Genomic DNA, 112,924 nt, shown 5'->3' with positions numbered 1-112,924 from the left:
CAGCTCGGTCGGCGTGAGCACCTGCGCCACCTCGATGGAGTTCATGCCGGTGACGTCGTTGACGACCTCGGTCGCGTAAGCGCTCTGACATAGCAGCAGGATGAGGAGCAGGGCAATACGCATGGAGCTTCCTTGTTCACATGGATGGAAAGTTCGCGTCACCAGCCATGGTCAGGCAGGCGACGAAATCATGCACGATGCCCCATTGTTCCTCTGCTGATCCATGCATTGTCAATTGAATATGCAGGGATGCCCTGGTCGAATTCTTCTGTCCCGTCTCATGGGCTGAGTTTCGTGAGACAAGCTTCGCGTTGTCCAACTTGCACCTGGCCCATGGGGTGTTGAGCTGTAGGTTTCATCCACCTTTGCAGCCGCTGTCCAGCTTACTTGGCCTGGGTGCGTGCGGGACGGTGCGAGGCAAAAGGAGTTGGATGGCCAATTGCCACTTTTCCTGGCTTTGCATAGAGTGTCGGCGCTGCCATGAGTGCGGCACTTTTCAATTCAACAAGGATGAGCAGTTATGAAGTTGAAGATGATAGGCATGGCGATGGTACTGGCGCTTGCGGGTTGTGCCAGTTTTCCAGGTGAGGAAGTGGCGGCAACCAAGTTGCCCTCGATGGCGAACTATCAGCAACGCCCTGGTGTATTCGTGGATTTCAACTTCTACCGTGGCGAGGCCGGCAGCGCCAAGGCGGTGGAAGTCCCGCAGGCACGCGACATGCTCAAGCCGCAACTCGAGGCCGTGCTGCGTGATTCGGGCCTGTTCAGCCGCTATACCCTCGATCAGTTCCAGAAGCAGCCTGGCGATTACACCCTCAAACTGAATGTCTACAACGACGGTTCGGAGGGGGCGGCGGCTGTCAGTGGCATCATCACCGGCCTCACTCTGGGTATCATCCCAGGCAGCGCCAAGGACGAGTACACCATGACCTTGCAGGTCATCGACGAGCAAGGCCAGGTAACCAAGGTGGGCGAGAACCACGACTCGGTGCGTACCTGGATGGGCCTGGTGTTCATTCCCATGATGGGCCACACCCCGGCCGATGCAGTGAGCGCCAGCTTCGCGCGTCAGCTCAATGCTCTGCTCAAGCAACTGGTGGATCAGCAGGTGCTCAAGTACGCTCAGGGGCGCTCATTGCTGATGCGCGGCTGAAACCCAGCGGCGCGCCCAAGGCGCGCCGACCTTCGCGTCACTCCTTCAAGGCCGCGATGAAGGCCGGGTCCTGATACAACTCGGCCAGCAGCTTGCGCACCAGCGGGTTGTAGGCGTTGGCGGCGGATGGAATGGCGATGGCACCGACGAAGCTGCTATCCCATACGCTGGTCACCGTCTTGCTGGCGCTATACAGCGAGGTATTGCCCTCGCGCAGCTCGAAATCTGCACGAATGGAACCATTGCCGCTGCCCATGCCGGCAGTCATGCTGTTCTCCCGCAGGCGAACCTCCAGATGACGCTTGGCGGCAGGATCCAACAGCCCGGCCAGACGCAGTTCACTCTCCAGCGCTTTCTGCACATGCTTGCTCAACGAGCCCTCGGGGCTGCGCAGAGGGTTGGCTCGAACCGCAATCGAATCCTGCCCCTTGTCCGCTACCACGCTTGGCGTATCCAACCGGCTCAAGGGCGCATGCTGCTTGAGCAATTGCACGTTGTCGTAGCTGGGTTCGTAACGTGGCATGGTCACGCCGCACCCCTGTAGCACGGCAGCCACGCTGGCCAATAGAACGATGCGCTTGAGCATGTGAATCCCTTCTTGATGGTTGTGAGGTTGCCGATGATAGCGCAACGCCATGCATGTGCGAGTGGCTTCGAGGGGCCCACACGCAGCCTGGGAATGGTCGATGATGCAGGTTTCGTCACCGCCGGGCAGGTGAACCAGCCCGGTTCAGTGCAACGAGCGGGAAGGCAGGCGCTCGTCCACCAGTTGTTGGGCTTGCAAAGCGAGCATGTCGAGGTGCGCGTCGCGCTGCTTTTCCGCCTCCTGCATGGCGCGTTGTCCGTGCTGCTTGAGCAGGTAGGTGTGAATCTGCCTGACCTCCGTGGAGGCGAACACCGGCGCCAGGTCGGCGATTGCCACCATGCCGCTGGAGCGGTAGTCGCGGCTGTTCATCAGCACCTGCGCGCCCTGGGCGGCCAGCACCTGCAATCCCAGGGCCTCGAACAATGGCACCTTGGCCGCCACACAGGCCAGTTCCAGATGAGGGCGCCGCTTCTGCACGCGCTGCAGTAACGCCCGGCCAATGCCCTTGCCGCGATGCTCGGCCTGCACGGCAAGGTAGGCGAGGGTGCAGGCGGCGCTATCGTCGGGGCTCGGCAGATAAAGGGCAAAACCCAGCACCCGGGCTGGGTCTTCATCGTCCAGCGCCAGCAGCAACTGCGCGGGGCCTTCAGCCGCGCCGTTCATGCTCTGCAGATGCAGGTGCACCTCATAGCCGATCACGTACTGGTAGAGCTGATACAGCGGGTTGCTCGGCAGCAGCGGCACCGCGCTGAGGTCAGCGAAGTAATCCACCACCATCTGCAACACCTGGCTTTTCAGGGACTCGGGCGGCGGGCTGCTGAGGTGGGTGAGGGTGAACATCGGGCGGCGACTCCGCTGGGCAAGGGCGTGAGCCGGGGATTGTAACCTGTGCGCTGCATGGGGCCCGTTCTTGCGCAACGGCCTGTGCCGCGCGCCGGTGCGATCCGCTCGATCATTCGCTCAGATAACGAGCCGTTACCTGATCGATGAACCCCTCCTGACGCATCTGATCCAGCGTGCTTTGCAGCTTCTGCACCACCTCATCGGGGGTTTCCTTGTTCAGCGCCAGGTAGAGCTGAGTGCTGCTGATGGAAAAGGCCACGTCCAGTTTGCCGACCCCGTCCTGCCTGGACTCATAGTCACCAGCCGGATTGGTGGTGGCCCACAGATCGAACTCACCGGCTTGAAGCTTGGCGGGGGCGTTGCTCAGGGTGGTCTTGAGGCTGAAGTTCTGCTTCTCCAGATACTGGCTGACGCTGGTGCCTGCGACCGCGCCAATGCTGTATCGGCGAGCATCGTCGAGGCTGTTCAGCACGATCGGGTTGCCCGGCATTTTCAACAGCACCAACTGAATCTCGCTCAATGGCCCGACCCACTTGAAGCGCGGCTCGCGCTCTGCAGAGCGGCTGAGCGAATACACGGCAAAATCGGGTTGCTGTTCGGCCATCTCCTGCAAGCGGCCCCATGGGAATCGCAGCGTCATCTGATAGGGAATCTCGGCGCGCTTGAACAGCTCGACCACCACCTCCTTGTCGATCCCCACTATCCCGTCTTCCCGCTCGAAGTTCTTGCCATTGGCCGACATGCTGAAGGGCGGGTAATTCTGGGTCAGAATCTGAATGACATCGGACGCCTGAGCAGTGCCGGCCAGCAGCGGCAGCAGGGACAGCATGACTCGGCAGATTATCTTGTTGAACATGGGCAACTCCTTGTGACCTTTGTTTTTCATGACGCGAACGTTCTGGTTGGCCTTCGCCCGAATGGCTTCGTTGGTATCTCACTCACACCACGCCTGGCTCGATGCGGCGACTGCCCTGGGGGCAATGGCCATCAGCGAGCTCAGTTGTCATTCGGGGGCGGGGTGGTTCCGGTCGGGGGCAGGCATTGTCCAGCAAGCGCGCCTGGGTTGCAGCAGCCAGATGGATAGCCTGTGGCCTGCGTCATACCTTTCAGCCTTCCCGCAGCACCGGGAGCGCATGCAGGTTTTGCTGCAGCTACTCGGCGAAACAGCATGCCGCGACGTTCAACTGAAACTGTAGCTCATGGTGCTGAAGCCCTCGGGTAACATGACTCTGCAGCGAACTCGGATTCAGAAGGGCTTTATGGCGTCGCCGAAACGAAAATACTCAGCTATCGAGCGTGAGCTGATTCGCACCCTCACGGCTGCCTGCGAAACGGCCAAAAGTGAAATCGTCGGCTTCCAGTGGTTGACCCATGAGGTGGACTACCAGCAATTCCCGCAGAGCCTTGTGGTGACCTGGATGTTCGACAGCGAGGCGAACAGAGCGCGTGCGCTCGCCTGCACGGACAAGGCGCGAATGCTGGCGCTGACGCAGGCCGCGTTCGATGAGGTGGGCATCAGCCTTGCCGATATCGCCGCTCATGTTGTGTTCTCGGTCGAGCAGCTAACAAGGGGGTAAGCGTGGCCAAGGAGATTGAGAATCCCTGCGTCTCGCTGTGCCAGCTCAACGGCGAGCTGTGCGTCAGTTGCGGCCGCATCCGCGAGGAAATCCGCAAGTGGCGCGGCATGAAACGCCCCGAGAAAATGGCTACCGTGCAGAAGGCGGCGGTGCGGGTGAAGGCGATTGCTCGGAAGAGAAGCAAGGGCTAATTGTGTAGGGTGGATGATGCTCTTTTCATCCACCGTGCGGTGATCGTCCTGACTACTGGCTGAAAAACGTTATGAAAGCATTAGCCTGACAGTGTATTTATCTATTGGTGGTAGGTGTCTGAATGAATCGGCTGATTTCCGGGCTTCTCTTCATGGTTTTGCTGGTGTTGGCCGGTTGTGCGAAGGCAGAGCTACGTTGCGGTGACTTTCTTGCACAGCTCAGCGATAAGCCAGATTCCGTTGAGTTCCTAGGCTGCGCTCAAGACATCGATGCGCAGGGAAAACCTTTCGTCGCTCGCTACCGTGTAACAGGCTCGAACGCACCTGAGGCCGAACGATATATGAGCCGTAGCTTCGGTCTACCAACGCTTCAATTCATCTGCTGTGGTTGGGACTCAACGCCTTATTTTTATCGCGACAAAGCGACAGGGCTGGGTTACATGCTAGGCATGGGGTCTGAGGAAACGCCTATAAATAAACGTGATGCTTGGCCAGAGATAAAATTTTTCTACATCAATGTTTCTCTGGCGACTGAAGATCCATGATCGTTTCGTGAGTGAGTTGTTAAATCTGGTAGATGGCAATGTTTCAGCCCACCGTAGGTGATGTCCGGTCTACTTGCTGCTCGATCAGCAGGGCGCGTAGTTGGCGGCGGTGGCGGGTGAAGGTTTGCGGGATCAGGATTTCGCCGGCAAGGGCTGGGATAGCGGGGATGTGGATTGGGTAGGCATATCCATTACCTCAATGGAATACACCGCTGCTTTCGGGAGCAGTATTGCCGCTGCGTGAAGCGTTTCTTAGGCGCTGTGGCTCAGGGTAGGGATGCGGGCGCAGGTGGTCAAGGTTCGATGGAGTAGGGTGGATGACGCTTTTTTCATCCACCATCTGGAGGCTTGCCGGGGCACTCATTCACCATAACCACCATCGCTCTGTTCCGGCACCCCACACCAATCCGGCGCATAAATACCCATCGCCACGGCCCGATGGAAGCTTGAATAAGGCCAATCCACCAGCCGCGATGCATGACCATGTTTGAGCGGGTTGTAGTGGATGTAATCGAAGTGGCGCTGGTAATCGCGCTCGTCCCGAATCAGGTGCTCCCAGTAGCGCCTTTGCCAGATGCCCCGCTCGCGGCGGTGTTGCTGGCTGGCACTGAGTGCTTCGCTGGCGGGCAGGCGTTTGCTGAAGGCGAACTTGATGACCTTCCAGCGTAGGGCGAAGTCGGCGTCGCCTGGCGGTAGCGTCCACAGACAGTGCATGTGTTCGGGCAGCACCACCCAAGCATCGATATGAAAGGGATGGCGTGCTTTGGTGGCGCGTACCGTTTCGCGCAGTAAGTCGATTTCGCGGATCAGCAGATCGCTTGTGCGATCGAGCAGGTTGACGGTGAAAAAATAAGTGGCGCCAGGAACGCGGGCGCGTCGGTAATTGGACATGGCGGCTCATCCTTGAGCAGTGGTGTTGCCTGAACCATGGTGGACAAGCTTCGTTGTCCACCCTACGCGGCGGGTATTTCGGCGTAGGGTGGATGACGCTTTTTTCATCCGCCGTTTGCGATGGTTGTCCGGGCTACTCGCTCGCGCAGCAGGTCGATTTCGCGGATCAGCAGATCGCTTGTGCGATCGCGCAGGTTGACGGTGAAAAAGTAAGTGGCGCCAGGAACACGGGCGCGTCGGTAATTGGACATGGCGGCTCATCCTTGAGCGGTGGTGTTGCCTAAACCATGGTGGACAAGCTTCGCGTTGTCCACCCTACGCGGCGGGTATTTCGGCGTAGGGTGGATGGCGCTTTTTTCATCCACCGTCAAAGGTTGTCCGGGCTACTCGCTATGGTTTGAAGCGTGCTGCTATTGCTTGGGCCGCTCTAAATCCCTCGACTTTTATCGTTGAAGAGCCTTCTCGTGTGTATACGGTATCCGCGATGTCGGACACATCTTTTTGTGCAGGAATCCAAATACAGATTATCGAGTTTCCGCGATAGTCAATGCAGTCAATTGTTCCGAGTATTGCGGATCGAAGAGGTTCGCTCAGCCTTGATTTAGAGAAGTGTTCAACGATTTTTCTTTTGTAACCCTCTATGTCGAGTTTTGTGTGTGGCAGCTCTCTTTCAATGCCGACCACATATCTGCTGCCTACTCGGAGAGCCTGAACTTTATCAAGGACAAGTATCCTGTTCGCTTGCTGTGCGTCGTCCGCCACCCCGATGAATATTGCGCCGGATGAGTCAGGGCCTGCGTTTGCAATTCCGCACGCTGTCTCAACTAGTCTATCCAGCAGTCCTTCGTTCAATGTTCGATTTGCGTCTAATGAAACTAATCCTTGTTTACACTCATAAGTCGCTGTTTCTATTTTGGAACGACGAAGGGCATTCTCGAAGCGGATAGCAAGGCCGGCACCTTGCTGGGCAATCCCTGGTCGTTGCTCTTCAAAGTACCGTTGGATTAGCCCTTTTGTTACTGCAATATTTTGTGCTCTTGGGGTGGAGCGAATTTGTCCAGCGGCTACGTGTAAGCGGCCTTGGAGGTTCTGCAGGGCTGCCATTATGCCTGCGCTATCAAACGGAGATTTCCCTTCCTTAAAGCAAAGTTCGTAAAACGCCATGAAGACTGCGTAGAATCCGGTTTTAATTGGATTGGCGCCTGCTTCGGGGTGAATGGTTCTACGCAAGGCGTTTGGTGTGCTGTCTATAGATTCGATAGTTTCTCTAATTACAGAGATTGTAGTGATAATTGCGTTCTTAAGGGCATCTGCACCATAGGCGTGTATTCTTGCGTTTATTGATCGGAAAGCTTCAGTGTCGGGAGAGTAATATTCATCTAGTGCTGAACCACTAAAGCCAAAAGGCTCCTCCTCTAGGATGGATATTGCTAGGTCGGCAATGAATTGTTCGTCCTCTGCCTCTCGTAGCTGACTTTTCCTTAATACTCCCTGCTTGCACCAGAATGTATTTTCTGCGTGTACTCCATAGGAAAGATCATCCCCGTTTATATCTATGCTGATCTCTGGCATTGCAGAGAGGTTTAGGAAGTTTGCGGATGCGTCACCTCTGAGTTCAGCTGCTACTTCTCTAATAAAATTAGCGAATGGAGAAATTACGCCTGCTTGACGCTTTTCTTGTGCGCTTAGTTGGCGGCCATATGCATTAATCCGGCCAAATACTTCGTTAACGGCGTTGGGGTCGACGGCGGGGAATTCAGTTACAGCAAAGGTATATTCTAAAAGGCGAGCGCAGGAGCCCTCATCTAATAGATTTTCTTGATTCTGGTGGGCTGCTATTTGCCCGCGTTCAGCAAGTTGCTTTGCTCGTGCTAGTTGCTCTACATTGAAGTATTTCTCATTAGAGCTGAATAAATTTTCAATGTAAGAGAATACAGCGTTTAAGCGCTGCATTCCGTCGATAATTTCGTATGTTTTGTTTCCTTCTTCGTCGGTGTTTGTTGCAAGAAGTATTAAAGGGATTGGGTAGCCCTGGAGAATGCTGTCAATTAGTTTTCTCTTTTCGTCAGTAGTCCAAACTAGCTTTCTTTGGTATTGCCGATTAACTATAAAGTTTCCGTCGGTATACTCTCGATAAGCTTCTTGGATGCTCATCCCTCTTGGCGTTACGCTCATGGTTCCCTCAATATCGAAATTAAAGAAAACCCCGCACTAGGCGGGGTTTTAGTTTGTCTCGCTACCCCGAATTCCGTAATCAGGTAAAGCGTTTCTAATCTGTCCTAACGGTCTTGACCTCGAAATCAATCCCAGCTCAACGCCCCACCAGTCTGATACTCGATCACGCGGGTCTCGAAGAAGTTCTTCTCCTTCTTCAGATCCATGATCTCGCTCATCCAGGGGAAGGGGTTGGTGGTGCCTGGGTACTCTTCCTTCAGGCCGATCTGGGTCAGGCGGCGGTTGGCGATGAATTTGAGGTAGTCCTCCATCATCGCGGCGTTCATGCCCAGTACGCCGCGCGGCATGGTGTCACGCGCGTATTCGATCTCCAGTTGGGTGCCCTGCAGGATCATCTGGGTCGCTTCGTCCTTCATGTCGGCGTCCCACAGGTGCGGGTTTTCGATCTTGATCTGGTTGATCATGTCGATGCCGAAGTTCAGGTGCATGGATTCGTCGCGCAGGATGTATTGGAACTGCTCGGCGGTGCCGGTCATCTTGTTGCGGCGGCCCATGGAGAGAATCTGGGTGAAGCCGCAGTAGAAGAACACGCCTTCCAGTACGCAGTAGTAGGCGATCAGGTTCTTGAGGAACTGGCGATCGGTTTCCGGGGTGCCGGTCTGGAAGGTGGGGTCGCTGATCGAGCGGGTGTACTTGAGGCCCCAGGAGGCTTTCTTCGCGACGCTCGGGATCTCGTGGTACATGTTGAAGATTTCGCCTTCATCCATGCCCAGCGACTCGATGCAGTACTGGTAGGCGTGGGTGTGGATCGCTTCCTCGAAGGCCTGGCGCAGGATGTACTGGCGGCACTCGGGGTTGGTGATCAGGCGGTACACGGCCAGCACCAGGTTGTTGGCCACCAGGCTGTCGGCGGTGGAGAAGAAGCCGAGGTTGCGCTTGACGATGCGGCGCTCGTCTTCGGTCAGGCCATCGGTGCTCTTCCACAGCGCGATGTCGGCGTTCATGTTCACTTCCTGCGGCATCCAGTGGTTGGCGCAACCATCCAGATACTTCTGCCAGGCCCAGTCGTACTTGAAGGGTACGAGCTGGTTGAGGTCGGCGCGGGCGTTGATCATCTGCTTGTCGCCGACGTGTACGCGTGCGCTTTCGCCTTCGAGTTCGTCCAGGCCTTCCTGGATGTCGAGGGCGTCCAGGGCTTTCTTGGCGCGGGCCACGGCATCGGAGTCGGTGGCCTCTACGGCACGCGCTTCGAGGGCGGCGTCACCGCCGACGCGGTTCAGTGCGTCGAGGCTCATGTCGCCCGGTTGTGCGGTGGTTTTCTGTGCGACGGCGGCTTCTGCGCCGTCTTCCTTGTCGAATTCATCCCAGCTCAGCATGACTTGGCTCCTGCGTGAGGGCCGGTAAAAGTCCGGCCTGTATGGATATACAGATACTTTGAATTATGTTCCGTTGCGTGATGCGCGCAAGGGTAAACGGGTACCGCTGGTCAGCAGGCGGTGGGTTGCCTGCCGGCCTGTGCCGCTCGACCCCGGAGGGAGGAGGGCGGGAATTGGTGGGGAGGGGGAATATCGCGGATAAATCCGCTCCTACAAAAGCTTTCCCTCTCCCTAACCCTCTCCCGCAAGCGGGAGAGGGAACTAAACGCACTCGGTGCGAGCGTGTAGCTGAGCGAGTGAGCGCTAGGCGCCTGGTAGGCTGGAGCCCCTGAGCGTACTTCAGTACGTGATGGGGGCCGGCCTACCAGGCAACGACGCGGGCGCCGCTCAGATACGCGCGACTACTTACTGACAAGCCTCGCAGTCGGGTTCGTCGATGGCGCACGCTTTCGGCACTGGCGCCGGGGCCGGGGCGGCCTGCTGGGCAGGGGCCTGGGCCTTGGCCGAGAAGCCTTCGTCACCACCGGCGGAAACAGCATTGAGCTTGCCGGTGTTGATGGTGGATTTCTCGGTGCTGGTGGCGGCCAGGGCACGGAGGTAGTAGGTGGTTTTCAGGCCACGGTACCAGGCCATGCGGTAGGTCACGTCCAGCTTCTTGCCCGAAGCGCCGGCGATGTACAGGTTCAGCGACTGCGCCTGGTCGATCCACTTCTGGCGACGGCTGGCGGCGTCGACGATCCACTTGGTTTCTACCTCGAAGGCGGTGGCGTACAGGTCTTTCAGATCCTGCGGGATGCGCTCGATCTGCTGTACGGAGCCGTCGTAGTACTTCAGGTCGTTGACCATGACCGGATCCCACAGGCCGCGGTTCTTCAGGTCGCGCACCAGGTAGGGGTTGATCACGGTGAATTCGCCGGAGAGGTTCGATTTCACGTACAGGTTCTGGTAGGTCGGCTCGATGGACTGCGACACGCCAATGATGTTGGAGATGGTCGCGGTCGGCGCGATGGCCATGATGTTCGAGTTACGAATACCTTTCTTCACGCGCTCGCGGATCGGCGCCCAGTCCAGCGACTCGGACAGGTCGACGTCGATGTACTTCTGGCCACGGGACTCGATCAGGATCTGCTGCGAGTCCAGCGGCAGGATGCCCTTGCTCCACAGCGAGCCCTCGAAGGTACTGTAGGCGCCGCGCTCTTCGGCCAGGTCGCAGGAGGCCTGGATGGCGTAGTAGCTGATGGCTTCCATCGATTTGTCGGCGAACTCGATGGCGGCGTCGGAACCGTAGGCGATGTGCTGCAGGTACAGGGCGTCCTGGAAGCCCATCAGGCCGAGGCCGACCGGGCGGTGCTTGAAGTTGGAGTTACGCGCCTGATCCACGCTGTAGTAGTTGATGTCGATGACGTTATCGAGCATGCGCACGGCGGTCTTCACGGTGCGGCCGAGTTTCTCGATGTCCAGCTTGCCATCGACGATGTGGTTGACCAGGTTGACCGAACCCAGGTTGCAGACGGCGATCTCGTCCTTGTTGGTGTTCAGGGTGATCTCGGTGCACAGGTTGGAGCTGTGTACCACGCCCACGTGCTGCTGCGGGCTGCGCAGGTTGCACGGGTCCTTGAAGGTCAGCCAGGGGTGGCCGGTCTCGAACAGCATGGAGAGCATCTTGCGCCACAGATCCTTGGCGGCGATGGTCTTGTACAGCTTGATCTTGCCGTACTCGATCAGGGCTTCGTAGTACTCGTAGCGCTCCTCGAAGGCCTTGCCGGTCAGGTCGTGCAGATCCGGCACTTCGCTCGGGCTGAACAGGGTCCACTTGCCGTCCTCGAAGACGCGCTTCATGAACAGGTCGGGAATCCAGTTGGCGGTGTTCATGTCGTGGGTACGACGACGGTCGTCACCGGTGTTCTTGCGCAGCTCGAGGAATTCCTCAATGTCCATGTGCCAGGTTTCCAGGTAGGCGCACACCGCGCCCTTGCGCTTGCCGCCCTGGTTGACCGCCACGGCGGTGTCGTTGACCACTTTGAGGAAGGGCACGACGCCCTGGGATTTACCGTTGGTGCCCTTGATGTAGGAGCCCAGCGCGCGCACCGGCGTCCAGTCGTTGCCCAGGCCGCCGGCGAATTTGCTCAGCATGGCGTTGTCGTGGATGGCGCCGTAGATGCCCGACAGGTCGTCCGGCACGGTGGTCAGGTAGCAGGAGGACAACTGCGGGCGCAGGGTGCCGGCGTTGAACAGGGTCGGGGTGGACGCCATGTAGTCGAACGAGGACAGCAGGTTGTAGAACTCGATGGCGCGCTCTTCGCGGTTCTTCGGCTCTTCGATGGCCAGGCCCATGGCCACGCGCATGAAGAACACCTGCGGCAGCTCGAAGCGGATGCCGTCCTTGTGGATGAAGTAGCGGTCGTACAGGGTCTGCAGGCCCAGGTAGGTGAACTGCTGGTCGCGCTCGTGATCGATGGCGCGGCCCAGTTTCTCCAGGTCGAAGGTCTTCAGCTTGGCGTCCAGCAGCTCGAACTCCACGCCTTTTTCGACGTAGGCGGGCAGGGCCTTGGCGTACAGCTCGGCCATCTCGTGATGGGTGGCGCTACCGGCGATGCTGAGGAAGCTCAGAGCCTCGGCGCGGATGTTGTCCATCAGCAGGCGGGCGGTGACGTAGCTGTAGTTCGGCTCACGCTCGACCAGGGTACGGGCGGTCATCACCAGGGCGGTGTTGACGTCCTTCTCGGCCACGCCGTCGTACAGGTTCTTCAGGGTTTCACGCTCGATCAGCGCACCATCGACTTCGGCCAGGCCTTCGCAGGCTTCGCGGATGATGGTCTGCAGGCGGCCCATGTCCAGCGGTTGCAGGTCGCCAGCGGCGTTGGTGATGCGGATGCTCGGGTGCGGCTGGGCGATTTCGCTGCCAGCACTGGCCTTGCGCTTGTTGGCCTGGGCTTCGCGGTAGATCACATAGTCGCGGGCGACTTTCTGTTCGCCGGCACGCATCAGGGCCAGTTCGACCTGATCCTGGATCTCTTCGATATGGATGGTGCCGCCGGAGGGCATGCGGCGCTTGAAGGTGGCGGTGACCTGTTCGGTCAGGCGCGCGACGGTGTCATGGATACGCGACGAGGCGGCAGCGGTGCCGCCCTCCACTGCGAGGAAGGCCTTGGTGATGGCGACGGTGATCTTGTCATCGGTGTAGGGGACGACGGTGCCGTTGCGCTTGATCACACGCAGTTGGCCGGGGGCGGTGGCAGCCAGATCCTGGGAGGAGTCGGCGGCCTGCGGCGCCACGGCCTGCGGGTTCTCGCGAGTGGTGTCGGTATGCATGGAGATCTCCGTGTTCTGTAATTTTCAGGTTGGACATCACGATTGGAAACCGTGCCTTGTCCGCCGTTCATTCCATTAACAACTAAGCCGCACACGGCTTGAGCCGGGTACGGGGTGGTGCAAGAGCGGGCAGGCTGGGCGCTGCCAGGCTGCGTGCGAAGCGCCTGCATCGGCCGCGTTCGCACGAAGCCCGATGGCCGTCCTGGCGCTCGACGCAAAGCGAGGCATTACCGCAGCTCGCCTACTACATATAGTGTTCGGCGCACGATTCGGCTCGTCGCCTGACTCAGCCTCAGGCGCCTGTATGGCGGCCTGGGTGGGCATAGCCCGCATCACGGCTGGGCTTATGCAATGTACTTGGCAAAAACAGTGGAAAAAACCTGGCGTCAAGGACTTGCGCGTTGTGCTTTTTTTGTGTCCTGTTTTTCCCTGCGACCCAATATCTGGTGGGTGCCGTGCAATGGGGATACAAGATAGTGCGCTGCTTGAGGCATTGCAAGGCGCTCGCAACGGAACAACCTGTGGATAAGATGTGCGTGCCTTGTGGGTGCCTGCGGCCAAGCCCGCATGTACTCTGGCTCAGGCCGCCGATGACCGCTCGTCGCCCTCGATGGGCGGCAGATAGCCAGGTGACGAGGCCGTTCGCTGACGCACAGCCTAACACTATATCTAGGGTCTGTTGCCGTTTCGCGCACGCTCGCGCCGGGGCTAGTTTTTACGTGGGGCAGGGCAGGCGTGTAGCCGTCGAGGCCGGTCGATCCGCCCGAGCCTGGGGCCATTTGGTGCAGCAATGCCGCTCGCCTCGAAATGCTAACAGCCCCTAGAATGAGCGCCGTTCGCCAAGCAGCGAGGTGGGGTGTGGAACGAGAAGGGTGGCAGATCCTCATTGTCGAGGATGACCAGCGCCTGGCGCAGTTGACCCAGGAGTACCTGGAGGGCAACGGCCTGCGCGTGAGCATCGAGGCCGACGGCGGCCGTGCAGCGGCGCGCATTCTGGCCGAGCAGCCGGATCTGGTGGTACTCGACCTGATGCTGCCGGGCGAGGACGGCCTGAGCATCTGCCGCAAGGTGCGCGACGGCTACAAGGGGCCGATCCTGATGCTGACTGCCCGCACCGATGACATGGATCAGGTGCTCGGCCTGGAAATGGGCGCGGACGATTACGTGTGCAAGCCGGTACGCCCGCGTGTACTGCTGGCGCGCATTCGTGCCCTGCTGCGCCGCCGCGAAGGCAGCGAGGCCGAGCGTGACGAGGGTGAACCACGCCGCCTGCAGTTCGGTCCGTTGGCCATCGACAAGGCGATGCGCGAGGCCTGGCTGGGCGAGCAGGGCATCGAGTTGACCAGCGCCGAGTTCGATCTGCTCTGGCTGCTGGCGGTCAATGCCGGGCGCATCCTCTCCCGTGAAGAAATCTTCAACGCCCTGCGTGGCATCGAATACGATGGCCAGGATCGCTCCATTGACGTGCGTATCTCGCGTATCCGCCCCAAGATCGGTGATGACCCGATGCACCCACGGCTGATCAAGACGGTACGCAGCAAGGGCTACCTGTTCGTACGGGAGGCGGCCGAGGGGCTGTCGTGAAGGTGCCGTCGAACAGTCGCCGAGCGGCCGCGGCTGCGGCGTTCCCCACCCTGACCACTCCGCGTTTTCAGTTGCGGGAAATCGTCCAGGAGGATATCCGTGCCATCTTCCAGGGGCTGTCCCACCCGCAGGTGATCCGTTACTACGGGGTGTCCTACGCCACGCTGGCGGCGACCCAGGAGCAGATGGACTGGTACCGCGAGCAGTGGCTCGAAGGCACCGGCATCTGGTGGGGCATCTGCCGCGCGCAGGCACCAGCCGAGCTGCTGGGCGCATGCGGCTTCAATGATTGGGAGCCACGCCACCGGCGCGCCGAGATGGGCTATTGGCTGATGCCCGAACACTGGCGTGGCGGCGTGATGCGCGAGTGCGTCGAGGCCATCGTCAGCCATGGCTTCGCGGCCATGGGCCTGCACCGTATCGAGGCGATGGTCGACACCGACAACGTCGCCAGCAGCGCCTTGCTGCGCGGCCTGGGCTTCAGCCATGAGGGCGTGCGCCGCGAGTGCGAGTATCAGGACGGGCGCTATATCAGCCTGGACAACTTCGGCCTGCTCAGCCAGCAGTGGGTGCGGCGATGAACTCCATCTTCCTGCGCATCTACGGCGGCATGCTCGCCGCTCTGGTGCTGGTGGCTCTGCTTGGCGTGGGTACGCTGCATCTGGTCAACGAAGTGCGCAGCGACCAGTATCGCGAGGGCCTGGCGCGCGGCACCTTCCGCCTGATGGCCGACAACCTGAAGAGCATGGACGAGGTGGAGCGGCGCCGTGCGCTAGTGGTCTGGTCGCGGCTGTTGGGCATCCCGCTGCAGCTACAGGTGCTGGACGAAGCGCAGCTAGACAGCCGCGAGCGCAAGCAAATGCAGCGCGGTAACGTGCTGGTGCGCCAGACCGGGCCGCATTCGGCCAGGGTCTATGCCTTGCTCGAGGGCAAGGTGCCGCTGCTGTTGACCGGCGAAGTGCAGCAGATCAGCGAGCAACTGGCGCGGGCCACCAATTACCTGCTGATCGACGAGCTGATCCGTTACCCGGTGGCGGAGCAGCCACAGCGCCTGGCCGAGCTCAAGGAAGCCAAGCAGTTTGGCTTCGACCTGCATCTGGTGCGCCTGGAGGACGCGCGGCTCGACCTCGATCAACGCCGCCGCATCGATGAAGGCGATACGGTGATGGCGCTGGGCCGCGGCGGTGATTCCATCTATGTGTTCTCCGGCATCGTCGACACCCCCTGGGTGCTGGAGATCGGCCCGCTGTACCAGATGAACCCCTATCCGCCGCAACTGCTGGTGCTGATCGGGGCCCTGGGCCTGAGCCTGATCGGCCTGATCGTCTACCTGCTGGTGCGCTCTCTGGAGCAGCGCCTGCGGGTGCTGGAGAGCGCCGCCACGCATATCGCCAGTGGCCGCCTGGACGCCCGTGTGCCGACCCGTGGCGCCGACTCGGTCGGACGCCTGGCCAGTAGCTTCAACGCCATGGCCGAACACCTGCAGAGCTCACTGAGCACCCAGCGTGAGCTGGTACGCGCGGTGTCCCACGAGCTGCGCACGCCGGTGGCGCGCCTGCGCTTCGGCCTGGAGATGATCGCCGATGCCGAGAGCGACAAGGCGCGGCGCAAGTACATGGATGGCATGGACAGCGATATTCAGGATCTCGACAAGCTGGTCGACGAGATGCTCACCTACGCCCGCCTGGAGCAGGGCTCGCCGGCGTTGAACTTCCAGCAGGTGGAGCTCTGCGGCCTGATCGATCAGGTGATCGAGGAGCTGGCACCGCTGCGGGGCAGCGTGCAGGTTCAGCGAGCGCCACTGGTCAGCGTGCTCGGCGAGGACAGTTGCTGGGTCGAGGCCGAGCCGCGCTACCTGCACCGGGCGTTGCAGAACCTGGTGAGCAATGCCATGCGCTACGCTGAGGGGCGGGTGCTGATCAGTTGCCGCCTGGGCCACAAGCGTTGCCGCATCGACGTCGAGGACGATGGCCCAGGGGTACCGCAGGAGGCCTGGGAGCGCCTGTTCAGCCCCTTCCTGCGCCTGGACGACAGCCGCACGCGGGCTTCGGGTGGGCATGGCCTGGGCCTGTCCATTGTGCGCAGGATCATCTACTGGCATGGCGGGCGCGCGCAGATCGGCCAGAGCGAGACGTTGGGCGGCGCCCGTTTCAGTCTGGTGTGGCCACGTCGTCAGGGTGAGTAGGGCGCGGTGGCGTGCTGAGCTTGGTGCGCATAGCGCACCCTACCGACGCCCCGTAGGGTGCGCCGCGCGCACCGCTTATCTATCCGGTCGCCACTGCCACCAGGCTCAGCACCTTGCCCTCGAACAGGGCGAACTGGCCGTCCAGCTCGGCGCCATGCCGCCATTCGTGGTTCAGGTCGGTCAGCAGGTGCAGACGTGCGCTGTCCTTACCGATATCCAGCAGCTCGGCGTCGTGGAAGTAGAAGCGCGTCAGGGTCAACGGGTAGAGCGCCTTGAACAGGCTTTCCTTGAACGAGAAGGTCAGGCTGATGCGCAGGGCGCGGGCGTCGTCGTCGAGGCCGTGCAGGCGCTGTTGCTCGTCCGGGGTGAGGATTTCGCCTTGCAGGCGCAGCGCTCGCTCGACCGGCAGCAACTGCTCCACGTCCAGACCGATGCCACGCCACTGCGTCTGGTGCGCCACCAGCGCAGCGGCCCAGCCATCGCCGTGGGTGATGGAGCCGGCCACACCCAGCGGCCATTGCGGCGCGCGGTCGCTGCCCACGGCCGGCACGCTGGCCTGGCCGGTCAGTCTGCGCAGGGCCTCGCGCGCGCACAGCCGGCCTGCCAGGTACTCGCTCTGACGCTTGGCCACGCCCGGCACCGGGGTGATGCCGCAGCGCTGGAAGTCGTCGGCGTGCAGCCGGGCGGGGTCGAAGCGGGTGCTGATCAGGTGGCTGCCAGCCAGGGGGCGAGGCAGTGGGTCATGCGCGTCGAGCGCGGTGCAGCAGGCGGGGTGATGGTCGTTCATGGGCCGGCATTGTGCCGCGACGGGAACTCGCCAGTCATCCTCCGTTTACATTTCTTTGCAGGCGGCAACAAAGATAAACGGACGTTCGTTCCGCTTTTTGTCACACTCATCCGGCATTCACAAAGAATGCAGGTGAGGTTGTAGCAGGTGCCCTGCACCGGCTTTTTCTCCAGGTTCGAGAACGGTAGTCCTGTTGGGCTGCCGTTTTTTTTGCGGCATCAAAAAAAGAGCCCGCACGAGGCGGGCTAAGCGTGGTTCTTGCACCAGAGCTTGAATAACGGCTCGGTGAGGACATCACCGGCAACAGCCTTAACGCCGCAGGCGTTTCCAGCGATCGCCGTGCTGCCAGTCTTGGCATGGCCCGGCGGGCTACTCGCTGGCGCTCGTGAGGCCGCCCTACGCGTGGTTCTTGCACCAGAGCTTGAATAACGGCTCGGCGAGGAACATCACCAAAAACAGCCGCAGTACCTGTAGTGCGGTGACCAGCGCCACCGACAGTTGCAGGGCTTCGGCGGTCAGGCACAGTTCGGTAATGCCGCCGGGCATCATGCCCAGCATCAGCGACAGGTGATCTTCGCCGGCCAGCCAGCCTAGCGCTTCGCCGAGCAGGGCGGCGGTGAGCATGGCCAGCAGGGTGAAGGCCAGTACGCGGGCGAGAAAGCTCGGTGCGCTGCGGAAGAAGGCACGGTCGAAGTGGCAGCCCAGGGCGCAGCCGATCAGCCACTGGCCGAACTGGCCGAGGCCCGCCGGCAGCCCCAGGTGCAGGTCGAAGCCAGCACTGGCCACGGCGCAGACGGTCAGTGGGCCGAGCATCCAGGGGTTGGGCTGTTTCAGGCGGCTCCAGAGCATCGCCAGCACGGCGCCGGCTGCCAGCAACACGGCGAGCCAGGCCCAATCCACGGGCGCGCGTGTTGGCGCGGGAACGGCCGGCAGGCTCCAGGTAAACAGGGCAGGGATCAACAGCACCACCAACAGCAGGCGCAGGCTGTGGGCGGCCGCGACACGGGCCGGTTGTGCATCGTGGCGCAGCGCCAGGTTGACCATCTCGCTGGCGCCACCGGGCATGCTGGCGAAGAAGGCCGTGGCGCGGTCGACGCCGGCACGGCGCAGGATGGCAATACCGATCAGGCTGAGCAGGGTGGTGCCGATGGCACCCATGACGATCACCGGGAAATGACTGATGACCTGTTCCAGCACTTCGCTGGTGAAGTGCAAGCCGATGCCGCTGGCCACCAGCCATTGGCCGGCCTTGCGCCCGCCCGGCAGTTCACTGAAGGCGCGGTTGGCCAGGCAGCGCACGAGGATCACCGCCAGCAAGGAACCGACCATCCACGGCAAAGGCCAGCCGGCAAGGCTGGCCAGGTAACCGCCGACCGCACCGGTCAGCGGCGTTACCCACAGGTCACGCGGTAGCGGCATCAGCCTGTGCCTTGCGTTGCTTGCGCCGACGCATCCAGCGGATGCCTGGCAGTGCCAGCATCAGCACGGTCAGGCCCCACAGCGCCAGGGTGATCGGGCTGCTCCAGAGGATCGACAGCTCACCAGCGGAGATCGACAGGGCGCGGCGCAGGTTGTCTTCCATCATCTCGCCGAGGACGAAGCCGAGGATCAGCGAGGACAGCGGGAAGTCCAGCTTGCGCAGGATGTAGCCGAACACGCCGAGCAGTACCATCAGCACCAGGTCGAAGGTGGTGCTGTGCACGGCATACACGCCTACCAGGCTGACGGCGGTGATGGCCGGCACCAGGATCCAGTTCGGCACGGCTAGCATGCGCGAGAACAGGCCGACCAGCGGAATGTTCATCACCAGCAGGATGATGTTGCCGATGAACAGCGAGGCGATCAGGCCCCAGACCACATCCGGTTGCTGCTCGAACAGCAGCGGGCCCGGGGTGATGTTGTACAGGGTCAGGGCGCCGATCATCACCGCGGTGGTGCCCGAGCCGGGTACACCGAGGGTCAGCATGGGGATCAGCGAGCCGCACGCCGAGGCGTTGTTGGCGGCTTCCGGCGCGGCCAGGCCACGCAGGTCACCCTCGCCGAAGCGGCCCTTGTCGCCGGCCATGCGCTTCTCGGTCATGTAGGTCATGGCACTGGCGATGGTGGCGCCGGCACCCGGCAGGGTGCCGATGACGAAGCCGGTCAGGGCGCTGCGGATCATGGTCCAGAAGGCGAAGCAGAATTCCTTGAAGTTGAACAGCAGACGACCGCTGGCCTTCACCGCTGCCTGACCGGTGTGGGTCTTCTCCAGCATCAGGAGGATTTCGCTGACGCTGAACAGGCCGATCACCACGATGACGAACTGGATGCCGTCGGACAGGCTGACGCTGTCGAAGGTGAAGCGGTATACGCCGGTGGTCGAGTCCACGCCGACGGTGGCCAGGGCCAGGCCGATCAGCGCCGACATCAGGGTCTTGACCGGCTTGTCGCCGACCATGCCGCCGAGGCAGGCGATGGCGAAGACCATCAGCACGAAGTATTCGGCCGGGCCGAAGGCCACCGCCCATTTCGCCAGCAACGGGGCGAACAGCACCACGCCGCAGGTGGCAATCATGCTGCCGATGAAGGAGCTGACTGCGGACAGCGACAGGGCGATGCCGGCCTTGCCCTGACGTGCCAGCGGGTAGCCGTCGAGGGTGGTCATGATGGCTGCGGCGTCGCCCGGCACGTTGAGCAGGATGGCGGAAATACGGCCACCGTATTCGCAACCCAGGTACACGGCGGCGAGCAGGATCAGCGCGGTTTCCGGTGGCAGGCCGAGGGCGAAGGCCAGCGGCAGCAGCAGCGCCACGCCATTGATCGGGCCCAGGCCCGGCAGCAGGCCGACCACGGTGCCGACGAAAGCGCCGAACAGCGCCACCAGCAGGTTCTGCGGCTGCGTGGCGACGCCAAAGCCCTGCATGAGGAAGTTAAGGGTTTCCATTTCAGCTCTCCACGAAGGCTTCAAGCAGGCCGAGCGGCAGGGGCACGTCCAGCAGCAGATCGAACAATACGTACAGCAACACGCCCATCAGCACAGCGCTGATCAGGCAGGGAACGAGGCGGCCGGTGAACAGCAGACCGAGCAGGAAGGTCGACAGGGCCGTGCTGAGTACGAAGCCGAGGGGCTCGAAGGTCAGCGCATAGACCAGCAGTACGGCGATGCACAGGGCGCTGCGCAGGGCGGTGGGAATATCCAGGCGTTGATCGAGCATGCCAGGCTTGAACACCAGCCACAGGCTGCCGGCGCCCATCAGGCCGAGCAGCAGCAATGGGTAAGCGCGCGGGCCGACCGGGTCGTAGGCGAAGGGGGCCTGGAAGCCCCAGGCGACGACAGCGAGCCAGGCGCACAGCAGCAACCAGATCGCGGAGAACAGGCGGACGTACATGGAGATTTACCTCAAGGGCTGCGGCCGCCAGAGGGCGGCCGAGCACGGGTTGCGCTGAGTGTTACTGGATCAGACCGAACTCGCCGGCCAGGGCCTTGTAGTCCTGCACCTGCTTGTGCACGAAGGCGTCCAGTTCTTCACCGGTCATCGACAGCGGGAACAGGTCACGCTGTTCGCGCAGGGTGGCGAAGTCGTCGCGGGCCAGCATCTTGTCGAACTGGCCTTTCCACCAGTTGAAGTCTTCGTCGGGTACTTCCGGGCCCATGTAGAAGCCACGGATCACCGGCCAGCTGATGTCGAAGCCCTGTTCCTTGGCGGTGGGGATGTTGGACAGCTTGCCCGGCAGGCGCTCATCGGACAGCACGGCGAGGATGCGCACCTTGCCGGCAGCCAGTTGCGGGGTCACTTCACCGAGGCCGCTGGAGGTCACCTGGACGTGGTTGCCGAGCATGGCGGTGAGGGTTTCACCACCGCCCTCGAAGGCGACGTAGCGCAGGTTCTTCGGGTCGATGCCGGCAGCACGGGCGATCAGCGCGGTTTGCATCCAGTCCTGGCCACCGATGGTGGCGCCGGCGCCGAATACCACGCTGCTCGGGTCTTTCTTCAGCGCATCGACCAGGTCGTTGAGGGTCTTCCAGGGCGCGTCTTCACGCACGGTGATGGCGCCGTAGTCGGTGCCGATGGCAGCCAGCCAGCGCACGGCATTTTCGTCGTAGCGACCGAACTTGCCCTGAGCCAGGTTGAGCAGCGAGCCCGAGGAGAAGGCGGTGATGGTGCCCGGATCCTTGGCGCGCTGAGCAACCACGGCGTTGTAGGCCACGGCGCCGACGCCGCCCGGCATGTAGGTGACGCGCATCGGCGCCTTGAGCAGGCCGCTGTCCTTCAGGCCGCTCTGGGCCAGCTTGCAGGTCAGGTCGAAACCACCACCGGGCTTGGCCGGGGCGATGCACTCGGGGCGCTTGGGCTCGGCGGCCAGCAGTTGGCCGGCGAAGGCCAGGCAGGCAGTCGCCAATGCGGCGCGGGTCAGCATGGATTTCATGTTTTCAGTCCTCGCAGGGCTTGTTGTTGTTTACCAGATCGGCAGGGTGTAGCCGACGATGATGCGGTTCTCGTCCGCGTCGCGGGCGAAGTCCGAACGGAAGCTGGCGTTGCGTACGCGCACGTAGAGATCCTTGAGCGGGCCGTTCTGCACCACGTATTTGAACTCGATGTCGCGTTCCCATTCGCCACCACGATCATCGCTGCCGGCAATCTGCGCATCGTCGCCGCGGATGTAGCGGGTCATGAAGGTCAGGCCGGGCACGCCAACGCTGGCGAAGTTGTAGTCGTAACGGGCTTGCCAGGAGCGCTCGTCGGCGTTGGCGAAGTCGTTGATCTGCACGAAGTTGACCAGGAAGGGGTCGCTGCCGTCGATGTAGGCGTAGCCGGTGTCGCCGCCCATTTTCTGGAAGCCCAGGCCGAACTTGTGGCTGCCCAGGCCGTAGCTGAGCATGGCGTTGAAGGCCTGGTTGTCCACCTTGCCGGCGTTCGCTGCACCGCTGTCGCGGCTGACGATATAGCGCACATCGCTGCTCAGGGTGCCAGTGCCGAGCTGGTGGCTGGTGAGCAGGCCGAAGAAGTGCTGGTTGTAGATGTCGTCGAGGTCGGCGAAGTAGTAGCGGCCGGTGATGCCCTTGGCGAACTGGTAGTCCAGGCCGGCCAGGTCGAGGTGGTCGGCTTCGACACCGCCGGCGAAGCGGCGGTTCTTGCTGTTGAGCAGCATCTTCTCGGAGTTGGTCGAAGCACGGTCGATCACCTTGTCCAGGCGACCGCCGGTGAAGGTCAGGCCTTGGAGTTCGGAGGAGGTCAGCAGGCCGCCCTCGAATACCTGCGGCAGCAGGCGGCTGTCGCTGGCCTTGACCACCGGCAGCTCCGGCACGTGCGAGCCGTAACGCAGTTCGGTGGCGGAAATCTTCACCTTGGCGGTGGCGCTCAGGCGGCTGAATTCGTCGGGGGTGCCACCATCGTCCTGCACGGGCAGCAGGTCGGTGCCAGCGCGTTTCTTGTCCGAGTCGAGCTTGATCCCCAGCAAGCCCATGGCATCCAGGCCGAAGCCCACGGTACCTTCGGTGTAGCCGGATTTCATGTCCAGCCACAGACCCTGGCCCCATTCTTCGCGCTTGTTCTGGCCGTCGAACTGGCGGAAGTCACGATTGAGGTAGATGTTGGTGGCAGTGAGGCTAGCGCTGCTGTCTTCGATGAAGGCGGCGTTGGCCAGGGAGGAGGTAGTGGCGGCAATGGCCAGGCAAAGCAGACGTACAGGCGGCAGGGCCTGACGAGAGGCATGCAACATGGTGTGGTGTCTCCGGTTCTTGTTCTTGTTGCGTATTCGCACCACTGCGATCACGCTCAGGCAGGTGGTTCGAGCCACCTTCTGGCGATGCTAAGAGGGCAAGCTTTCAACAGCCTTTCAGTTGCGCAAGTTTTTTCCGTTTGTTTCGTGCTCTGGCATTTGGGCGATTCACAGCGCCTCGCCTGGCGCTAAACTGCGCGCCTTGAACGAGCGAGTGGTGGGAGAGAAAGCGTGCGGATTCTGCTGGTCGAAGACCATCCGCAGTTGGCGGAAAGCGTCGCCCTGGCGCTGAAAGGGGCCGGTTGGACGGTGGACGTGCTGCATGACGGCGTGGCTGCCGATCTGGCCCTGTCCAGTGAGGAGTATGCGCTGGCGATCCTCGATATCGGTTTGCCGCGCCTCGATGGCTTTGCCGTGCTGGCACGCCTGCGCGACCGCGGTCAGACCCTGCCGGTGCTGATGCTGACGGCGCGTGGCGAGGTCAAGGACAGGGTGCATGGCCTCAACCTGGGCGCCGACGACTATCTGGCCAAGCCTTTCGAGCTGTCCGAGCTGGAGGCGCGGGTCAAGGCGCTACTGAGGCGCAGCGTGCTCGGTGGCGAGCAGGTGCAGCGCTGTGGCGCGCTGGCTTATGACCTGGGGGTACGTCGCTTCACCCTCGATGGCGAGATGCTCAGCCTTACTGCCCGCGAGCAGGCGGTACTGGAGGCGCTCATCGCCCGGCCTGGGCGGGTGATGAGCAAGGAACAACTGGCGGCGCAGGTATTCGGCCTGGATGAGGAAGCCAGCCCCGATGCCATCGAGATCTACGTGCACCGCCTGCGCAAGAAGCTCGAGGGCGGTGCGGTGCGCATCGTCACCTTCCGCGGCCTGGGCTATCTGCTCGAAGCGGTCGACGCATGATACGCGGTGGCAGCCTGCGCGGCCGTCTGCTGCGGCGCCTGGCGGTGCTGCTCGGGGGGATCATGCTGGTCAGCGCCTGGAGCGCCTACTGGAGCGCCCGGCAGGCCGCCGACACCGCCTATGACCGCACCCTGCTGGCCTCGGCGCGTGCCGTGGCCGATGGCCTGTATGCCGACGGCGGCAAGCTCAAGGCCAGCGTGCCTTATGTGGCACTGGATACTTTCGCCTACGACAGTGCCGGGCGTATCTATTACCAGGTGATTGACCCGCAGGGACAACAGCTTTCCGGCTACGAGGATCTACCACCCACGCCGCCCGGCACTCCGCGCACCAATGACTATCCGGCGCTGGCCCACTTCTACGATGCGCTCTACCGCGGTCAGGGCGTGCGCGTGGTCAGCCTGCTGCAGCCAATCAGCGAGCCGCAGATCAGTGGCATTGCCGAGATCCGTGTGGCCGAGACCCAGGGCGCGCGTGAGCGCATGGCGCGCGAGCTGCTGGTCGGTACGCTGTGGCGCATGGGTTTGCTTTCGGTGAGTGCGCTGCTGTTGGTATGGGTGGCGATCAACCTGGCGCTGCGCCCGCTGGAGCCACTGCGCCGGGCAGTGGCCGAGCGGGCCAGCGATGATCTGCGGCCCTTGCCCGATGCTGGCATGCCGCGCGAGGTGATGCCCCTGGTGGAGGCGTTGAATCAGTTCAACGAACGCCTGCGTGGCCTGTTCGAGCGTCAGTCGGCCTTCATCGCCGATGCCGCCCATGAGCTGCGCACGCCGCTGGCAGCGCTCAAGGCGCGCATTGCCCTGGGGTTGCGTGCGCAACAAGCAGAGGATTGGCGGGCGACCCTGGAGCAGGCCGCCGAGCAGAGCGACCGCCTGACCCAGCTCGCCAACCAGTTGCTGTCCCTGGCGCGCATCGAGAGTGGGGCGCGGGCCATCGCCGAGGGCGGCGCGCAACATATTGATCTCAGCCAGCTGGCGCGTGAGCTGGGCATGGCCCTGGCGCCGCTGGCGCATGCTCAGGGCGTTGCCCTGGCACTGGAGGCCGAGGAGTCGGTATGGGTCGATGGCGAGCCGATGCTGCTCAACGAGTTGCTCAACAACCTCATCGACAATGCTCTGGCGCATACCCCCGTGGGTGGCAACCTGGTTCTGCGCGTGTTGGCGCCTGCCGTACTGGAGGTCGAGGACGACGGCCCGGGTATTCCGAGCGAGGAACACGACAAGGTGTTCGAGCGTTTCTATCGGCGCGGTGCGCAGGGCGGTGGTGCCGGCCTGGGGCTGGCCATCGTCGGCGAGATCTGCCGAGCTCATCAGGCGCGCATCAGTCTGCATCAGGTGGTGCCGCACGGCTTGCGGGTGCGGGTCGAATTTCCCCCGTCATCAGGGGCCGAGTCTTAGCAGGCCGTTGAAAAACTACCTCGGCTTTGGCTTCCAGCGTCGCTCTACCTCCTGCATCCCTGCAGTCGTTGCCTACGTTTTTCAACGGCCTGTCAGCGGCTGCTTGATCTCCATCAGGTAGCGGGCAATCTTGCCACTGCGGCGCAACTGCGCCAGCCCATGGTTGAAGCGCGCCATGCGTTCGGCGTTGCCGGGCACGCGGCGCGAGAGCAGCAGGTGCAGGCTGTCACTGCGCAGAGGCTGCGGGTGAAAGCTCAGGCGTTGCACGTCGGCGCTGTCGAAGCGATGGTAGAGCAGGTCGTAGGCGACCACCTTGTCCAGTGCAAAGAGATCGATGCGTCCGGCCAGCAGTTGCCGCAACCCCTGTTCGTCACTATTGACATAGCTGACCTGCAAATCACCGACCGCCTCGGCGTTGCGAAAGGCCTCGCCGTAGTCGTAGCCGCGTGTGGCGGCAATGCGCAGCCCACGCAGATCCTGGACGTCGCGCCAGTCGAAGGGGCGTTCCTTGAGGTGGAAGAGCTGGTAGTGGGTTTCGATCACCGGGTCGCTGACGTAGAAGCGTTCTTCGCGCTCCTGGCTCGGTAGCCAGACAGCGCTGCCGTCACGCTGGCCGTCGGCGGCCATCTTCAGTGAGCGTGCCCAGGGGTGGAATTCCCATTGCACTTCGATGCCTTCGAGGGCGAAGGCCTCGGCGACGATGCGCGAGGCGATGCCCTTGTGTGGCAGCTCGGCGCCGAGGTAGGGCGGCCATTGGCCGTTGGTCAGGCGGATACTCTCGGCAGCCTGGGCACTGGCGAACGACAGAAGCATGAGCAGAACGAGCAAGCGGTGCATGGCGCTACATCCCTGAGCGATGTCGTTCGAGTGTAGAACTGCTTCGCCAGCCTTGGCCAATGTCTTTATTGCAGCATGCCCATGGCCGCTTCCATGGCGGCGGAAAGGTCTTCGTCGGCCTGCATGTCGACGTTCGGGTCGAGGCCGAGTTTGCTGAAGGCGGGGATCTTGCTCCAGTCCAGCAGGGTGTAGGGGTGTTCGCTGCCCAGGTAGCTCTGCAGGGTGGCGACCTGGACGATGTCGACGTAGTCCGCCTTGGCCGAATCACGGCTGAAGTCCAGATACTGGCTCGGCACCAGCGCGATGGGCTCAGGGAACTCCCAGGTGCGCAGGATCTTGTCGCCGATGATCGGGTGAATCTGCTCGATGACGTGGTTGAGGCTGATGGAATCGGCCAGCAACTCGTTGTGCTCCTCGGCATAGGTGAGGATCGGCAGCACGCCGATCTGGTGCACCAGGCCGGCGAGGGTGGCCTGATCCGGCATCAGGCGGGTGTAGTGGCGGCACAGGACATGGCAGATGCCGGCGATCTCGGTGCTCTTGTTCCACACTTCACGCATCTTGCGGTCGACCACGTCGCTGGTGGCCTGGAACATCTGCTCCATGGCCAGGCCGGTGGCCAGGTTGCAGGTGTAGTTGATGCCTAGGCGGCTGACTGCCATCTGCAGGTCGGTGATTTCCTTGCTGCTGCGCAGCAGCGGGCTGTTGACCACCTTGATGATGCGTGCGGTCAGGGCGGCGTCGTTGCCGATCACCTTGCTGATCTGCGGGATGCCCACGTCCGGATCCTCAGCCGCTTCACGCACCTTCAGGGCTACCTCAGGCAAGGTGGGCAGTACCAGCTCATCGTTCTCGATGGCGTAGATCAGTTCCTGTTGAACTTTTTCGGCAAGCTTGCTCATTCACGGGCTCTCTTAGGCGAACCGATAGGGCGCCAGGGAAGTGTAGTCAGCGCTGGATTTCCTTGTCGGCGTCCAGCTCGTAGGGCAGATCGAGGAGGGTCAGGCGTGGGCCGTCATTCGCACCGAGGTGGATGCGGCCATCGTTAACAGCATCTTCCTGCAGCACGGCGAGCAGTTCCACCTCGTCGTCGCTGCGCGCCGCCAGCACCACTTCGCCGACACTGGAGCCATGCACCGGCGAGAACAGCTCGCTGGCGATGGCAGGCACCTCGCTGCCTGGCAGGGCGAGGCGCTGCAGGCGACGCTTGAGCTTGCCCAGGTACTGCATGCGCGCGACGATTTCCTGGCCGGTGTAGCAGCCTTTCTTGAAGCTTACGCCGCCCAGGGCCTGCAGATTGATCATCTGCGGGATGAACAGCTCGCGGGTGGCACCGAAGACCTGGCCGATGCCGGCGCGAATCTGCGCCAGCAGCCAGGCGTTGAGCGGCGCCTGCGGTAGATGGGCGGCGAGGTGGGCCTGTACCTGCGCTGCGGTGTCGGCCGGTGCCCAGAGTTCGGCGCGGCCATCGCTCAAACGTATCCCAAGGAATTGCCCGGCACCGGCCAGCGAGTCACTGGCAGCGCCCAGGTGCAGGCCGAGCTCGCTTAGCGCGGTGTCACCGCCGGCCAGGCCAAAGCGAACCCAGGCGGCGCTTTCATCGCTGAGCCTGGATTTGGAGAACACGGCGTACTTCTGCAGGTCGGCTTGCTGCGACTCGATCAGCTCACGGGCCATGGCCAGCAGGTAGCCGTCTTCCACCGGCACGATGCGAAAGCTCGACAGCATGCGGCCCTTCGCTGTGCAGCGGGCGCCGAGGCTGGACTGGCTGGCGGACAGGTAGTTGAGGTTGCAGGTCAACTGGCCTTGCAGGAACTTGGCGGCATCGGCGCCGCGCACGGCCAGCAGGCCTTCGTGGTCGAGGAGGGTGAAATACGCGCTATCGGCCATGGTGTACATCGAATCGCTGGAGAGAATCAGGGGGCTCATCATAAGAGCAGCCGCAAGCCTCAAGCTACAAGCTTCAAGCAAAAGCGTGGAAAAAGCCCGGCATCTTCAACTTGCGGCTTGCGGGGGGCGGCCATCCGTCTTGCAGCTACTGTTATACTGCGCCCTCGTTCTAGGAGTGCGTTGCATGATCGAGCAAAGTGAATTGAATCGCCTGTTCTGGCATAGCCGTCGCGGCATGCTGGAGCTGGATGTGTTGCTGGTGCCTTTCGTTCAGGAGGTCTATCCGGGCCTGGATGCCGAGAATCAGGCGCGCTACCGCAAGCTGCTGGAGTGCGAGGATCAGGACATGTTCGGCTGGTTCATGCAGCGTGGCGAGCCCGAGGATGCCGACCTGCGCCAGATCGTGCGCATGATCCTGGATCGTGTCCAACCCAAGTGATGCCTTCGAGTGCCGTTGGCAGCCATCCCGTGCGCTGCTGAGGCTCTACCTGGTCGTCCTGGCGCTGGCTGTGCTGGCGCCCTGGCTGGCGGCCATCCCCCTCTGGTGCCAATGGCTGGTTTGCCTGGCCTGTCTGGCTCATGCCGTCTGGGTCTTGCCGCGGCAGATCCTGCTGTCTTCACCTGCGGCCTTTTGCGGTTTGCGCCGCGAGGCCGAGGGCTGGCAGCTCTGGTCGCGTGGTGCCGGCTGGCAGGCGGTGCAGTTGCGCCCCGATAGTCTGGCCTTGCCGCTGGTGGTGGTGCTGCGTTTTCGCCTGGCAGGCGAGCGCGTCACGCGCAGCCTGTGCATCCCTTTTGACGCCCTGGCGCCCGAGCAGCATCGACGCCTGCGTTTGCGCCTGAAATTCAGCCGTCGTCGCTGGGCTGCCCCATAGCTGGGGTGAGGATGGTGTCGCGCGCCTCGGGCAGTAGTTCGGGATAATCCAGGGTGTAGTGCAGCCCTCGCGATTCCTTGCGCTCCATGGCCGAGCGGATCATCAGTTCGGCGACCTGAGCCAGGTTGCGTAGCTCGATCAGGTCGCGGCTGACCTTGTAATTGCTGTAGAACTCGTCGATCTCGTCCAGCAGCAGGCGCACGCGGTGCTGGGCGCGCTGCAGGCGCTTGTTGGTGCGCACGATGCCCACGTAGTCCCACATGAAGCGGCGCAGCTCGTCCCAGTTGTGGGCGATGATCACGTCTTCGTCGGAGTCGGTCACCTGGCTGGCATCCCAGCAGGGCAGGTTGTTGGGCATGGTGATGGTGGTCAGTTGCTGAACTATGTCGGCGCAGGCCGAGCGCGCATAGACGAAGCACTCGAGCAGGGAGTTGCTGGCCATGCGGTTGGCGCCGTGCAGGCCGGTGAAGCTGGTTTCGCCGATGGCATAGAGGCCGGGCACGTCGGTGCGCCCGTGCTGATCCACCACCACGCCGCCGCAGGTGTAGTGCGCGGCCGGCACCACGGGGATGGGCTGGCGGGTGATGTCGATGCCGAAGCCCAGGCAGCGCTCATAAACGGTGGGGAAGTGGCTCTTGATGAATTCGGCTGGCTTGTGGCTGATGTCCAGATATACGCAGTCGATCCCCAGGCGCTTCATCTCGTGGTCGATGGCGCGGGCGACGATATCCCGTGGAGCCAGTTCGGCGCGGGCATCGAAACGCTGCATGAAGCGTTCGCCGTTGGGCAGCCTGAGCAGGCCGCCTTCGCCGCGTACCGCTTCGGTGATCAGGAAGCTCTTGGCCTGAGGGTGATACAGGCAGGTGGGATGGAACTGGTTGAACTCCAGGTTGCCCACCCGGCAGCCGGCGCGCCAGGCCATGGCGATGCCGTCGCCGCAGGCGCCGTCGGGGTTGCTGGTATAGAGGTAGACCTTGGCCGCGCCGCCGGTGGCGAGAACCACGAAGCGGGCGGCGAAGGTGTCCACTTCGCCGCAGGCGCGATCCAGTACATAGGCGCCCAGGCAACGGTCGCCATCCAGGCCGAGCTTGCGTTCGGTGATCAGATCCACCGCGACCCGTTGCTCCAGCAGCTCGATGTTGGGTCGCTGGCGCGCCTGTTCCAGCAGGGTGTTGAAGATCGCCGCGCCGGTGGCATCGGCGGCGTGGATGATGCGCCGATGGCTGTGGCCGCCCTCGCGGGTCAGGTGAAACTCGAAACCACCGTCCTCGCGTGCGGTCTCATCGTCGCGCGTGAAGGGTACGCCCTGGTCGATCAGCCACTGGATGGCTTCGCGACTGCGCTCCACGGTGAAGCGCACGGCTTCCTCGCGGCACAGGCCTGCGCCGGCGTTGAGCGTGTCAGCGACATGGGATTCGACCGTGTCGGTGTCATCCAGTACGGCGGCCACACCGCCCTGTGCCCAGTAGGTCGAACCATTGGCCAGAGTGCCTTTGCTCAGCACTGCGATGCGCAACTCGGCAGGCAGGGTGAGGGCGAGGGTAAGGCCGGCGGCACCGCTGCCGATGACCAGAACGTCATGCTGGAAGTGTTGGCTCATGGATCCATTCCGCGTGGAAGCGGGGCCTAGTATATAGAGCAGGGCAGCGGCACAATAGCCGGCTTATGACCGACCGCTGGGGTCGGGAACTTTTTTAGTCGCTAAGGTTCCAAACCAGGTCGCTCATAGAACAAAGAGCGCGTTTGCGTGTGCCTGCATCGGCTAGCTGGATGGATGCAGAAATTAGCAGCGATACGATTATTTGCGCAGCCGGAAAAGGGTTCCGCTTGCGCCTTTCCGCGCAGAGAACAACTCACTCTGCGGGAAGCTTGCTTGGAGGGGAGAACTTTTGTCTAAGGCCCGAGTCTATGGAGACAAGCTGATTGGCTTGCGGGTGCCAGCCCCCTCTGAGCTTCATGAGGAGAGTGCATGCTAACCCAGGAAGATGATCAGCAACTGGTCGAACGAGTGCAGCGTGGTGACAAGCGTGCCTTCGATCTGTTGGTGTTGAAGTATCAGCACAAGATCCTTGGCTTGATCGTGCGTTTCGTGCACGACACTCACGAGGCTCAGGATGTCGCTCAGGAGGCCTTCGTAAAGGCGTACCGGGCGCTTGGAAACTTTCGCGGTGACAGCGCGTTCTATACATGGCTGTACCGCATCGCCATCAATACGGCGAAGAACTATCTGGTGTCCCGCGGTCGGCGGCCGCCAGATAGCGATGTGAGCAGCGATGACGCGGAATTCTACGACGGCGACCATGCCCTCAAGGATATCGAGTCACCTGAGCGGGCCATGCTGCGCGACGAGATCGAAGCCACCGTGCATCGAACCATTGCCCAGTTACCGGATGATTTGCGAACGGCACTGACTTTACGTGAATTTGAAGGTCTTAGTTATGAGGACATTGCCAGTGTCATGCAGTGTCCGGTCGGTACCGTGCGGTCGCGGATTTTCCGGGCGCGCGAAGCCATAGATAAGTCCCTGCAACCCCTGTTGCAGGAAGCTTGAGGCAGCGGCGACAGCCAAGAGAGGAACACCATGAGTCGTGAAACCCTGCAGCAATCGCTGTCCGCGGTGATGGATAACGAAGCGGATGAATTGGAACTTCGGCGTGTGCTCGCCGCCAGTGAGGACGGCGAGCTGCGCGGTACCTGGGCGCGTTATCAGGTAGCGCGTGCCGCCATGCACAAGGAATTGCTGGTTCCGCAATTGGACATCGCCGCAGCCGTGTCTGCCGCTCTGGCCGATGAAGCTGTGCCGGTGCGCAAGTCGTCCCTGTGGCGCAACGTGGGCCGTGTCGCAGTTGCGGCTTCGGTGACCGTCGCTGTGTTGGCAGGCGTACGTCTGTACAATCAGGACGAGTTGACTGGCGGCCAGGTGGCTCAGCAGAGTGCTGCGCCTGCGCTGGTTCAGCCGCAAGTGCAAGGCCCTGCACTGCTGGCCGGTTACACCACCGAGGAGCCTGTGGTCGAGGCCAGCGAGATGGGCTCTGCTAGCTGGCATGAACAGCGTCTGCCGTCCTACCTGCGTCAGCATGCGCAACAAGCGGCAATGGGCGCGGGTGAAACCGCACTGCCCTATGCACGCGCTGCCAGTCTGGAAAATCGCTAACCGCTAAGGAATCACATGCGCGCGATCCCTCTTTACCTGCTCAGTGGCCTGTTGGCTCTGCCGGTGCAGGCTTCCGAGGTACAAGACTGGCTCAAGCGCCTCACCGAGGTGGAGCAGCAAAGCTTTCAAGGCACTTTCGTCTATGAACGCAATGGTAGCTTCTCCACCCATCGGGTCTGGCATCGGGCAGAGCCTGGGGGCTCGGTTCGCGAGCATCTGGTGCAGCTCGATGGGCCGGTGCAGGAAGTTTACAAGGTCGATGGTCAGATCCAGTGCATGAGTGGTGGCCTGGCTGATCAGGTCAGTGATGGCCAGGCCTGGCCGGCGCGTGATCTGCAGGCGACGTCACTCGGTGAGTGGTATGACATGCGCGTGGTAGGTGACTCGCGCGTGGCTGGGCGTAAGGCCGTGGTCTTGCTACTGACGCCAAAAGATCAGTACCGCTATGGCTTCGAGCTGCATCTGGATCGTGAAACGGGCCTGCCACTGAAGTCCTTGCTGCTCAGCGAGAAGGGGCAGTTGCTCGAACGTTTCCAGTTCACCGAACTGAGTACTGCCGCGCCCAGCGATGCCGCTCTGGCAGCCAGCGCCGACTGTCAGGCCGTGCGCCTCAAGACGGCGGATGCGATGGCCAGTGATGTCTGGCGTGCGGACTGGTTGCCGCCAGGTTTTGCCCTTACCTCGGCGCAGTTGCGCCACAGCGAGTTCTCCGATGCGCCAGTCGCCTACCTGATGTATGGCGATGGTCTGGCGCGCTTTTCCGTTTTCCTCGAGCCACTGCAGGGCGCGGCTGCCGACGACGTTCGCAGCCAGCTCGGGCCAACCGTTGCCGTGTCGCGACGCATGACCACCAACGAGGGTGATGTCATGGTCACCGTGGTTGGAGAGATTCCGTTGGGCACTGCCGAGCGCATTGCCCTGTCGATGCGTACTGGAGCGGGCGAACAGGCTGCGCGATGATCGAAGAGCAGGGGCGTGTGGTAGCGGTCGAGCCGGGCGTGGTCTGGGTTGAAACGCTGCGCAAGAGCACCTGCTCGGCTTGTTCGGCCAACGTAGCTTGCGGTCAGGGTTTGATGGAGCGCCTGGGCGTCGGTCGTCAGCGCGGTTACGTGCGCGCATTGTCTTCCCTCAATCTGGCCGTGGGCGACGCGGTAGTCATCGGCGTGCGCGAAGAGCTGCTGGTGCGCAGTTCACTGTTGGTCTATCTGTTGCCCCTGCTGGGGCTTTTGGCTGCTGCCGTGGCGGCCGAGCACCTTGGCTTCACCGAGCCTTGGGTGATCTTCTCTGGCCTTTGCGGCCTTTTCCTTTCCTGGCTGCTGGTGCGCTGGCGTGCGTGCCGCGTGGCCGATGATCCGCTTTTGCAACCTGTTGTACTACGCGCGTCGCTGGCCGCAGGTCCGTGATTCCTCGCGCGTATTTTCTTCTGCAGCTGGAGTCGTAGCCAATGAGAAATATCAAGTCCGTTGTGCCGTTGCTAATGGCCGCCTTGCTCTGGGGGCAGAGTCTGGTGGCGAATGCCGATCTGCCTGACTTCACGCCCCTGGTGGAGGAGGCCTCGCCGGCGGTGGTGAACATCAGTACGCGACAGAAGGTGCCCGAGCGCGCCATGGCAGGGCAGCCTGGCCTGCCCGATCTGGAAGGCCTGCCGCCGATGTTCCGTGAGTTCTTCGAGCGCAGCATTCCGCAGGCGCCGCGCCGCCCGGAACGTCAGCGCGAAGCGCAGTCGCTGGGCTCGGGCTTCATCATCTCGCCCGATGGCTACATCATGACCAACAACCATGTGGTCGCCGATGCCGACGAGATCATCGTGCGTCTGTCCGACCGCAGCGAACTGGAAGCCAAGCTGGTGGGGGCCGATCCGCGCAGCGACGTGGCCCTGCTCAAGGTCGACGGCAAGAACCTGCCGACCGTACGCCTGGGCAAGTCGGAGGATCTCAAGGTCGGCGAGTGGGTGCTGGCCATCGGTTCGCCGTTCGGCTTCGATCACTCGGTGACTGCCGGTATCGTCAGTGCCAAGGGGCGCAGTCTGCCGAGCGACAGCTACGTGCCATTCATCCAGACCGACGTGGCGATCAACCCGGGTAACTCCGGTGGCCCGCTGTTCAATCTCGAGGGGGAAGTGGTCGGTATCAACTCGCAGATCTTCACTCGTTCCGGCGGTTTCATGGGCCTGTCCTTCGCCATTCCCATCGATGTGGCCATGCAGGTTGCCGATCAGCTCAAGGCTGGCGGCAAGGTGACCCGTGGCTGGCTGGGTGTGGTGATTCAGGAAGTGAACAAGGATCTGGCCGAATCCTTCGGCCTGGACAAGCCGGCCGGTGCCCTGGTCGCGCAGGTGATGGAAGGCGGCCCGGCTGACAAGGGTGGCCTGCAGGTAGGTGACGTGATTCTGGCGCTCAATGGTGAGCCGATCATCATGTCGGCCGATCTGCCGCATCTGGTAGGCGGTCTCAAGCCGGGCGAGAAGGCCGTGCTCGACGTGGTGCGTGACGGTTCGCGCAAGAAGCTCGACGTCACCATTGGCACGCTGCCGGAAGAGGGGCAGGAGCTGACTGCCAGTGGTGAGGCGGTCGAGCGCAGCAACAACCGCCTGGGCGTCACCGTGGTCGAACTCACGGCCGAGCAGAAGAAGGGGCTGGATCTCAAGGGTGGCGTAGTGGTCAAGGAAGTGCTCGACGGCCCGGCCGCAATGATCGGTCTGCGTCCGGGGGATGTGATCACCCACCTAAACAATCAGGCCATCGACTCCACCAGCACCTTCAACAAGGTGGCTCAGGATCTGCCGAAGAACCGCTCGGTGTCGATGCGCGTGTTGCGCCAGGGCCGTGCCAGCTTCATCACCTTCAAGCTGGCCGAGTAAGCCTGCACGCTGTTGTCGTTTCGCGCGTGGCTTGCGTCGAAACGGCAACAGCCCCCAGCAAGGGCGCTTTCGAGCGCCCTTTGCATGTCTGCCGGGCGGTGCGCCAAGCGTGACGCAGGCGTGAGGGATCGGGTACAATCCGCGGCTATTTTCGGCAAGCGTATTGCCTGTGCCCTCTTCGAGTGTTGATCTGTGAGTGACCTGAGTCATATCCGTAACTTTTCCATCATTGCCCACATCGACCACGGCAAGTCGACCCTGGCGGATCGTTTCATCCAGATCTGCGGCGGCCTGTCCGAGCGGGAAATGGAGGCCCAGGTGCTGGACTCCATGGATCTGGAGCGCGAGCGTGGCATCACCATCAAGGCGCACAGCGTCACCCTGCATTACAAGGCGCAGGACGGTAAGACCTACCAGCTGAATTTCATCGACACCCCCGGCCACGTCGACTTCACCTATGAAGTCAGCCGTTCCCTGGCGGCCTGCGAAGGCGCGCTGCTGGTGGTAGACGCCGGCCAGGGCGTCGAGGCGCAATCGGTCGCCAACTGCTATACCGCCATCGAGCAGGGCCTGGAGGTCATGCCGGTGCTGAACAAGATGGACCTGCCCCAGGCCGAGCCGGAGCGGGTCAAGGACGAGATCGAGCACATCATTGGCATCGACGCCACCGATGCCGTGCCCTGCAGCGCCAAGAGCGGCATGGGCGTGGAGGACGTGCTCGAGCAGCTAGTCAAGGTCATCCCGCCGCCCACCGGAGAGATCGAGGCACCGCTGCAGGCGCTGATCATCGATTCCTGGTTCGACAACTACCTGGGGGTGGTGTCGCTGGTGCGCGTGCGCCATGGCCGCATCAAGAAGGGCGACAAGGTGCTGGTCAAGTCCACCGGCAAGGTGCACCAGGTCGACAGCGTCGGCGTGTTCACCCCCAAGCACACCGCCACCGAAGACCTCAAGGCCGGTGAAGTGGGCTTCATCATCGCCGGCATCAAGGACATTCACGGCGCGCCGGTGGGCGACACCCTGACCCTGTCCAGCACCCCGGACGTGGACATGCTGCCCGGCTTCAAGCGGGTCAAGCCGCAGGTCTATGCCGGCCTGTTCCCGGTCAGCTCCGATGACTTCGAGGATTTCCGCGAGGCCCTGCAGAAGCTGACCCTCAACGACGCCGCGCTGCAGTACGAGCCGGAAAGTTCCGACGCCCTGGGCTTCGGCTTCCGCATCGGCTTCCTCGGCATGCTGCACATGGAGATCATCCAGGAGCGCCTGGAGCGCGAGTACGACCTGGATCTGATCACCACCGCGCCGACCGTGGTCTTCGAGGTGGAGCTCAAGAGCGGCGAGGTGGTCTATGTCGACAACCCGTCCAAGCTGCCGGATCTGGCCTCGATCGCCGACATGCGCGAGCCGATCGTGCGCGCCAATATCCTGGTGCCGCAGGAGCATCTGGGCAACGTCATCACCCTGTGCATCGAGAAGCGCGGTGTGCAGCGCGACATGCAGTTCACCGGCAATCAGGTACAGGTTTCCTACGATCTGCCGATGAATGAGGTGGTTCTGGACTTCTTCGATCGGCTGAAGTCGGTAAGCCGTGGTTATGCGTCGCTCGATTACAGCTTCGACCGTTTCGAGTCGGCTAATCTGATCAAGCTCGATGTGTTGATCAACGGCGAGAAGGTGGATGCCCTGGCACTGATCGTGCATCGCGACAAGGCGCACTACAAAGGCCGCGCCCTGACCGAGAAGATGAAGGAACTGATTCCCCGGCAGATGTTCGATGTCGCCATCCAGGCGGCCATCGGCGGCCAGATCGTGGCCCGTACCACGGTCAAGGCACTGCGCAAGAACGTATTGGCCAAGTGCTACGGTGGTGACGTCAGCCGTAAGCGCAAGCTGCTGGAGAAGCAGAAGGCCGGTAAGAAACGTATGAAACAGGTGGGCAGTGTGGAGATTCCGCAGGAAGCCTTCCTTGCCGTACTGAAAGTGGATAGCTAAGGCTCTATGTCGATCAATTTCCCGCTTCTGTTGGTTATCGCCGTCGCCGTTTGCGGCTTTCTCGCGCTGATCGATCTGATCCTGCTGGCGCCTCGGCGCCGCTCGGCGATTGCAGCCTATCAGGGGCGTGTCGACGAGCCCGATGAGCGGGTGCTCGAACGCCTGAGCAAGGAGCCAGTGCTGGTCGAGTACGGCAAGTCCTTCTTCCCGGTGCTGGCCATCGTCCTGGTGCTGCGCTCGTTTCTGGTCGAACCGTTCCAGATTCCGTCCGGGTCGATGAAGCCGACCCTGGAAGTGGGCGATTTCATCCTGGTCAACAAGTTTGCCTACGGCATCCGCCTGCCGGTGCTCGATACCAAGGTGATCGAGGTCGGTGATCCGCAGCGTGGCGATGTGATGGTGTTCCGCTACCCCAGCGACCCGAGCATCAACTACATCAAGCGCGTGGTGGGCTTGCCGGGTGATCGCATCGAGTACACCCAGGGCAAGCGCCTGCTGATCAACGGTGAGCCGGTGGCGGAGAAATTGATTGGCGAGGAGCCGGGTAGCCTCGGCAGTGCGACCCTGTATCAGGAGCGCCTGGGTCAGGTGGAGCACGTCATCCGCAAGGAGATGACTCGCATGCGCCGTGAGCCCGGTGGCCAGTGGGTGGTGCCGGAGGGGCACTATTTCATGATGGGCGACAACCGCGACAACTCCAACGACAGCCGTTTCTGGCGTGATCGCCATATTCCCAAGGAGCTGTGGGGCATGGTTCCGGACGACCATATCGTCGGCAAGGCCTTCGCCATCTGGATGAGCTGGCCGGAACCCAAGACCAGCCATCTGCCCAACTTCTCCCGCGTCGGCCTGATTCATTGAGCACGGGTGCGCTGTGGTGTGCAGCGCGCCAGGCTATAACTAGTGCTGCCGTAAAGGCTTTCCCATACAACGGAATCATCTGGGGACACATATGACTTTCGCGCGTTCGCAGCAGGGGCTTTCCATTCTCGGCTGGCTGGTGACTCTGGCCGTCGTTGCATTCTTCGCCAGCACTGCGTTCAAGGTGCTGCCGCATTACATGGACTACATGTCCATGGAAAAGATCATCACCTCGGTGGAAACCGACAAGGCGGCTGACGTGCGTACCGTGGGGGATTTCTACAATCACCTGAGCAAGGGCATGCAGGTCAACAACATCCGCGACCTGAACCCGCGCGACGCCGTGAAGGTGACTCTGGAGAACAACGAGTTCCGGGTGCACCTGAAGTACGAGAAGCGTGAGCCGCTGATCGAGAACCTCGATCTGGTGGTCAATTTCGATAAAGAATTTCGTGTACGAATGCCGTGAGTCCTGATCTTTCCCGTCTTGAGCGCAAGCTCGGTTACAGCTTCAAGGACCAGGATCTGATGCTCCTGGCCCTGACCCATCGCAGCTTCGCCGGCCGCAACAACGAGCGGCTGGAATTTCTCGGTGATGCCATCCTCAACTTCGTCGCTGGCGAGGCGCTGTTCGAGCGCTTCGCCCAGGCCCGCGAAGGTCAGCTTTCGCGGCTGCGGGCGCGCTTGGTCAAGGGTGAGACCCTGGCCGTGCTGGCCCGTGGCTTCGAGCTGGGCGACTACCTACGGTTGGGTTCCGGCGAGCTGAAAAGCGGCGGCTTCCGCCGTGAGTCGATCCTCGCCGATGCCCTCGAGGCACTGATCGGCGCCATCTACCTGGACGCCGGTATGGACGCGGCGCGCGAGCGCGTGCTGGCCTGGCTGAGCAGCGAGCTCGATGGCCTGACCCTGGTGGACACCAACAAGGATCCCAAGACGCGCCTGCAGGAGTTCCTGCAGTCGCGCGCCTGCGAACTGCCTCGTTACGAGGTGGTGGACATCCAGGGCGAGCCGCACTGCCGCACCTTCATGGTCGAGTGTCAGGTATCGCTGCTCAATGAAAAGACCCTGGGCCAGGGTGGCAGCCGGCGTATCGCCGAGCAGGTCGCTGCGGCCGCGGCGCTGATCGCTCTCGGGGTGGAGAATGGCAATGACTGATGCACCTGTGACCCGCTGCGGCTACGTCGCCATCGTCGGCCGGCCCAACGTGGGCAAGTCGACGCTGCTCAACCACATCCTCGGGCAAAAGCTGGCGATTACCTCGCGCAAGCCGCAGACCACCCGTCACAACATGCTCGGGATCAAGACCGAGGGGAATGTTCAAGCCGTCTACGTCGACACCCCCGGTTTGCACAAGAACAACGACAAGGCGCTCAACCGCTACATGAACCGCAGCGCGTCCACCGCGTTGAAGGACGTCGACGTGGTGGTGTTCGTGGTCGACCGCATGCGCTGGACCGACGAGGATCAACTGGTGCTGGAGAAGGTGCAGCACGTCAAATGCCCGATCCTCCTGGCAGTGAACAAGGCTGATCGCCTGGAAGACAAGAGCGAGTTGCTGCCGCACCTGAACTGGCTGGCCGAGCAACTGCCGCAGGCCGAGATCGTGCCGATCTCCGCGCTGCAGGGGCAGAACCTCGACACCCTGGAGAAGCTGGTGGGCGAGCGCCTGCCGGAGTCCGAGCATTTCTACCCGGAAGACCAGATCACCGACCGCTCCAGCCGCTTCCTGGCGGCCGAGCTGATCCGCGAGAAGATCATGCGCCAGCTCGGTGCCGAGCTGCCGTACCAGATCACCGTGGAGATCGAGGAGTTCAAGCAGGACGGCCCGATCCTGCATATCCACGGGCTGATTCTGGTGGAGCGCGACGGGCAGAAGAAAATCATCATCGGCGACAAGGGCGAGCGCATCAAACGTATCGGCCAGGAAGCACGCAAGGACATGGAGACCCTGTTCGACTCCAAGGTGATGCTCAACCTCTGGGTCAAGGTCAAGGGCGGCTGGTCCGACGACGAGCGCGCCCTACGTTCGCTGGGTTACCTGGATTGAGCCGCAAGCTGCAAGCCACAAGCTGCAAGCCCGCTCTTGCTTGAGGCTTGCAACGTGCAGCTTGCCGCTTATGTCTTGCATAGCCGCCCCTACAAGGAAAGCAGCGCCCTGGTGGACTTCTTCACCGCTCAGGGGCGGGTACGGGCGGTACTGCGTGCCGCGCGCGGCAAGGTGGGCAGCATCGCCCGGCCATTCGCGCCGCTGGAACTGGAGCTGCGCGGGCGTGGCGAGCTGAAGACCGTTGGCCGTCTGGAAAGCACCGGCATCCCGTTGCTGCTGAGCGGCGAGGCGCTGTTTTCCGGCCTCTACCTCAATGAGCTGCTGATCCGCCTGCTGCCGGCCGAAGATCCGCACCCTGTGATGCTCGAACATTACGCCCTGACCCTGCAGGCGCTGGCCGCCGGGCGGCCGCTGGAGCCCTTGCTGCGTGCGTTTGAATGGCGCTTGCTGGATGACTTGGGCTATGGTTTCGCCCTGGATCGCGACCAGCACGATCAGCCCATCGATCCCGCCGGCCTGTATCGCTGGCAGCAGGATCTCGGCCTGGTGCCGGTGTTGCAATTGCAGCCTGGAGTATTCCAAGGGCGCGAGCTGCTGGCCATGGCCGAGGCCGACTGGCAGACGCCAGGCGCCCTGGCCGCCGCCAAGCGCCTGATGCGCCAGGCGCTGGCCCCCCATCTTGGCGGCAGACCGCTGGTCAGCCGCGAACTTTTCATGACGCTCAAGGAGCCCAAGCGTGACTGAGGCCAATCGTATTCTGCTAGGTGTCAACATCGATCACGTTGCCACCTTGCGCCAGGCGCGTGGCACGCGCTACCCCGATCCGGTCAAGGCTGCGCTGGACGCCGAAGAGGCGGGGGCCGACGGCATCACCGTGCACCTGCGCGAAGACCGCCGGCACATTCAGGATCGCGACGTGCGGGTGCTGGCCGACGTGTTGCAGACGCGAATGAACTTCGAGATGGGCGTCACCGATTTCATGCTCGGTTTCGCCGAGCAGATTCGCCCGGCACATGTCTGCCTGGTGCCGGAAACCCGCCAGGAGCTGACCACCGAAGGCGGCCTGGACGTGGCCGGGCAGGAGGCGCGCATCGCCGCCGCCGTGGAGCGCCTGTCGCTGGCGGGGTGCGAGGTGTCGCTGTTCATCGACGCCGAGGAACGGCAGATCGAGGCGGCCATGCGCGTCGGCGCGCCGGCCATCGAGCTGCACACCGGGCGCTACGCCGATGCCCACACGGCAGAGGAGGCGGCCCAGGAGCTGGCGCGCATCCGCGATGGCGTCATCTGCGGCTTGAACCATGGCCTGATCGTCAACGCCGGCCATGGCCTGCACTATCACAATGTCGAGGCTGTGGCGGCGATCATGGGCATCAATGAGCTGAACATCGGCCACGCGCTGGTCTCCCATGCCCTGTTCGTCGGCTTCAAGCAGGCGGTGGCGGAGATGAAAGCGCTGATCGTCGCGGCGGCCAATCGCGGCTGAACGCAGGAAGGGGAGGGGCGTTATGCCGTCGCTCGGTGCCCTGTCGGGCGGCCTCTCGTAGGGTGCGCCGTGCGCACCGGGCAGATTCCGCGGTATTTACCGGCGCGCACAGGGCACCCTACTCAGCCTTGCGCGAACGCCTGAACCATCTGTCTGGCGAGTGCCTCGATAGCCTCGTTGAGCTGGTGACCGCGAATCAGCTTGATATGGTACTCACCCAGCGGTGGCAAACCCTGTTCCGTACCGAGTCGGCGTAGCGGCGGTTTGACCAGGTTGCGCGGGAAGGGGGCGATGGCCAGGTCGGCGGTCATCGCTGCCTCCTGGCCGGCGCACTGCTCGCAGGAATAGGCAATTCGGTAGCTCAGACCCTGGCGATCCAGCGCGTCGAGCGCCATTCGCCGCCAGGGGCAACCCGGGTTGGCCAGCGCCAACGGCAAAGGCGAGCGCTGCAGGGCCAGGCCGCCGTCACGCCCCGCCCAGACCAGTTCCTCGGAATAGATGATTTCGCCGCGCGAGTCGTCCAGGCCATCGCAGCCGGCGTTGATCAGGGTCAGATCCAGCTCGCCGGCATCCAGCTTCGCCACCAGATCCACGCTGCGCCCGACGTTGACCTCCACCTCTACCGCGGGGTGGCTGTGGGCGAACAAGGTCAATACGCCGGGCAGCACGCGGTCGCCGATATCGTTCGGCGTGCCGAAGCGCACGCGGCCGCTCAAGGTCGGCGTCAGAAAGCGCGCCACGGCCTCCTCGTTGAGCTTGAGCAGGCGCCTGGCGTAGCCCAGCAGCAGTTCGCCCTCGGCAGTCAGTTGCACGCGCCTGGCTTCGCGGGTGAACAGACGCTGGCCGAGGGTTTCCTCCAGACGCTTGATCTGCAGGCTGACGGCTGCCGTGCTGCGAAACACCTGGGCGGCGGTACGGGTGAAGCTGCCGCTGTCGGCGATGGCGACAAAGGTGCGCAGTACATCGCTTTCCAGCAGCGGCAGGGGCGTGGGTGCTATAGCATTCATGAAGTTAAATTTTTCTTAATAATTGGTTTTAAATTTGTCGTTTGTTTAAACGATAGGCGCGTTTCATCCTCATCGCAAGCCCGGCACGAGCCGGCAGCGACAGGAGGAAAGGTGATGAAAGGTTCTAATCGTAGCGACAAGCCCCGTCCGCCCATGCCTGAGTTCTACATGCCCGCCATGTGGCCGCTGGATCTGCAGAATGCCATCGTCGACTGGGTTGGCGCCTGGTTCTGGCGTCGGCGTATGCGCCGTCTGTTGGCGCAGGACATTGAGGGGTGGATTCGCCTGGGCAGTGCCCGTGGCGTGGTAGAGCAGGGCGCTGGCGAGCCGCTGCGGTTGATCGCCCAGCGGCGGGCACAGTGGTTACGCGGCAAATATTGAGGCCGAGTGCGTAGGGCGTAGCGGTAGCGATCCGTTTGCGAAGCAGTACGCCGTTGGAGTGTTGGGCGTTGATTGTGGTGCCGAACCCGGCATGGCCCGGCAGATTGTTCGCTGGCGCTACGAGCGGCCGGCGTCCCGGTTCGCCCTACGAGCTTCGCCCTACGGCTTGCGTGCGATCAGTACGGCGCGGGTCGGCGCCGGCAGGCCTTCGACGGTGCGGCTGTGGTCGGCTGGGTCGAGGAATTCGGGCAGCGACTGGAAGCGCATCCACTCGGTGGCGCGCTGTTCTTCCACCGAGGTGGTGCTGACGTCGACGCAGCGCACGTCCTCGAAGCCGGCGCGGCGCAGCCAGCGCTCCAGCGCCGGCACCGAGGGCAGGAACCAGACGTTGCGCATCTGCGCGTAGCGATCCTCGGGCACCAGTACCTGTTCGGCATCGCCTTCCACTACCAGGGTTTCCAGCACCAGTTCGCCGCCTTTGACCAGGGCGTCCTTGAGGTCGAGCAGGTGGTCGATGGGCGAGCGGCGGTGGTACAGCACGCCCATGGAGAACACCGTGTCGAAGCCCTGCAGCTTGGCTGGCAGTTCCTCGAAGGCCAACGGCAGGTGCCAGACCGGTTGATCCGCCAGGTAGCGCTTCATCGCCAGGAACTGGCAGAGGAACAGCCAGTTGGGGTCGATGCCGACCACGCTGTCGGCGCCTGCACCGAGCATGCGCCACATGTAGTAGCCGTTGCCGCAACCGACATCGAGGATGCGCTTACCGGCCAGCTCCAGATGCGGGGCGACGCGCTGCCATTTCCAGTCCGAGCGCCATTCGGTGTCGACATGCACGCCGAACAGCTCGAACGGCCCCTTGCGCCAGGGAATCAAGCCCTGCAGGGCGGTCTTCAACTGGACACGTGTGGTCTCGTCGCAGGCACCGCCAAAGGCAAAGCGCTGGGCCAGTTCCACTTCGCTCACCGGCAGTGGCGGCAGCGCCTGCACGGCGCCGTACCAGCGCGCCAGGTCGCCGTGGCCGATGGCCAGTTTGGCGTCGAGCTGGCCGGGCAGATCGGCTGCCCACTCCTGCAGCGGAGTGCCAGCCAGTTGCGCCTGCAGGGCGTCGAGATCCAGGTCGCGCATCATGGCAGGGCCACCAGCGAGGCGAAGTTCAGGCACTGGAACCAGGGCAGCACCTTGCTGAAACCGGCAGCCAATAGCCGTTCGCGATGCTGCTCGAGGCTGTCGGGCAGCATCACCTTCTCGATGGCGCTGCGCTTCTGGGCGATTTCCAGTTCGCTGTAGCCGTTGGCGCGCTTGAAGGCCAGGTGCAGCTCGGTGAGCAGCTCGTGCTCGGCGGCGTCCTCGAAGCGCAGTTTTTCCGAGAGGATCAGCGCGCCGCCCGGTAACAGGGCATGGCGGATACGCGTGAGCAGTTCCAGACGGCGCTCTGGTGGGATGAATTGCAGGGTGAAGTTCAGTGTCACCAGCGAGGCGGGCTGCAACTCGAGGGCGAGAATGTCGGCCTCGATCACCTGCACCGGCAGCAGCTCCTGGAACATGGCGTCCTGGGCGTGCAGGTACTCGCGGCAGCGTTCGACCATGGCCGGCGAGTTGTCCACTGCGATCACCTGACAGCCATCGGCGCGCACATGGCGGCGCAGGGCCTGGGTCACCGCACCGAGCGAGGCGCCGAGGTCATACAGCCGGGTGTGTGGCTGGGCGAACTGGCCGGCGAGCACGCCGATGTTCTCGACTATGGTGGGGTAGCCGGGCACCGAGCGCTTGATCATGTCGGGGAAGACCCGCACCACATCCTCGTTGAAGACGAAATCGGGCACTTCGGCCAGGGGCTGGGCGAACAGGCGGTCGGGTTCTTGGCTCACGGCAATGACAACGGGTAGCGGAAAAGGCCGGCATTTTAGCAAAAAGACAGCCGCAAGCCCCAGGCTACAAGCTGCAAGTGCAGGGCAATCCTTTTACCTTCACCGCAGATGGCACGCTTCTGTAGGCGCGGATTTATCTGCGATATTCGCTATGAATTCGCTCCCACAGGTTTATGCGATTGCAAGTGGAAACCTTCGCCGCCAGTCTCAGGCGTTCTGGCGCTCGAAGGCCGAGGCCGTGATGCCCCACTGGCCGAGCCAGTAGGTGAGGATGATGGCGTAGGGGGCGGCGTCGAAGCTGACGACGAAGCGGTCGATGCCGATGAGGCTGTCGGACAGCACGAACAGCGCCGCGCCGCCCGCAGCGAGCCAGGTGGAGCGCGGTTGCAGGTCAGGGTGGCCGAGGCGGGCCAGGGCGCGCCAGAGCATCAGGCAGATCGCCGTGGCGTAACAGGCCACCGGAATCAGCAGCTCGCCCAGGCCGCTGCTGGCCAGCACGGCGAACATCGTGCCTCCGGCAGCCAGTGCCAGCAGCAGGGGAGGCAGAGCCGGACGACGACTGTCGGAGCAGTAGGCGCGCAGGTAGGCCAGATGAGCGAGGAGAAAGGCTCCGAGGCCGAACACGAACAGATCGCCAGGCCAGTCCAGCAGGATGTCGCCCACCAGGGAAAACAGCAGGCCAATGCTGATCCAGCGCCGGTAGGTGCTAGCTGGCGCCTGGCGTAGCCAGAGCAGCAGGACGATTACCGGAATGCCCTTGGACAGCAGGCTCAGTTGTGCATCGCCGCTGATTCGGCCGTAGAGAAAGACCGCAGCACCCGACAGACCGAGCAGCAACCAACGCATGACAAGACCCCTTCGTTATTAGAATGGCGCAACTATGGCCAGTGGCCGTGCGGTTGCCAATGCGAGGGGCGCCAAAGCGAGGGGCGCCAAAGCGAGTGGCGTATCGTGCCGCCGCGCGGTGGGTGAGCTGCACCCACCGCGTTCAGCGTCAGCCGGCGACCAGTACGCGAATCGCTTCCAGGCGCAAGGCGGCCTTGTCGAACATGGCCAGGCCTTGTTCGCGCTGCTCGCGCAATGCGGCGATCTCACTGTCACGCACGCTGGGATTGACCGCTTGCAGGGCGACCATACGCGCCAGTTCTTCATCCAGCTCAGCGCTCAGGCGGCGCTTGGCTTCAGTGACACGCTCGACGTGGCGCGGCATGATCTTCGCCTCGGCGGCAGCGATCTGCTTGCTCAGCACGTCGCGCTGCGCCTGGATGAACTTGTTGGCGCTGGCGCGCGGCACGCTTTCCAACTGGTCGTTGAGCGTCTCGAAGCCGACTTTTGCCGCCAGGTCGTTGCCGTTGGCATCGAGCAGGCAGCGCAGCGCGGCTGGCGGCAGGAAGCGACCCAGTTGCAGCTTGCGTGGCGCTACCACTTCGCTGACGTAGAGCAGCTCCAGCAGCACGGTGCCGGGCTTGAGCGCCTTGTTCTTGATCAGCGCCACGGCGGTGTTGCCCATCGAGCCGGACAGCACCAGATCCATGCCGCCCTGCACCATAGGGTGTTCCCAGGTGATGAACTGCATGTCCTCGCGGGCCAGGGCCTGTTCGCGGTCGTAGGTGATGGTCACCGCCTCGTCGTCGCCCAGCGGGAAGCTGGCGTCCAGCATCTTCTCGCTGGGGCGCAGGATCAGGGCGTTGTCGGAGTGGTCTTCGCTGTCGATGCCGAAGGCGTTGAACAGCTCTTCCATATAGATCGGCAGGGTGTACTGGTCGTCCTGTTCGAGGATGGCCTCCACAAGTGCCTCGCCTTCACCGGCGCCGCCGGAGTTCAGCTCCAGCAGGCGGTCACGACCGTTATGCAGTTCGCCTTCCAGGCGCACACGCTCGGCGCGGGCTTCGTCGATCAGGGCCTGCCATTGGTCGCCGTCGGCGCCTTCGAGCAGTGGCAGCAGGCGCGGGCCGAACTGGTGCTGCAGGGCGTTGCCGGTGGGGCAGGTGGCGAGGAAGGCGTTCAGGGCCTGGTGATACCACTGGAACAGGCGCTCTTGCGGGCTGGTTTCCAGGTACGGCACGTGCAACTGGATCTTGTGCTTCTGGCCGATGCGGTCGAGGCGGCCGATGCGTTGTTCGAGCAGATCCGGGTGGGCCGGCAGGTCGAACAGCACCAGATGGTGAGCGAACTGGAAGTTGCGGCCCTCGGAGCCGATTTCCGAGCAGATCAGCACCTGCGCGCCGAATTCTTCGTCGGCGAAGTAGGCGGCGGCGCGGTCGCGTTCGAGAATGCTCATGCCTTCGTGGAACACCGTGGCCGGAATGCCGGAGCGCACGCGCAGGGCGTCCTCCAGATCCAGGGCGGTCTCGGCATGGGCGCAGATCACCAGCACCTTGAACTTCTTGAGCATCTTCAGGGTGTCGATCAGCCACTCGACACGCGGGTCGAAGCGCCACCAGCGCTGCTCTTCGTCCACCTCTTCCTGCGCCTGGTAGCTGACTTCCGGATACAGCTCGGCGTGCTCGCCGATGGGCAGCTCCAGGTATTCCACCGGGCAGGGCAGCGGGTAGGGGTGCAGTTCGCGCTCGGGGAAGCCCTGCACCGCCGCACGGGTGTTGCGGAACAGCAGGCGGCCGGTGCCATGGCGGTCGAGCAGCTCGCGCACCAGGCGCGCGCGGGCGTCTTCATCACCGGCGTCGATGGCGTCCAGCAGTTCGCGGCCCTCATCGCCGAGGAAGCCGCCGATGGCATCGCGTGCCTGGGCGCTGAGGCTGCCATGGTCGAGCAGCTCCTGCACTGCTTCGGCCACCGGGCGGTACTGGCTGCTTTCGGCGCGGAAGGCCTCGACATCGTGGAAGCGGTTGGGGTCGAGCAGGCGCAGGCGGGCGAAGTGGCTGTCCTGGCCGAGCTGTTCGGGCGTGGCGGTGAGCAGCAGCACGCCGGGGATGACCTCGGCCAGTTGCTCGACCAGCGCGTATTCGGCGCTGGCTTGTTCCGGGTGCCAGACCAGGTGGTGGGCTTCGTCCACTACCAAGAGATCCCAGCCGGCGGCGAACAGGGCGTCCTGGGCTTTCTCGTCGTCCTTCAGCCACTCCAGGGCGACCAGCGCCAGTTGGCAATCCTCGAAGGGGTTGCTGGCGTCGCTTTCCATGAAACGCTCGGCGTCGAACAGCGCCACGTCGAGGTTGAAGCGTCGGCGCATTTCCACCAGCCATTGGTGCTGCAGGTTTTCCGGCACCAGGATCAGTACCCGGCTGGCACGCCCGGAAAGCAGTTGGCGGTGGATCACCAGGCCGGCTTCGATGGTCTTGCCCAGGCCCACTTCGTCGGCCAGCAGTACGCGCGGGGCGATACGGTCGGCCACGCTGCGGGCGATGTGCAACTGGTGCGCGATGGGTTGCGCGCGCGCTCCGCCCAGGCCCCAGAGCGAGGATTGCAGCAGGCGGCTGTTGTGCTCCAGGCTGTGATAACGCAGGGCGAACCAGGCCAGCGGGTCGATCTGTCCGGCGAACAGGCGGTCGCTGGCCAGGCGGAACTGGATGAAGTTCGATAGTTGGGTTTCCGGCATGCTGACCGGCTTATGCTGGGCATCGAGGCCGTGGTAGACCAGCAGACCGTCGACATCCTCCACCTCCTGCACGGCGAGCTTCCAGCCCTCGAAGTGGGTGATCTCGTCGCCTGGGGCGAAGCGCACGCGGGTCAGCGGCGCGTTGCGGGTAGCGTACTGACGCGTTTCGCCGGTGGCTGGGTAGAGCACGGTGAGCAGACGGCCGTCCTCGGTGAGGATGGTTCCAAGCCCCAATTCCGCCTCGCTGTCACTGATCCAGCGTTGCCCCGGTTGATACTGCGCCATGCCTGTCTCCCGCGTGAAAAAGCCGGCTATGGTAACGGATGCCGCGCCAAGGCCAAAGCGGCTATGGCACTATCAGTGAAGCATTCGGTCGAAAGTCTGGCGAGCGCCCGTAAAGTTGGGCGTTGCGCTGCCGAAAGCCTGACCAAAGAGGGGGCTATGCGATGCTGCCACCGATTCCTCATAGCCTGGTGCCGGTCACTGCCACGCAGGACGTGGTCAAGCCCAGGCCCGATATTCCGCCGGTGACGCCAGCCGAGCCGGGTGCGCAGGAGAGCGCCCTGACCCTGGACAAGCGCCACCCGCAGGAAACCGAGGAGCTGCTGCGCGAAGAGCAGCGGCGTCGACAGCGGCGTGGTTATACGCCTGAGCAAATGGCCGAGGCGGAGCAGGAGGAGGTCGAGCAGGCGCTTGGCGATTTGCCCAGGCAAGGGCTGTGGGTGGACGTGGAGGTCTGACGAACTTCCATCGCAGGCTTTCTGACGGGGTTTCAAGGTGTTGTTCGAGGATGTTCTTCCGCCATTGGCCGATGCCGAGCTGGATTATCTGCCCGGCTGGGTCGATGCCGCGTTGGCCGATTCCTGGCTCGACACTCTGGTCGAACAGACGCCCTGGCAGCAGCCGGAGCTGTTCATCCATGGCCGCTATCACCGCGTGCCACGGCTGACGGCCTGGTACGGCGAGCCCGAGGCGCGCTATCGCTATTCGGGCATTATCCATCAACCCTTGCCCTGGACGCCCTTGCTGGCCGAGATTCGCCAGCGTGTCGAGCGTGAAGTGGGGCAACGACTCAACGCCGTGCTGCTCAACTACTATCGCGATGGCCAGGACTCCATGGGCTGGCACAGCGATGCCGAGGCCGAACTGGGCCGCAACCCGTTGATCGCTTCGCTGAACCTGGGCGGCAGCCGGCGCTTCGACCTGCGCCGGGTGGGCAGTACGCGTATCGAGCATTCGTTGACCTTGACCCACGGCTCGCTACTGGTCATGCGCGGGCCGACCCAGCATCATTGGCAGCATCAAGTGGCGAAGACGCGCCAAGCCTGCGCGCCACGCCTGAATCTGACCTTTCGCCTGATCCGGTTTCCGCTATGAGCCATGACGACAAGCTGATCGACTTCGCCGCTGAGCGCGACAAGCGCATTCACGACCTCAACGACAAGCGCCTCAACGAAATGCGCCAGGTATTCGAGCAGGTATTGCCGCTGGGCAAGGGCAAGAAAAAGCCCAAGGGCAAGCCCAAGAAGCGTTGAAAGTCCACACGTGTTCCCTTCCTGACGCGGCATCCGCCGCGTTCGCCTTCGCCCCCCCTCATTTCTTGACCTGGATCAGTATCGTACGCGCCTTGCGAGCAGGGGCCGGGTGAGCATTGATCCAGATCAATTTCCGTGGCGCCAGCGCTGTTAACGTGAAGCCATCCCAGACAGACAGGCACAACAGGAGGCAGCCATGTTCGTCGATACAGTGGTTCTCGCCGGAGTCGGCACCGTTCTTCTGATGGTCGCGTTCTTCGGGGGCGTTGGTTATTTCATCTGGAAGGATGCGCACAAGCGCAAGCAGAGCTGATCCTTCCAGTTCACTGGGCACGCAAGGCAATTTGGGCGACTTCGGTCGCCCTTTTTTTTGGCTTTTTTGCCGGCGGATGGGGGATTCGGGCTTGAAACCGGACTGGCAAGTATGTGTGTTGGTTGTTCTTGTGTCTGTTCCGAATTGCCGCGTTTTTGTTGATGTCTCTGGTTTCGCCCTCCCGGGCGAGTCACTTTTGTACCGAAGCGGCATCCATAACGCCCACCAGCACACAAACTTGCCAGTCCGGTGTCAGCAAGCAGTTCTGGTTCATGTTCCAAATAAAAAACAAACCGATGATCCCAGGCGACTGAACGCTGTCTCCATAAGATCAGCACTGGACGAAAATTAGATAGCAGGCTAATAATTGTCGCGTTTGGCCGTTCGCCCGTGCCAATGTCTATGCTGCTTCTGTCCTGACCCCACAGCCCAAGCCCATGCGTGAAGCCCTATCGGCCTTCTTTGCACCCAGCGTGCAGGCCCTACAGTTCGCCATCAAGACCCTGCTGGCCGGCGGCCTGGCACTGTGGTGCGCGTTCCGTTTTGGCCTGGAGCAGCCGCAGTGGGCCTTGATGACGGCCTTCATCGTCGCCCAGCCGCTGTCCGGTATGGTGGTGCAGAAGGGCCTGGCGCGGCTGCTCGGCACCCTGATCGGGGCGAGCATGTCGGTGCTGATGATCGCCTTGTTCGCCCAGGCGCCCTGGTTGTTCCTGATTGCCGTGGCACTGTGGATGGGCCTGTGCACGGCGGCCTCGACCATGCTGCGCAGCGCCTGGAGCTACGCCTTCGTGCTGGCCGGTTACACGGTGGCGATCATCGGCCTGCCGGCCATCAGCCACCCGCTGACGGTATTCGACCAGGCCGTCGCGCGCGGCACCGAAATCGCCCTGGGCATCGCCTGCGCCACGGTGGTCAGTGCCGTGCTCTGGCCGCAGCGTGTGGAGCGGCAACTGGCTCAGCAGGCGCGCAGCCTGTGGCAGGCCGGGGTCGGGGCGGCGAGCCAGGCGCTGGCGGGCGAGGCCATGGCGCGCCAGGGGCTGCTGGATGTACTGGGGCGCATGGTGGCGGTGGATGCCCAGCGCGAACATGCCTGGTTCGAGGGCCAGCGCGGCCGTCAGCGCGCCGCCGCCTTGCGCCTGCTCAGTCGTGACCTGCTCGGCCTGCTGCGTCTGGCGCGTGGCGTCGGGCGCCAGTGGCGGCAGCTCGACGGGGTAGAGAGTCTGCTGCTCGCACCCTGGATGCAGCGTGTGCGCGACTGCCTGGCCGAGGCGCCTGGCCAGCGCTGCGCCACGTTGGCGCAGCAGATGCGCGAAGTGGCCGAGGACGAGGGGCTGAGCGCGGCGCAGAGGCGTTGTCTGGAACGCCTCGCGCTGCTCGTGCTGCGCCTGGAAACCGCCGCAGGCTCGCTGCTGGCGGTGGAGCAGGGCGAGGTGCGTGGCAGCCTGCCACCGGCCTTGTCTTGGCACCGCGACTGGCAGACTGCATTGCTCTACGGTAGCCGCAGTGCGCTGGCCTTCCTGGCTTTGGCGGCATTCTGGATGGCCACCGCCTGGCCTGCCGCCAGCGGCGCGATGCTGCTGGCCAGCGTGGTCTGCAGCCTGTTCGCCAGTCGCGAGAATGCGGCGCAGATCGGCTTGCTGTTCCTGCGCGGCATCTTCTATGCGCTGCCGGTGGCCTTCTTCGTCGGGCAGATTCTGCTGCCCCAGCTCAATGGCTTCGTCATGCTCTGCCTGGCTCTCGGCGTGCCGCTGTTCTTCGGCGCACTGGGTATGGCCAAGCCGGCGCTGGGAGCGACGGCAACCTCCTTCTGCCTGCATTTCATCGTGCTTTGCGCTCCACAGAACGACATGAACTACGACCTGGCTTTCTTTTTCAACGAAGCCCAGGCCATGCTCATCGGCGTCGCTTGCGCGGTACTGGCCTTCAACCTGATCGGCCTGCGCAGCCCGCGCTGGCATGGCCGTCGCCTGTTGCAGGCAACCTTGCGCGATCTGGCGCGTCTGACTCGACAGCCACTGCTCGGTGCCGAAAGCTGGTTCGGTGGGCGCATGGCCGATCGCCTGATGTTGCTGGCGCGCCATTACCCGGCGTTACCCAGCCAGACGCGCAGCCGTTGGGATGATGGCATTGCCGGCCTGGATCTGGGTGACGAACTGCTGCATCTGCGGGCCTGTTTGGCCGCCGGGGATCGCTCCCTGGGGCAGGCCGAGGAGCGCTTTCTCGATGAGTTGCGCCGGCAACTGCTGCAGGGGCCGGCGGCGCAGCGCGAAGAGGGGCTCGATATCCCAACTGAGGCGCTGCTGCAGGCTCTGCGGGCGGCGCCGTCGAGCATCGACCGGCGTCTGGCCGAAGCGGCGCTGCTGCAATTGCAGGCCGGTTGGCGGCGCTGGTGTCAATTACAGGAGAAGGTCGATGGGCTTGCGTGAATGGGCCTTGGGTGGTGTGTTGCTCAGCCCGCTGCTGCTGTATGCACTGTTGGCGCTGTTGTTGACCGGCTTGCTGCGCCTGGGGCTGCAGCGTGTCGGGGTGGCCCGTTGGATCTGGCATGAGGCGCTGTTCGACTGCGCCTTGTACGTCTGCGTATTGGCGGCCGTGGTGGCCGTGCTTGGACATTGAGCGAGGAGAAAGGCATGCGTTCCGTCCTGCGTGTCGGCATTACCTTGAGCCTGGTGGTCGTGGCGATTCTCGCCGGTACCTGGCTGTGGCAGTACTACCTGTATTCACCCTGGACGCGCGATGCCCGCATCCGTGCCGATGTGGTCACCATTGCCCCTGATCTGTCCGGCTGGGTGCGTGAGCTGAAGGTGCATGACAACCAGCAGGTGGCGGCTGGGGAACTGTTGATGAGCCTGGATCGTGAACGCTATCAGGCCGCCCTGGAGCAGGCCCGGGCCGTGGCTGAGACGCGGCGTCAACAACTGCGACTGCGTGAGCACGAAGCGGTGCGGCGTGATCGCCTGGGGCCGCAGGCGATCAGCGCCGAGCTGCGTGAAAACGCTCAGATCAACGCCGAGATCGCCCGTGGTCAATATCAGCAGGCACAGGCCGCGGTGAAGCTGGCCGAGCTGGACGTGCAGCGCAGCGAGGTGCGTGCGCCGCGTGCCGGCCAGGTGACCAATCTGCAACTGGCCGAAGGCAACTACGTGCGCGCAGGCGAGCCGGTGCTGGCCCTGGTGGACGAGGCCTCGTTCTACGTGCAGGCCTATTTCGAGGAAACCAAGCTGCCGCGCATCCGCGTTGGGGCACCGGTGGAGGTCTGGCTGATGGGCGGCGATCAGCCCCTACGCGGCACGGTGGACAGCATCAGCCGTGGCATCACCGACCGCAATTCCAGCCCGGACGGCCAATTGCTGGCCAATGTCGAGCCGACCTTCAACTGGGTGCGCCTGGCGCAGCGCATTCCGGTGCGCATCCGTTTCGATGCCTTGCCAGAGTCCGTCCAGCTCAGTGCCGGGATGACCGCCAGCGTGCGCGTACGGCAGCAGTGAGGGTCTGATGTCGTCGAAGCGCGTGACGTGAGCGCGCGCATGACCGACACTATGGCCCCGCTGTTTCGTCCACTGTTTCAGGCCGGTTACGGTCCGGCCCCTGTCGAGAGGTCATGTCATGTCGTTCAAAGTTTTCGTCGACGGTCAGGAAGGCACCACCGGCCTGCGTCTGCTGGATTACCTGGCCGGTCGCCCGGACATCGAGCTGCTGCGCATCGACGAGGCCAAGCGCAAGGACAGCGCCGAGCGCGCACGCCTGCTCAATGCCGCCGACGTGGCCTTCCTCTGCCTGCCGGATGCCGCTTCGCGTGAGGCGGTGAGCCTGGTGAACAACCCCGACACCTGCATCATCGACGCCAGCACGGCCTTCCGTACCGACACTGGCTGGACCTATGGCCTGCCGGAGCTGGCTGCTGGCCAGCGCGAGGCGATCCGCGCCAGCAAGCGCATCGCCAACCCCGGTTGCCATGCCACGGCCTTCATCCTGCTGGTGCGTCCGTTGGTGGATGCCGGCCTGCTGCCGAAGGATTACCCGCTCAGTGCCTTCTCCCTGACCGGCTACAGCGGTGGCGGCAAATCCATGATCGCCCAGTACGAAGCCGGCGGCGACGCCCGCCTGAAGAGCCCGCGCCCCTATGCCATGCCCCAGGCGCACAAGCACCTGCCGGAAATGCGCGTGCAGACCGGCATTGCCCAGGCCCCGGTGTTCAGCCCCATCGTCGGCGACTTCCTCAAGGGCCTGGCGGTGACCGTGCCGCTGCATCTGGATCGTCTGGCCCCCGGCACCACGCCGCAACAACTGCACGAGGCGCTGCAGCGCCACTATGCCGGCGAGCGCTTTATCCGCGTGATGCCGCTGGAAGGGGCTGAGAACCTGGATGAAGGCTTCTTCGACGTGCAGGGCTGCAACGACAGCAACCGTGCTGACCTGTTCGTCTTCGGCAATGCCGAGCGGGTGACACTGGTGGCACGCCTGGACAACCTCGGCAAGGGCGCTGCTGGCGCGGCTGTGCAATGCATGAACGTGATCGTCGGCGCGGCCGAGGACACCGGGCTGGTCAGCGGTCTTTAAAGCGGGGCTTGTTCTTCACGCATTTTGATACTGGGCTGGCAAGTTTTTGTGTTGGCTTGTGTTGGAGTTCTGGACGCCGCCTTGGGTGTGTCCAGATATTCCGGGTTTCGCCCCCTCGGGCGACTCACTTTTCTTTGAACTCGGATTGCCGCCCAGCGCAAAGAAAAGTAAGCAAAAGAAACGCACCCCCGCCATTCGGAACTAGGCGTCCCCGTCATGCTTCGCTCGACTTCCCTCACTCCGGCACCGCTCCGGGGTCGGCTTACAAGGGCCATCCCTGGCCCTTTAAGCGGGGCCGCCATCGGTATCTCGCGGCATCCATGCCGCTCGCCCCCTGCGCAATGCCTACGTTCGGCCTCCTGAAGGGGGCATTCGCGCGCCTGAACGTACATCGGTTCCGGGCATGACCGGCGTGCTCTGATAACAGTGGAGCCATGACGTGGCCGTCGGGTTAAACCAAAACTTTCATTCGCTTGAATAGCTTGCCGGCTTTCAGCCGGCATTCAGGTCAGCCCTAAGGCTGACCCATGTTCAAGCACTCCACGCTAATTCTGGGTTACCTAGGGTTCAGGCGCGTGCAGAGCCCGCCCAGGAGGGCGAACGGAATCGTCGTGGAAGAGGTTGAGCGGCATGGATGCCGCGAGAGCCACGATGGGCCAGGGATGGCCCACCGTGGCGGGCCTCTGGAGCGACGATGGAGTGAGCGAACCCTCGCGTAGCGAGGGCCGGATGACCGGGCGGAGGGTTTTGGTTACTTTTGCCCTACAAAAGTGACTCGCCCGGGAGGGCGAAACCAAAACTTTCAACAAAAACGCGGCAATTCGGAACAAGCACCCGAACAAGCAACAAGCCAACACAAACTTGCCAGTCTGGTCTCAATACCGATTCCCCCAGCCCCTGCGAATAACCATAAAAAACGCCGCGATTCCGAGAGGAGTCGCGGCGTTTTTTATGGTGCAGAGATATCCCCGCAACACTCACTGATCATCGAAATACCGCTCATGCCAGGCCACCAGCGGCTGCGGGTTGCCCAGCTTCTGCCCATAGATCACCGAGTATGACAGCACGTTCTGCACGTACTGGCGGGTTTCATCGAACGGAATGTTCTCCACCCACACGTCGTAGCTCAGGTGATCGGCTCCGCGCAGCCACTGACGCACGCGGCCGGGGCCGGCGTTGTAAGCGGCGGAGGCGAGCACGCGGTTGCCGTTGAACTGGCCGTAGACCTGGCTCAGATAAGCCGCCCCTAGCTGGATGTTGACGTCCGGGTCGAGCGCCTGGCGTGGCGAGGCCAGGGGGATGCTGAACTTGCGCGCGGTTTCCTTGGCGGTGGTCGGCATCAGTTGCATCAGCCCCATGGCGCCGGCGTGGGAGCGGGCGTCGGCCATGAAGGCGCTTTCCTGGCGGGTGATGGCGAACACCCAGCTAGAATGCAGGTCGCGCCGCTGCGCCTCACGCACCAGCTCGTCACGGTGCGCCATGGGGAAGCGCACCTCCAGGTCGTCCCAGTATTGCGCCTGGCTGATGGTGCGGATGGCCGGGAAGTACCAGCCCATCTCATAGGCCAGGCGCGCCTGGGCCACCAGTTCGTCACGGCTGAACAGGCGGCTGACGTGATACCACTCGCGGCGACCATCGACGATCTGCCCGCGGGCGTGGAATTCCAGGGCGCGCTTGATGCCGGCGGTGTTACGCACCTTCTGCACCACTTTGGGGTCGAGCGCCAGCGGCTGGTTGTTCAGGCTGTAGGGGGCCTTGACCTGATCGGCGGCCATGAAACCGTAGAAGTCGCGCTCCTTGGCCAGGGCCTGGAACAGCACGGCCGGTTGGTGGCTGTCGGGCTGGGCCAGTTGCAGGCTGCGCGCGGCCCAGTAGCGCCAGCGATTGCTGCTGGCCAGCTCCGCCGGCATGCGTTGGGTCAACTGGTAAGCCTCATCCCAGCGACCACTACGCAGCAACAGGCGCGCACGCCATTCGCTGACGGTGTCATCACGCAACTGCGGATCGTACTTGGCCATCACCGCGAGCCCACGCGGGTCGAAGCGACGTGCCAGGGTCAGGCCGATCTGGCGGGCGATGGCCACCTGTTCGTCCTGGGAGAAGTTCATGCGCCGGGCGTAGCTGTCGAGCAGGCTCAGGGCGTCTTCTGGGTTCTGCCGGGCCAGGCGGCGCAGACCCAGGCCCACGACATCGGCCATGGCCTCGTCGGCCGGGGTGAAACGGTCCGACTGCTTGAGGATCTGCGGTTTCTGCGCCACTTCCAGCAGCAGCTTGCCGCGCGCGCCAAGGGTCGTCAGGCCCTTGACCAGGTAGTTGGCCAGGCCGTAGTTGCCGACCTCCACCGCCAGTTTGGTGCGCTGCCAGCGACGTTGTTCGGTCAACTGGCCATTGGCAGTCCAGCGCTCGAACAACGGGTCGCAGGCGTCGGGCTGCGACTTGCCCACCAGCCAGAGCTTCTCGGCTGTGGCATTGCCCTCGGCATTCAGGCCATGGCTGAGCTGGTACTGGCCGTACAGGCAGTGGAGTTCGGTGAAGTTGAGCTTGGGATCGTAATGGGCGAGGAAGGGCTTCCAGTCGCCGCGCTCGGCCAGCAGACGCAACCAGCGCAGTTTCATCCAGCTAGCCTGGGGCAGGTCGCCATGTTCGGCGAGGAATTTCTCCACCTCGGCGTTGCTCGCCGACTTCAGACGGTTGGTCAGGTCGTCGTAGGCCAGGTAGGGCGTCAAGGGGTAGTCGCGTAGCGCACTGGCGTACTGGCGATAAGGCCCGCTGTCGCCCTTGGCCAGGGCGCGCTTGGCGGCATCGTAGTACTGACGCTGTTGCGCCAGGTTGGCTGCGTCTACAGAGGTGATGCCGAGGGTGCCGAGCATCAGGCAGGAAACGAGTGATAAGAGACGACCGCGCATGACAGTTCCAGGGGGCAAGCAGGTAAATGGACAGCCCGTTCCATCTGGCTGCAGTCTCTAGCTTAGCCTTTCGCCACGGGTCGGCGAAAGCGCCGGCAGCAAGCAGATACACACTGAACGAATACCCCGACAGACTAGGGGCTGTTGCCGTTTCTCGCAGCAACGCGGCGCTCGTCGAAACGGAAACAGCCGCCCGCCAACTCGGGTAGAATGCCCGGCCTGTTTTTGGAGATGCCCATGACCCTGCTCAAGTTCGCCGATGTTTCCCTCGCCTATGGCGCCATGCCCCTGCTCGATGGGGTTTCCTGGCAGATCGCCCGGGGTGAGCGGGTGTGCATCATCGGCCGTAACGGCACCGGCAAATCGAGCATGCTGCGCCTGGTCAAGGGTGATCAGATGCCCGATGACGGCGAAATCTGGCGCGCCCCGGGGTTGAAGATCGGCGAATTGCCGCAGGAGCTGCCACGTGCCGACGAGCGTACGGTGTTCGACGTGGTGGCTGAAGGCCTGGCCGGTGTCGGTGAGCTGCTGGCCCGCTATCACCACTTGGCGCAGAACATCCAGGGCGACGACGATCTCGAACAGCTGATGCACGTGCAGCAGGAATTGGAAGCCAAGGATGGCTGGCGCCTGCAGCAACTGGTGGACAGCACCCTGAGCCGTCTGCAGTTACCGGCCGACAAGACCCTGGCCGAGCTTTCCGGTGGCTGGCGCCGCCGCGTGCTGCTGGCACAGGCATTGGTATCCGAGCCGGATCTGCTGTTGCTCGACGAGCCCACCAACCACCTGGACATCGGTGCCATCGCCTGGCTGGAAGAGGCGCTGAAGGATTTCGGCGGCGCCGTGCTGTTCATCACCCACGACCGTTCCTTCCTGCAGAACCTGGCCACGCGCATCCTCGAGCTGGATCGCGGGGGGCTGATCGACTGGAACGGCGACTACGCCAGTTTCCTGGTGCACAAGGAGCAGCAGCTCGCCGCCGAGGAGACCGCCAATGCGCTGTTCGACAAGCGCCTGGCGCAGGAAGAGGTGTGGATCCGTCAGGGCATCAAGGCCCGCCGTACCCGTAACGAAGGTCGCGTGCGGGCGCTCAAGGCCATGCGCGCCGAGCGCGCCGAACGTCGCGAGCGCCAGGGCAAGGCGAATATTCAATTGGAGACAGCGGACAAGTCCGGCAAGCAGGTGATGGTGGCCGAGAACGTCAGTTTCGCCCACCCCGGCGGCCCTTGGCTGGTCAAGGATTTTTCCATGGTGCTGCAGCGCGGCGACCGTATCGGCCTGCTGGGTGCCAACGGCACCGGTAAGACCACGTTGCTCAAGTTGCTGCTCGGTGACCTGCAACCTAGCAGCGGCAGCATCGAGGTGGGCACCAAGCTGGAAGTGGCCTATTTCGACCAATTGCGTCACCAGCTCGAGCCGGAAAAGACGGTGATCGACAACATCGCCGAGGGCCGCGACTTCATCAGCATCGATGGCCAGAGCCGCCACGTGCTGAGTTACTTGGGCGACTTCCTGTTCAGCCCGCAGCGCGCACGTACCCCGGTCAAGGCCTTGTCCGGTGGCGAGCGGGCACGCCTGTTGCTGGCCAAGCTGTTCAGCAAACCGGCTAACCTGCTGGTGCTGGACGAACCGACCAACGATCTCGATGTGGAAACCCTGGAACTGCTCGAAGAAGTCCTGCTCAATTTTCCTGGCACCGTGCTGATGGTCAGCCACGACCGTGCTTTCCTCGACAACGTGGTGACCAGCACCCTGGTGTTCGAGGGCGAGGGCAAGGTGCGCGAGTACGTCGGTGGTTACCAGGATTGGCTGCGCCAGGGCGGTTCACCGCGTCTGCTCGGGGTTGGCGAGAGCAAGTCCGGCAAGGCCGAGCTGGCCACGGCCATCGTCGAGTCGCCGACTCCGGCGGCTGCGGCGCCCGTGCAGGAGAGCGCCGAGCCGGCGAAGAAGAAACTAAGCTACAAGCTGCAGCGCGAGCTGGAAGCGATCCCGGGGCAGATCGATGCCCTGGAACAGGAAATGGCGGCGGTGCAGGAGCAGGTGTCTGATCCTGCCTTTTACCAGCAACCGGTGCAGACCACGACGCAGGTATTGGCGCGCCTCGACGACTTGCAGAAGGAAATGGACGCGTTGCTAGAGCGCTGGGCCGAGCTGGAAAGCTAACCAAGGAACGAATGGGCAATGGCCATCGAATACCGCATCACCCTGGATGACGAACATCAGTTCAGCTACCGGATCGAGCTGAATCGCGAGTATGACCCGGAGCTGGCGCAACGCACGCCAGCTTGGACCCGCCTCGAGCATCAGCAATGCAGCAACTGTCCATTGAGCCGAGAGCAGTTCAGCCACTGCCCGGCAGCGGTCGACCTGCATCGCGTCATCGAGGACTTCCATGGCCTGCCCGCCTTCAAGAAGGTTGGCGTGTGGGTGCGTACCCCCGAACGTGAGTACAGCAAGAACCTGGGCCTGGAAGAGGGGCTGCGGGCGCTGCTGGGGGTGATCATGGCCACCAGCGCCTGCCCGGTGCTGGGGCGCCTTAGGCCGATGGCGCAGCACCATCTGCCCTTTGCCAGCAACCAGGAGTTCATCCTGCGGGCGGTGTCGCTGTACCTCACGCGGCAGTACTTCAACATGCGTGAAGGGCGTCTGGCAGATTGGGAGCTGAAAGGCCTGGTGCGGCATTTCCAGCAACTCAAGCTGGTCAACCAGGCGTTCTGGCAGCGCATTCACGATACCTGTGAAGGCGACTCCAACCTCAAGGCCTTCCTCACCTTCTTCTCGCTGTCATCGAGCATGACGGTGACCCTGGAAACCCAGCTACAGAAGATTCGCCCCCTGGTCATGAGCGCGGGCGAAGCCTTCGACTGAGGGCCTGCCCGATGCGCCAGGCGCTGGCGCATCGGGCAGAGCGGGCAGCTATCAGTCGGTTTTCTTCAGGCGCACGGCGAGCACGTCGCAGGGGGCACCGTGCAGCACGTCGTTGGCGGTGGAGCCCAGCAGCAGAGCCAGGCCATGGCGTCCATGGCTGCCGACCACGATCAGGTCGCAGCCTTGTTCCTCGGCCAGGCGGTGGATCTCCTGGCGCGGCTGACCATAGGCCAGATGCCGGCGGTCATCGGTGATTTCCGGGTATTTGCCGCTGAATGCGTCCAGGCGTTCGCGGGCTTGCTCGAACTGCTGTTGTTGCAGCATCGACAGATCCATCGGTACGTCACCGCCAAAGGCCATGGCCATGGGCTCGACGATATGCACCACGGACATCTTCGCGCCGCTGGCCTGGGCCAGCTTGCGCGCGCGGCTCACCACCGGGTCGCATTCCTCGGTGAGGTCGACGGCGACCAGGATATGTTGGTAGGGCATGGTGAAGTCCTCCTGAGGATAAAAACCGCTTCGCATCCAGTATGGCCCTGGATGCCTGCTCGTGTCCCAAAGAAAAGCCCGATGCAAGCACCGGGCGGTGGCAAGGCCAGGCAGGCCGGAAACGGGGAGGGCATCAAAGCTGGTGCGCGGCATACAGGGCCGCGACCTCTTCCAGGCCGTCGATGATGCTGTCGGAATACTTGTTGATTAGGAAGGGTACGGTGTTCTGGTTGTAGTTCAGCAGGGATTTCTCGATATAGCGGAACTTGGTGACGATATTGCCAATGGCCGTGGTGATCTCGGGGGTGTTCTGTGGTGCCTGGGCCAGGGCGTCGAGGCCGCTGGCGAACTCCCGTACCTGCTCGTCGATGGCGCGCTCCTCGCCGCCGCCGAAGAAACTGCCACCGATCGAAGCGCTGCGCGAAGCGTAGTCCAGGGCGATGTTCTGCATCAGCAAGCTCTGTTCACGGCTGCGCTGGGTGAGCGTCGGTACGTTCTGGCCGCTTTCCTGCTGGATCGTCTGGTACAGCTCCTGGCTGAGTTCCATCAGGCGTTCGTTGCTCTTGGCCAGGGCGGCGATGGGTTGCAGGTCGGTGAAACCCTGTTTCTGCATGGTCGCCATCAATTGTTGCAACCTGTCGCGGTAGTCCTGCCATTGCTGTTGCAGCTTGCCCTGCAGCGCCTTCGCAACCTCTCCCGGCTGAGCGGCCAGGCCTTCGAGCCGTGTCTGTGCCCGCTGCGCCGCATCGTTGATCATACGCGCGTAACGTTGATCCCCTTCCATGGCGTTGTACATGTAGAAATCGCTCAGGCTCTTCTGCGCGGCCAGGCGCAACTGCTGAAGCTGCAGCAGGTCATCGGCGGGGCTCGCGAACGACGAGGCCGCGAGCAAGGTGCTGAGGATGAGGGTGAGCAGGGCGCTCAAGGGCAATGCAAGCTTACCGCGGCTCGACATCGTGAAGCTCCGTCTGGCCCATCGAGGGGCTCGATTTGTTGTGTTCACGTTGGCATGGGCGAACGAGAGGCGAATGTACTCGCAAGCCTGGGCGTTTGGCTAGGCACCTTGAGGGGCGGAGGTAGCGGAAGCAGTGAATGCACCAGTCTGGGGCGTGTCTAAACTGAAAAAAGCCTTTGCAACGAGGCCAATTGACAAGTTCGGGCTTTTCCCCGAAGGTGTGCACACCCAAATCAAACGGGCGTATGAATTGAGCGTTTGCCTGGTAAGGCGCGCCGCTACAGCCCGAACATCGCGTCGGCGGGTGTGTCGTACCGATTGGGGCTATGCTCGAACGGCCCTGCCGCGAGCTGGCCTGGCGGTTGGCTCCGATGTGTACTGTTCAGCTTCCATACCGTGGAGATCAGTTGATGATTTACGAAGGTAAAGCCATCACGGTTAAGGCTCTTGAGAGCGGCATCGTCGAATTGAATTTCGACCTCAAGGGTGAGTCCGTCAACAAATTCAACCGCCTTACCCTGAACGAGCTGCGCGCCTCCGTCGACGCGATCAAGGCCGACGGTTCGATCAAGGGCGTGATTGTCACCAGTGGCAAGGACGTGTTCATCGTCGGTGCCGACATCACCGAATTCGTCGACAACTTCAAGCTGCCCGACGAAGAGCTGGTGGCGGGCAACCTCGAAGCCAACAAGATCTTTAGCGATTTCGAAGACCTCGGCGTACCGACCGTGGTCGCCATCAACGGCATCGCCCTCGGCGGCGGCCTGGAGATGTGCCTGGCCGCTGACTACCGCGTGATGAGCGCCACCGCCAAGATCGGCCTGCCGGAAGTCAAGCTGGGCATCTACCCGGGCTTCGGTGGCACCGTGCGTCTGCCGCGCCTGATCGGTACCGACAACGCTGTCGAGTGGATCGCTTCCGGCAAGGAAAACCGTGCTGAAGACGCGTTGAAAGTTGGCGCCGTTGATGCCGTGGTCGCTCCGGACAAACTCAAGGATGCCGCGCTGGATCTGGTCAAGCGCGCCATCTCCGGTGAGCTGGACTACAAGGCCAAGCGTCAGCCCAAGCTGGAAAAGCTCAAGCTCAACGCCATCGAGCAGATGATGTGTTTCGAGACCGCCAAGGGCTTCGTTGCTGGCCAGGCCGGCCCGAACTACCCGGCTCCGGTCGAGGCCATCAAGAGCATCCAGAAGGCCGCCAACTTCGGTCGTGACAAGGCCCTGGAAGTCGAGGCCGCCGGCTTCGTCAAGCTGGCCAAGACCTCGGTCGCCGAGAGCCTGATCGGCCTGTTCCTCAACGATCAGGAGCTGAAGAAGAAAGCCAAGCAACACGACGAGATCGCTCGTGACGTGAAGCTGGCCGCCGTACTCGGCGCCGGCATCATGGGCGGCGGTATCGCTTACCAGTCGGCCTCCAAGGGCACCCCGATCCTGATGAAGGATATCCGCGAAGAGGGTATCCAGATGGGTTTGGACGAGGCGTCCAAGCTGCTCGGCAAGCGCGTTGAGAAGGGCCGCATGACCCCGGCGAAGATGGCCGAGGCGCTCAACGCCATCCGTCCGACCATGTCCTACGGCGATTTCGGCAACGTCGATATCGTGGTCGAGGCCGTGGTCGAGAACCCCAAGGTCAAGCACGCCGTGCTGGCCGAGGTGGAGGGCCATGTGCGTGAGGACGCGATCATCGCTTCCAACACCTCGACCATCTCCATCACCTATCTGGCTCAGGCCCTCAAACGCCCCGAGAACTTTGTCGGCATGCACTTCTTCAACCCGGTGCACATGATGCCGCTGGTGGAAGTCATCCGTGGCGAGAAATCCAGCGACGTGGCCGTGTCCACCACCGTGGCCTACGCCAAGAAGATGGGCAAGAACCCGATCGTGGTCAACGACTGCCCGGGCTTTCTGGTCAACCGTGTGCTGTTCCCGTACTTCGGTGGCTTTTCCAAGCTGCTGGGCTTCGGTGTCGACTTCGTGCGCATCGACCGGGTGATGGAGAAGTTCGGCTGGCCCATGGGCCCGGCCTATCTCTCCGATGTGGTGGGCATCGACACCGGCCACCACGGCCGTGACGTGATGGCCGAAGGCTTCCCGGATCGCATGGCCGTGGAAGGCAAGACCGCCGTCGACGTGATGTACGAGGCCAATCGCCTGGGCCAGAAGAACGGCAAGGGCTTCTACGCCTACGAGACTGACAAGCGCGGCAAGCCGAAGAAGGTCTCCGACCCGGCCGCCTACGAGCTGCTCAAGTCCATCGTGGTCGAAGAGCGCGAAGTCACAGACGAAGACATCATCAACTTCATGATGATCCCGCTATGTCTGGAAACCGTTCGCTGCCTGGAAGACGGCATCGTCGAGACCGCAGCCGAGGCCGACATGGGCCTGATCTACGGTATCGGCTTCCCTCCCTTCCGTGGCGGTGCGCTGCGCTACATCGATTCGATCGGTGTGGCCGAGTTCGTCGCCCTGGCCGACAAGTACGCCGAGCTGGGCGCCCTGTACCACCCGACCGCCAAACTTCGCGAAATGGCCGCCAAGGGCCAGAAGTTCTTCGGTTAATCGCGCAGCGAACAGAGCGAGAGTAGAAATATGAGCCTGAATCCTAGAGATGCAGTGATCGTCGACTTCGGTCGTACCCCGATGGGTCGTTCCAAGGGCGGCATGCACCGCAACACCCGCGCCGAGACCATGTCCGCGCACCTGATCAGCAAACTGCTGGAGCGCAACGCCAAGGTCGACCCGGCGGAAGTCGAGGACGTGATCTGGGGCTGCGTCAACCAGACCCTGGAGCAGGGCTGGAACATCGCGCGCATGGCGTCGCTGATGACCCAGATCCCGCACACCAGCGCCGGCCAGACCGTCAGCCGCCTGTGCGGTTCGTCCATGAGCGCCCTGCACACTGCCGTGCAGGCGATCCAGACCGGCAACGGCGACGTCTTCGTCGTCGGTGGTGTGGAGCACATGGGCCACGTTGGCATGATGCACGGCGTCGACCCCAACCCGCACCTGTCGCTGTACGCCGCCAAGGCCTCCGGCATGATGGGCCTGACCGCCGAGATGCTGGGCAAGATGCACGGTATCACCCGTGAGGCGCAGGACGCCTTCGGTGAGCGTTCGCACCGCCTGGCGCACAAGGCCACCGTCGAAGGCAAGTTCAAGGATGAAATCATCCCGATGCAAGGCTACGACGAAAACGGCTTCCTCAAGGTGTTCGACTACGACGAGACCATCCGTCCGGAAACCACCCTGGAAAGCCTGGCCAACCTCAAGCCGGCGTTCAACCCGAAAGGCGGCACCGTGACGGCGGGTACGTCCTCGCAGATCACCGACGGTGCGTCCTGCATGATTGTCATGAGCGCCCAGCGTGCTCAGGATCTGGGTATCCAGCCGATGGCCGTGGTGCGTGCCATGGCCGTGGCCGGTGTGGATCCGGCGATCATGGGTTACGGCCCGGTGCCGTCCACCCAGAAGGCGCTCAAGCGCGCCGGTCTGAGCATGGCTGATATCGACTTCGTCGAGCTCAACGAAGCCTTCGCCGCCCAGGCCCTGCCGGTGCTGAAGGATCTGAAACTGCTCGACAAGATGGACGAGAAGGTCAACCTGCACGGCGGCGCGATCGCCCTGGGGCACCCCTTCGGTTGTTCCGGGGCCCGTATCTCCGGTACCCTGCTCAACGTCATGAAGCAGAACGGTGGCACTCTGGGTGTCTCCACCATGTGCGTGGGCCTTGGCCAAGGCATCACCACCGTCTTCGAGCGCGTTTAAGCGCTGGTGGACACAAACCGGGGCCCAGTGCCCCGGTTTTGCTTTTTACGGCTTTTTATATCGGGAACCGCTCATGCAGTTGCAGCCAGGACTCTATCGCCACTACAAAGGCCCGCACTACCGCGTATTCGGCGTGGCGCGCCATTCCGAAAACGAGGAAGAGGTGGTGGTCTATCAGGCGCTGTACGGCGAGTTCGGCCTGTGGGTCAGGCCGCTCAGCATGTTCTGCGAAGAGGTGGAGATGGACGGCAAGCGCGTTCCACGCTTTGCTTTGATTCAGGCTGAAGTCAGCCCTATCGGCAGTTCGGAAGTCTGAGTGCGCAGTCCCTGCGCTTGACCTACGCTTGGTCGCCACTATATATAGCGGGGCCTCAAGGCTCCCAGCCTTCTATATTTCGCAATTTTAGGAATTCTCTGATCCATGGGCAAATCGCTGGTCATCGTGGAATCCCCGGCCAAGGCCAAGACCATCAACAAGTACCTGGGCAGCCAGTACGTGGTGAAGTCGAGCATCGGCCACATCCGTGACCTGCCTACCAGCGGCTCGGCAAGCGCCAGCAAGGAGCCGGCCAAGCGCGGCAAGGCCGCCAGTGAAGCACCTGCTCTGTCGCCCAAGGAAAAGGCCAAGCGCCAGTTGTTCGCCCGCATGGGCGTCGACCCCGAACACGGCTGGAAGGCCAAGTACGAGATCCTGCCTGGCAAGGAAAAGGTGATCGAAGAACTGCGCCGTCTGGCCAAGGATGCCGACACCATCTATCTCGCAACCGACTTGGACCGCGAAGGGGAGGCCATCGCCTGGCACCTGCGCGAGTCCATCGGTGGTGACGACAGCCGCTACAAGCGCGTGGTGTTCAACGAGATCACCAAGAAGGCGATCCAGGAAGCCTTCTCCAAACCCGGCGAGCTGGACATCAACCGCGTCAACGCCCAGCAGGCGCGGCGCTTCCTCGATCGCGTGGTGGGCTACATGGTCTCGCCGCTGCTGTGGGCCAAGATCGCCCGTGGCCTATCCGCCGGGCGAGTGCAATCGGTGGCGGTAAAGCTGGTGGTGGCGCGCGAGAAGGAAATCCGTGCCTTCGTCCCGGAAGAATACTGGGAAGTGCACGCCGACCTCGGCACCGCGAAGAACGCCAAGGTTCGCTTCGAGGTGGTACGTGAGAACGGCGCGGCCTTCAAGCCGGTCAATGAAGCCCAGGCCATGGCCGCGTTGGACAAGCTCAAGGCGTCCAGCTACAGCGTGGCCAAGCGTGAAGATCGCCCGACCAGCAGCAAGCCCACGGCGCCTTTCATCACCTCCACCCTGCAGCAGGCAGCGAGCAATCGTCTGGGCTTCGGGGTGAAGAAGACCATGATGATGGCTCAGCGGCTCTACGAGGCCGGCTATATCACCTATATGCGTACCGACTCGACCAACCTGTCGGCCGATGCAATCGATATGGTCAGGGGCTTTATCGGCAGCGAGTACGGCGACAAGTACCTGCCGGGCAAGCCCAACCTGTATTCGAGCAAGGAGGGCGCCCAGGAGGCGCACGAAGCGATTCGTCCGTCCGACGTCAACCTGCGCCCGACCCAGCTCTCCGGCATGGAGCGCGATGCCGAGCGTTTGTATGACCTGATCTGGCGCCAGTTCGTGGCCTGCCAGATGCCGCCAGCCGAATACCTGTCCACCAGCGTTACCGTGGCTGCTGGCGACTTCGAGCTGCGCGCCAAGGGCCGCATCCTCAAGTTCGACGGTTACACTCGCGTGCTGCCGCAGCAGAGCAAGCCGGGCGAGGACGACGTTCTGCCGGAAATGAAGGAAGGTGAGGGCCTCAAGCTGATCAAGCTCGACCCCAGCCAGCACTTCACCAAGCCACCGGCGCGCTACTCCGAGGCCAGCCTGGTCAAGGAGCTGGAAAAACGCGGTATCGGTCGTCCATCCACCTATGCGGCGATCATCTCCACCATTCAGGATCGTGGCTACGTGACGGTGCATAACCGCCGTTTCTATGCCGAGAAGATGGGTGACATCGTCACCGAGCGTCTCGACGAAAGCTTCGCCAACCTCATGGACTATGGCTTTACCGCCACCATGGAAGAGCATCTCGACGACGTGGCTCAGGGCGAGCGCGAGTGGAAGCACCTGCTCGACGAATTCTATGCCGACTTCAAGAAGAAGCTCGAAGCCGCCGAGGCGGGCGAGGGCGGCATGCGCGCCAACCAGCCGACCCTGACCGACATTCCCTGCCGCGAGTGTGGCCGGCCGATGATGATTCGCACCGCTTCCACCGGCGTGTTCCTTGGCTGCTCAGGTTATGCGCTGCCGCCGAAGGAGCGCTGCAAGGCCACCATCAACCTGGTGCCGGGTGACGAGATCGCCGCCGACGACGAGGGCGAGTCCGAGTCCCGCGTACTGCTGGGCAAGCACCGCTGCCCGATCTGCGCCACCGCCATGGATGCCTACCTGCTGGACGAAACCCGCAAGCTGCACATCTGCGGTAACAACCCGGACTGCACCGGCTACGAGATCGAGCAGGGCCAGTACCGCATCAAGGGCTATGAAGGCCCGAGCCTGGAATGCGACAAGTGCGGCAGCGAAATGCAGCTCAAGACCGGCCGCTTTGGCAAGTTCTTCGGCTGCACCAACCCTAGCTGCAAGAACACCCGCAAGCTGCTCAAGAATGGTGAAGCCGCGCCGCCGAAGATGGACAAGGTGGACATGCCCGAGCTCAAGTGTGAGAAGGTGGACGACACCTACGTGCTGCGCGATGGCGCCTCGGGGCTGTTCCTGGCCGCCAGCCAGTTCCCCAAGAACCGCGAAACCCGTGCACCGTTGGTGCTGGAGATCGTTCCGCACAAGCACGAGATCGATCCCAAGTACCACTTCCTCTGCGACGCGCCGCAGAAGGACCCGGATGGCCGTCCGACAGTGATTCGTTACAGCCGCAAGACCAAGGAGCAGTACGTGCAATCCGAAGTGGACGGCAAGCCGACTGGCTGGCGTGCGTTCTACGATGGCGGCAAGTGGAAGGTCGAGGACAAGCGTTGACGCGCGTCCGCACTGGCTGAACGCCGACCGGGCCTCATTGCCGGCTGGTGCTGCCGGCTCGCCGGAGGGCCAATTGATGGCGAATGCCTGACGAGATGCGCACCGGCTTTTGCCGGTGCGCGTATCATGAGTCGATCTGCTGTGGAGGGCATCGCGATGGCCAAAGAAATCTACACCCGCACCAATCAGAAGATCTTCTTCGCCGGTATCGCCCTGGACAACTGGCGCAAGGCCGAGGCCTCCAATGCCTTCAACTTGCAGGCGCTGGTGCAGGCTGAGCGCGAGGCCGCGTTGTTCCACCTCTACGGTGGTTTGTTGGGGCTGTGCCATGAGATTGCCGGTTACTACCGCATGCATGATGCTGCACCCACGCGTGTCGAGGCTTTCGTTCAGCAGGCGGTACTAGAGGCTACGCCCAGCCCCGAGCTGGCCGAGCTGGTTGAATTGACTCAGCAGAGCGAAACCTGGTTGGCGCAGTTGCTGGCGGCCTATGCTGCGCTGTTCCAGCCGCCGCGCGAAGCGCGCAAGGCCAAGGTCGACCCGGCCATGCCCTTGATCACGGCGGTCAGCGTCGGTGAAGAGCCTGCAGAGCTGAGTCTCGACGAGATCGATGCCTGGCGTCAGCAGCTCAAGGGCCTGGTGCTGCGTTTTCGTGAAGGCCTCAGCGAGTGCTGAGTGCGTTATCTGGACGAGTGGGCTGGGGTTGAGCCGGGCCGGCTGTTACAATTTCATGTTTTTTGCAAAGAGACCGAGCCATGCCTACATCCTTTCTGGAAATCGTCGAACTGCCCGATGGGCGTATCGCCTTGCGCCGAGCAGAGGACGAGGAGGCATTGGTAACTTTGGATTTCTCTGCCGATGCCAAGGCTTTCCTGCAAGGGCAACATATCGAGGTGGCCAAGGCCATGCTCAATGTCGGCGTGCAGATGGCCGGGCGCATGGCTGAAGGTGACTTCATGACCGAGGAAGAAGAGTTGCCGCGCGTGCTGCACTGAAGGCAGTGATGAGCTGCAAGCCGCAAGCCGCAAGCGACAAGCAAGAGCAAAAAGCCCCTCCGTCAGGAGGGGCTTTTCTTTGGGCTGCAACGCCGATCCATAGGCCAAATCATTTGACAAGTCGTCGTCCGGCCCGACGCTCTTGCAGCTTGCAGCTTGCAGCTTGCAGCTTGCAGCTTGCAGCTTGCAGCTTGCAGCTTGCAGCTTGTCAGCCCAGACTGATATTCAGGCTCTGTGCCTGGCCGGCTCGCGCCGCCTTGGCCAGCCGCAGTCGGGTGCTGCGCTCGACTGGGTGCAGCCAACTGATCACGGTATGGCTGCGGCCGAGCTTGAGCGCTTCTTCGGCCAGCTCCAGGGCGCTCTGGCCCTGGCGTGGGTGTAGCAGTAGGATGCGTTCGCGGTTGAGCCCAGCGTCGCGCAGCCAGGCTTGGGTCAGGCTGGCTGGTGGCGCCACCAGGGTCAGCCAGCGGGCGTCCTGATCCTGGCTCAATTCGCGCAGGATGGGCGCCAGCAGGTGCAGGCAGTGCCCGGCGGCACCGCGCAACGCCAGCTCGCTGAAGCCCTGGTCGTCTTCTGCATCGCCCAGCAGCACGTCGGCCGGCGCGCCGCTCAGGAAGGCATCGAACAGAGGGAGTTGCGGGCGCTCGAACGACGGCTGCATCTGCATGGGGAGTCTCCTTTGGCGCTTAGCGGCGAATCACGCCGACGCTCAGACCTTCGATCACCAGTTCCTGATGCTCGAGGTCGACTTCGATCGGGGAAAATTCCGGGTTCTCGGCGATCAGCCAGACCTTGTTGCCTTCGCGCTTGAAGCGCTTGACCGTCACTTCATCATCGATGCGGGCGACGACGATCTGGCCGTTGCGGGCTTCGCGTGTGGTGTGCACGGCGAGCAGGTCGCCGTCGAAGATGCCGATGTCCTTCATGCTCATGCCGCGCACACGCAGCAGATAGTCGGCCCTGGGCTGAAAGAAGGCCGGGTTGATCTGGCAGGATTCCTCGACATGCTGCTGGGCGAGGATCGGTGCACCGGCAGCGACACGACCGATCACGGGCAGGCCATCGTCCTCGTTGGCGGCGCCAGGCTCGAAACCGGGGATGCGGATGCCGCGTGAGGCGCCTGGGGTCATCTCGATGGCGCCCTTGCGGGCCAGGGCCTTGAGATGCTCTTCTGCCGCGTTGGGCGACTTGAACCCCAGCTCCTGGGCGATTTCCGCGCGGGTAGGGGGGTAGCCATTGTCTTCCAGGCAGCGTTTGATGAAGGCAAGGATTTCAGCTTGGCGTGGCGTCAGTTTCAGCATGGCTGGGCTCTGTCTTTTTATACAGTGACTGGGATTATATACAGTAAGCGTGGCTTGGCAATCATCAATTTCAGTGTGCTTGCGCGGGTCTGTAACTTGTCGCTCGCTATGGGCGTCTTTGCCTGTTGTATGCTGTGACTGCTCGGACAAAATCCGGCTCGCGCGGCTTGACAATTCGATGGGCTGAAACGTATGTTTCAAACAAGTGTTTGTCAGGTGATCATTCATGGCTCAGTCGGAAACCGTTGAACGCATTCTCGATGCTGCGGAACAGCTGTTCGCGGAAAAGGGCTTCGCCGAAACCTCGTTGCGCCTGATCACCAGCAAGGCCGGGGTCAACCTGGCAGCGGTGAACTACCACTTCGGCTCGAAGAAGGCGCTGATCCAGGCGGTCTTCTCGCGCTTTCTCGGCCCCTTCTGTGCCAGTTTGGAAAAGGAGCTCGACCGCCGCCAGGCCAAGAGTGAAGCCCCGGCGACCCTTGAAGAGCTGCTGGAGTTGCTGGTGGAGCAGGCGTTGGCGGTGAAGCCGCGCAGTGGCAATGACCTGTCCATTTTCATGCGCCTGCTCGGCTTGGCCTTTAGTCAGAGCCAGGGGCACCTGCGCAAGTACCTGGAAGAGGTCTACGGCAAGGTGTTCCGTCGCTACATGTTGCTGGTGCACGATGCCGCACCGCGCATCCCTCCGCTGGAGCTGTTCTGGCGCGTGCACTTCATGCTGGGTGCGGCGGCGTTCAGCATGTCCGGGATCAAGGCGCTGCGGGCCATGGCCGAGACCGATTTCGGCGTCCACACCTCCATCGAGCAGGTCATGCGCATGATGGTGCCTTTCCTGGCCGCCGGGATGCGCGCCGATAGCGGGGTTGCCGATCCGCTGCTGGCAAGCGCCCAGCTCAAGCCCCGCAACAAGCCAGTGAGCGTGCCGGCCAAGGCATGACGGCGGTGTGCGTGGCGCAAGGCATCCGCTAAGCTAGCCGGCATGGCGGATCTCGATTTCTTGCATATCTCCCTCGCTGATCAGACACTCTGCGGCTTTGCTGGCGGGCGTCTGCTCGTGCGTTTTGCCGTTTCCACAGCGCTCAATGGCCCCGGTGAACGCAATGGCAGTGGCTGCACGCCGCGCGGCTTGCATCAGGTGCGTGCGCGTATCGGCGCCGGGCTGCCGCTGGCGGCCGTGCTGCGGGGGCGGCGCTGGACCGGGGAGGTCTGGTCACCCGAGTTGCACCAGCAGTTTCCCGGGCGCGACTGGATCCTGACTCGCATTCTCTGGCTCAGCGGTCTGGAGCCGGGGCGCAATCGCCTGGGCGAGGTGGACACCTTTCGCCGCTATATCTATCTGCACGGCACACCGGATACGGAACCCATGGGTGAGCCGTTGTCCCATGGCTGCGTGCGTATGCGTAACGCCGACATGCTGGCGCTATTCGATCGCGTGCCGTTGCACTGCCGGGTGCGCATCGACGAGGCGCCATGCCCGCAGTGGGCGGCAGATCAAGACTTTCAATAAGGAATATCCCCATGCAAGGCTCTTTGATGATGGATGTCGCCGGCACCTGGCTGACCGCCGAGGATCGCCAGATGCTGCGTCAGCCCGAGGTGGGCGGCCTGATCATCTTCGCTCGCAATATCGAATCACCGCGCCAGGTGCGCGAGTTGTGCCAGAGCATCCGCGCCGTGCGCCCGGATCTGTTGCTGGCGGTGGATCAGGAGGGTGGGCGCGTGCAGCGTCTGCGTCAGGGCTTCGTACGCTTGCCGGCGATGCGCGCCATCGCCGACAACGACAATGCCGAAACCCTCGCCGAACACTGCGGCTGGCTGATGGCCACCGAAGTGCTCGCGGTGGGGCTGGACTTGAGTTTCGCCCCGGTGCTCGACCTCGATCATCAGCGCAGTGCGGTGGTCGGTAGTCGCGCCTTCGACGGCGACCCGCAGCGTGCCGCCACGCTGGCCGGTGCCTTTATCCGCGGCATGCACCAGGCCGGCATGGCCGCCACCGGCAAGCACTTCCCGGGACATGGCTGGGCCGAGGCCGATTCCCATGTCGCCATTCCGGTCGACGAGCGCAGCCTCGATGAGATCCGTGCCTGCGACATGCAGCCGTTCCGCCTGCTCGGTGGGGCGCTGGATGCGGTGATGCCGGCGCACGTCATCTACCCCGAGGTGGATGATCAGCCCGCCGGTTTCTCACGCCGTTGGCTGCAGGACATCCTGCGTGGCGAGCTGGGCTTCGACGGGGTGATCTTCAGTGATGACCTGTCCATGGCCGGGGCGCATGTGGCCGGTGATGCCGGTCAGCGTATCGAGGCGGCGCTGAGCGCCGGTTGCGACATGGGCCTGGTGTGCAATGACCGGGCCGCCGCCGAGGTGGCGCTGAGTGCTCTGCAGCGTTTGCGGGTGCGAGCGCCCGAGCGTCTGGCGCGGATGCGTGGGCGTGGCCACGTCTGCACCGATTACCGCGCTTCGCCGTGCTGGTCGCAGGCCATGGCTGCGCTGCGCGCCGCGCAGTTGCTGGACTGACGGCGATGACCCTGCACGCCATCATCGGTGGCAGCGGGCTGACCCAGCTCGAAGGGCTGCGCATCGAGGCCGAGCTGAGCATGGAGACGCCTCATGGCACGCCATCGGCGCCGATCCTGCGTGGCGAGCTGCGTGGGCGCGCCGTGCTGTTTCTGGCTCGTCACGGCCACCCACATCGTATCCCGCCGCATCAGATCAACTATCGGGCCAATCTGTGGGCACTCAAGCAGGCCGGCGCCGAGGCGATCATCGCGGTCAATGCGGTCGGCGGCATTGCCCAGGCCATGCCGGCTGGCCACTTCTGCGTGCCGCAGCAGATCATCGATTACACCTACGGGCGCGGCCATACCTTCTTCGAGGGTGAGCTGGAGCGGGTGACCCACATCGACTTCAGCGAGCCCTATGATACGGGGCTGCGCGCCGCGCTGATCACTGCCCTGCGCAGCGAGGGCGTGGCCTTCAGTGACCATGGCGTCTATGGCTGCACCCAGGGCCCGCGCCTGGAAACGGCAGCGGAAGTCCTGCGTCTGGAGCGTGATGGCTGCGATCTGGTGGGCATGACCGGCATGCCCGAAGCGGCCTTGGCCCGTGAGCTGGAGCTGCCTTACGCTTGCCTGGCACTGGTGGTCAATCCGGCTGCCGGCAAGGCGACGGGCCTGATCACCATGGCCGATATCGAGCGCGTGCTGGAGCAGGGCATGGGCACGGTCAGGTCGGTATTGGCGCGGGTGCTGGCCGGCTGAGCCTTGGGCTATGAAAAAGGGTCGCGAAGCGGCCCTTTTCATTTACCTGCAAATGTACTCAGAGCGGGCTGATGCGGATGAGCGCGCCCAGGCTGCCGTGGTCGAGGTAGGTCAGGCTGTTGTCTTTCAGGCGCTGGCTCACCTTCATGTGTTCGCTGGCCTCGACCAGGCCGTCCGCGCTGAAGTGGTTGATCCACAGATCCAAATCCAGGTCGGTGAAGCGCTCCTGCACGAAGTTCAGCGTGCCTTCGACCGGATAGTGGCCGATCTGGCCATCGCCGCTGTTGACGGAGACGCGGCTCGGGCTGCTGCCCAGGGTCTGGCTCCAGGCCTTGTGCAGCAGGAGCTGGTAGCCGTTGCCGGGGTTGAGCTTGGCTGCTTCGCCGTTCAGCGCGGTGGAGCGTTCGCTACCGCCGATCGGCAGGGCGTCGCCAGCCCAGTCGTCCGGGGCGATCTTCGGTGCGATCACGGGTTCGCCGCCCTGGCGGAATACCAGCAGCTCGACCTGGTACAGGCGGTCGGCGAAGGCGCTCGGGGCGAGCAGGCAGAGCAGCAGGGCGATCAGGTGCAGTGGGCGCATCATGGGTGAGTCCTTCAGGTGGTGGGCGCAAGGCGCTCGAACAGGGCTTCCAGGGTGTTGAAGCGCTCTTCCGCGCGCTCCATCGGCACCTGGATCTTGAAGACGGTGGCGCCTTCAAACTTGTAGCGTTTCGGCTGGGCCTGGATCAGCTTGATCAGGGTCAGCGGGTCGACGCAGGTTTCCGCGGCGAATTCGATGCGACCACCCTGCGGGCCGGCGTCGACCTTGGTGATGCCCAGCTTGTCGGCTTGCAGCTTGAGCAGGGTCAGGCGCATCAGGTGCTTGGTCGGCTCGGGCAGCAGGCCGAAGCGGTCGATCATCTCCACCTGCAGCTCCTTCAGGCCGTCCTCGTCAGTGGCCGAGGCGATGCGTTTGTAGAGGATCAGGCGCGCATGCACGTCGGGCAGGTAGTCCTCGGGGATCAGCGCCGGTACGCGCAGGTTGATCTCCGGGCCGCCGCCCAGCGGCTGCTCGAGGTTGGGTTGTTCGCCTTTCTGGATGGCCTTGACCGCGCGCTCGAGCATTTCCATGTACAGGGTGAAACCGACAGCCTGGATCTGTCCGCTCTGGCCGTCGCCGAGCAGTTCGCCGGCGCCACGGATTTCCAGGTCGTGGGTGGCGAGAATGAAGCCGGCGCCGAGATCCTGCGCGCCAGCGATGGCCTCCAGGCGCTTCTGCGCATCTTCGGTCATGCTCTTGCGCGGCGGCGTGAGCAGGTAGGCATAGGCCTGGTGGTGGCTACGACCAACGCGACCGCGCAACTGGTGCAACTGGGCCAGGCCGAACTTGTCGGCGCGTTCGATGATGATGGTGTTGGCGCTGGGCACGTCGATGCCGGTTTCGATGATGGTCGAGGCCACCAGCACGTTGAAACGCTTGTGGTAGAAGTCGCTCATCACCTGTTCGAGATCGCGCTCGCGCATCTGCCCGTGGCCAATGCCGATGCGTGCCTCGGGCACCAGCTCGGCCAGATCGGCAGCGCATTTCTCGATGGTCTTCACATCGTTGTGCAGGTAGTACACCTGGCCGCCGCGCAGCAGTTCGCGCAGCAGCGCTTCCTTGATGGTCGGCTTGTTCTCCTCCATGACGAAGGTGCGTACCGACAGGCGTCGCGCCGGTGGCGTGGCGATGATCGACAGGTCGCGCATGCCGGCCACGGCCATGTTCAGGGTGCGTGGGATCGGCGTGGCGGTGAGGGTGAGGATGTCCACCTCGCTGCGCAGGGCCTTGAGCTGTTCCTTCTGGCGCACGCCGAAGCGGTGTTCTTCGTCGATGATCACCAGGCCCAGGTTGTGGAACTTGACGTCATCCTGCAGCAGCTTGTGGGTGCCGATGACGATGTCCACCTTGCCTTCTGCCAACTGCTGCACGGCGCCTTCGACTTCCTTGGCACTCTTGAATCGGCTCATCACTTCCACCTTCACCGGCCAGTCGGCGAAGCGGTCGCGGAAGCTGTTGTAGTGCTGCTGGGCGAGCAGGGTGGTGGGCACCAGCACGGCCACCTGCTTGCCGCTGTGTACGGCGATGAAGGCGGCGCGCATGGCCACTTCGGTCTTGCCGAAGCCGACATCGCCGCAGACCAGGCGATCCATCGGCTTGCCGGCCAGCATATCGCTGCGCACGGCGTCGATGGCGGCCTGCTGATCGGGGGTTTCCTCGAAGGGGAAGCCGGCGCTGAAGGTGGCGTAGTCCAGGGCCGGATCCTGGAAGGCGAAGCCTTCGCGGGCGGCGCGGCGGGCGTAGATGTCGAGCAGCTCGGCGGCCACGTCGCGCACCTGTTCGGCGGCCTTGCGCTTGGCCTTCTGCCAGGTTTCCGAGCCCAGGCGGTGCAAGGGCGCCAGGGCATCGTCGCTGCCGCTGTAGCGGGCGATCAGGTGCAGGCTGGCCACCGGCACGTAGAGCTTGGCCTCGTCGGCGTACTGCAGGGCGAGGAATTCGGCGGCCTGGCCGTCGAACTCCATGGTCACCAGGCCCAGGTAACGGCCGACGCCGTGATCGATATGCACCACCGGCGCGCCTTCGCGCAGCTCGGTGAGGTTCTTGATCACGTTGTCGCCGCCTTCGCGGCCTTTTTCGCGACGGCGACGCTGCATCACGCGCTGGCCGAACAGTGGATTTTCCGGGATCAGCGCCAGCTCCTCGAGCAGCAGGCCTTCGTCCAGTGGTGCGATGCAGATGTTCAGGCGCTCTTGGCTTTCGGCGAACGCTTGCCAGCCATCGACTTCCTTGGGCTTGAGCTTGAGGCGGGCGAGCAATTCCAGCAGCACCTCGCGGCGCCCGGCCGATTCGGCGCAGAACAGCACGCGGCCCTGATATTCCTCGATGAAGCTGCGCAGCGCCGCCAGCGGCTCACCGGCCTTGGCCTGGATCGCCAGGTCAGGCAGGGCGCTTGCCTCGAAACGGGTGTTGCCGACACCGGGTTCGATGTCGTCCTGGTTGACCACCACCCGTGGCCAGTTCTTCAGGCGGGCGAAGCAGTCTTCCACTGGCAGGAAAATGTCGGCCGGCGGCAGCAGCGGGCGTTCGGGGTCGACACGGCGGTCTTCATAGCGGTTGCGTGCATCCAGCCAGAATTGCTCGGCGGCTTTTTCGATGCCGGGCAGGGAGAACACCTGGGTGTCACCCGGCAGGTAGTCGAAGAGGGTGCCGGTTTCCTCGAAAAACAGCGGCAGGTAGTACTCGATGCCGGCCGGGGTGATACCGGACGACAAGTCCTGGTAGATCGGGCAGCGACGGAAATCCACGTCGAAGCGCTCGCGGAAGCGTCCGCGAAAGTCGCCGACGGCTTTCTTCTCCAGGGGAAACTCGCGCGCCGGCAGCAGGCGGATCGACTCCACCTTGTCCACCGAGCGCTGGTTTTCCGGGTCGAAGGTGCGCAGGGTCTCGATCTCGTCATCGAACAGGTCGATGCGGTAGGGCACCTCGCTGCCCATGGGGAACAGGTCGATCAGCGCGCCGCGCACGGCGAACTCGCCATGCTCGTAGACGGTATCCACGCAGCGGTAGCCGGCGGCTTCCAGGCGCGTGCGCATCTGCTCCACGTCGAGCTTCTGGCCCACATCCAGCACCAGGCTGCTGCCCAGCAGGAAGCGCTTCGGCGCCAGGCGGTGTAGGGCGGTGGCGATGGGCACTACGAGAATGCCGCGGCTCAGTTGCGGCAGGCGGTAGAGGGTGGCGATACGCTGGGAAATGATGTCCTGGTGCGGCGAGAACACATCGTAGGGCAGGGTTTCCCAGTCGGGGAAATGCAGCACCGGCAGATCCGGGGCGAAGAAGGCCAGTTCTTCCTGCAGGCGTTCGGCGCTCTGGCTGCCTTCGGTCAATACCAGGGTGAAACGCCCGGCATTGCTGGCCGCTTCGGCGATGGCCAGGGACAGGGCGGCGCCGGGCAGGTTGCCCCATTGCTGTTTGCCGGCACTGGCCGGCAGAGACGGAAGACGCAGTACGGACACGGGCGGCTCACGGTCGTGACGAAAAGACCGGGAATTGTAGCGGGGCTTGGTGGTCAATGTCAGTCGCGACAGGCGCGCATTGCTCATGCTTGCGTGCGCCGTCATAATGTAGCCCCTTTTTTCAGCCCCTACATGTGGAAGGTATTGCCCGTGACTCAGAAGCCCGACCAGTGTCTCGGTGAATGGATCGATCGTGAAGCCCTTGCCGAAGCAATGATTCCGTTGATTGGTCAGCTCTACCGCAACAACAATGTGGTGACCTCGATCTATGGCCGTGGCCTGATCAACCGTTCGGTCATCGACATCCTCAAGGCTCACCGTTTCGCCCGTCATCGCCTGGCCGACGAGACCGAGCTGTCGGTACACGACACCTTCCCCATGCTCAAGGCCATGAGCGAACTCAAGCTGGGCGCCGCCTCCGTCGATCTGGGCAAGCTGGTCGCCAAGTTCAAGGCCGAAGGCGCGGGCCGTAGCGTCGAGCAGTTCGTCAAGGACGAGCTGGCCGATGTGGTTGGCAAGCAGAACGGTTCGGCCCGTGAAGGCACCGACGTGGTGCTCTACGGCTTCGGTCGTATCGGCCGCCTGCTGGCGCGCATCCTGATCGAGAAGACCGGCGGCGGCGACGGCCTGCGCCTGCGTGCCGTGGTGGTGCGCAAGGGCGCCGACAACGACCTGGTCAAGCGCGCCAGTCTGCTGCGTCGCGATTCGGTGCATGGCAAGTTCGATGGCACCATCACCATCGACGAAGAGCACAACACCATCACCGCCAACGGCAACCTGATCCAGGTGATCTACTCCAACGACCCGGCGTCCATCGACTACACCCAGTACGGCATCAAGAATGCCCTACTGGTGGACAACACCGGCAAATGGCGTGATGCCGAAGGTCTCGGCCAGCACCTCAAGTGCCCGGGCATCGACCGCGTGGTGCTGACCGCGCCGGGCAAGGGCGCACTGAAGAACATCGTGCACGGCATCAACCACGGCGAAATCACTGCCGAGGACAAGATCATCTCCGCCGCTTCCTGCACCACCAACGCCATCGTGCCGGTGCTCAAGGCGGTTAACGATCAGTACGGCATCGTCAACGGTCACGTCGAGACCGTGCACTCCTACACCAACGACCAGAACCTGATCGACAACTTCCACAAGGGCAGTCGCCGTGGTCGTAGTGCCGCGCTGAACATGGTGATCACCGAAACCGGCGCCGCCACCGCTGCCGCCAAGGCACTGCCAGTGCTCAAGGGCAAGCTGACCGGCAACGCCATTCGCGTGCCGACGCCGAACGTGTCCATGGCCATCCTCAACCTGAACCTGGAAAAGGCCACCACTCGCGAAGAGATCAACGAGTACCTGCGCCAGATGGCCATGCACTCGGATCTGCAGAAGCAGATCGACTTCGTCAGCTCGCAGGAAGTGGTGTCCACCGACTTCGTCGGCTCACGCCATGCCGGTGTGGTCGATGCCGAGGCCACCATCGCCAACGACAACCGCGTCGTCCTGTACGTCTGGTACGACAACGAGTTCGGCTATAGCTGCCAGGTGGTGCGCGTGATGGAAGACATGGCCGGGGTCAACCCGCCTGCCTTTCCCCGCTGATCAGCGGCCAGGGTGACAGAACGGGAGCTTCGGCTCCCGTTTTTCTTTTCCGCTGGCTCGCCAGGCCAGCAGTCTGTTGCTGACTGTTACCGAAGCGCCAAAAAAACAAGCGCTTGGGTGGTCAGTGCTGGGGGGCATCTTTATAATCGAAGGGATTTTTTACCCAGGTTAGGCACCTTCGTTCATGCCAGCGGCGCGTTGGCGTGAGTGGCCCTATTGGGGTCGTCGACTGTTGCCCCTGTCCTATAAAAAGCTTTCTAAATCAGTGGTTAGGCAAACCTATGATCAAACTAAAGCATGGGCTCGATCTGCCCATAACGGGTGCGCCGACGCAGCGTATCGAGGCCGGCAGGCCCGTACGTAGCGTCGCCGTCATCGGCTTCGACTATCACGGGATGAAGCCGACGATGGAGGTGGAAGTAGGGGATCGGGTCAAGCTCGGTCAACTGCTGTTCACCGACAAGAAGACACCCGGCGTGCGCTATACCGCCCCCGCTGCCGGCGTGATCAGCGCCATTCACCGTGGTGAGCGGCGTGTGCTGCAGTCGGTGGTCATCGATGTCGAGGGCGACGAGCAGGAAACCTTCGCCCAGTACGCGGCCGACCAGCTCGAGTCGCTGAGCGACGAGCAGGTGCGCGAGAACCTGCAGCTATCCGGCCTGTGGACGGCCCTGCGTACTCGCCCGTTCAGCAAGGTGCCGGCCATCGATGCCGTGCCCAGCTCGATCTTCGTCACCGCCATTGATACGCACCCGCTGGCCGCCGATCCTGCACTGATCATCAAGGAACAGGCCGAAGCCTTCGAGCAGGGCCTGAAAGTGCTTGGCAACCTGGCCAAGGTCTTCCTGTGCAAGGCCGAAGGCGCCAGCCTGCCTGGCGAGAAGCTGGCCAAGGTACACAGCGAAGCCTTCGCCGGCCCGCACCCGGCCGGTCTGCCGGGCACCCACATTCACTTTCTCGATCCGGTCAGCGCCAGCAAGAGCGTGTGGCAGATCGGCTATCAGGACGTGATCGCCGTGGGCAAGCTGTTCACCACTGGCCAGTTGTTCGTCGAGCGTGTGGTCGCCCTGGGCGGCCCGGTAGCCGAGCAGCCGCGTCTGCTGCGCACCCGTCTGGGCGCCAATCTGGAAGAACTCACCGCTGGTGAGCTCAAGCCGGGCGTCAACCGCGTTATCTCCGGCTCGGTATTCGGCGGTCGTACCGCCCGTGGTGCCTTCGCCTTCCTCGGCCGTTACCACAATCAGGTGTCCTGCCTGGGCGAGGGCAACGAGCGCGAGATGATGCATTACCTGCGTGCCGGCGTTAACAAGCACTCGGTGCTGAACATCTTCGTGTCCAAGCTGGCCAGCGGCAAGCTGTTCGACTTCACCACCACCACCAACGGCAGCCCGCGCGCCATGGTGCCGGTGGGCAACTACGAAGCGGTGATGCCGCTGGACATCCTGCCGACGCAACTGCTGCGCTACCTGATCGTCGGTGACACCGAGATGGCGCAGAAGCTGGGTTGCCTGGAACTCGACGAAGAAGACCTGGCGCTGTGCACCTACGTGTGCGCCGGCAAGTATGAATATGGCCCGATCCTGCGGGACAACCTCACCCGCATCGAGAAGGAGGGTTAATCCGTGGGCATTCGTGCATTCCTCGACAAGATCGAGCACAACTTCGAGAAGGGCGGCAAGTACGAGAAGTGGTACGCCCTGTACGAGGCGATCGATACCTTCTTCTATCGTCCTGGCAGCGTGACCAAGACCACCGCTCACGTGCGTGATGGCATCGACCTCAAGCGCATGATGATCACCGTGTGGCTGTGCACCTTCCCGGCCATGTTCTTCGGCATGTGGAACACCGGCTACCAGGCCAACCTGATCTTCGCCCAGAGCCCCGAGCTGCTGGCCGCTCAGGAAGGCTGGCGCTTCGCCCTGATCGGCTCGCTGGCCGGTTTCGACCCGAACAGCCTGTGGGACAACTTCATCCAGGGTGCAGCCTACTTCCTGCCGGTCTACGCGGTGACCTTCATCGTCGGCGGCTTCTGGGAAGTGCTGTTCGCTTCGATCCGCAAGCATGAGGTCAACGAAGGCTTCTTCGTCACCTCCGTGCTGTTCGCCCTGATCCTGCCGCCGAGCATTCCGCTGTGGCAGGTGGCCCTGGGCATCAGCTTCGGCGTGGTGATCGGCAAGGAAGTGTTCGGCGGTACCGGCAAGAACTTCCTCAACCCGGCGCTGACCGGACGCGCCTTCCTGTTCTTCGCCTACCCGGCGCAGATGTCCGGTGACGCGGTGTGGACGGCGGTCGACGGCTTCGCCGGCGCCACCTCGCTGAGCCTGGCGGCTTCCGGCGGCATCGACAACGTGATCAACCACGGCATCACCTGGATGGACGCCTTCGTCGGCACCATTCATGGTTCGATGGGGGAGACCAGCACCCTGGCCATCGCCATCGGCGGTCTGATCCTGCTGCTGACCCGCATCGCGGCCTGGCGCATCGTCGTCGGTGTGATGTTGGGCATGATCGGCTTCAGCCTGCTGCTCAACGCCATCGGTTCGAGCACCAATCCGATGTTCGCCATGCCCTGGTACTGGCATCTGGTGGTGGGCGGCTTCGCCTTCGGCATGTTCTTCATGGCCACCGACCCGGTGTCGGCTTCCATGACCAATACCGGCAAGTGGATCTTCGGCGCCCTGATCGGCGTGATGGTGGTGCTGATCCGTGTGGTCAACCCGGCCTTCCCCGAGGGCATGATGCTGGCGATTCTGCTCGCCAACCTGTTCGCACCGCTGATCGACCACTTCGTCGTTCAAGCCAATATCAAGCGGAGGCTGGCACGTAATGTCTAGTCAAAAAGAATCCACCGTCCGCACGCTGACGGTGGCCGTGCTGGTGTGCCTGGTGTGCTCGGTGTTCGTCGCCGGCGCCGCCATCGCACTGAAGCCGACCCAGGTGGAGAATCGTCTGCTGGACAAGCAGCGCAGCATCCTCGCCATCGCCGGCCTGGGGCAGCCGGGCATGTCCTCGGCCAAGGTGAAAGAGGTGTTCGACAGCACCATCACCGCCAAGCTGGTGGATCTGGAAACGGGCAAGTTTTCCGATGCTTATGACCCGCTGACCTTCGATCCGCTGAAGGCGGCCAAGGATCCCAAGCTCTCCACCGCGCTGCCGGGCAGCAAGGATATCGCCGGGATCAAGCGCCTCGAGCGTTACAGCACCGTGTACATGGTGGAGAAGGACGGTCAGGTGCAAACCCTTATCCTGCCGGTACGCGGCTATGGTCTGTGGTCGACCCTGTACGGCTTCATCGCCATCAAGGGTGATCTCAACACCGTGGTCGGCATGGGCTTCTACCAGCATGGCGAGACCCCTGGTCTCGGCGGCGAGGTGGACAACCCGAAATGGAAGGGCCAATGGCCGGGCAAGACGCTGTTCGACGAGAACGGCAAACTGGCGGTGAAAGTGGTCAAAGGCGGTGTCGATCCGCAAAGCCCGCAAGCCGCGCATCAGGTCGATGCCCTGGCTGGTGCGACCCTGACCAGCAACGGTGTCAGTCACCTGCTGCAGTTCTGGCTCGGCCAGAACGGCTTCGGTCCGTTTATCGCTAACCTGCGTGAAGGGGAGGCCTGATCATGTCGCAGCCGACTATCAAAGAAGTCCTGCTCAACCCGGTATTCAACAACAACCCCATCGGCCTGCAGATCCTCGGGATCTGCTCGGCCCTGGCGGTCACCTCGAACCTGAAGACCGCGCTGGTGATGTCCGTTGCCCTGACGTTGGTAACGGCCTTCTCCAACCTGTTCATCTCGATGATTCGCAGCCAGATCCCCAGCTCCATCCGCATGATCGTACAAATGGTGATCATCGCATCCTTGGTGATCGTGGTGGATCAGGTGCTCAAGGCCTATGCCTTCAGCCTGTCCAAGCAGTTGTCGGTGTTCGTCGGGCTGATCATCACCAACTGCATCGTGATGGGCCGCGCAGAAGCCTTCGCCATGCAGAACCCGCCGGTGCTGTCGTTCTTCGACGGTATCGGTAACGGCCTGGGCTACAGCGCCATGCTGATCGCCCTGGGCGTGATCCGTGAGCTGTTCGGTGCTGGCAAGCTGATGGGCTACGAGGTGTTCTCGGTGGTCAACGACGGCGGCTGGTACCAGCCCAATGGCATGCTGTTGCTGCCACCGTCCGCGTTCTTCCTGATTGGTCTGTTCATCTGGGCGCTGCGTAGCTGGAAGAAGGATCAGGTCGAGAAACCGAGCTACAAGATGGCGCCTCAGGTGTCCAACAAGGAGGCCTACTAATGGAGCACTATCTCAGCCTGCTGGCCAAGGCGGTGTTCGTCGAGAACATGGCCCTGGCCTTCTTCCTCGGCATGTGTACCTTCATCGCCATCTCCAAGAAGGTGGAGACCGCGATCGGCCTGGGTATCGCCGTGGTCGTGGTTCAGGTCATCACCGTTCCGGCGAACAACCTGATCTACACCTACCTGCTCAAGGACGGCGCGTTGGCCTGGGCCGGCCTGCCACAGGTCGACCTGAGCTTCCTCGGCTTGCTCAGCTATATCGGTGTGATCGCCGCCATCGTGCAGATCCTCGAGATGCTGCTGGATAAGTACGTCCCGGCGCTGTACAACGCCCTCGGCGTGTTCCTGCCGCTGATCACCGTGAACTGCGCCATCATGGGTGGCACCCTGTTCATGGTCGAGCGTGACTACAACCTGGCGGAAAGCACCGTGTACGGCTTCGGCTCGGGTCTCTCCTGGGCGCTGGCCATTGCTGCGCTGGCGGGCATTCGCGAGAAGCTCAAGTACAGCGACGTGCCGGCTGGCCTGCAGGGGCTGGGCATCACCTTCATCACCATTGGTCTGATGTCGCTGGGCTTCATGTCCTTCTCCGGCGTGCAGCTGTAAGGAAAGGATGAACAGATGAATTATGAAATCTTCCTCGCCATCGGCATGTTCACCGCCATCGTGCTCGCGCTGGTGCTGATCATTCTCGCTGCGCGCGCCAAGCTGGTCTCCAGCGGTGACGTGAGCATCGAGATCAATGGCGAAAAAACCATCGTGGTACCGGCCGGCGGCAAGCTGCTGCAGACCCTGGCCGCCAACAACATCTTCCTGTCCTCGGCCTGTGGCGGCGGTGGCACTTGCGCCCAGTGCAAGTGCATCGTCGAATCCGGCGGCGGCGAGATGCTCTCCACCGAAGAGTCGCACTTCACCAAGCGAGAAGCTCGCGAGGGCTGGCGCCTGTCCTGCCAGACCGCGGTCAAGCAGGACATGAAGATCGAGGTGCCGGAAGAAGTCTTCGGCGTGAAAAAGTGGGAGTGCACCGTCGAGTCCAACCCCAACGTGGCCACCTTCATCAAGGAGCTGACCCTGCGTCTGCCCGAGGGTGAGAACGTCAACTTCCGCGCCGGTGGTTACGTGCAGCTGGAATGCCCGCCGCACACCGTGCATTACAAGGACTTCGACATCCAGCCCGAGTACCGTGGCGACTGGGACAAGTTCGACCAGTGGAAGTACGTGTCCAAGGTGGATGAAACCACCATCCGTGCCTACTCCATGGCCAACTACCCGGAAGAGCAGGGCATCGTCAAATTCAACATCCGTATCGCCTCGCCACCGCCGGGCAAGGATCACCTGCCGCCGGGCAAGATGTCGTCCTGGGTGTTCAGCCTCAAGCCGGGCGACAAGGTCACCGTGTACGGGCCCTTCGGTGAGTTCTTCGCCAAGGACACCGATGCCGAGATGGTCTTCATCGGCGGTGGTGCCGGCATGGCGCCGATGCGTTCGCACATCTTCGACCAGCTCAAGCGCCTCAAGTCCCAGCGCAAGATCAGCTTCTGGTATGGCGCGCGCTCGCTGCGCGAGGCCTTCTATGTCGAGGAGTACGATCAGCTGCAGGCCGAGAACCCGAACTTCCAGTGGCACCTGGCGCTGTCCGACCCGCTGCCGGAAGACAACTGGACCGGTCTCAAAGGCTTCATCCACAACGTGCTGTACGAGAACTACCTCAAGACCCACAAGGCCCCCGAGGATTGCGAGTTCTACATGTGTGGCCCACCCATGATGAACGCCGCGGTGATCAAGATGCTCACCGACCTGGGTGTCGAGCCGGAGAACATCCTCCTCGACGACTTCGGCGGTTAAGCGTGAAGTCTGCTGTATTTCAGCCCGTTATCGCTGTCGCCCTGGCGGCAGCCCTAACGGGCTGCTTGCATTCTGAGCGGATCGAAGAGTTCGGCGGCCCGACCATGGGCAGCACCTATTCGGTCAAGTACGTGCGCAGCGAAGGCGTGGCGCCGCAGGCCGAGCTCAAGGCGGCCACCGAGGCGATCCTCGCCGAGATCGACCAGCAGATGTCCACCTACCGGGATGACTCGCTGATCGAGCGCTTCAACCAGGCGCCGGCCGGCATCTGCCAGGCCATGCCCGAGGGCGTGCTGGAACTGGTACGAGCCGGCAATCGCCTGCACGAGGAAAGCCAGGGGGCCTTCGACCTGACCCTCGAACCCTTGCTCGACCTCTGGGGCTTCGGCCCGCGCGGCAAGGGCGAGGCGGTGCCGAGCGCCGAGCAACTGGCCGAGGTGCGCCAGCGTGTCGGCCAGCAGCACCTGCATATCGAAGGTGAGCAACTGTGCAAGGACGCCGACGTGCAGGTCGACTTCAACAGCATCGCTGCTGGCTATGCGGTGGATCGCATCGTCGCCCGTCTCGGCGAGCTGGGTGTCACCAGCTACCTGGTGGAGGCCACGGGTGAGCTCAAGGCCGCTGGCCTCAAGCCCGATGGCAAGCACTGGCGTATCGGCCTGGAAGCACCGCGCGACGACCAGCGTGTGGCGCAGCGCATTCTGCAACTCGATGGCTACGGTATTTCCACTTCGGGTGATTACCGCAACTATTTCGAGGAGAATGGTCAGCGTTACTCGCACACCTTCGACGCCTTGAGCGGGCGTCCCGTGCGCCACAAGCTGGCGGCTGTCACCGTGGCCGATCCATCGACCTTGCGCGCCGATGGCTTGTCTACTCTGTTGATGGTGCTCGGGCCGGAGGCCGGCATGGCCTTCGCCGAGCGTAACGGGATTGCCGCGTTCTTCGTGACGCGGGAGGACAAGGGCTTCGTCACACAAGGCACGAGCCGATTCGAGCAGCTATTCGCTGCGGGAGATGAGCAATGACTTTTCTGGTGGCATTTCTGGCCATGATCCTGGTCGTCGGCATGATGGCCATTGGCGTGATCATGGGGCGCAAACCCATCGCCGGTTCTTGCGGTGGCATCGCCAACCTGGGCATCGAGAAGGAGTGCTCGATCTGTGGTGGCAGCCGCGAGAAGTGCGAAGAGGTCAACCGCGACAAGGGCGAAGCGCCGCGTACCGACCTCGCCTACGACGCCAGCAAACGCTGAGCGCTAGCGAAGCATTGAACGATAGCCTGCCCCACTATCCGGGGCCGGCCCTGCCGAGGGTGCGCCACAAGCGCTCCGGCCTGATCTGAAGGAGTAAACATGGCGGTCTACAACTACGATGTGGTGGTGCTGGGCTCGGGCCCGGCGGGCGAGGGCGCGGCGATGAACGCGGCCAAGGCCGGGCGCAAGGTGGCCGTGGTGGACAACCGTCCGCTGGTCGGCGGCAACTGCACCCACCTGGGCACCATCCCGTCCAAGGCGCTGCGCCACTCGGTGCGGCAGATCATGCAGTTCAACACCAACCCGATGTTTCGCCAGATCGGCGAGCCGCGCTGGTTCTCCTTCCCCGACGTACTCAAGAGCGCCGAGAAGGTCATCGCCAAGCAGGTCACTTCGCGCACGGGCTACTACGCGCGCAATCGCATCGACACCTATTTCGGCACCGCCAGTTTCGCCGACGAGCAGACGGTGGAAGTGGTCTGCCTCAATGGCGTGGTGGAAAAACTGGTGGCCAAGCAGTTCGTCATCGCCACTGGCTCGCGCCCCTATCGCCCGGCCGATGTCGACTTCACCCACCCGCGCATCTACGACAGCGACACCATCCTCAGCCTCGGCCACACGCCACGCCGCCTGATCATCTACGGCGCCGGGGTGATCGGCAGCGAGTACGCCTCGATCTTCAGTGGTTTGGGGGTGCTGGTGGATCTGATCGACAACCGCGATCAGTTGCTCAGCTTCCTCGACGACGAAATCTCCGATGCGCTCAGCTATCACCTGCGCAACAACAACGTGCTGATCCGTCACAACGAGGAGTACGAGCGCATCGAGGGGCTGGAGAACGGTGTCATCCTGCACCTCAAGTCCGGCAAGAAGATCAAGGCCGATGCGCTGCTGTGGTGTAACGGCCGTACCGGCAACACCGACAAGCTGGGCCTGGAGAACATCGGTATCGCGGTCAACAGCCGTGGCCAGATCCAGGTGGACGAGTTCTACCGCACCGAGGTCAGCAACGTTTACGCCGCCGGTGACGTGATCGGCTGGCCGAGCCTGGCCAGTGCCGCCTCCGACCAGGGCCGTTCCGCTGCCGGCAGCATCGTCGACAACGGTAGCTGGCGCTTCGTCGATGACGTGCCCACCGGCATCTACACCATCCCCGAGATCAGCTCCATCGGCAAGACCGAGCGTGAGCTGACCCAGGCCAAGGTGCCCTATGAAGTGGGCAAGGCCTTCTTCAAGGGCATGGCCCGTGCGCAGATCTCGGTGGAGCCGGTGGGCATGCTGAAGATCCTCTTCCATCGCGAGACCCTGGAAGTGCTCGGCGTGCACTGCTTCGGCTATCAGGCGTCGGAGATCGTGCACATCGGCCAGGCGATCATGAACCAGAAGGGCGAGGCCAACACGGTCAAGTACTTCATCAACACCACCTTCAACTACCCGACCATGGCCGAGGCCTATCGGGTGGCGGCGTTCGACGGCCTCAACCGGCTTTTTTGAGCGGCTCCGGCCGGCGGCCTGAGCCGGTCGGGGAGGTAGGCTGGGAGCAGGCTTGCGACTGGCGCTGGCCGAATCGGGAGAGCTTCTAGCGTCTCAGGCGGCAACAACGACAAAACCGGCCTCGTGCCGGTTTTGTCGTTATGGGGCGCTGTATTCGTAGCCCGGATGCAATCCGGGAGTTTGGGTGCAGGCATCCCCGGATTGCATCCGGGCTACGTGACTGCACCCAGTTCGTAGGGTGCGCTGCGCGCACCACGGCTATCGACGGAGTCGAGCTGCTAGCTCGCTAGTGTCAGGCTACGAGCGGGGTGCTGGTGCGCATAGCGCACCCTACGAGGTTCAACCGCCCAGTGTCTGCACCGCCAGGCCAGGGAAGTCGGTAATTATGCTGTCGACGCCGAAGTCGGCCAGGCGGCGCATCAGGGCGGGTTCGTTGACTGTCCATACCGAGACGTGCAGCCCTTGCTTCTGCGCCTTGAGCAGGCGCTCGGGAGTGCACAGCGTCCAGTTCAGCGCCAGCAGGTGGCAGTCATAGTGCGCTGCCACTTTGAGCGGGTCGAGCCAGGCGTATTCGGCGACCAGGCCCAGTTGCAGGTGCGGCGTCAGTTCGCGCGCGGCCTTGAGCACCTCACGCGAGCTGGAGGTGATGGTGATGCGCTCCTTCAGGCCGTGCTGTTCGGCCAGTTCGGCAATGGCCAGCACGGTGCGCGCCGCGCGGACTTTCGAGGCGCTTTTCACCTCCAGTTGCCAATGCTCGAAGGGGCATTGCTCGAACAGCGTGCGCAGGCGCGGAATGGGGCAGGGGCGTACCCAGCCGGGGCCGCCTTGGCGGGCGTCGTAGCCTTCCAGCTCGGCGGCGTCGTGCTCGACCACCTTGCCGCGCTGGCCAGTGGTGCGCTTGAGGGTCGGGTCATGAATCACCATCAGCTCGCCGTCACGGGAGAGATGCAGATCCAGCTCACAGCGTTTGACGCCGTGCTCCAGGCAACGCTGGAAGCTGACCAGGGTGTTTTCCGGGGCTTCGCCCTTGGCGCCGCGATGGCCGTAGATGAGGGTCACTGTTGCTCCTTGGCGGGGTGGCGTGGCTGATGGTGACGTACGCTGTCGATGACGTGTTCGTACTCGAAATAGACGCTGAAATCGCGGTAGTCCCAGCGCGTGATCGGCGGCTTGCCGACCGGCGCGTGTTCTTCGTCGGCAAGGCCGAAACGCTCCAGCACCGAGCGTTGCGATTCGCCCTTGTGCGGCAGGTTCTGCGTGTCGATAGCGGCCCCCTGGCTGCCGATGGGAATGGTCAGGGTTTCGGCGAACAGCGCGCCGGATGTGAGCAGGGCGATCAACAGAACGAGGCGATGCATGCTGGGGCGTCCTCGGTGGGGGTCATTCGCGGGCCTGGCGCCGTTCCAGCGCCTGTTTCTGCAGAATGTGGCGGGCCAGCAACTGGCGCTGGGCGTCGGTCAAGGCCTCGAACTCGGTGCCGATCTCGTACTGGCCATCGGCGCGCTGGCTGCAGTGCACCACCTGCGCGCGCAGTAGCAGGCCGAGTGCCTGCGGCATCAGCACCATCTTGATTGCCAGATGGCTGCCGGGCGAGATGGGGTTCAGGTTGTTGAAGCTGATACCACCCTCGGACAGCGACACGCGCCGAGCCGAGCCGATGTCACGCAACAGGCTCTGGGCCATGGCCTGGCCGAGCAGGTCGATGCGCTTGTTGATCACCTTGAGGTAGTTGGCCAGGGTGCGGTCGCGCTCGCTGATATGGCGCAGCAGGTGCTGCGACTCGAAGTCCAGCAGGTGCAGGTCGCTGAGCAGGTTGAACAGCGGAGAGGCATCGTGAAGCACGTCGCTGGACTGGGCTTCGGCACCGGAAAGCAGGTTGAATTCCAGTGCGATCGTATCCTCGATACGGTAGTATTCGCGGCGATCATCTACATCGTTGGTCGACATGGCGAACCCATGGCAGCAGTGGTGGTCAGAGAACTCGTTGACGATCCGGCCAGGGCCAGGTTCGCACTGGTTCTGAGTGTAAGGCCGCTGCTCGGGCCCCGCCACAAGGACGTTCCTCTTTCCCCCGAATCCTCCTCGACATGTTCAAACCTCTGTTCGTCTTCATCGGTACGCGCTACACACGAGCCAAACGCCGTAACCACTTCGTTTCCTTCATTTCCCTGACCTCCATGCTCGGCCTTGCCCTGGGGGTGATGGTGATGATCCTGGTGCTGTCGGTGATGAATGGCTTCGACCACGAGATGCGTACCCGGGTGCTGGGCATGATCCCGCATGCCACGGTCGAATCGGCCACGCCGGTGAGCGACTGGCCGGCGCTGGAGCGCCAGGTCAGGCAGAATCCACGGGTGCTGGCGGTGGCGCCCTTCACCCAGATGCAGGGCCTGCTGACCCATGAGGGCAAGGTGCAGAAGGTGCTGATCAACGCCATCGACCCGGAGCAGGAGCACAAGGTGTCGATCATCGACGACTTCCTGCGCCAGGGCGATCTGGCGAGCCTGGCGCCCGGTGAGTTCGCCATGATCATCGGTGACAAGGCCGCGGCCAAACTGGGCGTGAAGGTCGGCGACAAGGTCACCTTCGTCGCCCCCGAGGTCACCGTGACCCCGGCCGGCATGTTCCCGCGTCTGAAGCGCTTCACCATCCGCGGCATCTTCCATGTCGGTGCTGGCGAGATCGACGGTGGCCTGGCCCTGGCCAACATCAGCGACCTGGCGCGCCTGCAGCGCTGGCAGGCGGATCAGGTGCAGGGTCTGCGCCTGAAGTTCGATGACCTGTTCCAGGCGCCGCGTGCCGCCTGGGAAATCGCCCAGCGCCTGGATGGCGACTTCTACGCCCGCGACTGGACGCGCACCCATGGCAACCTGTACCAGGCCATCCGCATGGAGAAGACCATGATCGGCCTGCTGCTGCTGCTGATCGTCGCCGTGGCCGCCTTCAATATCATCTCCACCCTGGTGATGGTGGTGAACGACAAGAAGGGCGATATCGCCATTCTGCGTACCCTGGGCGCCACGCCACGGCAGATCATGGCCATCTTCATGGTACAGGGCACGGTGATCGGCGTGGTCGGCACCCTGATCGGTGCCGTGCTGGGCATTCTCGCCGCGCTCAACGTCAGCGCCCTGATCGCCAGCATCGAGCACTTGTTGGGGATCAAGTTCCTCAATGCCGACGTGTACTTCATCGATTACCTGCCGTCGCAACTGCAGAGCGTCGACGTCATCATGGTCTGCAGCGCCGCCTTGTTCCTGAGTTTCTTCGCCACCCTGTATCCCGCCTGGCGCGCTTCGCGTACCCAGCCCGCCGAGGCCCTGCGTTATGAGTGAATCCATGAAGCCGAACGCCATGAAACAGCACAATGCCGTGCTCAGTTGCCGCAATCTGAGCAAGCGTTACGACGAGGGCCCCGAGTCGGTGGTGGTGCTCGACGGCCTGGAGCTGGAACTCTTTCCGGGCGAGCGGGTGGCCATCGTCGGCAGCTCCGGCTCCGGCAAGAGCACCTTGCTGAACATGCTCGGTGGCCTGGATACGCCCAGCGAAGGCAGCGTGTGGCTGGCCGGCGAGCAGCTTTCCGCGCTCAGCGAAACCGCCCGTGGCCTGCTGCGCAACCGTGCACTGGGCTTCGTCTACCAGTTCCACCATCTGCTGGCCGAATTCACCGCCCTGGAAAATGCCTGCATGCCGCTGCTGATCGGCAAGACGCCGATCCCTGAGGCGCGCGAGCGCGCCACCGCGTTGCTGCAGCGGGTCGGCCTCGGTCATCGTCTCGATCACAAGCCGGCCGAGCTGTCCGGTGGCGAGCGTCAGCGCGTGGCCATCGCCCGCGCCCTGGTCAACCGGCCGGGCCTGGTACTGCTCGACGAGCCTACCGGCAACCTCGACCAGCACACCGCCGAAGGCATCCAGGAGCTGATGCGCGAGCTCAGCCAGGATTCCAATACCGCCTTTCTGGTGGTGACCCACGACATGCAGCTAGCGCGGCAGATGGATCGCGTGCTGAGCCTGCAGGACGGCAAGCTGGTGGCCATCTGATGTTCCGTCCGCTGAGTCTGTTCATCGGCACCCGCTATACGCGGGCCAAGCGCCGTAATCACTTCATCTCCTTCATTTCGCTGACCTCGATGATCGGCCTGGCGCTTGGCGTGCTGGCGATGATCGTGGTGCTGTCGGTGATGAATGGTTTCCAGAAGGAAATGAGCACGCGCATCCTCGGCATGGTGCCGCACGCCATGCTCTATGGGGCCGAGCCGGTGGCCGACTGGCGTGCCCTGGCCGCCAAGGCCATGGCCAACCCGCAGGTCGTGGCTGCGGCCCCTTATGCCGAGTTGGAGGGCATGCTCTCGCACCGTGGTGTGATGCAGCCGATCCAGATTCATGGCATCGACCCGGCCGAGGAGGCCAAGGTGTCGATCCTGCCCGAGCATATCCGCCAGGGCAGCCTGAACAATCTGCAGCCTGGTGAGTTCGGCGTGGTCATCGGCGACATCACCGCGCGCCGCTTCGGCCTGCAGGTGGGCGACAAGCTGACCCTGATCATCCCCGAACTGAGCAACGCCCCGGGTGGCGTCACGCCACGCATGCAGCGCCTGAACGTGGCGGCGATCTTCAAGGTGGGGGCCGAGCTGGACAGTTCGCTGGCGCTGATCAACGTCGCCGATGCCGCCGCCATGCAGCGCCTGCCGGAGGGCACGGTGCCGGGCATCCGCCTGGCGCTGAAGGATCTATACCAGGCGCCGCAGGTGTCCAAGGCCCTGGTGGCCGAGCTGGGCGCCGGCTACCGCGCCGACGACTGGACGCACACCCAGGGCAGCCTGTTCAGCGCGATGAAGATGGAGAAGACCATGATCGGCCTGCTGCTGCTGCTGATCGTCGCGGTGGCGGCCTTCAACATCATCGCCACGCTGATCATGGTGGTGTCCGACAAGGGCGGTGACATCGCCATCCTGCGCACCCTGGGCGCCACGCCGCGGCAGATCATGGCCATCTTCATGGTGCAGGGTTCGGTGATCGGCCTGGTTGGTACCCTGATCGGCGCGGTGCTGGGCGTGCTCGCGGCACTCAATGTCAGCGCCCTGGTGGCTTGGCTGGAGTCTTTCGCCGGTGAGCGGGTGCTCAGCTCCGACGTCTACTTCATCAACAGCTTGCCGTCGGATCTACAATGGCTGGACGTGGCGCTGATCTGCTCGGCGGCGCTGATCCTCAGCTTCCTGGCCACGCTCTATCCCTCCTGGCGTGCGGCCCAGGTACAACCAGCCGAGGCGTTGCGCTACGAGTGAAGCGGCAAGCTGCAAGCCACAAGCTGCAAGTGGATGGTGCTTTACTTGTCGCTTGAAGCTTGCCGTTTATAGCTGCTTTTGCCTGCTCTGCTGGCGCTTGCGCCAGCTACGCTGTACCCACCAGCGCCAGTAGAGCATGGTCAGGCAGTAGCCGAGCAGGGCCAGTACCACGGCGGTGACGAAGGAACCCAGGTACAGGGGTTTCCATAGCGTGCTCAGCTCGGCGGTGAACCATTCCAGGCTTAGCTGCGAGGGCATGCGTATCGGCGGTGTATTGCTCAGCCAGGCACCCAGCTTGTAGCTGCAATAGAACACCGGCGGCATGGTGATGGGGTTGGTCAGCCAGACCAGGCCAATGGAAATCGGCAGGTTGGCGCGCAAGGGTATGGCCACGGCGGCAGCCGCGACCATTTGCAGTGGCATGGGGATCATCGCCCAGAACAGGCCGATGGCCATGGCGCGCGCCACGCTGTGGCGATTGAGGTGCCAGAGATTGGGGTCGTGCATCAGCGTGCCAAGAAAACGCAGGGACTTGTTGGCCTTGATGCTTTCGGGCGAGGGCATGTAGCGTTTGAATAGGCGGCGCGGCATGAAGGGTCTCTGACAATCACGAGCCGCGTCATTATGCCCGGACTCAGGGACGTTGGTCTGAAGATATTGTGACCACTTGCCACGAGGGAATGGCGATGCGTGCAGGGATGCTGGCGTTGGCTGCTGGATTGCTGGCCTTGTCCTTTCTACCGACCTTGCCGTCGGCGCAACTGCTGCTGGTGGCGGCCGCTGTCGGCGCTGTGCTGCTGTTTTCCCGCCTTTATCCATTGGGTTTCTTCCTGCTAGGCCTGGCCTGGGCCTGCACCTCGGCGCAATGGGCCCTGGATGACCGCCTGGCACCCGAGCTCGATGGCCGTACCCTGTGGCTCGAAGGGCGGGTGGTCGGGCTGCCGGAGGTGGGCGAGGGCGTGGTGCGCTTCCAGCTCGAAGGGGCCACATCCCGACGCGCAACATTGCCTCAGCGCATACGCCTGGCCTGGTATGGCGGGCCGCAACTGCATGCCGGTGAGCGTTGGCGCCTGGCGGTGAATCTCAAGCATCCGCAGGGGCTGGTCAACCCGCAGGGCTTCGATTACGAAGCCTGGTTGCTGGCCCAGCGTATCGGTGCCACCGGAACCATCAAGGCCGGGCGACGCCTGAGCCCGGCGCAGGGCCTGAGCAGTTGGCGTGATGCTCTGCGCCAGAGGTTGCTGGCCATGCCGGCAATGGGCCGCGAGGGTGGCCTGGCGGCGCTGGTGCTGGGCGATGGCTCCGGGCTCAGCACGGCGGACTGGCGCCTCTTGCAGCACACCGGCACGGTGCACCTGATGGTCATTTCCGGGCAGCACATCGCCTTGCTGGCCGGTTTCCTGTATGCCCTGGTGGCCGGCCTGGCGCGCCTGGGCTGGTGGCCCAGGCGCCTGCCCTGGCTGCCTTGCGCCTGTCTGCTGGCGCTGGCCGGCGCCTTGTTCTATGGACTGCTGGCGGGGTTTGAGGTGCCGGTCAGGCGCGCCTGCGTGATGGTGGCTATGGTGCTGCTATGGCGTCTGCGTTTTCGTCATCTGGGAGCGGGTTGGCCGCTGCTGATCGCCTTGTTGCTGGTGCTGATCCTCGAACCCCTGGCGACGTTACAGCCGGGTTTCTGGTTGTCGTTCGCGGCGGTGGCGCTGCTGGCGTTGGTGTTCGGCGGTCGCCTTGGGCGCTGGGGCTGGTGGCAGGGCCTGACGCGCGCGCAATGGACCATGGCCGTCGGCCTGCTGCCGATGATGCTGGCGCTGGGGCTGCCGGTGAGCATCAGCGGGCCGCTGGCCAATCTGCTCGCGGTGCCCTGGGTGAGCCTGCTGGTGGTGCCTCTGGCGTTGCTTGGCACCTTGCTGTTACCAATCCCCGTCGTGGGCAGCGGGCTGCTGTGGTTGGCCGGGGCTACGCTGCACCTGCTGTTCGTCATGCTTGGCTGGATCGCCGCCTGGTTGCCGGCCTGGCTGCCCAGCAGCCTGCCCTGGTGGGCCTGGAGCATGGCACTGCTCGGGGCGCTGTTGATGCTCCTACCGGCGGGGATTCCCCTGCGTTTGCCGGGTATCGCATTGCTCCTGCCGGCGTTGCTGTTGCCAGTGGACAAGCCGGCCCCTGGGCGGGCGGAGGTCTGGTTGTTCGATGTCGGCCAGGGCCTTTCTGTACTGGTGCGCACCCGTGAGCACCGCCTGCTTTACGATGCCGGGCCTCGTTTCGGTGATTTCGATATCGGCGAGCGGGTGGTGCTGCCCTCGTTGCGCGCACTCAATGTCTCGCGTCTCGATCTGCTGCTGCTCAGTCATGCCGACAGCGATCATGCCGGTGGCGCCGAGGCGATCCTGGCCGGCCTGCCAGTGGCGCGCCTGCTCAGTGGCGAGCCCCTGCGCCGCCCGCTGCCCAGGCCGGCCGAGTCCTGCCAGAGTGGTGAGCACTGGCAATGGGACGGCGTGCGCTTCGCGACCTGGCAGTGGGCGCAGGGCGAGACGGGCAACCAGCGTTCATGCGTGCTGTTGATCGAGGCGCAGGGGGAGCGTCTGCTGCTGACCGGCGATATCGACGCAGCCGCCGAGTCGGCGCTGCTGGCCAGTGACCTGTCGCGCCCGGTGCACTGGCTGCTGGCGCCACACCATGGCAGTCGCAGCTCATCGAGCCAGGCTCTGGTCGAAGGTCTGGCTCCACGACATGCCTTGATCGTGCGTGGGCGCCACAATCATTTCGGCCACCCGCACCCTCAGGTGCTGGCGCGCTACCGACAGATTGGCGCACAGGTGCACGACACGGCCCTCAGCGGCGCCTTGCGCTTGACCCTGGGCGAGCACGACGGGGTACGCGGCGAGCGGGAAAAGCGTCGCTTCTGGCGGGGAAAATGAGAACGGCGGCGGTCTGCGCGGCCGCACCCTATGCTAGAGTGGCGCGACTTTTTCGAGGGGGATTCACTACCGTGTGGGAACTGGTCAAAGCTGGCGGCTGGATGATGCTGCCGATCATTCTCTGCTCCATCGCCGCTGCCGGCATCATTGCCGAGCGTCTCTGGACCCTGCGGCCCGCCCGCGTCACCCCGGCCAATCTGCTGGCTCAGGTGTGGCGCTGGATCAAGGACAAGAAGCTCAACAACCAGAAGCTCAAGGAACTGCGCGAGAACTCCCCGCTGGGGCAGATCCTTGCCGCCGGCCTGGCCAACTCCAAGCATGGCCGCGAGGTCATGAAGGAATGCATCGAGGAAGCCGCCGCTCGCGTCATCCATGAGCTGGAGCGCTACCTCAATGCCCTTGGCACCATCGCCGGCATCGCCCCGCTGCTCGGCCTGCTTGGCACCGTGCTGGGCATGATCGACATTTTCAGCTCCTTCATGGGCAATGGCACCGGCAATGCAGCGATCCTCGCCGGCGGTATCTCCAAGGCGCTGATCACCACGGCCTCGGGTCTGTTCGTGGCGATCCCGGCGCTGTTCTTCCACCGTTATCTGCAGCGCCGCGTCGACGAGCTGGTGGTGGGCATGGAGCAGGAGGCGATCAAGCTGGTGGAAATGGTGCAGGGTGATCGCGACGTCGACCTGGGCGAGGACAAGGCGTGAAATTCCGGCGTAAACCGCGGGAGAACGTCGAGATCAACCTGGCCTCGTTGATCGACGTGGTGTTCATCCTGCTGCTGTTCTTCGTGGTCACCACCACCTTCACCCGCGAGACCCAGCTCAAGGTCGACCTGCCCGAGGCCGCCAGCGGCACGCCGCCGGAGCAGACCGAGCTCAAGCAGATCGAGGTGCTGATCGGTGCCGACGGCAGCTATTCGGTCAATGGCAAGGCGCTGATGGAAAGCAACCTGAAGAACCTGATGGCCGCCATGCAGAAGGAATCCGACGGCGACAACAGCCTGCCGCTGATCATCAGCGCCGACGGCAAGACCCCGCACCAGGCGGTGATCACTGCCATGGATGCCGCTGGCAAGCTGGGCTTCGCGCACCTGCGCATCACCACGGTGGAAGCACAGGAAGCCCCCTGAGTGAGCTTCGCCGACCGTCTGCTCGAGGCCTGGTATCGCGGCCATCCGGCGCTAGCGCTGCTGCGCCCGCTGGAGTGTTTGTATCGCCGCGTGGTGCAGGGCAAGCGTGCGCGCTTCCTGGCCGGGGAGGGCGACATCTACCGCGCGCCGGTGCCGGTGCTGGTGGTGGGCAATATCACCGTCGGCGGTACCGGTAAGACGCCGCTGATCCTCTTTCTCATCGAACATTGCCGCGCTCGTGGCCTGAAGGTCGGTGTGGTCAGCCGGGGTTACGGCGCCACACCGCCGAGCCTGCCGTGGCGCGTGCATGCCGAGCAGTCGGCGGTGCAGGCCGGTGACGAGCCATTGCTGATCGTCCAGCGCACGGGTGTGCCGCTGATGGTCGACCCGGATCGCAGCCGCGCCGTGCGTGCGCTGCTGGCTGAAGAGCCCTTGGATCTGATCCTCTGCGACGACGGCCTGCAGCACTACCGCCTGGCGCGCGACCTGGAGCTGGTGCTGATCGATGCGGCGCGTGGCCTGGGCAACCGCCGCTGCCTGCCGGCAGGGCCGCTGCGCGAGCCGGTCGAGCGTCTGCAAGAGGTGGATGCCGTGCTGTTCAACGGCGCCGAGGCGGATCGCGCCGATGGTTTCGCCTTTCGCCTGCAACCAACCGCGCTGGTCAACCTGGCCAGCGGCGAGCGCGTCGGCCTCGACCATCTGCCCCCCGGCCAGGCGCTGCATGCGGTGGCCGGTATCGGCAACCCGCAACGTTTCTTCGCTACCCTCGAAGCGCTAAACTGGCGCCCGGTTCCGCACCCCTTCGCCGACCATGCCCAGTACGATGCCGCGCAGCTTGCCTTCGAGCCGCCGCTGCCGCTGCTGATGACCGAGAAGGATGCGGTGAAATGCCGGGCCTTCGCCGCCGCCGACTGGTGGTACCTGGCCGTCGATGCCGTGCCCACGCCGGCCTTCGTCGACTGGCTGGACAAGGCGTTGGCCCGCCTCATACCGGGGTCTCGATGACCCCAGCAAGGACTCCATCATGGACCCGAAACTGCTCGACATTCTCGCCTGCCCGATCTGCAAGGGCCCGCTGCAGCTTTCCGAAGACAAGACCGAACTGATCAGCAAGGGCGCCGGCGTGGCCTATCCGATCCGCGACGGCATTCCGGTGATGCTGGAGAGCGAAGCCCGTACCCTGACTACCGACGAGCGTCTGGACAAGTAAATGAGCGCAGCCTTCACCGTCGTCATCCCCGCCCGTTACGCCTCCACTCGCTTGCCCGGCAAGCCGCTGCAGGACATCGCCGGCAAGCCTATGGTGCAGCACGTCTGGGAACAGGCGAAGAAGAGTTCGGCAGATCGTGTGGTGGTCGCCACCGACGATGCACGCATCGTCGAGGCCTGCCAGGCGTTCGGTGCCGAGGTGCTGCTGACCCGCGAGGATCACAACTCCGGCACCGACCGTCTGGCTGAAGTGGCCAGCCAGCTCGGCTTGCCTGCCGATGCCATCGTGGTCAACGTGCAGGGCGACGAGCCGCTGATTCCGCCGGCCATCATCGACCAGGTAGCTGCCAACCTCGCAGCCAATCCGCAGGCCGGTATCGCCACCTTGGCAGAGCCCATCGAGGACGTTACCGCGCTGTTCAATCCCAACGTGGTCAAGGTGGTGGCCGACAAGAACGGCCTGGCGCTGACCTTCAGCCGCGCGCCGCTGGCCTGGGCGCGCGATGCCTTCGCCAAGAGCCGCGAGGTATTGCCGGCTGGCGTGCCGTACCGCCGCCATATCGGCATCTACGCCTACCGCGCCGGTTTTCTGCACGACTTCGTCGCCTGGGGCCCGTGCTGGCTGGAAGACACCGAGTGCCTGGAGCAATTGCGCGCGCTGTACAACGGTGTGCGTATTCATGTCGCCGATGCGCTGGAGGCGCCGGCAGCCGGTGTCGATACCGCTGAAGACCTGGAGCGGGTACGCCGCCTGTTGGGGGCCTGATGAAGGTTCTGTTCGTTTGCCTGGGCAATATCTGCCGTTCGCCCACCGCCGAAGGCGTGCTGCGCCACAAGCTGCGCGCGGCGGGCCTGGAGGATCGGGTAGAGGTGGATTCCGCCGGTACTGGCGATTGGCATGTGGGCAAGGCGCCGGACGGCCGTACCCGTCAGGCCGCGCTGCGCCGTGGTTATGACCTGTCGGCGCAGCGTGCGCGGCAGGTGGAGGCTGCCGACTTTCAGCGCTTCGACCTGATCCTGGCCATGGACAAGAGCAACCTGCGCAACCTCCAGGCGTTGCGCCCGGGGGAGGCTCGCGCCGATCTCGACCTTTATCTGCGCCGCTACGAGCTGGCCCTGGATGAAGTGCCCGACCCTTACTACGGCGGTGAAGACGGCTTCGAGCAGGTGCTGGATCTGATCGAACAAGCCAGCGACGCGCTGCTGGTGGAAATCAAGGGGCGCCTGTGAGCCTGAATCTGCAGAGCGACGTGTCGCTCAAGCCCTTCAACAGCTTCGGTGTCGAGGTGCGTGCACGGCTGTTCGCCGAGGCCCATGACGATGCGGAGGTGCGTGAAGCCCTGACGCTCGCCGCGCAGCGCGATCTGCCGCTGCTGGTGATCGGCGGTGGTAGCAACCTGCTGCTGACCCGCGATGTCGAGGCGCTGGTGCTGCGCATGGCCAGCCGTGGCATTCGTATTGTCGAAGACGATGGCGAGCAGGTGCTGGTGGAGGCCGAGGCCGGCGAGCCCTGGCATCCCTTCGTGCAGTGGAGCCTGGCCCAGGGCCTCAATGGCCTGGAAAACCTCAGCCTGATACCCGGCACCGTCGGTGCCGCGCCGATGCAGAACATCGGCGCCTATGGCGTGGAGCTCAAGGACTTGTTCGTCGGCCTCACCGCGTTGGATCGGCAGAGCCTTGAACTGCGTGAGTTCAGCCTGGAAGAGTGCGCCTTCGCCTATCGCGACAGCCTGTTCAAGCGCGAGGCCGGGCGCTGGTTGATCCTGCGCGTGCGCCTGCGCTTGAGCCGCACGCCGACCTTGCGCCTGGACTATGGGCCGGTGCGCCAGCGTCTGCTGGACATGGACATCGACGTGCCCAGCGCCAGCGAGGTCAGCCAGGCGATCTGCGCCATTCGCAGCGAGAAACTGCCGAACCCCGCCGAACTGGGCAATGCCGGCAGTTTCTTCAAGAACCCGGTGGTGGCCTTCGAGCTGGCCGAGCGCATCCGTGCCGAGCATGCCGATCTGGTCAGCTATCCGGCGGGTGCCGGCCAGGTCAAGCTGGCGGCAGGCTGGTTGATCGAGCGGGCCGGGTGGAAGGGCTTCCGGGAAGGTGATGCAGGTGTGCATCGCCAGCAGGCGCTGGTGCTGGTCAACTACGGTGCGGCCAGCGGCGCGCAACTGCTGGAGCTGGCGCAGCGTATCCAGGCTGATGTGTTGGCGCGTTTCGGCGTCGAGCTGGAGATCGAGCCTAACGTGCTGTGAGCCCTGGACTGGCAAGTTTGGCTGTTGGCTTGTTGGGTGTTCTGGACGCCGCCTCGGTGTGTTCGGAGACTCCTTGTTTCGCCCCCTCGGGCGACTCACTTTTCTTTGAAGTGCGCAAAGAAAAGTAAGCAAAAGAAACGCACCCCCGCCATCCGGGTCTCGCTTCGCTCGACTCCCCTCACTCCGGCATCGCTCCGGGGTCGGCGTACATGGGCCATCCCTGGCCCATTACGCCTCTCGCGGCATCCATGCCGCTCGCCCCCTGCGCAATGCCTACGTTCGGCCTCCTGAAGGGGGCATTTGCGCGCCTGAACGAACAGGTATGCCAGGTTAGTCCTGAGTGCTCTGACAGTTGTGAAGTCGCGATGTGGCCGTCGAATTAAACCAATAGTTTCATTCGTGCAGTTTCACGCGGTGAACAGCTTGCCGGCTTGCAGCCGGCATTCAGGTCAGCCCTACGGCTGACCTCATGTTCAAGCACTGCGCACTACTTCTGGGTTACCGGAGTTTCAGGCGCGTGCAGAGCCCGCCCAGGAGGGTGAACGGAATCGTCGTGGAAGAGGTTGAGCGACATGGATGTCGCGAGAGCCACGATGGGCCAGGGATGGCCCACCGTGGCGGGCCTCTGGAACGGCGATGGAGTGAACGAACCCTCGCGCAGCGAGGGCCGGATGACCGGGCGGAGGGTTTTGGTTACTTTTGCCCGTCAAAAGTGACTCGCCCGGGAGGGCGAAACTAAAAACATCAACAAAAACGCGGCAAGCCGGAACAAGCACCCGAACAACCAACAACCCAACAACCCACACACAAACTTGCCAGTCCGGTATCGCTCAAACGCATCCCCAGAAATAAAAAACCCGATGCCAGATCCTGGCATCGGGTTTCCAAGTAAGCCTCATCGGGACTCGAATGCTTACGCGAGCAGCATAGTGCGCGGCGCTTAACGCTCCAGATACTGCAGCTTGTCCTTCACACCATCCCACTCTTCGGCGTCCGGCAGCGAGTCCTTCTTCTCGGTGATGTTCGGCCAGACTTCCGCCAGGTCGGCGTTCAGCTCGATGTACTCCTGCATGTCCTCGGGCACTTCATCCTCGGAGAAGATCGCCTGGGCCGGGCATTCCGGCTCGCACAGGGCGCAGTCGATGCACTCGTCCGGGTGGATCACCAGGAAGTTCGGGCCTTCGTAGAAGCAATCGACCGGGCAGACCTCCACGCAGTCGGTGTATTTGCATTTGACGCAGTTGTCGGTGACGACGAAGGTCATGTCTGATTCTCTCCTCGGGCGGCGGCCTGCGCCCTTTCTGCGAAGGGCTGTCAGGCGCTCTGTCTGGGGCCGCGGCTCAGGCTGTAAACCGGGCAGTCGTAAAAATGCGCGCGATTCTAGCAGCTTGTCGGGGCAAGCGTTAGACCTGCGTCTTCCATGTATATAACAGCTCGAGCGCCTTGCGCGGAGTCAGATCATCCGGATTGATCTTGCTCAATTGCTCCAGCAGGGGGTGCGGCACGCTGGCGAACAGGTCGCTCTGCATCGGTGCCTGCGGCTGGCCGGGCTGCTGGCGTGGCAGGTCATGGGGCAGGCTGGTGGCTTCCAGGCGCGCCAGGTGCTCGCGGGCACGGCTGATCACGCTGCCCGGCACGCCGGCCAGTTGCGCCACGGCCAGGCCGTAGCTCTGGCTCGCCGGCCCCGGCTGGACATGGTGGAGAAAGACGATGCGCTCGTTGTGCTCGGTGGCCGAGAGGTGCACGTTGGCCACCACTGGCTCGCTTTCCGGCAGCACGGTCAGCTCGAAGTAGTGAGTGGCGAACAGGGTGAAGGCGCGCAGGCGCGCCAGGTGCTCGGCCGCCGACCAGGCCAGCGACAGGCCGTCGAAGGTGCTGGTGCCTCGGCCTACCTCGTCCATCAGCACCAGGCTGCGCTCGCTGGCGTTGTGCAGGATGTTGGCGGTCTCGCTCATTTCCACCATGAAGGTGGAGCGCCCGCCTGCCAGGTCGTCCGAGGAGCCGATACGGGTGAAGATGCGGTCCACCAGTGACAGCTCACAGGCCGCCGCCGGGACGAAGCTGCCGATATGGGCCAGCAGCACGATCAGCGCGGTCTGGCGCATGTAGGTGGACTTACCGCCCATGTTCGGCCCGGTGATGATGAGCATGCGGCGGCTGTCGTCCAGATCCAGGTCGTTGGCCACGAAGGGGGTGGTCAGCACCTGCTCGACCACCGGGTGGCGGCCCTGGTCGATGCGCATGCACGGCTCGTCGACGAAGCGTGGGCGGTTCAGATCGAGGTTCAGCGCGCGCTCGGCCAGGTTGCTCAGCACGTCCAGCTCGGCCAGGGCAGCAGCACTGTCCTGCAGCGGGGCGAGGTGTTCGATCAACTGTTCGAGCAGGGCATCGTAGAGCATCTTCTCGCGGGCCAGGGCGCGGCTCTTGGCCGACAGCGCCTTGTCCTCGAACTCTTTCAGCTCCGGGGTGATGAAGCGTTCGGCGCCCTTTAGCGTCTGCCGGCGGATGTAATCGGCTGGCGCCGACTCGGCTTGTTTGGTGGGTAGCTCGATGAAGTAGCCGTGCACGCGGTTGTAGCCGACCTTGAGGTTGGCCAGGCCGGTGCGGGCCTTCTCCCGTGCTTCCAGATCCATGAGGAATTGGCCGGCGTTTTCGCTCATCGCTTGCAGCTCGTCCAGCTCGGCGTCGTAGCCGGTCTTCAGCACGCCGCCGTCGCGGATCACCGCCGGCGGGTTGTCGATGATGGCGCGGGCCAGCAGGTCGGCCAGCTCGGGGTAGGTGGCGATGGTGGCCGCCAGGTGCTGCAGGTGCGGGGTATCCAACGTGGTCATCGCCTGCTGCAGCTCGGGCAGTGCGGCCAGGGCATCGCGCAGGCGCGCCAGGTCGCGCGGGCGGGCGTTGCGCAGGCCGATACGGGCGAGGATGCGCTCCAGGTCGCCGATTTCCTTGAGCTGCGGTTGCAGCGTCTCGAAACGGTAGCCGTCGAGCAGGCAGGCGATGGCGTCCTGGCGCGCCTCCAGCACCGCGCGGTCGCGCAGTGGGCGGTTCAGCCAACGGCCCAGCAGGCGGCTGGCCATGGCGGTCTGGCAGCGATCCATGACCGACTGCAGGGTGTTGTCGCGACCGCCGGCGAGGTTGATGTCCAGCTCCAGGTTACGGCGGCTGGCACCGTCGAGGATCACCGTGTCGTCCAGGCGCTCGTGGCGCAGGCTGCGCAGGTGGGGCAGGGCGGTGCGCTGGGTTTCCTTGGCATAGCTCAGCAGGCAGCCGGCGGCGCCGATGGCCAGGGTCAGCTTCTCGCAGCCGAAGCCTTTCAGATCCTGGGTGCCGAACTGCTGGCACAGGCTCTTGAAGGCGCTGTCGCGGTCGAAATCCCAGGGCGCGCGGCGCCGTGAGCCCTTGCGTTTCTCGGCGGGCAGGCCCTGCGGCCAGTCGTCCGGGATCAGCAGTTCGGCGGGGTTCAGGCGCTCCAGCTCGGCCAGCAGGTTCTCCCAGCCCTTGATCTCCTGCACGCTGAAGCGGCCGCTGGTGATGTCCAGCACGGCCAGGCCGAACAGGCGCTCGTCGCCCAGCACGGCAGCCAGCAGGTTGTCGCGGTGCTCGTCGAGCAGGGCCTCGTCGCTGATGGTGCCGGGGGTGATGATGCGCACCACCTGGCGCTCCACCGGGCCCTTGCTGGTGGCCGGGTCGCCGATCTGTTCGCAGATCACCACCGATTCGCCCAGTTTGACCAGCTTGGCCAGGTAACCCTCCACCGAGTGGAAGGGAATGCCGCACATGGGGATCGACTGGCCGGCCGACTGGCCGCGTGCGGTCAGGGTGATATCCAGCAGCTTGGCCGCCTTCTTCGCATCTTCGTAAAAAATCTCGTAGAAGTCACCCATGCGATAGAACATCAACTGGTCCGGGTGCTGATTCTTCAGCTTCCAGTACTGCTGCATCATCGGGGTGTGAGCTGAAAGGTCGGAATTAGTCATGGGCATCGATCGCTTGAAATTGTCTTGCCTGGGAGCTGGAGCGGGTTTGCCGGCAGGGTCGTCGCCGCGGATGTGCCGGCGTTCCGGGAGGCGCCGAAGCCTTCCAGCCGGCCGTGATCGCCCCAGGCCGTGGGTGGGAGTCGTGGCTCGGTCGGGTTCTGCAGGTAGCCTGGTCTGGCTTCGGCAGGTGAGGGTACATGCCTGGACAGGGCCGAACGCGGGGCGCGGTGGCGGAGCGAATTTCGCTCGGCCCGATGACAAGGGCCACGCGCCTGTCTTCCGTGATCAGCCTGTCGTGTCGTTGCCGTTGGGCTGCCATTGGCCTGTCTTCAGCATGAATCGCTCAAGGAATCCGGGAGGCATCGTGAGCTTGCCTGCCTCCCAGCGCTGTCAGGCGCGCAATGATACCTGAAAGCGGCGTCGCTTTCGTCTGGCTTGAGTCTTTGGGGGCAGGCGCCTGCAGGATGGCAGCGGGGCGATGCCGGGCAGCCCCGCGCTCGATCAGTCCTGCGCCACGATGCTGTGGCTCTGGCAGCCCAGGTCGATACGGCCGTCCTGGCTGACGATCCTGGCCTCGACGCGATCACCCACCTGCAGGTACTGGCGACGGCGTTGCTGGCCCTTGATGAAGAATTTCCACTTCAGGGGTTCGGGCAGCAGGCCCGACAGTTTCACCAGCAGGCGCGGCGGCACGCTCAGGGCGCAGCCGGATGGCGTTCCGGTCATCAGCACGTCGCCCGGCTCGAAGTTCACGATCTGTGAATACTCGGTCAGGGTTTCCGCCGGCTTGAACACGAGGTTGGCCGTGCTGTCGCTCTGGCGCAGTTCGCCATTGACGCTCAGGCTCAACTGCATCTGCGCCAGGTAGCCCATCTCGGATGGCTCGAGCAGGCACAGAACCGGCCCCAGTGGGCTGAAGGTTCGATAGCTCTTGCCTTTGTGGAACTGCATCTGGGGGAGCTGGACATCACGCGCGGAGACGTCGTTGCCGATGCAGATGCCGGCAATGTATTCGTGCAGGTTGTTCTGCGTGACCTCCACCGGGGTTGAGGTGCGCTTCTTCATCACCAGGGTCAGTTCCACCTCGTAGTCGAGCAGCTTCACGTGCCTGGGCCTGACGATGACGCCGGTCGGCCCGGTGATGGAGGCAGAGGACTTGGTGAAGAACAGGTTGAAGGACTTGGCGTCCGGGTCCATGCCCGAATCGATCATGTGTTCGCGGTAATTGGCGCCCTGGCACAGCACCTTGGCATCGTCGGTGATGGGCGATAGCAACTCGACCTCGGCCCGATCCACTGCCTCGCTGCTAGCTTCGACCAGCCTGGCTATCGCGTCGTGGCCCAGGTTCAGGAGTTCTCGGGTAGTGGTGCAGGGTGTCGGCAGAGCCCGAATCCTGTCGGCGGTCGATAGGCAGCCCCACTGCACCGATGTCTGATGGCGGAAACGCACGATTGGAAGCGCCATGTCTGTACCTCATTCTTCTTGAGTGATCGACTGCCTGCGGCAGCCAGGTTGGCTACAACAGCAAAAGCCCGATGTTTTCCAGCAGCTTCACCAGATGGAGCAGGAAGCGGGAGCCCAGGGCGCCATCTATGACGCGGTGGTCATAGGACAGCGAGAGCGGCAGCAGCAGGCGCGGCACGAACTGCTCGCCATTCCACACCGGTTGCAGGCTGGCCCGGGATACGCCGAGGATGGCGACCTCGGGGGCGTTGACGATAGGGGCGAACTGGCCCCGGATCCCCAGGCCGCCGAGGGAGGAGATGGTGAAGCAGCCGCCTTTGATGTCGCTCGCGGCAAGCCGCCCTTGCCGGGCGCTGTTGGCGAGGCTGGCGCATTCGCGCGCCAGTTCGCGTACCCCCTTGCGGTTCGCATCCTTCACCACCGGGACGACGAGGCCGGCCTCGGTATCGGCGGCAAAGCCGATGTTGATGTACTTCTTCAGGATCAGATGTTGCCCATCGGCCGCCAGGGAGGCATTGAATTGCGGAAACTGCGCCAACGCCTGGGCCAGCGCATGCATGAGCAGGGGTAGCAGCGTGATCTTGTCCTGTCCCTCGGCATTGGCCGCCTTCAGCAGCGCATCCAGGCTGGTGATGTCAGCCGTCTCGAACTGGGTCACATGGGGGACGTTCAGCCAGGCCCGGTGCAGATGCGCGGAAGAAAGCTTCTGAATGCGCGGCAACGGCCTCACCTCGATTTCGCCGAACTGAGCAAAATCGATTTCGGCTACCGGGGCGATGCCGCTCAGGCGTTCATCGGCCACGGTTGCCGTCATGCGCTTACGCACGAAGGCCTCGACGTCCTCCTTGAGGATGCGCCCGGACTTGCCGCTTGCCGCGACTTCGGACAACTTGACGCCGAGCGTGCGTGCCAGCTTGCGCACCACGGGCCCGGCCTTGGGCAGCGGCAGGCCGCTGGCGGCCGTTTCCGGCATGGCGGATGACGCCACTGCGGTTGTCGCCGCCGGGGCTGGCGGAGCAGGGGCGTCCTGCGTCAGCGCCTGGGCGGGCGTAGCAGGCGGGGCCACGGGCTCGGCCGGCTGCTCAAGCGCCAGTTCGCCGAATATGTCGCCCTGGCTGACGCGATCCCCCTCCTGGATCAGGAAGCGTTTGAGCACTCCAGCGCAGGGCGCAGGAATTTCCAGGGTGGCCTTGTCGGTTTCCAGCACGAACAGCGCTTGTCCGGTAACCACCGGGGTGCCGGGTTGCACGCTGATCTCGACTACCTGAACGTCCCTGTATTCACCGATATCCGGAACGCTGAGTGCTAGCTGCATGGCGGACATGTTCATCGAGATGCTGCCGTCCTTTCGCGTGTCGCTTCGGCGCGCTGTTCCTGATGCCCCGACAGGCCGATGCCATAGGTCGTTTTCAGCCGCTCGACGATGCTGACCAGGGTGCCGGCATCCGTGTCGGCGCTGCCCTTGGTGCGCCAGACCACGTGATGGTCCGGTCGGACCAGGATCGCGCCGTCCTCGCCCACCTCGTACAGCTCGATGGCGGCCTGGCGGGCCGAGGCATCCATGCTGTCGAGCCCGACGATCCGCACCGCCATCTCGGCGCTGCCAGGCAGGGCTTGCAGGGCCTGGCGCCACTGTTCGGGCTTGGCGCTGATCAGGGTGAAGTCACGCTTGTCGAGCAACTGGTGGATGGCGCGCGGCTGGCCATCGCTGAGCAACATGACATGGGGCAGACGCGCGCCAGGCCAGGTGGTCGGTCGATACTCGGTGACACCCTTGCCGATCATGGGTTGCGCTGTGGCTTCGGGTTCCACCAGCCCCTGGGTGTAGGCGTAGCCATACTCCAGGCCGGTGGAAATGAAGTGCTCCCGTTGCTCGGGCACCTGGGCCTGCAGCAGTGCGCGCAGGCGCTTGCCCTTGGCCGTCTGCGCCTCCAGCAGGGCGGTTTTCTTCAGCGCACCGCGCATGAGCCAATCCGCCAGGGCGCCGCGAGTGGACTTGGGCAGCCAGGTGAAGGGGGCGAGGGTGAAGAGTTTCGTCACCTGCATGAGCCCGCGATTGCGCAGGCCGATATGGCAGGTCACTTCATCGAGCTTGAAGTGATTGCCCATGCTCTGCTCGGCAAACAGCCGGATCACCGGCTTGCGCTCGAGCTCGTAGGTGTCCAGCAGGCTCTCCGGCGCGCGGCCTTCGAGAACGGCGGCCAGCTTCCAGGCCAGGTTATGGGCATCCTGAACGCCGCTGTTGAGGCCGAAGCCTCCGGTATGGGGAAACCGATGCGCCGCGTCGCCAATGAGTAGGGCATGGCCCCTGGCATAGGAGGCGGCCAGTTGCGTGGTCATCAGCCACTTGCCCATGGTGTGGATGGTGAAGGGCACTTCGCTGTTGCCGATGGCCAGCGGAATCACCTTGCGCCAGTAGTCCTGACCGGCCGTGGCGACTGCCTGCTCGTCGCAGAGGTAGGGCGTCATCAGGATGTAGCTGTCGTCCGCGTGCTTGATCATCACGCCGCAGAAGTGCGGGTTGTAGATCCAGCTCAGCAGTGGGCGAGGTTGCGGGTGCAGCTCATCGAGCTTCATCTGGAAGAACACGCTGGCCATGTTGGCCAGTGTCGGGCCTTGCATGGCGATACCCAGCAGCTCCCGTACCTTGCTGTTGGCGCCATCGGCACCGATCAGCCAGCGTGCGTCGATGCTGGTGCGCTGCTGGTTGGTGTCGCGCACCGACAGCGTCACCTGGTGACCCGAATCGTGCAGTGACTCCAGACTGTGACCCTTGATGAAGGTCACCAGGGGCTCGGCTTCCAGTGCCCGCCAGAGAATCGGCATCAACTGATGCTGGCCGACGTGGGCGATGCGGTATTCGCTGTGGGAGCGCACCCGCTCTACCAGTTCCCGGTCGGCCAGCAGATCGATGCTGCCGAACTCGGTGCCCAGCAGGCTGGTGCACCAGCGGATGTTGCCGATCTCCTCCTCCGACGGGCACAGCGCCAGGATCTCCTGGGCCAGGGCGGGGGAGTACTGGGCCCAGATCTCGAATGCGCGGCCGTTCAGCACGTGTGCGGCCGGGTGCTGCAAGGGCGTCGTGCGGCGCTCGACGACGATGCAGGGGATGTCGTAGCTGGCCAGCAACAGGGCCAGGGTGCAGCCGCTGGCACCGCCGCCGACTATGACCACCGGTGCCTTCATGTCCGTGCTCATCACAGGGTTCTCCAGGTAATGGCTTTCATGTTCGCCACCGGTTTGCGGCCCGGAGGGGTGCCGGCGCCCTGTTTCAGCAGTTCGGCAACCGGGGTGCCGGAGCGCAGGCGGGTGAGCAGGTAGTCGGGGTCGAAATTGACGCCTATGGGGTTCTCGGCGAACGCAGGGCTGTTGAAGTACTGCTTGGTTTCTTCGGCAGTGGCGAAATTCTCGACCTGGAACTCATGTCGGTTGCCGTCCGGGTCTTCGTAGTAGAGCGAGGTGGTCGGCCCGTGGTTGATGCACCAGACCGGCTCGATACCCTGCTGCTTGACCCGCTCGTAGGTCAGCAGCAGGCTTTCCAGCGAGTCGAAGCTGTGGGCGATGTGATCCAGCCCGATCATCTTGCGCCGCAGCCAGGCAAGGGGGAACAGCAGACGCAGGATGGGCGGCAGGTTGACCAGCGCCAGCCGATGGCTCTCGGCATCCCAACTGAGGAAGGTGACGAGCTTGCTCGCGTGCACCACCTGGGCACCGAACACGAGGCCGTACCAGGCAATCAGTTTCTCCCGACGTGGTGTCTTGAGCACCCAGTGTGCGATCTGTGTGGGGGCGATCACGGACTTGCTGGGCAGTGCAGAGGATGTCTGGTTCATGTTCTGGTCCTGATGGCTTGCTGGGTTGGGTTGAACAGCGCCCCTGTCAGAGGGTCCAGGGCGCCGCCTTGCTGCTGTCGATGCCATAGCGTTCCACGGCCATCTGCGCCGTTTCCCAGGGCACTTGCCCTTCCTCGGCCAGCGCGTGCAGGGTGGCGATCACCAGGCTGTGGGCATCGACCTCGAAGAACGCGCGCAGCCTGGCGCGGGTGTCGCTGCGGCCGAAGCCGTCGGTGCCCAGGGAGACGAAGCGTCCTCTCACATAGGGGGCGATGAGGTTGGGATAGGCGCGCACGTAATCGCTGGCCGCCACGATCAGGTCGCTGCCGCCAAGCAGCGTCTGCACATGGCTCTGGCGTTGCGCGGCGCCGGGATTGAGGCGATTCAGGCGCTCGACGCTGGCGGCATCGCGGGCCAGTTCACTGAAGCTGGTGGCGCTGAACACCTGGCAATCCACCTGCCAGTGCGTCGAGAGCAGCACGGCTGCCGCTTCGACCTCGCGCAGGATCGGCCCGGAACCCAGGAGGCGAACCCTGGCGACCGCGCCATCGACCCCGTGGCGCTTGTACGGGTACAGCCCCTTGATAACGTTCTGCGCCTGGCCTTCGGCGAGCGGCTCCTGCGGGTAGTTCTCGTTGCTGACGGTGATGTAGTAGAACTCGTCGACATGCCGCTCCATCATCTGCCGGGCGCCGTGATCCATGATCACCGCCAGCTCCGCTGCGAAGGCCGGGTCGTAGGCGCGGCAGTTGGGAACGCTGGCGGCGATCAACTGGCTGGTGCCGTCCTGATGCTGCAGGCCCTCGCCACCCAGGGTGGTGCGGCCGGCGGTGGCGCCCAGCAGAAAGCCGCGGGTGCGCTGGTCGGCCGCCGCCCAGATGAGATCGCCAACGCGCTGGAAGCCGAACATCGAATAGAAGATGTACAGCGGCAGCATGGCCACGCCGGAGGTGCTGTAAGCCGTTCCGGCGGCGATCCAGGAGGAAATCGCGCCTGCTTCGTTGATCCCTTCTTCGAGCAGTTGGCCGTCTTGCGCTTCCCGGTAGGAAACGAGGGAGCCGGCATCCTCCGGGGCGTATAGCTGGCCGACAGGGGAGTAAATGCCGATCTGGTGGAACAGGTTGGCCATGCCGAAGGTGCGCGCCTCATCGGCCACGATCGGCACGATTCGCGGCCCCAGCAATGGATCCTTGAGCAGCGCGGCCAGCAGGCGGATGGCCGCCATGGTGGTCGACATCTCGCGGGAGGAGCCATCCAGCGCGAAGGCGGCATAACGTTCCAGCGCGGGTACCGCGACAGCCTCTGCCTGCTGCCGGCGTATAGGCAGGGCGCCACCGAGCGCCTCGCGGCGCTTGGCGAGGTAGAGCAGTTCCTCGCTGCCTTCGGCGGGGCGGTAGAACCTGTGGCTCTGCAGATCCTCGTCGCTCAGCGGAAGCTGAAAGCGATCGCGAAACGCTTTCAGCGCAGTGCCCTCGAGCTTCTTCTGCTGATGCGCGGTCATGCGCGACTCGCCAGAGGCGCCCATGCCATAACCCTTCTTGGTCTTGGCCAGGATCACCGTTGGCTGCCCTTTGTGGCTGACGGCACTGGCGTAGGCCGCATAGAGCTTGCGCAGGTCATGTCCGCCACGCTTGAGCCCGTCGATCTCGGCATCGGACATGTGCGCGACCAGCGCCTGAATCTCCGGGTCCTGCTTGAAGAAATGCTCGATGTTGTAGGCCCCGTCCTTGGCCCCCAGGGTCTGGTAGTCGCCATCGACGGTCTGCGCCAGCCGGCGCAGCAGCACGTGCTTGCTGTCGCGGGCGAACAGCGCGTCCCACTCCGAGCCCCAGAGCACCTTGATCACGTTCCAGCCGGCGCCGGCGAACAGCGATTCCAGCTCCTGGATGATTTGCCCGTTGCCGCGCACGGGCCCATCCAGACGTTGCAGGTTGCAATTGATGATGAAGGTCAGGTTGTCCAGCCCTTCGCGCGCCGCCAATGACAGCCCGGCGATGGATTCCGGCTCGTCCATCTCGCCGTCGCCGAACACGCCCCAGACCCGGCGGCCCTCGGTCGTGGCGATGCCACGGTGCTGCAGGTAGCGCAGAAAGCGCGCCTGGTAGATCGCATTGATCGGGCCAATGCCCATCGAGCCCGTCGGGAATTGCCAGAAGTCGGGCATCAACCAGGGATGAGGGTACGAGCACAGGCCCTTGCCTCCTACCTCCTGGCGGTAGTTCTGCAACTGTTCTTCGCTGAGCCGGCCTTCCAGGTAGGCCCGGGCATAGACGCCCGGCGCCGAATGCGGCTGGAAGAACACCAGGTCGCCGCCGCTTTCGTGGGTGGGCGCCTTGAAGAAGTGGTTGAAGCCGACCTCGAAGATTTCCGCT

At 63.5% G+C, this 112,924-nt stretch carries 106 protein-coding genes and 1 pseudogene (2 of these 107 only partly in view); 65 read left to right on the top strand and 42 right to left on the bottom strand.

Going from position 1 to position 112,924, the window contains the following annotated elements; all coding sequences use genetic code 11:
- Positions 1–123 carry the beginning of an FAD-binding oxidoreductase gene (locus PVE35_RS14660; protein ID WP_268182977.1) on the bottom strand. 1,263 nt of this gene lie to the left of the window's left edge, so the window shows 123 of its 1,386 coding nt (coding positions 1–123); its start codon is at positions 121–123; the stop codon falls past the left edge of the window.
- Between the two features lie 397 nt (positions 124–520).
- Between PVE35_RS14660 and PVE35_RS14655 the strand changes: the two genes are divergently transcribed.
- The gene (locus PVE35_RS14655; protein ID WP_268182979.1) at positions 521–1,153 is read left to right on the top strand and encodes a hypothetical protein; all 633 of its coding nucleotides are present in this window, start codon (positions 521–523) and stop codon (positions 1,151–1,153) included.
- 37 nt (positions 1,154–1,190) lie between these two features.
- On the opposite strand, the gene PVE35_RS14650 is transcribed toward PVE35_RS14655, so the two are convergent.
- The 3 genes from PVE35_RS14650 to PVE35_RS14640 form a co-directional block, all read right to left on the bottom strand.
- Complete coding sequence (locus PVE35_RS14650; RefSeq protein ID WP_277372220.1) at positions 1,191–1,739, bottom strand: hypothetical protein; 549 nt, start codon at positions 1,737–1,739, stop codon at positions 1,191–1,193.
- A 144-nt stretch (positions 1,740–1,883) separates the two neighbouring features.
- The gene (locus PVE35_RS14645) at positions 1,884–2,579 is read right to left on the bottom strand and encodes a GNAT family N-acetyltransferase (RefSeq protein ID WP_277372219.1); all 696 of its coding nucleotides are present in this window, start codon (positions 2,577–2,579) and stop codon (positions 1,884–1,886) included.
- Positions 2,580–2,691: 112 nt separating this feature from the next.
- Positions 2,692–3,438, bottom strand: coding sequence for an ABC transporter substrate-binding protein (locus tag PVE35_RS14640; RefSeq protein ID WP_277372218.1), 747 nt, complete (start codon positions 3,436–3,438; stop codon positions 2,692–2,694).
- 343 nt (positions 3,439–3,781) lie between these two features.
- On the opposite strand from PVE35_RS14640, the gene PVE35_RS14635 reads away from it, so the two are divergent.
- The 3 genes from PVE35_RS14635 to PVE35_RS14625 all read left to right on the top strand — a co-directional run bounded on the left by PVE35_RS14635 (position 3,782) and on the right by PVE35_RS14625 (position 4,895).
- A complete protein-coding gene (locus PVE35_RS14635) occupies positions 3,782–4,159 on the top strand; it encodes a hypothetical protein (protein WP_277372217.1) in 378 nt (125 codons plus the stop codon).
- Between the two features lie 2 nt (positions 4,160–4,161).
- Entirely contained in the window at positions 4,162–4,350 is a 189-nt protein-coding gene (locus PVE35_RS14630; RefSeq protein ID WP_277372216.1) for a DUF1289 domain-containing protein, read from the top strand.
- 122 nt (positions 4,351–4,472) lie between these two features.
- The gene (locus tag PVE35_RS14625; protein ID WP_277372215.1) at positions 4,473–4,895 is read left to right on the top strand and encodes a DUF4952 domain-containing protein; all 423 of its coding nucleotides are present in this window, start codon (positions 4,473–4,475) and stop codon (positions 4,893–4,895) included.
- A 360-nt stretch (positions 4,896–5,255) separates the two neighbouring features.
- On the opposite strand, the gene PVE35_RS14620 is transcribed toward PVE35_RS14625, so the two are convergent.
- The 5 genes and pseudogenes from PVE35_RS14620 to PVE35_RS14600 all read right to left on the bottom strand — a co-directional run bounded on the left by PVE35_RS14620 (position 5,256) and on the right by PVE35_RS14600 (position 12,649).
- Entirely contained in the window at positions 5,256–5,786 is a 531-nt protein-coding gene (locus PVE35_RS14620) for a transposase (RefSeq protein ID WP_277372214.1), read from the bottom strand.
- A 134-nt stretch (positions 5,787–5,920) separates the two neighbouring features.
- Positions 5,921–6,037 (bottom strand): annotated as a pseudogene (locus tag PVE35_RS14615) (transposase); the annotation flags it as partial.
- A 139-nt stretch (positions 6,038–6,176) separates the two neighbouring features.
- Positions 6,177–7,961, bottom strand: a complete 1,785-nt coding sequence (locus PVE35_RS14610; protein WP_277372213.1) for a DUF262 domain-containing protein — start codon at positions 7,959–7,961, stop codon at positions 6,177–6,179.
- Between the two features lie 125 nt (positions 7,962–8,086).
- Entirely contained in the window at positions 8,087–9,337 is a 1,251-nt protein-coding gene (locus tag PVE35_RS14605) for a ribonucleotide-diphosphate reductase subunit beta (RefSeq protein WP_277372212.1), read from the bottom strand.
- 405 nt (positions 9,338–9,742) lie between these two features.
- The gene (locus tag PVE35_RS14600; RefSeq protein ID WP_277372211.1) at positions 9,743–12,649 is read right to left on the bottom strand and encodes a ribonucleoside-diphosphate reductase subunit alpha; all 2,907 of its coding nucleotides are present in this window, start codon (positions 12,647–12,649) and stop codon (positions 9,743–9,745) included.
- An 858-nt stretch (positions 12,650–13,507) separates the two neighbouring features.
- Here PVE35_RS14600 and PVE35_RS14595 point away from each other — a divergent pair.
- Genes PVE35_RS14595 through PVE35_RS14585 form a run of 3 tightly spaced genes read left to right on the top strand, consistent with a single transcriptional unit; the run spans position 13,508 to position 16,418 of the window.
- On the top strand, positions 13,508–14,233 hold the full coding sequence (locus PVE35_RS14595) for a winged helix-turn-helix domain-containing protein (protein ID WP_277372210.1): 726 nt from the start codon (positions 13,508–13,510) through the stop codon (positions 14,231–14,233).
- Positions 14,230–14,814, top strand: a complete 585-nt coding sequence (locus tag PVE35_RS14590; RefSeq protein WP_268183007.1) for a GNAT family protein — start codon at positions 14,230–14,232, stop codon at positions 14,812–14,814. Before PVE35_RS14595 ends, PVE35_RS14590 begins: the two co-directional genes overlap by 4 nt.
- A complete protein-coding gene (locus PVE35_RS14585; protein WP_277372209.1) occupies positions 14,811–16,418 on the top strand; it encodes an ATP-binding protein in 1,608 nt (535 codons plus the stop codon). Before PVE35_RS14590 ends, PVE35_RS14585 begins: the two co-directional genes overlap by 4 nt.
- Before the next feature lie 79 nt (positions 16,419–16,497).
- Here PVE35_RS14585 and PVE35_RS14580 read toward each other — a convergent pair whose 3' ends face one another.
- The 6 genes from PVE35_RS14580 to PVE35_RS14555 form a co-directional block, all read right to left on the bottom strand.
- A complete protein-coding gene (locus PVE35_RS14580; RefSeq protein ID WP_277372208.1) occupies positions 16,498–17,205 on the bottom strand; it encodes a 4'-phosphopantetheinyl transferase superfamily protein in 708 nt (235 codons plus the stop codon).
- Between the two features lie 396 nt (positions 17,206–17,601).
- Positions 17,602–18,624, bottom strand: a complete 1,023-nt coding sequence (locus tag PVE35_RS14575; protein ID WP_277372207.1) for an AbrB family transcriptional regulator — start codon at positions 18,622–18,624, stop codon at positions 17,602–17,604.
- On the bottom strand, positions 18,608–20,128 hold the full coding sequence (locus tag PVE35_RS14570; protein WP_268183013.1) for a tripartite tricarboxylate transporter permease: 1,521 nt from the start codon (positions 20,126–20,128) through the stop codon (positions 18,608–18,610). The genes PVE35_RS14575 and PVE35_RS14570 overlap by 17 nt, the downstream gene beginning before the upstream one ends.
- 1 nt (position 20,129) lies before the next feature.
- Positions 20,130–20,573: a tripartite tricarboxylate transporter TctB family protein gene (locus tag PVE35_RS14565; RefSeq protein ID WP_268183015.1), complete on the bottom strand. Its 444-nt coding sequence runs from the start codon at positions 20,571–20,573 to the stop codon at positions 20,130–20,132.
- Positions 20,574–20,634: 61 nt separating this feature from the next.
- Entirely contained in the window at positions 20,635–21,612 is a 978-nt protein-coding gene (locus PVE35_RS14560; RefSeq protein ID WP_268183017.1) for a tripartite tricarboxylate transporter substrate binding protein, read from the bottom strand.
- Positions 21,613–21,642: 30 nt separating this feature from the next.
- Positions 21,643–22,905, bottom strand: coding sequence for an OprD family porin (locus PVE35_RS14555; RefSeq protein WP_277372206.1), 1,263 nt, complete (start codon positions 22,903–22,905; stop codon positions 21,643–21,645).
- 231 nt (positions 22,906–23,136) lie between these two features.
- Between PVE35_RS14555 and PVE35_RS14550 the strand changes: the two genes are divergently transcribed.
- Positions 23,137–23,808, top strand: a complete 672-nt coding sequence (locus PVE35_RS14550) for a response regulator (RefSeq protein WP_268183022.1) — start codon at positions 23,137–23,139, stop codon at positions 23,806–23,808.
- Complete coding sequence (locus PVE35_RS14545; protein ID WP_268183024.1) at positions 23,805–25,205, top strand: sensor histidine kinase; 1,401 nt, start codon at positions 23,805–23,807, stop codon at positions 25,203–25,205. The genes PVE35_RS14550 and PVE35_RS14545 overlap by 4 nt, the downstream gene beginning before the upstream one ends.
- 81 nt (positions 25,206–25,286) lie before the next feature.
- Here the strand turns inward: PVE35_RS14545 and PVE35_RS14540 are convergent, their stop codons facing one another.
- The 3 genes from PVE35_RS14540 to PVE35_RS14530 form a co-directional block, all read right to left on the bottom strand.
- Positions 25,287–26,042, bottom strand: a complete 756-nt coding sequence (locus tag PVE35_RS14540; RefSeq protein WP_277372205.1) for a transporter substrate-binding domain-containing protein — start codon at positions 26,040–26,042, stop codon at positions 25,287–25,289.
- Between the two features lie 65 nt (positions 26,043–26,107).
- Entirely contained in the window at positions 26,108–26,944 is an 837-nt protein-coding gene (locus PVE35_RS14535; protein WP_268183028.1) for an HDOD domain-containing protein, read from the bottom strand.
- A gap of 46 nt (positions 26,945–26,990) precedes the next feature.
- Positions 26,991–27,932, bottom strand: coding sequence for a folate-binding protein YgfZ (locus PVE35_RS14530; protein ID WP_277374889.1), 942 nt, complete (start codon positions 27,930–27,932; stop codon positions 26,991–26,993).
- Between the two features lie 184 nt (positions 27,933–28,116).
- On the opposite strand from PVE35_RS14530, the gene PVE35_RS14525 reads away from it, so the two are divergent.
- Both PVE35_RS14525 and PVE35_RS14520 read left to right on the top strand, forming a co-directional pair.
- The gene (locus tag PVE35_RS14525) at positions 28,117–28,371 is read left to right on the top strand and encodes a succinate dehydrogenase assembly factor 2 (protein WP_268183030.1); all 255 of its coding nucleotides are present in this window, start codon (positions 28,117–28,119) and stop codon (positions 28,369–28,371) included.
- On the top strand, positions 28,355–28,804 hold the full coding sequence (locus tag PVE35_RS14520; RefSeq protein ID WP_277372204.1) for a protein YgfX: 450 nt from the start codon (positions 28,355–28,357) through the stop codon (positions 28,802–28,804). Before PVE35_RS14525 ends, PVE35_RS14520 begins: the two co-directional genes overlap by 17 nt.
- On the opposite strand, the gene nadB is transcribed toward PVE35_RS14520, so the two are convergent.
- Positions 28,776–30,404, bottom strand: coding sequence for an L-aspartate oxidase (nadB, locus tag PVE35_RS14515; RefSeq protein WP_277372203.1), 1,629 nt, complete (start codon positions 30,402–30,404; stop codon positions 28,776–28,778). The genes PVE35_RS14520 and nadB overlap by 29 nt on opposite strands.
- Positions 30,405–30,773: 369 nt before the next feature.
- Here nadB and rpoE point away from each other — a divergent pair, with 369 nt between their 5' ends.
- The 12 genes from rpoE to pdxJ all read left to right on the top strand — a co-directional run bounded on the left by rpoE (position 30,774) and on the right by pdxJ (position 41,201).
- Complete coding sequence (rpoE, locus tag PVE35_RS14510) at positions 30,774–31,355, top strand: RNA polymerase sigma factor RpoE (protein ID WP_268183036.1); 582 nt, start codon at positions 30,774–30,776, stop codon at positions 31,353–31,355.
- Positions 31,356–31,385: 30 nt separating this feature from the next.
- Complete coding sequence (locus PVE35_RS14505) at positions 31,386–31,958, top strand: RseA family anti-sigma factor (protein ID WP_268183038.1); 573 nt, start codon at positions 31,386–31,388, stop codon at positions 31,956–31,958.
- Positions 31,959–31,973: 15 nt separating this feature from the next.
- The gene (locus PVE35_RS14500; protein WP_268183039.1) at positions 31,974–32,918 is read left to right on the top strand and encodes a MucB/RseB C-terminal domain-containing protein; all 945 of its coding nucleotides are present in this window, start codon (positions 31,974–31,976) and stop codon (positions 32,916–32,918) included.
- Positions 32,915–33,361, top strand: coding sequence for a SoxR reducing system RseC family protein (locus PVE35_RS14495; RefSeq protein ID WP_268183042.1), 447 nt, complete (start codon positions 32,915–32,917; stop codon positions 33,359–33,361). The genes PVE35_RS14500 and PVE35_RS14495 overlap by 4 nt, the downstream gene beginning before the upstream one ends.
- 41 nt (positions 33,362–33,402) lie before the next feature.
- Positions 33,403–34,818 carry a DegQ family serine endoprotease gene (locus tag PVE35_RS14490; RefSeq protein WP_268183044.1) on the top strand — a complete coding sequence of 472 codons (1,416 nt, stop codon included), beginning with the start codon at positions 33,403–33,405 and terminating at the stop codon, positions 34,816–34,818.
- 192 nt (positions 34,819–35,010) lie between these two features.
- Entirely contained in the window at positions 35,011–36,810 is a 1,800-nt protein-coding gene (gene lepA, locus PVE35_RS14485; RefSeq protein ID WP_268183046.1) for a translation elongation factor 4, read from the top strand.
- Positions 36,811–36,816: 6 nt separating this feature from the next.
- Positions 36,817–37,671 carry a signal peptidase I gene (gene lepB, locus PVE35_RS14480; RefSeq protein ID WP_268183048.1) on the top strand — a complete coding sequence of 285 codons (855 nt, stop codon included), beginning with the start codon at positions 36,817–36,819 and terminating at the stop codon, positions 37,669–37,671.
- Between the two features lie 91 nt (positions 37,672–37,762).
- Positions 37,763–38,140, top strand: a complete 378-nt coding sequence (locus PVE35_RS14475) for a DUF4845 domain-containing protein (protein WP_277372202.1) — start codon at positions 37,763–37,765, stop codon at positions 38,138–38,140.
- Entirely contained in the window at positions 38,137–38,826 is a 690-nt protein-coding gene (gene rnc / locus PVE35_RS14470) for a ribonuclease III (protein ID WP_277372201.1), read from the top strand. The genes PVE35_RS14475 and rnc overlap by 4 nt, the downstream gene beginning before the upstream one ends.
- On the top strand, positions 38,819–39,718 hold the full coding sequence (era, locus tag PVE35_RS14465) for a GTPase Era (protein ID WP_277372200.1): 900 nt from the start codon (positions 38,819–38,821) through the stop codon (positions 39,716–39,718). The genes rnc and era overlap by 8 nt, the downstream gene beginning before the upstream one ends.
- 54 nt (positions 39,719–39,772) lie before the next feature.
- A complete protein-coding gene (gene recO, locus PVE35_RS14460; RefSeq protein WP_268183056.1) occupies positions 39,773–40,462 on the top strand; it encodes a DNA repair protein RecO in 690 nt (229 codons plus the stop codon).
- Positions 40,455–41,201 carry a pyridoxine 5'-phosphate synthase gene (gene pdxJ / locus PVE35_RS14455; protein ID WP_268183057.1) on the top strand — a complete coding sequence of 249 codons (747 nt, stop codon included), beginning with the start codon at positions 40,455–40,457 and terminating at the stop codon, positions 41,199–41,201. Before recO ends, pdxJ begins: the two co-directional genes overlap by 8 nt.
- A gap of 122 nt (positions 41,202–41,323) precedes the next feature.
- Here pdxJ and PVE35_RS14450 read toward each other — a convergent pair whose 3' ends face one another.
- Positions 41,324–42,208: a LysR substrate-binding domain-containing protein gene (locus PVE35_RS14450; RefSeq protein ID WP_277372199.1), complete on the bottom strand. Its 885-nt coding sequence runs from the start codon at positions 42,206–42,208 to the stop codon at positions 41,324–41,326.
- Positions 42,209–42,322: 114 nt separating this feature from the next.
- Here PVE35_RS14450 and PVE35_RS14445 point away from each other — a divergent pair, with 114 nt between their 5' ends.
- Positions 42,323–42,589 (top strand): hypothetical protein, encoded by a 267-nt coding sequence (locus PVE35_RS14445; protein WP_277372198.1) that lies wholly within the window; start codon positions 42,323–42,325, stop codon positions 42,587–42,589.
- 159 nt (positions 42,590–42,748) lie between these two features.
- Here PVE35_RS14445 and cmoB read toward each other — a convergent pair whose 3' ends face one another.
- The 4 genes from cmoB to rapA form a co-directional block, all read right to left on the bottom strand.
- Positions 42,749–43,717 (bottom strand): tRNA 5-methoxyuridine(34)/uridine 5-oxyacetic acid(34) synthase CmoB, encoded by a 969-nt coding sequence (gene cmoB / locus PVE35_RS14440; protein ID WP_277372197.1) that lies wholly within the window; start codon positions 43,715–43,717, stop codon positions 42,749–42,751.
- Positions 43,714–44,457 (bottom strand): carboxy-S-adenosyl-L-methionine synthase CmoA, encoded by a 744-nt coding sequence (cmoA, locus tag PVE35_RS14435; protein WP_277372196.1) that lies wholly within the window; start codon positions 44,455–44,457, stop codon positions 43,714–43,716. The genes cmoB and cmoA overlap by 4 nt, the downstream gene beginning before the upstream one ends.
- Before the next feature lie 207 nt (positions 44,458–44,664).
- Positions 44,665–45,303, bottom strand: a complete 639-nt coding sequence (locus tag PVE35_RS14430) for a lysoplasmalogenase (protein ID WP_277372195.1) — start codon at positions 45,301–45,303, stop codon at positions 44,665–44,667.
- 148 nt (positions 45,304–45,451) lie between these two features.
- Positions 45,452–48,295: an RNA polymerase-associated protein RapA gene (rapA, locus tag PVE35_RS14425; protein ID WP_277372194.1), complete on the bottom strand. Its 2,844-nt coding sequence runs from the start codon at positions 48,293–48,295 to the stop codon at positions 45,452–45,454.
- 161 nt (positions 48,296–48,456) lie between these two features.
- Between rapA and PVE35_RS14420 the strand changes: the two genes are divergently transcribed.
- From PVE35_RS14420 to argC, 8 genes are all read left to right on the top strand, one after another.
- Positions 48,457–48,750 carry an aspartate-semialdehyde dehydrogenase gene (locus tag PVE35_RS14420; protein ID WP_277372193.1) on the top strand — a complete coding sequence of 98 codons (294 nt, stop codon included), beginning with the start codon at positions 48,457–48,459 and terminating at the stop codon, positions 48,748–48,750.
- 37 nt (positions 48,751–48,787) lie between these two features.
- Entirely contained in the window at positions 48,788–49,387 is a 600-nt protein-coding gene (locus tag PVE35_RS14415) for an alpha-ketoglutarate-dependent dioxygenase AlkB (protein WP_277372192.1), read from the top strand.
- Positions 49,384–49,545, top strand: coding sequence for a hypothetical protein (locus PVE35_RS14410; RefSeq protein WP_268183076.1), 162 nt, complete (start codon positions 49,384–49,386; stop codon positions 49,543–49,545). The genes PVE35_RS14415 and PVE35_RS14410 overlap by 4 nt, the downstream gene beginning before the upstream one ends.
- Positions 49,546–49,741: 196 nt before the next feature.
- Positions 49,742–49,858 (top strand): cytochrome c oxidase subunit CcoM, encoded by a 117-nt coding sequence (gene ccoM, locus PVE35_RS14405; protein WP_017361612.1) that lies wholly within the window; start codon positions 49,742–49,744, stop codon positions 49,856–49,858.
- A 437-nt stretch (positions 49,859–50,295) separates the two neighbouring features.
- Positions 50,296–52,284 carry an FUSC family protein gene (locus tag PVE35_RS14400; RefSeq protein WP_277372191.1) on the top strand — a complete coding sequence of 663 codons (1,989 nt, stop codon included), beginning with the start codon at positions 50,296–50,298 and terminating at the stop codon, positions 52,282–52,284.
- Positions 52,271–52,474, top strand: a complete 204-nt coding sequence (locus PVE35_RS14395) for a DUF1656 domain-containing protein (RefSeq protein ID WP_277372190.1) — start codon at positions 52,271–52,273, stop codon at positions 52,472–52,474. The genes PVE35_RS14400 and PVE35_RS14395 overlap by 14 nt, the downstream gene beginning before the upstream one ends.
- Before the next feature lie 14 nt (positions 52,475–52,488).
- Positions 52,489–53,346, top strand: a complete 858-nt coding sequence (locus tag PVE35_RS14390; RefSeq protein WP_277372189.1) for an efflux RND transporter periplasmic adaptor subunit — start codon at positions 52,489–52,491, stop codon at positions 53,344–53,346.
- A 118-nt stretch (positions 53,347–53,464) separates the two neighbouring features.
- On the top strand, positions 53,465–54,418 hold the full coding sequence (gene argC, locus PVE35_RS14385; RefSeq protein ID WP_277372188.1) for an N-acetyl-gamma-glutamyl-phosphate reductase: 954 nt from the start codon (positions 53,465–53,467) through the stop codon (positions 54,416–54,418).
- A 977-nt stretch (positions 54,419–55,395) separates the two neighbouring features.
- On the opposite strand, the gene PVE35_RS14380 is transcribed toward argC, so the two are convergent.
- Entirely contained in the window at positions 55,396–57,324 is a 1,929-nt protein-coding gene (locus PVE35_RS14380) for a transglycosylase SLT domain-containing protein (protein WP_277372187.1), read from the bottom strand.
- A gap of 237 nt (positions 57,325–57,561) precedes the next feature.
- Here PVE35_RS14380 and PVE35_RS14375 point away from each other — a divergent pair, with 237 nt between their 5' ends.
- Positions 57,562–59,487: an ATP-binding cassette domain-containing protein gene (locus PVE35_RS14375; protein WP_277372186.1), complete on the top strand. Its 1,926-nt coding sequence runs from the start codon at positions 57,562–57,564 to the stop codon at positions 59,485–59,487.
- 18 nt (positions 59,488–59,505) lie between these two features.
- Positions 59,506–60,192, top strand: a complete 687-nt coding sequence (locus tag PVE35_RS14370) for a hypothetical protein (RefSeq protein ID WP_268183092.1) — start codon at positions 59,506–59,508, stop codon at positions 60,190–60,192.
- Between the two features lie 51 nt (positions 60,193–60,243).
- Here PVE35_RS14370 and PVE35_RS14365 read toward each other — a convergent pair whose 3' ends face one another.
- Both PVE35_RS14365 and PVE35_RS14360 read right to left on the bottom strand, forming a co-directional pair.
- Positions 60,244–60,684: a universal stress protein gene (locus PVE35_RS14365; RefSeq protein ID WP_268183094.1), complete on the bottom strand. Its 441-nt coding sequence runs from the start codon at positions 60,682–60,684 to the stop codon at positions 60,244–60,246.
- A 133-nt stretch (positions 60,685–60,817) separates the two neighbouring features.
- On the bottom strand, positions 60,818–61,639 hold the full coding sequence (locus PVE35_RS14360) for a hypothetical protein (RefSeq protein ID WP_277372185.1): 822 nt from the start codon (positions 61,637–61,639) through the stop codon (positions 60,818–60,820).
- Between the two features lie 410 nt (positions 61,640–62,049).
- Between PVE35_RS14360 and fadB the strand changes: the two genes are divergently transcribed.
- The 6 genes from fadB to PVE35_RS14330 all read left to right on the top strand — a co-directional run bounded on the left by fadB (position 62,050) and on the right by PVE35_RS14330 (position 69,426).
- Positions 62,050–64,197, top strand: a complete 2,148-nt coding sequence (gene fadB / locus PVE35_RS14355; protein WP_277372184.1) for a fatty acid oxidation complex subunit alpha FadB — start codon at positions 62,050–62,052, stop codon at positions 64,195–64,197.
- A gap of 30 nt (positions 64,198–64,227) precedes the next feature.
- Positions 64,228–65,403, top strand: a complete 1,176-nt coding sequence (gene fadA, locus PVE35_RS14350; RefSeq protein WP_268183099.1) for an acetyl-CoA C-acyltransferase FadA — start codon at positions 64,228–64,230, stop codon at positions 65,401–65,403.
- 73 nt (positions 65,404–65,476) lie between these two features.
- Complete coding sequence (locus PVE35_RS14345; protein WP_268183101.1) at positions 65,477–65,719, top strand: DUF1653 domain-containing protein; 243 nt, start codon at positions 65,477–65,479, stop codon at positions 65,717–65,719.
- A 105-nt stretch (positions 65,720–65,824) separates the two neighbouring features.
- Positions 65,825–68,431 (top strand): type I DNA topoisomerase, encoded by a 2,607-nt coding sequence (gene topA / locus PVE35_RS14340; RefSeq protein ID WP_268183104.1) that lies wholly within the window; start codon positions 65,825–65,827, stop codon positions 68,429–68,431.
- Positions 68,432–68,587: 156 nt separating this feature from the next.
- Positions 68,588–69,106, top strand: coding sequence for a DUF6586 family protein (locus tag PVE35_RS14335; RefSeq protein ID WP_268184250.1), 519 nt, complete (start codon positions 68,588–68,590; stop codon positions 69,104–69,106).
- Between the two features lie 80 nt (positions 69,107–69,186).
- Complete coding sequence (locus PVE35_RS14330) at positions 69,187–69,426, top strand: hypothetical protein (protein WP_277372183.1); 240 nt, start codon at positions 69,187–69,189, stop codon at positions 69,424–69,426.
- Between the two features lie 208 nt (positions 69,427–69,634).
- Here PVE35_RS14330 and sulA read toward each other — a convergent pair whose 3' ends face one another.
- Together sulA and lexA are read right to left on the bottom strand one after the other, a co-directional pair.
- Positions 69,635–70,093, bottom strand: coding sequence for an SOS-induced cell division inhibitor SulA (sulA, locus tag PVE35_RS14325; RefSeq protein WP_277372182.1), 459 nt, complete (start codon positions 70,091–70,093; stop codon positions 69,635–69,637).
- 19 nt (positions 70,094–70,112) lie between these two features.
- Complete coding sequence (lexA, locus tag PVE35_RS14320; protein WP_277372181.1) at positions 70,113–70,727, bottom strand: transcriptional repressor LexA; 615 nt, start codon at positions 70,725–70,727, stop codon at positions 70,113–70,115.
- A 226-nt stretch (positions 70,728–70,953) separates the two neighbouring features.
- Between lexA and PVE35_RS14315 the strand changes: the two genes are divergently transcribed.
- The 4 genes from PVE35_RS14315 to PVE35_RS14300 are packed head-to-tail and all read left to right on the top strand — an operon-like array spanning position 70,954 to position 73,984.
- Positions 70,954–71,661, top strand: a complete 708-nt coding sequence (locus PVE35_RS14315; protein WP_268183112.1) for a TetR/AcrR family transcriptional regulator — start codon at positions 70,954–70,956, stop codon at positions 71,659–71,661.
- Positions 71,662–71,703: 42 nt separating this feature from the next.
- Complete coding sequence (locus PVE35_RS14310; protein WP_277372180.1) at positions 71,704–72,231, top strand: L,D-transpeptidase; 528 nt, start codon at positions 71,704–71,706, stop codon at positions 72,229–72,231.
- 11 nt (positions 72,232–72,242) lie between these two features.
- Positions 72,243–73,241: a beta-N-acetylhexosaminidase gene (gene nagZ, locus PVE35_RS14305; protein WP_277372179.1), complete on the top strand. Its 999-nt coding sequence runs from the start codon at positions 72,243–72,245 to the stop codon at positions 73,239–73,241.
- A 5-nt stretch (positions 73,242–73,246) separates the two neighbouring features.
- Positions 73,247–73,984 carry an S-methyl-5'-thioinosine phosphorylase gene (locus tag PVE35_RS14300; protein ID WP_277372178.1) on the top strand — a complete coding sequence of 246 codons (738 nt, stop codon included), beginning with the start codon at positions 73,247–73,249 and terminating at the stop codon, positions 73,982–73,984.
- A gap of 58 nt (positions 73,985–74,042) precedes the next feature.
- Here PVE35_RS14300 and PVE35_RS14295 read toward each other — a convergent pair whose 3' ends face one another.
- Together PVE35_RS14295 and mfd are read right to left on the bottom strand one after the other, a co-directional pair.
- On the bottom strand, positions 74,043–74,567 hold the full coding sequence (locus tag PVE35_RS14295) for a CsiV family protein (protein WP_268183121.1): 525 nt from the start codon (positions 74,565–74,567) through the stop codon (positions 74,043–74,045).
- 11 nt (positions 74,568–74,578) lie between these two features.
- A complete protein-coding gene (gene mfd / locus PVE35_RS14290; RefSeq protein WP_277372177.1) occupies positions 74,579–78,016 on the bottom strand; it encodes a transcription-repair coupling factor in 3,438 nt (1,145 codons plus the stop codon).
- A 132-nt stretch (positions 78,017–78,148) separates the two neighbouring features.
- Here mfd and PVE35_RS14285 point away from each other — a divergent pair, with 132 nt between their 5' ends.
- From PVE35_RS14285 to sthA, 10 genes are all read left to right on the top strand, one after another.
- The gene (locus tag PVE35_RS14285) at positions 78,149–79,615 is read left to right on the top strand and encodes a glyceraldehyde-3-phosphate dehydrogenase (RefSeq protein ID WP_277372176.1); all 1,467 of its coding nucleotides are present in this window, start codon (positions 78,149–78,151) and stop codon (positions 79,613–79,615) included.
- A 281-nt stretch (positions 79,616–79,896) separates the two neighbouring features.
- On the top strand, positions 79,897–81,234 hold the full coding sequence (locus PVE35_RS14280; protein WP_277372175.1) for a Na(+)-translocating NADH-quinone reductase subunit A: 1,338 nt from the start codon (positions 79,897–79,899) through the stop codon (positions 81,232–81,234).
- Between the two features lie 3 nt (positions 81,235–81,237).
- Positions 81,238–82,449, top strand: a complete 1,212-nt coding sequence (locus tag PVE35_RS14275; RefSeq protein ID WP_268183131.1) for an NADH:ubiquinone reductase (Na(+)-transporting) subunit B — start codon at positions 81,238–81,240, stop codon at positions 82,447–82,449.
- Positions 82,442–83,230: a Na(+)-translocating NADH-quinone reductase subunit C gene (locus PVE35_RS14270; protein ID WP_268183133.1), complete on the top strand. Its 789-nt coding sequence runs from the start codon at positions 82,442–82,444 to the stop codon at positions 83,228–83,230. The genes PVE35_RS14275 and PVE35_RS14270 overlap by 8 nt, the downstream gene beginning before the upstream one ends.
- On the top strand, positions 83,227–83,901 hold the full coding sequence (locus PVE35_RS14265; RefSeq protein ID WP_268184253.1) for an NADH:ubiquinone reductase (Na(+)-transporting) subunit D: 675 nt from the start codon (positions 83,227–83,229) through the stop codon (positions 83,899–83,901). Before PVE35_RS14270 ends, PVE35_RS14265 begins: the two co-directional genes overlap by 4 nt.
- Complete coding sequence (nqrE, locus tag PVE35_RS14260) at positions 83,901–84,509, top strand: NADH:ubiquinone reductase (Na(+)-transporting) subunit E (RefSeq protein ID WP_268183135.1); 609 nt, start codon at positions 83,901–83,903, stop codon at positions 84,507–84,509. The genes PVE35_RS14265 and nqrE overlap by 1 nt, the downstream gene beginning before the upstream one ends.
- Positions 84,510–84,524: 15 nt before the next feature.
- The gene (gene nqrF, locus PVE35_RS14255) at positions 84,525–85,748 is read left to right on the top strand and encodes an NADH:ubiquinone reductase (Na(+)-transporting) subunit F (protein WP_268183137.1); all 1,224 of its coding nucleotides are present in this window, start codon (positions 84,525–84,527) and stop codon (positions 85,746–85,748) included.
- 104 nt (positions 85,749–85,852) lie between these two features.
- Positions 85,853–86,776 carry an FAD:protein FMN transferase gene (locus tag PVE35_RS14250; protein WP_277372174.1) on the top strand — a complete coding sequence of 308 codons (924 nt, stop codon included), beginning with the start codon at positions 85,853–85,855 and terminating at the stop codon, positions 86,774–86,776.
- Positions 86,773–87,003: a (Na+)-NQR maturation NqrM gene (gene nqrM, locus PVE35_RS14245; protein WP_268183140.1), complete on the top strand. Its 231-nt coding sequence runs from the start codon at positions 86,773–86,775 to the stop codon at positions 87,001–87,003. The genes PVE35_RS14250 and nqrM overlap by 4 nt, the downstream gene beginning before the upstream one ends.
- Before the next feature lie 99 nt (positions 87,004–87,102).
- Positions 87,103–88,497 (top strand): Si-specific NAD(P)(+) transhydrogenase, encoded by a 1,395-nt coding sequence (sthA, locus tag PVE35_RS14240; RefSeq protein ID WP_268183142.1) that lies wholly within the window; start codon positions 87,103–87,105, stop codon positions 88,495–88,497.
- Positions 88,498–88,836: 339 nt separating this feature from the next.
- Here sthA and PVE35_RS14235 read toward each other — a convergent pair whose 3' ends face one another.
- Genes PVE35_RS14235 through PVE35_RS14225 form a run of 3 tightly spaced genes read right to left on the bottom strand, consistent with a single transcriptional unit; the run spans position 88,837 to position 90,444 of the window.
- On the bottom strand, positions 88,837–89,556 hold the full coding sequence (locus PVE35_RS14235; RefSeq protein ID WP_277372173.1) for a glycerophosphodiester phosphodiesterase family protein: 720 nt from the start codon (positions 89,554–89,556) through the stop codon (positions 88,837–88,839).
- Entirely contained in the window at positions 89,553–89,855 is a 303-nt protein-coding gene (locus PVE35_RS14230) for a phosphodiesterase (RefSeq protein ID WP_277372172.1), read from the bottom strand. Before PVE35_RS14230 ends, PVE35_RS14235 begins: the two co-directional genes overlap by 4 nt.
- 22 nt (positions 89,856–89,877) lie before the next feature.
- Positions 89,878–90,444, bottom strand: coding sequence for a PilZ domain-containing protein (locus PVE35_RS14225; protein ID WP_268183146.1), 567 nt, complete (start codon positions 90,442–90,444; stop codon positions 89,878–89,880).
- A 140-nt stretch (positions 90,445–90,584) separates the two neighbouring features.
- Between PVE35_RS14225 and PVE35_RS14220 the strand changes: the two genes are divergently transcribed.
- Genes PVE35_RS14220 through PVE35_RS14210 form a run of 3 tightly spaced genes read left to right on the top strand, consistent with a single transcriptional unit; the run spans position 90,585 to position 93,782 of the window.
- Positions 90,585–91,832 (top strand): lipoprotein-releasing ABC transporter permease subunit, encoded by a 1,248-nt coding sequence (locus tag PVE35_RS14220; protein ID WP_268183148.1) that lies wholly within the window; start codon positions 90,585–90,587, stop codon positions 91,830–91,832.
- 19 nt (positions 91,833–91,851) lie between these two features.
- Positions 91,852–92,538, top strand: coding sequence for a lipoprotein-releasing ABC transporter ATP-binding protein LolD (lolD, locus tag PVE35_RS14215; RefSeq protein ID WP_268184257.1), 687 nt, complete (start codon positions 91,852–91,854; stop codon positions 92,536–92,538).
- Positions 92,538–93,782 carry a lipoprotein-releasing ABC transporter permease subunit gene (locus tag PVE35_RS14210; RefSeq protein WP_268183150.1) on the top strand — a complete coding sequence of 415 codons (1,245 nt, stop codon included), beginning with the start codon at positions 92,538–92,540 and terminating at the stop codon, positions 93,780–93,782. The genes lolD and PVE35_RS14210 overlap by 1 nt, the downstream gene beginning before the upstream one ends.
- A gap of 66 nt (positions 93,783–93,848) precedes the next feature.
- Here the strand turns inward: PVE35_RS14210 and PVE35_RS14205 are convergent, their stop codons facing one another.
- Positions 93,849–94,373 (bottom strand): DUF2062 domain-containing protein, encoded by a 525-nt coding sequence (locus PVE35_RS14205; RefSeq protein ID WP_268183152.1) that lies wholly within the window; start codon positions 94,371–94,373, stop codon positions 93,849–93,851.
- Positions 94,374–94,468: 95 nt separating this feature from the next.
- On the opposite strand from PVE35_RS14205, the gene PVE35_RS14200 reads away from it, so the two are divergent.
- The 8 genes from PVE35_RS14200 to murB all read left to right on the top strand — a co-directional run bounded on the left by PVE35_RS14200 (position 94,469) and on the right by murB (position 101,278).
- The gene (locus PVE35_RS14200) at positions 94,469–96,694 is read left to right on the top strand and encodes a DNA internalization-related competence protein ComEC/Rec2 (RefSeq protein WP_277372171.1); all 2,226 of its coding nucleotides are present in this window, start codon (positions 94,469–94,471) and stop codon (positions 96,692–96,694) included.
- A 71-nt stretch (positions 96,695–96,765) separates the two neighbouring features.
- Positions 96,766–97,398, top strand: a complete 633-nt coding sequence (locus PVE35_RS14195) for a MotA/TolQ/ExbB proton channel family protein (protein WP_268183155.1) — start codon at positions 96,766–96,768, stop codon at positions 97,396–97,398.
- The gene (locus PVE35_RS14190) at positions 97,395–97,823 is read left to right on the top strand and encodes a biopolymer transporter ExbD (protein ID WP_268183157.1); all 429 of its coding nucleotides are present in this window, start codon (positions 97,395–97,397) and stop codon (positions 97,821–97,823) included. The genes PVE35_RS14195 and PVE35_RS14190 overlap by 4 nt, the downstream gene beginning before the upstream one ends.
- Positions 97,824–98,828 carry a tetraacyldisaccharide 4'-kinase gene (gene lpxK, locus PVE35_RS14185; RefSeq protein ID WP_277372170.1) on the top strand — a complete coding sequence of 335 codons (1,005 nt, stop codon included), beginning with the start codon at positions 97,824–97,826 and terminating at the stop codon, positions 98,826–98,828. It begins immediately after the preceding gene.
- Between the two features lie 19 nt (positions 98,829–98,847).
- Positions 98,848–99,033 (top strand): Trm112 family protein, encoded by a 186-nt coding sequence (locus PVE35_RS14180; protein WP_268183161.1) that lies wholly within the window; start codon positions 98,848–98,850, stop codon positions 99,031–99,033.
- Positions 99,034–99,798 (top strand): 3-deoxy-manno-octulosonate cytidylyltransferase, encoded by a 765-nt coding sequence (kdsB, locus tag PVE35_RS14175; protein ID WP_277372169.1) that lies wholly within the window; start codon positions 99,034–99,036, stop codon positions 99,796–99,798.
- Positions 99,798–100,262, top strand: a complete 465-nt coding sequence (locus tag PVE35_RS14170; protein WP_268183165.1) for a low molecular weight protein-tyrosine-phosphatase — start codon at positions 99,798–99,800, stop codon at positions 100,260–100,262. The genes kdsB and PVE35_RS14170 overlap by 1 nt, the downstream gene beginning before the upstream one ends.
- On the top strand, positions 100,259–101,278 hold the full coding sequence (gene murB / locus PVE35_RS14165; RefSeq protein ID WP_268183167.1) for a UDP-N-acetylmuramate dehydrogenase: 1,020 nt from the start codon (positions 100,259–100,261) through the stop codon (positions 101,276–101,278). Before PVE35_RS14170 ends, murB begins: the two co-directional genes overlap by 4 nt.
- Positions 101,279–102,218: 940 nt before the next feature.
- Here murB and fdxA read toward each other — a convergent pair.
- From fdxA to mdeB, 7 genes are all read right to left on the bottom strand, one after another.
- Positions 102,219–102,542: a ferredoxin FdxA gene (gene fdxA, locus PVE35_RS14160; RefSeq protein ID WP_003244255.1), complete on the bottom strand. Its 324-nt coding sequence runs from the start codon at positions 102,540–102,542 to the stop codon at positions 102,219–102,221.
- A gap of 139 nt (positions 102,543–102,681) precedes the next feature.
- On the bottom strand, positions 102,682–105,261 hold the full coding sequence (gene mutS / locus PVE35_RS14155) for a DNA mismatch repair protein MutS (protein WP_268183169.1): 2,580 nt from the start codon (positions 105,259–105,261) through the stop codon (positions 102,682–102,684).
- Between the two features lie 495 nt (positions 105,262–105,756).
- Entirely contained in the window at positions 105,757–106,719 is a 963-nt protein-coding gene (locus PVE35_RS14150; RefSeq protein WP_268183172.1) for a fumarylacetoacetate hydrolase family protein, read from the bottom strand.
- Positions 106,720–106,771: 52 nt separating this feature from the next.
- Entirely contained in the window at positions 106,772–108,049 is a 1,278-nt protein-coding gene (locus tag PVE35_RS14145; protein ID WP_277372168.1) for a 2-oxo acid dehydrogenase subunit E2, read from the bottom strand.
- Complete coding sequence (locus tag PVE35_RS14140; protein ID WP_277372167.1) at positions 108,046–109,917, bottom strand: FAD-dependent monooxygenase; 1,872 nt, start codon at positions 109,915–109,917, stop codon at positions 108,046–108,048. The genes PVE35_RS14145 and PVE35_RS14140 overlap by 4 nt, the downstream gene beginning before the upstream one ends.
- Positions 109,917–110,552: a VOC family protein gene (locus PVE35_RS14135; protein ID WP_277372166.1), complete on the bottom strand. Its 636-nt coding sequence runs from the start codon at positions 110,550–110,552 to the stop codon at positions 109,917–109,919. Before PVE35_RS14135 ends, PVE35_RS14140 begins: the two co-directional genes overlap by 1 nt.
- Before the next feature lie 46 nt (positions 110,553–110,598).
- Positions 110,599–112,924 carry the 3' portion of an alpha-ketoglutarate dehydrogenase gene (gene mdeB, locus PVE35_RS14130; protein ID WP_277372165.1) on the bottom strand. It continues 344 nt past the right edge of the window, so the window shows 2,326 of its 2,670 coding nt (coding positions 345–2,670); the start codon falls outside the window, past its right edge — the gene reads right to left on this strand; its stop codon occupies positions 110,599–110,601.

Source organism: Pseudomonas sp. AA-38, from assembly GCF_029457475.1.
GTDB lineage: Bacteria > Pseudomonadota > Gammaproteobacteria > Pseudomonadales > Pseudomonadaceae > Aquipseudomonas.
The sequence above is the reverse complement of the archived record's forward strand: the minus strand, read 5'-3'. Positions and strand labels throughout refer to the sequence as shown.

Excerpts from the sequence above, each read along its gene's own strand:
- PVE35_RS14655 (WP_268182979.1), top strand. The coding sequence starts at position 521 with ATGAAGTTGAAGATGATAGGCATGGCGATGGTACTGGCGCTTGCGGGT.
- PVE35_RS14650 (WP_277372220.1), bottom strand. The coding sequence starts at position 1,739 with ATGCTCAAGCGCATCGTTCTATTGGCCAGCGTGGCTGCCGTGCTACAG.
- PVE35_RS14645 (WP_277372219.1), bottom strand. The coding sequence starts at position 2,579 with ATGTTCACCCTCACCCACCTCAGCAGCCCGCCGCCCGAGTCCCTGAAA.
- PVE35_RS14640 (WP_277372218.1), bottom strand. The coding sequence starts at position 3,438 with ATGTTCAACAAGATAATCTGCCGAGTCATGCTGTCCCTGCTGCCGCTG.
- PVE35_RS14635 (WP_277372217.1), top strand. The coding sequence starts at position 3,782 with ATGGTGCTGAAGCCCTCGGGTAACATGACTCTGCAGCGAACTCGGATT.
- PVE35_RS14625 (WP_277372215.1), top strand. The coding sequence starts at position 4,473 with ATGAATCGGCTGATTTCCGGGCTTCTCTTCATGGTTTTGCTGGTGTTG.
- PVE35_RS14620 (WP_277372214.1), bottom strand. The coding sequence starts at position 5,786 with ATGTCCAATTACCGACGCGCCCGCGTTCCTGGCGCCACTTATTTTTTC.
- PVE35_RS14610 (WP_277372213.1), bottom strand. The coding sequence starts at position 7,961 with ATGAGCGTAACGCCAAGAGGGATGAGCATCCAAGAAGCTTATCGAGAG.
- PVE35_RS14605 (WP_277372212.1), bottom strand. The coding sequence starts at position 9,337 with ATGCTGAGCTGGGATGAATTCGACAAGGAAGACGGCGCAGAAGCCGCC.
- PVE35_RS14600 (WP_277372211.1), bottom strand. The coding sequence starts at position 12,649 with ATGCATACCGACACCACTCGCGAGAACCCGCAGGCCGTGGCGCCGCAG.
- PVE35_RS14585 (WP_277372209.1), top strand. The coding sequence starts at position 14,811 with ATGAACTCCATCTTCCTGCGCATCTACGGCGGCATGCTCGCCGCTCTG.
- PVE35_RS14580 (WP_277372208.1), bottom strand. The coding sequence starts at position 17,205 with ATGAACGACCATCACCCCGCCTGCTGCACCGCGCTCGACGCGCATGAC.
- PVE35_RS14575 (WP_277372207.1), bottom strand. The coding sequence starts at position 18,624 with ATGCCGCTACCGCGTGACCTGTGGGTAACGCCGCTGACCGGTGCGGTC.
- PVE35_RS14570 (WP_268183013.1), bottom strand. The coding sequence starts at position 20,128 with ATGGAAACCCTTAACTTCCTCATGCAGGGCTTTGGCGTCGCCACGCAG.
- PVE35_RS14565 (WP_268183015.1), bottom strand. The coding sequence starts at position 20,573 with ATGTACGTCCGCCTGTTCTCCGCGATCTGGTTGCTGCTGTGCGCCTGG.
- PVE35_RS14560 (WP_268183017.1), bottom strand. The coding sequence starts at position 21,612 with ATGAAATCCATGCTGACCCGCGCCGCATTGGCGACTGCCTGCCTGGCC.
- PVE35_RS14555 (WP_277372206.1), bottom strand. The coding sequence starts at position 22,905 with ATGTTGCATGCCTCTCGTCAGGCCCTGCCGCCTGTACGTCTGCTTTGC.
- PVE35_RS14545 (WP_268183024.1), top strand. The coding sequence starts at position 23,805 with ATGATACGCGGTGGCAGCCTGCGCGGCCGTCTGCTGCGGCGCCTGGCG.
- PVE35_RS14540 (WP_277372205.1), bottom strand. The coding sequence starts at position 26,042 with ATGCACCGCTTGCTCGTTCTGCTCATGCTTCTGTCGTTCGCCAGTGCC.
- PVE35_RS14535 (WP_268183028.1), bottom strand. The coding sequence starts at position 26,944 with ATGAGCAAGCTTGCCGAAAAAGTTCAACAGGAACTGATCTACGCCATC.
- PVE35_RS14530 (WP_277374889.1), bottom strand. The coding sequence starts at position 27,932 with ATGGCCGATAGCGCGTATTTCACCCTCCTCGACCACGAAGGCCTGCTG.
- PVE35_RS14525 (WP_268183030.1), top strand. The coding sequence starts at position 28,117 with ATGATCGAGCAAAGTGAATTGAATCGCCTGTTCTGGCATAGCCGTCGC.
- nadB (WP_277372203.1), bottom strand. The coding sequence starts at position 30,404 with ATGAGCCAACACTTCCAGCATGACGTTCTGGTCATCGGCAGCGGTGCC.
- rpoE (WP_268183036.1), top strand. The coding sequence starts at position 30,774 with ATGCTAACCCAGGAAGATGATCAGCAACTGGTCGAACGAGTGCAGCGT.
- PVE35_RS14505 (WP_268183038.1), top strand. The coding sequence starts at position 31,386 with ATGAGTCGTGAAACCCTGCAGCAATCGCTGTCCGCGGTGATGGATAAC.
- PVE35_RS14500 (WP_268183039.1), top strand. The coding sequence starts at position 31,974 with ATGCGCGCGATCCCTCTTTACCTGCTCAGTGGCCTGTTGGCTCTGCCG.
- PVE35_RS14495 (WP_268183042.1), top strand. The coding sequence starts at position 32,915 with ATGATCGAAGAGCAGGGGCGTGTGGTAGCGGTCGAGCCGGGCGTGGTC.
- PVE35_RS14490 (WP_268183044.1), top strand. The coding sequence starts at position 33,403 with ATGAGAAATATCAAGTCCGTTGTGCCGTTGCTAATGGCCGCCTTGCTC.
- lepB (WP_268183048.1), top strand. The coding sequence starts at position 36,817 with ATGTCGATCAATTTCCCGCTTCTGTTGGTTATCGCCGTCGCCGTTTGC.
- PVE35_RS14475 (WP_277372202.1), top strand. The coding sequence starts at position 37,763 with ATGACTTTCGCGCGTTCGCAGCAGGGGCTTTCCATTCTCGGCTGGCTG.
- era (WP_277372200.1), top strand. The coding sequence starts at position 38,819 with ATGACTGATGCACCTGTGACCCGCTGCGGCTACGTCGCCATCGTCGGC.
- PVE35_RS14450 (WP_277372199.1), bottom strand. The coding sequence starts at position 42,208 with ATGAATGCTATAGCACCCACGCCCCTGCCGCTGCTGGAAAGCGATGTA.
- PVE35_RS14445 (WP_277372198.1), top strand. The coding sequence starts at position 42,323 with ATGAAAGGTTCTAATCGTAGCGACAAGCCCCGTCCGCCCATGCCTGAG.
- cmoB (WP_277372197.1), bottom strand. The coding sequence starts at position 43,717 with ATGATGCGCGACCTGGATCTCGACGCCCTGCAGGCGCAACTGGCTGGC.
- PVE35_RS14430 (WP_277372195.1), bottom strand. The coding sequence starts at position 45,303 with ATGCGTTGGTTGCTGCTCGGTCTGTCGGGTGCTGCGGTCTTTCTCTAC.
- rapA (WP_277372194.1), bottom strand. The coding sequence starts at position 48,295 with ATGGCGCAGTATCAACCGGGGCAACGCTGGATCAGTGACAGCGAGGCG.
- PVE35_RS14420 (WP_277372193.1), top strand. The coding sequence starts at position 48,457 with ATGCTGCCACCGATTCCTCATAGCCTGGTGCCGGTCACTGCCACGCAG.
- PVE35_RS14410 (WP_268183076.1), top strand. The coding sequence starts at position 49,384 with ATGAGCCATGACGACAAGCTGATCGACTTCGCCGCTGAGCGCGACAAG.
- ccoM (WP_017361612.1), top strand. The coding sequence starts at position 49,742 with ATGTTCGTCGATACAGTGGTTCTCGCCGGAGTCGGCACCGTTCTTCTG.
- PVE35_RS14400 (WP_277372191.1), top strand. The coding sequence starts at position 50,296 with ATGCGTGAAGCCCTATCGGCCTTCTTTGCACCCAGCGTGCAGGCCCTA.
- PVE35_RS14395 (WP_277372190.1), top strand. The coding sequence starts at position 52,271 with ATGGGCTTGCGTGAATGGGCCTTGGGTGGTGTGTTGCTCAGCCCGCTG.
- PVE35_RS14390 (WP_277372189.1), top strand. The coding sequence starts at position 52,489 with ATGCGTTCCGTCCTGCGTGTCGGCATTACCTTGAGCCTGGTGGTCGTG.
- argC (WP_277372188.1), top strand. The coding sequence starts at position 53,465 with ATGTCGTTCAAAGTTTTCGTCGACGGTCAGGAAGGCACCACCGGCCTG.
- PVE35_RS14380 (WP_277372187.1), bottom strand. The coding sequence starts at position 57,324 with ATGCGCGGTCGTCTCTTATCACTCGTTTCCTGCCTGATGCTCGGCACC.
- PVE35_RS14375 (WP_277372186.1), top strand. The coding sequence starts at position 57,562 with ATGACCCTGCTCAAGTTCGCCGATGTTTCCCTCGCCTATGGCGCCATG.
- PVE35_RS14370 (WP_268183092.1), top strand. The coding sequence starts at position 59,506 with ATGGCCATCGAATACCGCATCACCCTGGATGACGAACATCAGTTCAGC.
- PVE35_RS14365 (WP_268183094.1), bottom strand. The coding sequence starts at position 60,684 with ATGCCCTACCAACATATCCTGGTCGCCGTCGACCTCACCGAGGAATGC.
- PVE35_RS14360 (WP_277372185.1), bottom strand. The coding sequence starts at position 61,639 with ATGTCGAGCCGCGGTAAGCTTGCATTGCCCTTGAGCGCCCTGCTCACC.
- fadB (WP_277372184.1), top strand. The coding sequence starts at position 62,050 with ATGATTTACGAAGGTAAAGCCATCACGGTTAAGGCTCTTGAGAGCGGC.
- fadA (WP_268183099.1), top strand. The coding sequence starts at position 64,228 with ATGAGCCTGAATCCTAGAGATGCAGTGATCGTCGACTTCGGTCGTACC.
- PVE35_RS14345 (WP_268183101.1), top strand. The coding sequence starts at position 65,477 with ATGCAGTTGCAGCCAGGACTCTATCGCCACTACAAAGGCCCGCACTAC.
- topA (WP_268183104.1), top strand. The coding sequence starts at position 65,825 with ATGGGCAAATCGCTGGTCATCGTGGAATCCCCGGCCAAGGCCAAGACC.
- PVE35_RS14335 (WP_268184250.1), top strand. The coding sequence starts at position 68,588 with ATGGCCAAAGAAATCTACACCCGCACCAATCAGAAGATCTTCTTCGCC.
- PVE35_RS14330 (WP_277372183.1), top strand. The coding sequence starts at position 69,187 with ATGCCTACATCCTTTCTGGAAATCGTCGAACTGCCCGATGGGCGTATC.
- sulA (WP_277372182.1), bottom strand. The coding sequence starts at position 70,093 with ATGCAGATGCAGCCGTCGTTCGAGCGCCCGCAACTCCCTCTGTTCGAT.
- lexA (WP_277372181.1), bottom strand. The coding sequence starts at position 70,727 with ATGCTGAAACTGACGCCACGCCAAGCTGAAATCCTTGCCTTCATCAAA.
- PVE35_RS14315 (WP_268183112.1), top strand. The coding sequence starts at position 70,954 with ATGGCTCAGTCGGAAACCGTTGAACGCATTCTCGATGCTGCGGAACAG.
- PVE35_RS14310 (WP_277372180.1), top strand. The coding sequence starts at position 71,704 with ATGGCGGATCTCGATTTCTTGCATATCTCCCTCGCTGATCAGACACTC.
- nagZ (WP_277372179.1), top strand. The coding sequence starts at position 72,243 with ATGCAAGGCTCTTTGATGATGGATGTCGCCGGCACCTGGCTGACCGCC.
- PVE35_RS14300 (WP_277372178.1), top strand. The coding sequence starts at position 73,247 with ATGACCCTGCACGCCATCATCGGTGGCAGCGGGCTGACCCAGCTCGAA.
- PVE35_RS14295 (WP_268183121.1), bottom strand. The coding sequence starts at position 74,567 with ATGATGCGCCCACTGCACCTGATCGCCCTGCTGCTCTGCCTGCTCGCC.
- PVE35_RS14285 (WP_277372176.1), top strand. The coding sequence starts at position 78,149 with ATGTGGAAGGTATTGCCCGTGACTCAGAAGCCCGACCAGTGTCTCGGT.
- PVE35_RS14280 (WP_277372175.1), top strand. The coding sequence starts at position 79,897 with ATGATCAAACTAAAGCATGGGCTCGATCTGCCCATAACGGGTGCGCCG.
- PVE35_RS14270 (WP_268183133.1), top strand. The coding sequence starts at position 82,442 with ATGTCTAGTCAAAAAGAATCCACCGTCCGCACGCTGACGGTGGCCGTG.
- nqrE (WP_268183135.1), top strand. The coding sequence starts at position 83,901 with ATGGAGCACTATCTCAGCCTGCTGGCCAAGGCGGTGTTCGTCGAGAAC.
- nqrF (WP_268183137.1), top strand. The coding sequence starts at position 84,525 with ATGAATTATGAAATCTTCCTCGCCATCGGCATGTTCACCGCCATCGTG.
- PVE35_RS14250 (WP_277372174.1), top strand. The coding sequence starts at position 85,853 with ATGGGCAGCACCTATTCGGTCAAGTACGTGCGCAGCGAAGGCGTGGCG.
- nqrM (WP_268183140.1), top strand. The coding sequence starts at position 86,773 with ATGACTTTTCTGGTGGCATTTCTGGCCATGATCCTGGTCGTCGGCATG.
- sthA (WP_268183142.1), top strand. The coding sequence starts at position 87,103 with ATGGCGGTCTACAACTACGATGTGGTGGTGCTGGGCTCGGGCCCGGCG.
- PVE35_RS14230 (WP_277372172.1), bottom strand. The coding sequence starts at position 89,855 with ATGCATCGCCTCGTTCTGTTGATCGCCCTGCTCACATCCGGCGCGCTG.
- PVE35_RS14225 (WP_268183146.1), bottom strand. The coding sequence starts at position 90,444 with ATGTCGACCAACGATGTAGATGATCGCCGCGAATACTACCGTATCGAG.
- PVE35_RS14220 (WP_268183148.1), top strand. The coding sequence starts at position 90,585 with ATGTTCAAACCTCTGTTCGTCTTCATCGGTACGCGCTACACACGAGCC.
- lolD (WP_268184257.1), top strand. The coding sequence starts at position 91,852 with ATGAAACAGCACAATGCCGTGCTCAGTTGCCGCAATCTGAGCAAGCGT.
- PVE35_RS14210 (WP_268183150.1), top strand. The coding sequence starts at position 92,538 with ATGTTCCGTCCGCTGAGTCTGTTCATCGGCACCCGCTATACGCGGGCC.
- PVE35_RS14205 (WP_268183152.1), bottom strand. The coding sequence starts at position 94,373 with ATGCCGCGCCGCCTATTCAAACGCTACATGCCCTCGCCCGAAAGCATC.
- PVE35_RS14200 (WP_277372171.1), top strand. The coding sequence starts at position 94,469 with ATGCGTGCAGGGATGCTGGCGTTGGCTGCTGGATTGCTGGCCTTGTCC.
- PVE35_RS14180 (WP_268183161.1), top strand. The coding sequence starts at position 98,848 with ATGGACCCGAAACTGCTCGACATTCTCGCCTGCCCGATCTGCAAGGGC.
- kdsB (WP_277372169.1), top strand. The coding sequence starts at position 99,034 with ATGAGCGCAGCCTTCACCGTCGTCATCCCCGCCCGTTACGCCTCCACT.
- PVE35_RS14170 (WP_268183165.1), top strand. The coding sequence starts at position 99,798 with ATGAAGGTTCTGTTCGTTTGCCTGGGCAATATCTGCCGTTCGCCCACC.
- fdxA (WP_003244255.1), bottom strand. The coding sequence starts at position 102,542 with ATGACCTTCGTCGTCACCGACAACTGCGTCAAATGCAAATACACCGAC.
- mutS (WP_268183169.1), bottom strand. The coding sequence starts at position 105,261 with ATGCCCATGACTAATTCCGACCTTTCAGCTCACACCCCGATGATGCAG.
- PVE35_RS14150 (WP_268183172.1), bottom strand. The coding sequence starts at position 106,719 with ATGGCGCTTCCAATCGTGCGTTTCCGCCATCAGACATCGGTGCAGTGG.
- PVE35_RS14145 (WP_277372168.1), bottom strand. The coding sequence starts at position 108,049 with ATGAACATGTCCGCCATGCAGCTAGCACTCAGCGTTCCGGATATCGGT.
- PVE35_RS14140 (WP_277372167.1), bottom strand. The coding sequence starts at position 109,917 with ATGAGCACGGACATGAAGGCACCGGTGGTCATAGTCGGCGGCGGTGCC.
- PVE35_RS14135 (WP_277372166.1), bottom strand. The coding sequence starts at position 110,552 with ATGAACCAGACATCCTCTGCACTGCCCAGCAAGTCCGTGATCGCCCCC.